The sequence below is a fragment of the Pseudomonas sp. 8_5_2 genome (assembly GCF_059295255.1).
Genome location: NZ_CM181238.1, coordinates 2681483 through 2793952 on the forward strand (window position 1 = coordinate 2681483; position 112470 = coordinate 2793952).

Annotated in this window: 102 protein-coding genes, 2 pseudogenes and 1 riboswitch (2 of these 105 only partly in view); of the genes and pseudogenes, 60 read left to right on the top strand and 44 right to left on the bottom strand. The window is 64.3% G+C overall.

The features are described from left to right. The 4 genes from AC5O5R_RS12330 to AC5O5R_RS12345 form a co-directional block, all read right to left on the bottom strand. A protein-coding gene (locus AC5O5R_RS12330) for an AEC family transporter (protein WP_172286260.1) crosses the window boundary here: on the bottom strand, positions 1 to 589 show its 5' portion. Its footprint begins 329 nt before the window's first position; only the first 589 of its 918 coding nucleotides appear in the window; the start codon lies at positions 587 to 589; its stop codon lies beyond the left edge, outside the window. Positions 590 to 719: 130 nt separating this feature from the next. Further along, a complete protein-coding gene (locus AC5O5R_RS12335) occupies positions 720 to 1583 on the bottom strand; it encodes a LysR family transcriptional regulator (protein WP_494515412.1) in 864 nt (287 codons plus the stop codon). A 105-nt stretch (positions 1584 to 1688) separates the two neighbouring features. Beyond that, a complete protein-coding gene (locus AC5O5R_RS12340; RefSeq protein WP_494515413.1) occupies positions 1689 to 2537 on the bottom strand; it encodes an ABC transporter permease in 849 nt (282 codons plus the stop codon). Positions 2538 to 2584: 47 nt separating this feature from the next. Continuing rightward, positions 2585 to 3550: an ABC transporter substrate-binding protein gene (locus tag AC5O5R_RS12345; RefSeq protein ID WP_494515414.1), complete on the bottom strand. Its 966-nt coding sequence runs from the start codon at positions 3548 to 3550 to the stop codon at positions 2585 to 2587. Positions 3551 to 3714: 164 nt separating this feature from the next. On the opposite strand from AC5O5R_RS12345, the gene AC5O5R_RS12350 reads away from it, so the two are divergent. Then, entirely contained in the window at positions 3715 to 5619 is a 1905-nt protein-coding gene (locus tag AC5O5R_RS12350; RefSeq protein ID WP_494515415.1) for a S8 family serine peptidase, read from the top strand. A 32-nt stretch (positions 5620 to 5651) separates the two neighbouring features. Here AC5O5R_RS12350 and AC5O5R_RS12355 read toward each other — a convergent pair whose 3' ends face one another. Together AC5O5R_RS12355 and AC5O5R_RS12360 are read right to left on the bottom strand one after the other, a co-directional pair. Beyond that, complete coding sequence (locus AC5O5R_RS12355; RefSeq protein ID WP_494512755.1) at positions 5652 to 6407, bottom strand: methyl-accepting chemotaxis protein; 756 nt, start codon at positions 6405 to 6407, stop codon at positions 5652 to 5654. A gap of 102 nt (positions 6408 to 6509) precedes the next feature. Beyond that, positions 6510 to 7796: pseudogene (locus tag AC5O5R_RS12360) on the bottom strand (methyl-accepting chemotaxis protein); the annotation flags it as partial. Between the two features lie 249 nt (positions 7797 to 8045). Here AC5O5R_RS12360 and AC5O5R_RS12365 point away from each other — a divergent pair. Then, the gene (locus tag AC5O5R_RS12365; protein ID WP_172228108.1) at positions 8046 to 9365 is read left to right on the top strand and encodes a Na+/H+ antiporter family protein; all 1320 of its coding nucleotides are present in this window, start codon (positions 8046 to 8048) and stop codon (positions 9363 to 9365) included. Positions 9366 to 9377: 12 nt separating this feature from the next. On the opposite strand, the gene AC5O5R_RS12370 is transcribed toward AC5O5R_RS12365, so the two are convergent. From AC5O5R_RS12370 to AC5O5R_RS12380, 3 genes are all read right to left on the bottom strand, one after another. Next, positions 9378 to 10385 carry a FecR family protein gene (locus AC5O5R_RS12370; RefSeq protein ID WP_172228106.1) on the bottom strand — a complete coding sequence of 336 codons (1008 nt, stop codon included), beginning with the start codon at positions 10383 to 10385 and terminating at the stop codon, positions 9378 to 9380. Positions 10386 to 10799: 414 nt separating this feature from the next. Beyond that, positions 10800 to 12569 (bottom strand): acyl-CoA dehydrogenase C-terminal domain-containing protein, encoded by a 1770-nt coding sequence (locus AC5O5R_RS12375; protein WP_172228104.1) that lies wholly within the window; start codon positions 12567 to 12569, stop codon positions 10800 to 10802. A 73-nt stretch (positions 12570 to 12642) separates the two neighbouring features. Further along, complete coding sequence (locus AC5O5R_RS12380) at positions 12643 to 14265, bottom strand: acyl-CoA synthetase (RefSeq protein WP_494512628.1); 1623 nt, start codon at positions 14263 to 14265, stop codon at positions 12643 to 12645. A 195-nt stretch (positions 14266 to 14460) separates the two neighbouring features. Here AC5O5R_RS12380 and AC5O5R_RS12385 point away from each other — a divergent pair, with 195 nt between their 5' ends. The 5 genes from AC5O5R_RS12385 (at position 14461) to AC5O5R_RS12405 (ending at position 19982) form a co-directional block, all read left to right on the top strand. After that, positions 14461 to 15867 (top strand): sensor histidine kinase, encoded by a 1407-nt coding sequence (locus AC5O5R_RS12385; protein WP_494515416.1) that lies wholly within the window; start codon positions 14461 to 14463, stop codon positions 15865 to 15867. A gap of 8 nt (positions 15868 to 15875) precedes the next feature. Then, a complete protein-coding gene (locus AC5O5R_RS12390; RefSeq protein WP_172231335.1) occupies positions 15876 to 16508 on the top strand; it encodes a response regulator transcription factor in 633 nt (210 codons plus the stop codon). A 244-nt stretch (positions 16509 to 16752) separates the two neighbouring features. Next, positions 16753 to 17226, top strand: coding sequence for a MarR family winged helix-turn-helix transcriptional regulator (locus AC5O5R_RS12395; RefSeq protein ID WP_172286970.1), 474 nt, complete (start codon positions 16753 to 16755; stop codon positions 17224 to 17226). Positions 17227 to 17256: 30 nt separating this feature from the next. Then, entirely contained in the window at positions 17257 to 18450 is a 1194-nt protein-coding gene (locus tag AC5O5R_RS12400; RefSeq protein WP_172231341.1) for an HlyD family secretion protein, read from the top strand. Further along, positions 18447 to 19982 carry a DHA2 family efflux MFS transporter permease subunit gene (locus AC5O5R_RS12405; protein WP_172231344.1) on the top strand — a complete coding sequence of 512 codons (1536 nt, stop codon included), beginning with the start codon at positions 18447 to 18449 and terminating at the stop codon, positions 19980 to 19982. The genes AC5O5R_RS12400 and AC5O5R_RS12405 overlap by 4 nt, the downstream gene beginning before the upstream one ends. A gap of 385 nt (positions 19983 to 20367) precedes the next feature. On the opposite strand, the gene AC5O5R_RS12410 is transcribed toward AC5O5R_RS12405, so the two are convergent. Beyond that, on the bottom strand, positions 20368 to 20559 hold the full coding sequence (locus tag AC5O5R_RS12410; protein WP_494515488.1) for a hypothetical protein: 192 nt from the start codon (positions 20557 to 20559) through the stop codon (positions 20368 to 20370). Positions 20560 to 21099: 540 nt separating this feature from the next. Beyond that, on the bottom strand, positions 21100 to 21261 hold the full coding sequence (locus AC5O5R_RS12415) for a hypothetical protein (RefSeq protein ID WP_494515489.1): 162 nt from the start codon (positions 21259 to 21261) through the stop codon (positions 21100 to 21102). Positions 21262 to 21896: 635 nt separating this feature from the next. Between AC5O5R_RS12415 and AC5O5R_RS12420 the strand changes: the two genes are divergently transcribed. Then, a complete protein-coding gene (locus tag AC5O5R_RS12420; protein ID WP_172221220.1) occupies positions 21897 to 22643 on the top strand; it encodes an SDR family oxidoreductase in 747 nt (248 codons plus the stop codon). 9 nt (positions 22644 to 22652) lie between these two features. On the opposite strand, the gene AC5O5R_RS12425 is transcribed toward AC5O5R_RS12420, so the two are convergent. The 4 genes from AC5O5R_RS12425 to AC5O5R_RS12440 all read right to left on the bottom strand — a co-directional run bounded on the left by AC5O5R_RS12425 (position 22653) and on the right by AC5O5R_RS12440 (position 28037). Then, on the bottom strand, positions 22653 to 24719 hold the full coding sequence (locus tag AC5O5R_RS12425; RefSeq protein ID WP_494515417.1) for a PAS domain-containing protein: 2067 nt from the start codon (positions 24717 to 24719) through the stop codon (positions 22653 to 22655). A gap of 93 nt (positions 24720 to 24812) precedes the next feature. Then, positions 24813 to 26222: a GntR family transcriptional regulator MpaR gene (gene mapR / locus AC5O5R_RS12430; protein WP_172221226.1), complete on the bottom strand. Its 1410-nt coding sequence runs from the start codon at positions 26220 to 26222 to the stop codon at positions 24813 to 24815. 50 nt (positions 26223 to 26272) lie between these two features. Beyond that, positions 26273 to 27676, bottom strand: coding sequence for a cytochrome c oxidase accessory protein CcoG (gene ccoG / locus AC5O5R_RS12435; RefSeq protein WP_494515418.1), 1404 nt, complete (start codon positions 27674 to 27676; stop codon positions 26273 to 26275). A gap of 121 nt (positions 27677 to 27797) precedes the next feature. Beyond that, on the bottom strand, positions 27798 to 28037 hold the full coding sequence (locus AC5O5R_RS12440) for a DUF3203 family protein (protein WP_172221232.1): 240 nt from the start codon (positions 28035 to 28037) through the stop codon (positions 27798 to 27800). 170 nt (positions 28038 to 28207) lie between these two features. On the opposite strand from AC5O5R_RS12440, the gene AC5O5R_RS12445 reads away from it, so the two are divergent. Next, positions 28208 to 28726 carry an MgtC/SapB family protein gene (locus AC5O5R_RS12445; protein ID WP_172221235.1) on the top strand — a complete coding sequence of 173 codons (519 nt, stop codon included), beginning with the start codon at positions 28208 to 28210 and terminating at the stop codon, positions 28724 to 28726. A gap of 532 nt (positions 28727 to 29258) precedes the next feature. On the opposite strand, the gene AC5O5R_RS12450 is transcribed toward AC5O5R_RS12445, so the two are convergent. The 3 genes from AC5O5R_RS12450 to AC5O5R_RS12460 form a co-directional block, all read right to left on the bottom strand. Beyond that, positions 29259 to 30158: a hydroxymethylglutaryl-CoA lyase gene (locus tag AC5O5R_RS12450; RefSeq protein ID WP_172221238.1), complete on the bottom strand. Its 900-nt coding sequence runs from the start codon at positions 30156 to 30158 to the stop codon at positions 29259 to 29261. A gap of 19 nt (positions 30159 to 30177) precedes the next feature. After that, positions 30178 to 30576 carry a MerR family transcriptional regulator gene (locus AC5O5R_RS12455; protein ID WP_172221241.1) on the bottom strand — a complete coding sequence of 133 codons (399 nt, stop codon included), beginning with the start codon at positions 30574 to 30576 and terminating at the stop codon, positions 30178 to 30180. Between the two features lie 85 nt (positions 30577 to 30661). Further along, positions 30662 to 31540, bottom strand: a complete 879-nt coding sequence (locus AC5O5R_RS12460) for a helix-turn-helix domain-containing protein (protein ID WP_172221244.1) — start codon at positions 31538 to 31540, stop codon at positions 30662 to 30664. Between the two features lie 172 nt (positions 31541 to 31712). Between AC5O5R_RS12460 and pobA the strand changes: the two genes are divergently transcribed. Continuing rightward, the gene (gene pobA / locus AC5O5R_RS12465; RefSeq protein ID WP_494515419.1) at positions 31713 to 32900 is read left to right on the top strand and encodes a 4-hydroxybenzoate 3-monooxygenase; all 1188 of its coding nucleotides are present in this window, start codon (positions 31713 to 31715) and stop codon (positions 32898 to 32900) included. Positions 32901 to 33031: 131 nt separating this feature from the next. Here the strand turns inward: pobA and AC5O5R_RS12470 are convergent, their stop codons facing one another. Further along, positions 33032 to 33688, bottom strand: a complete 657-nt coding sequence (locus tag AC5O5R_RS12470; RefSeq protein ID WP_494515420.1) for an ankyrin repeat domain-containing protein — start codon at positions 33686 to 33688, stop codon at positions 33032 to 33034. Between the two features lie 117 nt (positions 33689 to 33805). Here AC5O5R_RS12470 and ggt point away from each other — a divergent pair, with 117 nt between their 5' ends. The 3 genes from ggt (at position 33806) to sodC (ending at position 37177) form a co-directional block, all read left to right on the top strand. Further along, on the top strand, positions 33806 to 35596 hold the full coding sequence (gene ggt / locus AC5O5R_RS12475) for a gamma-glutamyltransferase (protein WP_494515421.1): 1791 nt from the start codon (positions 33806 to 33808) through the stop codon (positions 35594 to 35596). Positions 35597 to 35666: 70 nt separating this feature from the next. After that, a complete protein-coding gene (locus AC5O5R_RS12480; protein ID WP_172221255.1) occupies positions 35667 to 36548 on the top strand; it encodes a LysR substrate-binding domain-containing protein in 882 nt (293 codons plus the stop codon). A gap of 113 nt (positions 36549 to 36661) precedes the next feature. After that, positions 36662 to 37177, top strand: a complete 516-nt coding sequence (gene sodC, locus AC5O5R_RS12485) for a superoxide dismutase [Cu-Zn] SodC (RefSeq protein ID WP_494515422.1) — start codon at positions 36662 to 36664, stop codon at positions 37175 to 37177. Positions 37178 to 37566: 389 nt separating this feature from the next. On the opposite strand, the gene ctlX is transcribed toward sodC, so the two are convergent. Both ctlX and ocd read right to left on the bottom strand, forming a co-directional pair. Next, positions 37567 to 38520: a citrulline utilization hydrolase CtlX gene (gene ctlX / locus AC5O5R_RS12490; RefSeq protein ID WP_172221261.1), complete on the bottom strand. Its 954-nt coding sequence runs from the start codon at positions 38518 to 38520 to the stop codon at positions 37567 to 37569. A gap of 23 nt (positions 38521 to 38543) precedes the next feature. Then, positions 38544 to 39596, bottom strand: a complete 1053-nt coding sequence (ocd, locus tag AC5O5R_RS12495) for an ornithine cyclodeaminase (protein ID WP_172221264.1) — start codon at positions 39594 to 39596, stop codon at positions 38544 to 38546. Positions 39597 to 39785: 189 nt separating this feature from the next. On the opposite strand from ocd, the gene AC5O5R_RS12500 reads away from it, so the two are divergent. Together AC5O5R_RS12500 and AC5O5R_RS12505 are read left to right on the top strand one after the other, a co-directional pair. Beyond that, positions 39786 to 40208 carry an Lrp/AsnC family transcriptional regulator gene (locus tag AC5O5R_RS12500; protein WP_172221267.1) on the top strand — a complete coding sequence of 141 codons (423 nt, stop codon included), beginning with the start codon at positions 39786 to 39788 and terminating at the stop codon, positions 40206 to 40208. 329 nt (positions 40209 to 40537) lie between these two features. Beyond that, entirely contained in the window at positions 40538 to 41956 is a 1419-nt protein-coding gene (locus AC5O5R_RS12505) for an amino acid permease (protein ID WP_172221270.1), read from the top strand. 35 nt (positions 41957 to 41991) lie between these two features. Here the strand turns inward: AC5O5R_RS12505 and AC5O5R_RS12510 are convergent, their stop codons facing one another. The 5 genes from AC5O5R_RS12510 to AC5O5R_RS12530 form a co-directional block, all read right to left on the bottom strand. Then, complete coding sequence (locus AC5O5R_RS12510) at positions 41992 to 42144, bottom strand: hypothetical protein (RefSeq protein WP_175586149.1); 153 nt, start codon at positions 42142 to 42144, stop codon at positions 41992 to 41994. A gap of 78 nt (positions 42145 to 42222) precedes the next feature. After that, positions 42223 to 42822 carry an START domain-containing protein gene (locus AC5O5R_RS12515; RefSeq protein ID WP_172221273.1) on the bottom strand — a complete coding sequence of 200 codons (600 nt, stop codon included), beginning with the start codon at positions 42820 to 42822 and terminating at the stop codon, positions 42223 to 42225. A gap of 90 nt (positions 42823 to 42912) precedes the next feature. Then, a complete protein-coding gene (locus tag AC5O5R_RS12520; RefSeq protein ID WP_172221276.1) occupies positions 42913 to 43749 on the bottom strand; it encodes a bifunctional allantoicase/(S)-ureidoglycine aminohydrolase in 837 nt (278 codons plus the stop codon). A 106-nt stretch (positions 43750 to 43855) separates the two neighbouring features. Then, positions 43856 to 45247 (bottom strand): LLM class flavin-dependent oxidoreductase, encoded by a 1392-nt coding sequence (locus tag AC5O5R_RS12525; protein WP_494515423.1) that lies wholly within the window; start codon positions 45245 to 45247, stop codon positions 43856 to 43858. A 16-nt stretch (positions 45248 to 45263) separates the two neighbouring features. Beyond that, positions 45264 to 46244 (bottom strand): aliphatic sulfonate ABC transporter substrate-binding protein, encoded by a 981-nt coding sequence (locus AC5O5R_RS12530; protein WP_172221282.1) that lies wholly within the window; start codon positions 46242 to 46244, stop codon positions 45264 to 45266. 198 nt (positions 46245 to 46442) lie between these two features. On the opposite strand from AC5O5R_RS12530, the gene AC5O5R_RS12535 reads away from it, so the two are divergent. Then, entirely contained in the window at positions 46443 to 47327 is an 885-nt protein-coding gene (locus tag AC5O5R_RS12535) for an NHL repeat-containing protein (RefSeq protein ID WP_172221287.1), read from the top strand. An 8-nt stretch (positions 47328 to 47335) separates the two neighbouring features. Here AC5O5R_RS12535 and AC5O5R_RS12540 read toward each other — a convergent pair whose 3' ends face one another. Further along, entirely contained in the window at positions 47336 to 48220 is an 885-nt protein-coding gene (locus tag AC5O5R_RS12540) for a DMT family transporter (RefSeq protein ID WP_172221290.1), read from the bottom strand. A 169-nt stretch (positions 48221 to 48389) separates the two neighbouring features. Between AC5O5R_RS12540 and AC5O5R_RS12545 the strand changes: the two genes are divergently transcribed. Beyond that, complete coding sequence (locus tag AC5O5R_RS12545; RefSeq protein WP_172221293.1) at positions 48390 to 49061, top strand: TetR/AcrR family transcriptional regulator; 672 nt, start codon at positions 48390 to 48392, stop codon at positions 49059 to 49061. 65 nt (positions 49062 to 49126) lie between these two features. Here the strand turns inward: AC5O5R_RS12545 and AC5O5R_RS12550 are convergent, their stop codons facing one another. Further along, positions 49127 to 50134 carry a GlxA family transcriptional regulator gene (locus tag AC5O5R_RS12550; RefSeq protein ID WP_494515424.1) on the bottom strand — a complete coding sequence of 336 codons (1008 nt, stop codon included), beginning with the start codon at positions 50132 to 50134 and terminating at the stop codon, positions 49127 to 49129. A 270-nt stretch (positions 50135 to 50404) separates the two neighbouring features. Between AC5O5R_RS12550 and AC5O5R_RS12555 the strand changes: the two genes are divergently transcribed. Continuing rightward, on the top strand, positions 50405 to 50617 hold the full coding sequence (locus tag AC5O5R_RS12555) for a PLD nuclease N-terminal domain-containing protein (protein ID WP_172232460.1): 213 nt from the start codon (positions 50405 to 50407) through the stop codon (positions 50615 to 50617). 46 nt (positions 50618 to 50663) lie between these two features. Here AC5O5R_RS12555 and AC5O5R_RS12560 read toward each other — a convergent pair whose 3' ends face one another. Further along, positions 50664 to 50984 carry a hypothetical protein gene (locus AC5O5R_RS12560; protein ID WP_494515425.1) on the bottom strand — a complete coding sequence of 107 codons (321 nt, stop codon included), beginning with the start codon at positions 50982 to 50984 and terminating at the stop codon, positions 50664 to 50666. A 222-nt stretch (positions 50985 to 51206) separates the two neighbouring features. Here AC5O5R_RS12560 and AC5O5R_RS12565 point away from each other — a divergent pair, with 222 nt between their 5' ends. Further along, the gene (locus tag AC5O5R_RS12565) at positions 51207 to 51617 is read left to right on the top strand and encodes a RidA family protein (RefSeq protein ID WP_172232466.1); all 411 of its coding nucleotides are present in this window, start codon (positions 51207 to 51209) and stop codon (positions 51615 to 51617) included. A gap of 197 nt (positions 51618 to 51814) precedes the next feature. Continuing rightward, positions 51815 to 52687 (top strand): DMT family transporter, encoded by an 873-nt coding sequence (locus AC5O5R_RS12570; RefSeq protein ID WP_172232469.1) that lies wholly within the window; start codon positions 51815 to 51817, stop codon positions 52685 to 52687. Here AC5O5R_RS12570 and AC5O5R_RS12575 read toward each other — a convergent pair. Both AC5O5R_RS12575 and AC5O5R_RS12580 read right to left on the bottom strand, forming a co-directional pair. Further along, positions 52684 to 53403, bottom strand: coding sequence for a TorF family putative porin (locus AC5O5R_RS12575; RefSeq protein WP_172285921.1), 720 nt, complete (start codon positions 53401 to 53403; stop codon positions 52684 to 52686). The genes AC5O5R_RS12570 and AC5O5R_RS12575 overlap by 4 nt on opposite strands. Before the next feature lie 81 nt (positions 53404 to 53484). Further along, complete coding sequence (locus AC5O5R_RS12580; protein ID WP_172232935.1) at positions 53485 to 53736, bottom strand: hypothetical protein; 252 nt, start codon at positions 53734 to 53736, stop codon at positions 53485 to 53487. 193 nt (positions 53737 to 53929) lie between these two features. Here AC5O5R_RS12580 and AC5O5R_RS12585 point away from each other — a divergent pair, with 193 nt between their 5' ends. Then, on the top strand, positions 53930 to 55348 hold the full coding sequence (locus AC5O5R_RS12585) for a DUF3300 domain-containing protein (RefSeq protein ID WP_494515426.1): 1419 nt from the start codon (positions 53930 to 53932) through the stop codon (positions 55346 to 55348). Continuing rightward, a pseudogene (locus AC5O5R_RS12590) lies at positions 55345 to 56232 on the top strand (DUF2950 domain-containing protein); the annotation flags it as partial. The gene AC5O5R_RS12585 and the pseudogene AC5O5R_RS12590, both read left to right, overlap by 4 nt. Positions 56233 to 56279: 47 nt before the next feature. On the opposite strand, the gene AC5O5R_RS12595 reads toward AC5O5R_RS12590, so the two are convergent. From AC5O5R_RS12595 to AC5O5R_RS12610, 4 genes are all read right to left on the bottom strand, one after another. Further along, positions 56280 to 57236: an AraC-like ligand-binding domain-containing protein gene (locus AC5O5R_RS12595; protein WP_494515427.1), complete on the bottom strand. Its 957-nt coding sequence runs from the start codon at positions 57234 to 57236 to the stop codon at positions 56280 to 56282. A 147-nt stretch (positions 57237 to 57383) separates the two neighbouring features. Further along, a complete protein-coding gene (capA, locus tag AC5O5R_RS12600; protein WP_494515428.1) occupies positions 57384 to 59468 on the bottom strand; it encodes a caprolactamase subunit alpha in 2085 nt (694 codons plus the stop codon). A 13-nt stretch (positions 59469 to 59481) separates the two neighbouring features. After that, positions 59482 to 61224 (bottom strand): caprolactamase subunit beta, encoded by a 1743-nt coding sequence (gene capB / locus AC5O5R_RS12605; protein WP_494515429.1) that lies wholly within the window; start codon positions 61222 to 61224, stop codon positions 59482 to 59484. 149 nt (positions 61225 to 61373) lie between these two features. Further along, entirely contained in the window at positions 61374 to 62228 is an 855-nt protein-coding gene (locus AC5O5R_RS12610; RefSeq protein ID WP_494515430.1) for a LysR family transcriptional regulator, read from the bottom strand. A 91-nt stretch (positions 62229 to 62319) separates the two neighbouring features. Here AC5O5R_RS12610 and AC5O5R_RS12615 point away from each other — a divergent pair, with 91 nt between their 5' ends. Continuing rightward, complete coding sequence (locus tag AC5O5R_RS12615) at positions 62320 to 62748, top strand: multidrug/biocide efflux PACE transporter (RefSeq protein ID WP_172288783.1); 429 nt, start codon at positions 62320 to 62322, stop codon at positions 62746 to 62748. Positions 62749 to 62828: 80 nt separating this feature from the next. On the opposite strand, the gene AC5O5R_RS12620 is transcribed toward AC5O5R_RS12615, so the two are convergent. The 3 genes from AC5O5R_RS12620 to AC5O5R_RS12630 all read right to left on the bottom strand — a co-directional run bounded on the left by AC5O5R_RS12620 (position 62829) and on the right by AC5O5R_RS12630 (position 64779). Continuing rightward, on the bottom strand, positions 62829 to 63848 hold the full coding sequence (locus tag AC5O5R_RS12620; protein ID WP_172228058.1) for a branched-chain amino acid aminotransferase: 1020 nt from the start codon (positions 63846 to 63848) through the stop codon (positions 62829 to 62831). A 200-nt stretch (positions 63849 to 64048) separates the two neighbouring features. Further along, positions 64049 to 64405 carry a hypothetical protein gene (locus AC5O5R_RS12625; protein WP_172288823.1) on the bottom strand — a complete coding sequence of 119 codons (357 nt, stop codon included), beginning with the start codon at positions 64403 to 64405 and terminating at the stop codon, positions 64049 to 64051. Next, positions 64402 to 64779 carry a glyoxalase superfamily protein gene (locus tag AC5O5R_RS12630; protein ID WP_494512634.1) on the bottom strand — a complete coding sequence of 126 codons (378 nt, stop codon included), beginning with the start codon at positions 64777 to 64779 and terminating at the stop codon, positions 64402 to 64404. Before AC5O5R_RS12630 ends, AC5O5R_RS12625 begins: the two co-directional genes overlap by 4 nt. Positions 64780 to 64858: 79 nt before the next feature. Further along, positions 64859 to 65069, top strand: a riboswitch (cobalamin riboswitch). A gap of 100 nt (positions 65070 to 65169) precedes the next feature. On the opposite strand from AC5O5R_RS12630, the gene cobW reads away from it, so the two are divergent. From cobW to AC5O5R_RS12650, 4 genes are all read left to right on the top strand, one after another. Then, on the top strand, positions 65170 to 66237 hold the full coding sequence (gene cobW / locus AC5O5R_RS12635) for a cobalamin biosynthesis protein CobW (RefSeq protein WP_172228055.1): 1068 nt from the start codon (positions 65170 to 65172) through the stop codon (positions 66235 to 66237). Positions 66238 to 66241: 4 nt separating this feature from the next. Next, positions 66242 to 70003: a cobaltochelatase subunit CobN gene (cobN, locus tag AC5O5R_RS12640; RefSeq protein WP_494515431.1), complete on the top strand. Its 3762-nt coding sequence runs from the start codon at positions 66242 to 66244 to the stop codon at positions 70001 to 70003. Position 70004: 1 nt separating this feature from the next. Beyond that, positions 70005 to 71015, top strand: coding sequence for a magnesium chelatase ATPase subunit I (locus tag AC5O5R_RS12645; RefSeq protein ID WP_494512636.1), 1011 nt, complete (start codon positions 70005 to 70007; stop codon positions 71013 to 71015). Between the two features lie 110 nt (positions 71016 to 71125). Beyond that, positions 71126 to 71683 carry a vWA domain-containing protein gene (locus tag AC5O5R_RS12650; RefSeq protein WP_256678562.1) on the top strand — a complete coding sequence of 186 codons (558 nt, stop codon included), beginning with the start codon at positions 71126 to 71128 and terminating at the stop codon, positions 71681 to 71683. A 105-nt stretch (positions 71684 to 71788) separates the two neighbouring features. On the opposite strand, the gene AC5O5R_RS12655 is transcribed toward AC5O5R_RS12650, so the two are convergent. Then, the gene (locus AC5O5R_RS12655) at positions 71789 to 72055 is read right to left on the bottom strand and encodes a hypothetical protein (RefSeq protein WP_172232835.1); all 267 of its coding nucleotides are present in this window, start codon (positions 72053 to 72055) and stop codon (positions 71789 to 71791) included. A gap of 342 nt (positions 72056 to 72397) precedes the next feature. On the opposite strand from AC5O5R_RS12655, the gene AC5O5R_RS12660 reads away from it, so the two are divergent. Further along, entirely contained in the window at positions 72398 to 73723 is a 1326-nt protein-coding gene (locus tag AC5O5R_RS12660) for a sigma-54 dependent transcriptional regulator (RefSeq protein ID WP_172287343.1), read from the top strand. 15 nt (positions 73724 to 73738) lie between these two features. Here the strand turns inward: AC5O5R_RS12660 and AC5O5R_RS12665 are convergent, their stop codons facing one another. After that, positions 73739 to 75739, bottom strand: a complete 2001-nt coding sequence (locus AC5O5R_RS12665; protein ID WP_172231195.1) for a peptidase U32 family protein — start codon at positions 75737 to 75739, stop codon at positions 73739 to 73741. A gap of 327 nt (positions 75740 to 76066) precedes the next feature. Further along, on the bottom strand, positions 76067 to 76447 hold the full coding sequence (locus AC5O5R_RS12670; RefSeq protein WP_172231198.1) for a RidA family protein: 381 nt from the start codon (positions 76445 to 76447) through the stop codon (positions 76067 to 76069). Between the two features lie 136 nt (positions 76448 to 76583). On the opposite strand from AC5O5R_RS12670, the gene AC5O5R_RS12675 reads away from it, so the two are divergent. Then, positions 76584 to 77276, top strand: coding sequence for a tRNA (adenine(22)-N(1))-methyltransferase (locus tag AC5O5R_RS12675; protein WP_494515432.1), 693 nt, complete (start codon positions 76584 to 76586; stop codon positions 77274 to 77276). A 1-nt stretch (position 77277) separates the two neighbouring features. Here the strand turns inward: AC5O5R_RS12675 and AC5O5R_RS12680 are convergent, their stop codons facing one another. Then, a complete protein-coding gene (locus AC5O5R_RS12680) occupies positions 77278 to 77538 on the bottom strand; it encodes a DUF2790 domain-containing protein (RefSeq protein ID WP_172231204.1) in 261 nt (86 codons plus the stop codon). A gap of 124 nt (positions 77539 to 77662) precedes the next feature. On the opposite strand from AC5O5R_RS12680, the gene AC5O5R_RS12685 reads away from it, so the two are divergent. Then, positions 77663 to 78595 (top strand): LysR family transcriptional regulator, encoded by a 933-nt coding sequence (locus AC5O5R_RS12685; RefSeq protein WP_172286495.1) that lies wholly within the window; start codon positions 77663 to 77665, stop codon positions 78593 to 78595. 163 nt (positions 78596 to 78758) lie between these two features. Here AC5O5R_RS12685 and AC5O5R_RS12690 read toward each other — a convergent pair whose 3' ends face one another. Together AC5O5R_RS12690 and AC5O5R_RS12695 are read right to left on the bottom strand one after the other, a co-directional pair. Further along, the gene (locus AC5O5R_RS12690) at positions 78759 to 79910 is read right to left on the bottom strand and encodes an acyl-CoA dehydrogenase family protein (RefSeq protein ID WP_172286494.1); all 1152 of its coding nucleotides are present in this window, start codon (positions 79908 to 79910) and stop codon (positions 78759 to 78761) included. Positions 79911 to 79926: 16 nt separating this feature from the next. Beyond that, positions 79927 to 80994, bottom strand: a complete 1068-nt coding sequence (locus AC5O5R_RS12695; protein WP_494515433.1) for an enoyl-CoA hydratase/isomerase family protein — start codon at positions 80992 to 80994, stop codon at positions 79927 to 79929. 299 nt (positions 80995 to 81293) lie between these two features. Between AC5O5R_RS12695 and mdcA the strand changes: the two genes are divergently transcribed. From mdcA to AC5O5R_RS12845, 30 genes are all read left to right on the top strand, one after another. Then, positions 81294 to 82955: a malonate decarboxylase subunit alpha gene (gene mdcA / locus AC5O5R_RS12700; RefSeq protein ID WP_494512641.1), complete on the top strand. Its 1662-nt coding sequence runs from the start codon at positions 81294 to 81296 to the stop codon at positions 82953 to 82955. A 50-nt stretch (positions 82956 to 83005) separates the two neighbouring features. Further along, a complete protein-coding gene (locus AC5O5R_RS12705) occupies positions 83006 to 83905 on the top strand; it encodes a triphosphoribosyl-dephospho-CoA synthase (protein ID WP_494515466.1) in 900 nt (299 codons plus the stop codon). Position 83906: 1 nt separating this feature from the next. Next, positions 83907 to 84206 carry a malonate decarboxylase subunit delta gene (locus AC5O5R_RS12710; RefSeq protein WP_172229763.1) on the top strand — a complete coding sequence of 100 codons (300 nt, stop codon included), beginning with the start codon at positions 83907 to 83909 and terminating at the stop codon, positions 84204 to 84206. Beyond that, positions 84199 to 85047 carry a biotin-independent malonate decarboxylase subunit beta gene (locus AC5O5R_RS12715; protein ID WP_172229766.1) on the top strand — a complete coding sequence of 283 codons (849 nt, stop codon included), beginning with the start codon at positions 84199 to 84201 and terminating at the stop codon, positions 85045 to 85047. The genes AC5O5R_RS12710 and AC5O5R_RS12715 overlap by 8 nt, the downstream gene beginning before the upstream one ends. Then, positions 85044 to 85835 (top strand): biotin-independent malonate decarboxylase subunit gamma, encoded by a 792-nt coding sequence (mdcE, locus tag AC5O5R_RS12720; RefSeq protein WP_172229769.1) that lies wholly within the window; start codon positions 85044 to 85046, stop codon positions 85833 to 85835. The genes AC5O5R_RS12715 and mdcE overlap by 4 nt, the downstream gene beginning before the upstream one ends. A 1-nt stretch (position 85836) precedes the next feature. After that, positions 85837 to 86451: a malonate decarboxylase holo-ACP synthase gene (locus AC5O5R_RS12725; RefSeq protein ID WP_494515434.1), complete on the top strand. Its 615-nt coding sequence runs from the start codon at positions 85837 to 85839 to the stop codon at positions 86449 to 86451. Next, positions 86448 to 87368 (top strand): malonate decarboxylase subunit epsilon, encoded by a 921-nt coding sequence (gene mdcH / locus AC5O5R_RS12730; RefSeq protein ID WP_172229775.1) that lies wholly within the window; start codon positions 86448 to 86450, stop codon positions 87366 to 87368. Before AC5O5R_RS12725 ends, mdcH begins: the two co-directional genes overlap by 4 nt. 218 nt (positions 87369 to 87586) lie before the next feature. Beyond that, positions 87587 to 88009 carry a malonate transporter subunit MadL gene (madL, locus tag AC5O5R_RS12735; RefSeq protein ID WP_172229778.1) on the top strand — a complete coding sequence of 141 codons (423 nt, stop codon included), beginning with the start codon at positions 87587 to 87589 and terminating at the stop codon, positions 88007 to 88009. Between the two features lie 2 nt (positions 88010 to 88011). Beyond that, positions 88012 to 88776, top strand: a complete 765-nt coding sequence (madM, locus tag AC5O5R_RS12740; protein WP_494512644.1) for a malonate transporter subunit MadM — start codon at positions 88012 to 88014, stop codon at positions 88774 to 88776. Positions 88777 to 88976: 200 nt separating this feature from the next. Continuing rightward, entirely contained in the window at positions 88977 to 89870 is an 894-nt protein-coding gene (locus AC5O5R_RS12745) for an RHS repeat-associated core domain-containing protein (RefSeq protein WP_494515435.1), read from the top strand. A gap of 542 nt (positions 89871 to 90412) precedes the next feature. Next, a complete protein-coding gene (gene mnxG / locus AC5O5R_RS12750) occupies positions 90413 to 96283 on the top strand; it encodes a manganese-oxidizing multicopper oxidase MnxG (RefSeq protein WP_494515436.1) in 5871 nt (1956 codons plus the stop codon). 17 nt (positions 96284 to 96300) lie between these two features. Continuing rightward, the gene (locus AC5O5R_RS12755) at positions 96301 to 98277 is read left to right on the top strand and encodes a cytochrome D1 domain-containing protein (RefSeq protein WP_494515437.1); all 1977 of its coding nucleotides are present in this window, start codon (positions 96301 to 96303) and stop codon (positions 98275 to 98277) included. Continuing rightward, on the top strand, positions 98274 to 98930 hold the full coding sequence (locus AC5O5R_RS12760) for an SCO family protein (protein ID WP_172223656.1): 657 nt from the start codon (positions 98274 to 98276) through the stop codon (positions 98928 to 98930). Before AC5O5R_RS12755 ends, AC5O5R_RS12760 begins: the two co-directional genes overlap by 4 nt. Further along, positions 98927 to 99592, top strand: coding sequence for an SCO family protein (locus tag AC5O5R_RS12765; RefSeq protein ID WP_172288695.1), 666 nt, complete (start codon positions 98927 to 98929; stop codon positions 99590 to 99592). The genes AC5O5R_RS12760 and AC5O5R_RS12765 overlap by 4 nt, the downstream gene beginning before the upstream one ends. Before the next feature lie 146 nt (positions 99593 to 99738). Then, a complete protein-coding gene (locus AC5O5R_RS12770; RefSeq protein ID WP_494515438.1) occupies positions 99739 to 101250 on the top strand; it encodes a cytochrome c/ABC transporter substrate-binding protein in 1512 nt (503 codons plus the stop codon). A gap of 12 nt (positions 101251 to 101262) precedes the next feature. Beyond that, complete coding sequence (locus AC5O5R_RS12775) at positions 101263 to 101904, top strand: SurA N-terminal domain-containing protein (protein ID WP_494512647.1); 642 nt, start codon at positions 101263 to 101265, stop codon at positions 101902 to 101904. A gap of 248 nt (positions 101905 to 102152) precedes the next feature. Next, positions 102153 to 102686, top strand: a complete 534-nt coding sequence (locus AC5O5R_RS12780) for a response regulator (RefSeq protein ID WP_172223668.1) — start codon at positions 102153 to 102155, stop codon at positions 102684 to 102686. 61 nt (positions 102687 to 102747) lie between these two features. After that, positions 102748 to 104553 carry a GspE/PulE family protein gene (locus tag AC5O5R_RS12785; protein WP_256676339.1) on the top strand — a complete coding sequence of 602 codons (1806 nt, stop codon included), beginning with the start codon at positions 102748 to 102750 and terminating at the stop codon, positions 104551 to 104553. After that, entirely contained in the window at positions 104537 to 105316 is a 780-nt protein-coding gene (locus tag AC5O5R_RS12790; protein WP_172223672.1) for a hypothetical protein, read from the top strand. The genes AC5O5R_RS12785 and AC5O5R_RS12790 overlap by 17 nt, the downstream gene beginning before the upstream one ends. A 1-nt stretch (position 105317) precedes the next feature. Beyond that, entirely contained in the window at positions 105318 to 105860 is a 543-nt protein-coding gene (locus AC5O5R_RS12795) for a PilN domain-containing protein (RefSeq protein WP_172223676.1), read from the top strand. Beyond that, a complete protein-coding gene (locus AC5O5R_RS12800) occupies positions 105847 to 106410 on the top strand; it encodes a GspMb/PilO family protein (protein ID WP_172286594.1) in 564 nt (187 codons plus the stop codon). Before AC5O5R_RS12795 ends, AC5O5R_RS12800 begins: the two co-directional genes overlap by 14 nt. Continuing rightward, positions 106410 to 106919, top strand: coding sequence for a hypothetical protein (locus AC5O5R_RS12805; protein WP_172286593.1), 510 nt, complete (start codon positions 106410 to 106412; stop codon positions 106917 to 106919). The genes AC5O5R_RS12800 and AC5O5R_RS12805 overlap by 1 nt, the downstream gene beginning before the upstream one ends. Next, the gene (locus AC5O5R_RS12810; RefSeq protein WP_172223686.1) at positions 106916 to 108781 is read left to right on the top strand and encodes a secretin GspD/PilQ domain-containing protein; all 1866 of its coding nucleotides are present in this window, start codon (positions 106916 to 106918) and stop codon (positions 108779 to 108781) included. The genes AC5O5R_RS12805 and AC5O5R_RS12810 overlap by 4 nt, the downstream gene beginning before the upstream one ends. After that, complete coding sequence (locus AC5O5R_RS12815) at positions 108778 to 109257, top strand: type II secretion system protein (RefSeq protein WP_172223690.1); 480 nt, start codon at positions 108778 to 108780, stop codon at positions 109255 to 109257. Before AC5O5R_RS12810 ends, AC5O5R_RS12815 begins: the two co-directional genes overlap by 4 nt. Positions 109258 to 109262: 5 nt before the next feature. Next, on the top strand, positions 109263 to 109637 hold the full coding sequence (locus AC5O5R_RS12820; protein WP_172223693.1) for a type II secretion system protein: 375 nt from the start codon (positions 109263 to 109265) through the stop codon (positions 109635 to 109637). Then, complete coding sequence (locus AC5O5R_RS12825) at positions 109612 to 110139, top strand: type II secretion system protein (RefSeq protein WP_172223696.1); 528 nt, start codon at positions 109612 to 109614, stop codon at positions 110137 to 110139. Before AC5O5R_RS12820 ends, AC5O5R_RS12825 begins: the two co-directional genes overlap by 26 nt. Beyond that, entirely contained in the window at positions 110136 to 110531 is a 396-nt protein-coding gene (gene csgE, locus AC5O5R_RS12830; protein WP_172223713.1) for a curli production assembly/transport protein CsgE, read from the top strand. The genes AC5O5R_RS12825 and csgE overlap by 4 nt, the downstream gene beginning before the upstream one ends. Beyond that, positions 110528 to 110941, top strand: coding sequence for a curli assembly protein CsgF (locus AC5O5R_RS12835; RefSeq protein ID WP_172223717.1), 414 nt, complete (start codon positions 110528 to 110530; stop codon positions 110939 to 110941). Before csgE ends, AC5O5R_RS12835 begins: the two co-directional genes overlap by 4 nt. A 34-nt stretch (positions 110942 to 110975) precedes the next feature. Then, the gene (locus AC5O5R_RS12840) at positions 110976 to 111827 is read left to right on the top strand and encodes a CsgG/HfaB family protein (RefSeq protein WP_494515439.1); all 852 of its coding nucleotides are present in this window, start codon (positions 110976 to 110978) and stop codon (positions 111825 to 111827) included. A gap of 439 nt (positions 111828 to 112266) precedes the next feature. Beyond that, a protein-coding gene (locus AC5O5R_RS12845) for a hypothetical protein (protein ID WP_172286596.1) crosses the window boundary here: on the top strand, positions 112267 to 112470 show its 5' portion. It continues 33 nt past the right edge of the window; the window shows 204 of its 237 coding nt (coding positions 1–204); the start codon lies at positions 112267 to 112269; the stop codon falls past the right edge of the window.

Consider the following 112470-nt stretch of genomic DNA (forward strand, 5'->3'; position numbering starts at 1 on the left):
GGCCCAGGGCCTTGACCGTAGGTTCGATGCCGGCCGGCAGGCCAAGGCCAGTTACCCGTAGCAACAGGCCGCCTGCGCAACCGACGATCAACGGGTTGGCGAAGATCGCCCTCAGCACCGTGGCGGGCGAGCTATGGCGAGCGCTGAAGCGCGCAAAGACCAGCACGCAAAGCAGGTTGACCAGCGGCACGATGGCCGCGTTGGCTACCGCCGCCAGGGCAATCCCGGCGCTTCCATAGATGCCCGCAGCCAGGGTGGCACCGATGTAGTTGTTGAAGCGGATGCCGCCCTGGAACACCGAGGTGAAGTCGGCGCCATCGTGGTTGATCGCGCCCTGGTAGAGCACCAGCAGCACGGCCCCCGCCAGTGTCGAGAGCATCAGTACACCGACCATGCCCAGTACCGGTACGCCGTCCAGGTTGGCGGTGGCCAGGCCGTGGAGGAACAGTGACGGCAACAGTACGTAGTAGCTGAGGCGCTCGGCCCCGGGCCAGAAGCTTTCAGACAGAAAGCTGCGCAGGCGCAGGAAGCTGCCCAAGGCAATCAGCAAGATGATCGGCAGTAAGGTGGTCAGCAGCAACTGGAGCATGGGTGACGTTCCGTAGTCGGGTACGGGGTCACATTACTGGCGGCAACTGATTTGTAGAAACGTTGTTTTCTTAACTGACCATTGAGGAAAAATGCATGTTACTCCGGCCCGCGCTGTGGCCTCGGCGCCCTCACGCTTCCAGCGCGGTTTTCAATACTGCACTCAAATGCCGCCGCTGACTTTTCTCATGCTCCAGCAACACCACCCGCCGGGTCAGCTGGGGCTCGCCAAATGGCAGGCAGGTGGCCGGTGGCAGGCGTTGCAGGTCGTCATCGGCCATTGGGATGATGGCCACCCCAAGGCCCATCACCGCCATGCGCGCCAGGGCTTCCTGGCTGTCCAGTTCCATCTGCTCGCTTACCTGCAAGTGCTGCCGGCGCAGTTCCTGTTCGATCTGTCGCCCGGCCCAGGCGCGTTTGTCGAAGCGCAGAAAGGGTTGCCTGGCCAGCAGCTGCGGCACGCTGTGGCCGGCCAGCTCAGGGCTGGCAATGGCCCAGAAGCGGTCCTCGAACAAGGGCGTGAAGTCGAGGTTCTGCGGGTAGGGGCTGACCGGTTCGGTGGTGATCGCCGCGTCGAGCTCGCCGTCTTCCACGCGCCGCGCCAGTTCTGCCGACATGCCGGAGGCCACGCTGATGTGCAGTTGCGGGTGGTGGGCCTTGATCCACACCAGGGCCCTGGGCAGCCGCCGCGCCAGCACGGTATGGATGGCCCCGAGGCGCAGGCGGCCGCGCAGGCCAGGGCCACTTGCCAGGGCGTCGGCCAGTTCGTCATAAGCGGCCAGAATGCTTTCGGCACGGGCCACCGCCAGCTGGCCGGCTTCGGTCAGCACGACCTGGCGGCGGCTGCGGTCGAACAGCGTCACCTGCAGTTCGTCTTCCAGCGATTTGATGTGCAGGCTCACTGCCGAGGGGGTGAGGCTTAGCAGGTCGGCGGCACGGGCAAAGGTGCCGTGACGGGCGATGGTCACCAGGGTGCGCAGGGCTTTGAGGGACATGCCGAGGGGTCCGGTTTCTGTTGGCAGGGTTGCATTGTCAGGCTCGGGGGGATTGGCGGCAAGGCGCACGGGGATCGCCCTTGGCGCCGATCCAGGCTACCCGATTCAGCGCCTGCTCCCCCCATACGCCTGGCTGATCCGATCGATCACCATGGCCAGCGCAACGATGGCCAACCCGGCCTCTACCCCTTGGCCCACATTCAGGGTCTGGATACCCGCCAGCACGTCCTCACCCAGCCCGCGCGCGCCGATCATCGATGCCACCACCACCATCGACAGGGCCATCATCACCGACTGGTTGAGCCCGGCCATGATACTGGGCAGCGCCAGCGGCAAGGCAATCCGCCGGAGCCGCTGCCAACGGCTAGCGCCCAAACCGTGGGCGGCCTGCAGCAACGACTGGTCTATCTGGCTGAGGCCCAGCTCGGTCAGCCGTACCAGCGGTGGCAGGGCGTAGACCAGCGTGGCAAACACGGCGGGCACCTTGCCCAGGCCAAACAACATCAGCACCGGGATCAGGTAGACAAAGGCCGGCAGCGTCTGCATCACATCGAGCACCGGCAGCAACAGCCGCCGTGCCAGCGGGCGGGTGGCCAGGAGGATGCCCAGCGGTACACCCACCAGCACGCACAGGCCGGTACTGACCAGCACCAGGGCCAGGGTCTGCAGCAGTTTGTCCCACAGCCCGAGCATGCCGATGAATGCCAGCAACGCGACCAGCACCATACTGCGCAGCAGGCTGCGGCTGGCGTGCCAGGCCAGCGTGCCGACCACCAGCAACAACAGCCACCAGGGTGTCAGCCGCAGCAGGTTTTCCAGGCCGACCAGCAGTTGCAGCAGCTGGTCCGAGACACTGCGCAGGTGATCGCCGTAATGCAGCACCAGCCAGTCGACCAGCCGGTTGATGCTGTCGGCAAAGGAGAATTGCAGGGCTTTGGGAAAGCCGTCGTTCACAAGCTGCCCTCGACCTTGGCCGTGACCTCGGCAGGCAACCAGGCTTTTCACACCTCGGGGTTGTCACGCAGAAACGCCAGGGCAGCGTCGCGAGGGGGCGTGCGATTTTCGCTCATTGCCGCCAGTGCCTGGTTCAGACGGTCAATCGGGATGTCTACTTTTTCGAACATCGACACCAGCTCGGGATAGCCCTCGCGGAAGGCTTTGGAAACGCCTATCGATAGCTTGGCGGGCAGCGACTGGCTGCCTTTTGGATTGGGGTTGCCGGCATCGGTGAGGGTGGCCCACGCCTGGGCATCGAACGGGGGTTCTTCCAGGCGTACCAGCTTGTAGCGCCCCATCAACGGCGTCGGGTTCCAGTAATAGAACAGCACGGGATGGCCCAGGCGGATGGCTGCGCTGATTTCTGCATCCATCGCTGCCCCGGAGCCGCTGCGGAAGTTGGTGTAGAACTCATCCAGGCCATAGGCCTTCAGTTTCTGGGTGTTGACCGTTTCCGAAGTCCAGCCGCTGGGGCTGTTGAGAAACCGCCCTTTGCCGGGTGACTCGGGGTCGCGGAACACCTCTGGGTAGCGCTTGAGGTCTTCGACCGTTTTAAGGCCTGGCGCAGCGGGTTTCAAGTCACGCTGGTTGTCGCCGTTGATCACGTAGTCCGGTACCCACCAGCCTTCTTCGGCATTTTTCACCGTGTCGCCCAGGGCGAACACCTGGCCGGCCTGTTCGGCCTTGATCCAGGCAGGGCTGCGCCCGGCCCATTCCTCGGCGATCACCTGCAGGTCGTTGCGTGCCAGCGCCACTTCCAGGCTCACGGTGCTGCCGGGCAGGGTGTCGGTGAGGTAGCCATAACCGTGCTCTGTGATCAGCCGCAGGATCTCGGTGGTGAGTGCCCCGCTTTCCCAGGTGAGGGCGCCGAAGTGGATAGGTGTGTGGCGATCTGCCGATGCAGCACTGTCGGTGCTGGCCACGCCTGCAGCCAGCAGCAGGCCGGCCAGCAGCGCTTGAATTGTTTTCATCAGGGCCTCGTGGGTTGCCGGTGGGTGGCTGCCGGCAAGTGTAGACGACGCCCGCGCAAGCCTGCGTTGCTGCCAGGGAACGGGGCCCCGGTGCCACCGTGGCTGGCAGGTTGCAAAGGTGGTCGCCGCCATGTGGCGACCACTTTTTCGCGAGGCCTCATCCCATGACCCTGAACCTTGACTTTGTCTATTACCGAAACTTCCGCTTCGACGGCAAGTTGCACGTTCGCTGTAGCGGGCCCGACCTGCACAAGGTCAACCGCATCCGCTACGAACTCGAACGGGCCGGGCCGGATGGGCCGGTGTCGTTCAAAGGTGTTTCAGCCTATTCCCAGGCAGGCAGCGGCAAACTGAGCGACCACGGTTGCCCGGCCACGTTGGTTGCGGAAGAAGCAGCGGGCGTCTATTCCATACGGCCCAGGGTGGTCTTGCTGGATGAGCATGCACGGGCGATGAACCGGCCGACCGGGGCTGCTGGTGTGATCGACATGCCGCCGTTGGTGCTCGATATCCAGGCCGAGGAGATCAACCGTAGTGTTCTGGACAAAGTGCCGTTGTCTTCGACTGACGCACGTCGCAAACGCGAAGTTGCGCCAACGGTGGTGCCCGAACTGCTCGCCCAAGCGCTGCCCGTGCTGGCGCCGGGCGTGTCTTGCCCGACGTTGATTGTGGTGTTCAGCGAAGGTGGTCATGCGCGCCTGCTGAATGACCTGGAGCCAACCTCCGGTTCGGTTCTGGTTCGCTACTGGCCGAATCTGAAAACGGTGTTGATGCCCCGGCCAGTGCTGAGCGAGCAGGAGCGGGATGAGCACAAGCTTGAAGCGCTGCGTGATTGCTGTCTGCTCGACCAGCCTGCGAGCATGCTCAACGACACGTACATCGAGCTGTTGAAGACGCTTTCGGCTCTGGACTACGTGCAGAACATGCATTTCTTGCCGCCAGTCGCGCCCCCCAATATTTTCGTACTCGGTATTGCAGGTCTGATAGCGACGGTATTGACGGGGGCTGCAGTGGTGGCCGGTAACCGCGCACACGAAAATGCCACGGCAACGCCTGATTTCGAAGCGCGTCAGACTTACCTGGATCAGCCGGGGCCGCGCTGGCAGGGGCTGAATGTACGAAAAGCGTGGACGGGCGATGTGACTGGCAAAGGTAGCCGTATCCATTTCAGCGATGAAGGGCTGCACGCCCGGCATGAAGACTTGCGGGACAACCCCAATCTGAAAATTGTCTCGATAGAACCTCAAACCTACGCGGACCACGGCACTGCTTCAGTCGGGCTGATACTGGCCGCACGCAATGGCTTCGGCGCAACAGGGATCAGCCATGACAGCGAGTTGTACGTGTACAACCACATCAAGACAGATGCACAGGGGAGCTACCAGGCACTCAAGGATCTACTGCGCAACGTAGAGCCTGGTGACATTGTCGGGATCAATCGCCAGACGGCCCATGTCAGTGTGCTGAGCACCATGCTGCCCGCCTTGCACGACAAACTCTGGTGGTCAGTGATGAAGCAACTGGCGCAGCGTGGTGCGGTGGTGGTAAATGCTGCGGCCAATGGCAGTAACCAGACCATCGCGAATAAAGGTACACGGCAGAGCGAAGGTGTGGACCTGAGCAACTGGTCTTATTTCCAGGACCATGGTGATGCAGGCGTCATCCTGGTGGGGGCTTGCCGGTCATACGATGGCAAGCCCCATCTGTATTCCAACCACCACTATCCTTATCGGATGCTCAATGCCTGGGGCGACAGGGTAGTCACGCTTTCCTATTCGGACTTGCAGGATTTTGCCGGTAGTGACCGGGACTACACCGCCACCTATGGTGGCACTTCGAGCGCCACACCCATGGTGTGTGGTGCACTGAGTCTCATCCAGTCCTATGCCATGCAGCACCATCACATCTACCTCAACGGCAACCAGATGCACCAACTGGTGATGCAGTCTGGCTACGACGACGCGAGGCTACCCGACACCGATGTACTGCCAATGGGGGCACGGCCCAATGTGCATGGCGCATTGGTCCTGCTGGATCATATTCTGGGTGGAGGCGTGTTCGAGGCATGAGCGAGGGCCGACAAGCGTCGGCCCCGACGTGGTTACACGCGGAACTGGTCCATCAGCGCCTGCTGCTGGTTGGCCAGGCTGTTCAGCGACTGGCTGACACGCGCCGACTCGTTGGCCTGGCCCGACAGCGATTCGGTGACATCGCGGATGGTTGCCACGTTGTTGTTGATCTCTTCCGCCACCGCACTTTGCTCCTCGGCGGCCGAGGCGATCTGCAGGTTCATGTCGGTGATCACCGTCACTGCCTGGCCGATGCGCTGGAGCGCGGTGACGGCTTGACCCACCTGCTGCACACCGCTCTGCGCCTGGCGGTGGCTGTTGTCCATGGCGCCGACCACTTCGCGCGTGCCGTTCTGCAGCGCCTCGATCACCTGGCGGGTTTCTTCCACCGATTCCTGGGTACGCTGGGCCAGGTTGCGCACCTCGTCGGCGACCACCGCGAAGCCACGGCCGGCCTCACCGGCGCGGGCGGCTTCGATGGCGGCGTTGAGGGCCAGCAGGTTGGTTTGCTCGGCAATCGAGCGGATCACTTCCAGCACCGAACCGATCTTCTCGCTGTTCTGTGCCAGACCTTCGACTTCGGCCATGGCATTGCTCATGTCGGCGGCCAGGGCGTCGATGCTGTGCGTGGTGCGGTCGATCACCGCCAGCCCTTCGCGGGTGGCCTGATCGGCATCGCGCGCTGCCTGTGCGGCCTGCGCGGCGCTGCGGGCGACGTCCTGGGCGGTGGCGCTCATTTCGTGCGAGGCAGTAGCGACCTGGTCGACCTGGCGGTACTGCTGCTCCATGCCGGCGCTGGTTTCAGTGGCGATAGCCGAGGACTGGTCGGCGGTGCCGCGGGCGGCCTGCACCGAGCGTTTGACGTCGGCAATGGTGGGCTGCAGCTTGTCGAGAAAGCGGTTGAACCAGCCTGCCAGCTCGCCCAGTTCGTCTTGCTTGTGGTAGGTCAGGCGGCGGGTCAGGTCACCCTCACCGCTGGCGATGTCCTTGAGCATGCTGGCCACGCCGAGAATGGGACGGGTAACCCCTCGGGCCATCAGCCAGACCATCAGCAAGCCTGCAATGGCCGCAGCCAGGCCCAGGCCCAGCTCCAGCAGCGTGCCGCTGGTGTTCAGGGCGTCCAGTTCCTGCTGCAGTGCTTCGGCGGGCCCGGTCAGCGCGTTTTCCGGCACGTCCAGCAACACGCCCCAAGGTTGGGCATCGGGGATCGGCCGGAACGCGGCCAGCACCTTCAGGCGCTGCTGGTCGTGCAGGATGCTCAGCTTGCCATCGGCCAGCTTGCGCACCAGTTCGGCGCCCTTGGCCGGGTCGACCTGGTCGAAGCGCTGGGCCAGCTTGCTGGCGTCGGCGCTATAGCCAGCGAGCAGGCCGACCGGGCTGAGGATGCCGACCGTGGTGCGGCCTTCGTACAGGCTGCGGCTGGCCTCCTGGCTCAGGGCCTGCAGGCTGTTGAGGTTGATGTCGATGGACAGGGTGGCAATGATCTTGCCATTGACGGCCAGCGGGAAAACGATGCTGGTCATCAGCACCTGCTGGCCATCGATGGTGTAGAAGTAGGGCTCCACCACGCACACCTTGCCGGTGTTGCGCGGGCATACCCACCAGGTGTTGGCCGGCTGGCCGCTGGGGCCGATCTGGGTGTCGGCCATGTCATGCTCGGGCAGTGCCATGGCGGTCAGCTGGCCGGCGCGCGGTTGCGACCAGTACAGGGCAAAGCGCCCGGTTTCGTTGCTGCCCAGTTCGGCCTTGTCGGCGAACAGGCTGTCCTTGTTGTCCAGGGCGTTGGGCTCGAACACCAGCGACAAGCCCAGCAGGTCGGGGTTGGCCTGCAGGGCGGCGCGCACCTGGCGGGTCAGGTCTTCGCGCAGGTCGAAGGCATCGAGAAAGCGTTTTTCTGCCTGCTCGCGCAGGAACAGCACCTGGCGGGCGAAGCCTGCGCCGTACTGGTAAGCGTCCATGAACTGGCGGCGGATGTTCAACGCTTGCACTTCGCCTTGCGACTCGATGCGCGACTGGGCGGCCTCGGTCAGCATCTGCATGCTGCTGGCCTTGACCAGGTCCGAGCTGTGGTCCATGCGGTACAGCGACAGGCCGACGAGCAAGGTGACGATGCCGGCCAGGCAGAGGCCGGCGAGCAGGGTGATCTTCCACTGGATGGAGAGTTGTCGCAAAGGCATGGGGCGGATCCCTTTTTTTTGAGCAGTAAGGGTTATGGCTTTGGGGCTGGGGTGGCTTTGGGATGGTTTCGGATCGGGCCGACAGGGGCCTGGCCTCTCACGATATCGGCCCCCTCCATTTTTTCTTTATTCAAACAGTCAATTTAAATCTCGGCCTCTGCGAAATCCGCCGCAACATGGCGCTTTTGACATCTGTCGCCCACTGCTTCAGAGTTCGCGCTTTTTCCGTCGTAATGAGGTAAGCCAACCATGAATGCAGTGATCGCCGCGGTCGGCATCATGCTGATACTCAGCCTGTCCCGCGTGCATGTGGTCATCGCCCTGATCATCGGCGCCCTGGTGGGGGGGCTGGTGGGTGGCCTGGGCATCGAAGGCACGCTCAAGGCCTTCAACGGCGGCCTGGGTGGCGGGGCCACGGTGGCTTTGTCCTATGCGCTGCTGGGCGCCTTTGCGGTGGCCATCGCCAAGTCCGGCCTGGCCCATGCCCTGGCCGACCGGGCCCTGACCATGATCGACCGCCAGGGCCATGCCAATGGCGGCAAGGTCAAATGGCTGATGATCGGCCTGATGCTGGTGGTGGCGGTGTCGTCGCAGAATATCCTGCCCATCCACATTGCCTTCATTCCGCTGCTGGTGCCGCCACTGTTGTACGTGCTGACCCGCCTGCGCATCGACCGTCGGCTGATCGCCTGCGTGATCACCTTCGGCTTGATCACCCCGTACATGTTCCTGCCCGTGGGCTTCGGCAACATCTTCCTCAACGAGATTCTGCTGGCCAACGTTGCCCGCGCCGGTGTTGACATAAGCGGGGTCAATGTCACCCACGCCATGGCCATCCCCGCCGCCGGCATGCTCGCAGGCCTGCTGCTGGCGGTATGCGTCAGCTACCGCAAGAAGCGCGACTATGACCTGGGGCGCATCGAGCAGGTAGAGCAGGTGAGCGTGCAGTACAACCCGTTGACCCTGCTGGTGGCCGGGCTGGCGATCGGTGCGGCATTCATCGTCCAGCTGTTGCTGGATTCGATGATCATCGGCGCCATGGTCGGTTTCCTGATCTTCTCGCTGTCGGGCATCGTCAAGTGGAAGGACACCGACGACCTGTTCACCCAAGGCATGAAGATGATGGCCATGATCGGCTTCATCATGATTGCCGCGTCCGGTTTTGCCGACGTGATGAAGGCTACCGGTGAAGTGCAGAGCCTGGTGGAAACGTCCGCGCAGTGGATCGACCACAGCAAAGGTGTGGGTGCCTTGCTGATGCTGCTGGTGGGCCTGCTGGTAACCATGGGCATCGGCTCGTCGTTCTCTACCGTACCGATCCTGGCCGCGATTTTCGTGCCGCTGTGTGTGCAGCTCGGGTTCGACCCGTTGGCCACGGTGTGCATCGTCGGTACTGCCGGTGCCCTGGGCGATGCGGGCTCGCCCGCCTCGGACTCGACCCTGGGCCCGACCTCCGGCCTGAACGTCGATGGCCAGCACCACCACATCTGGGACACCGTGGTGCCGACTTTCCTCCACTACAACCTGCCGCTGCTGGCGTTTGGCTGGTTGGCGGCCATGACGCTTTGAGGGGAGCGGGCGTCAGCGCTTGTGGGGCGGCGGCGAGATGCGATTGAGCACAGTGCTGCCGTCCTTGCTGCGGGTCAGATAGACCGGCAGCACCTTGGGCAGGTTGTTGACCAGGCGCCCAACCTCGCGGGTGTTGTAGATGCCGCTGATGCGAATGCGCCCGGTGGCAGCATCGGCCAGCAGCAGCGGGGTGTCGAGGTAGCGGTTGATCACCGGCAGTGCCTGTTCCAGGCTCAGGTTGTCGAGCACCAGCTTGCCGCCACGCCAGGCCAGGCTGTTGCCGTAGTCGTTGCTCTGTTCCAGCTGCGGTTCAAAGTCGCCCTTGTGATAACTGGCCTGCATGCCTGGGCCAAGGCGATAGCCACCGGCGCTGCCATCGCTGGACACCAGTACCGAACCTTCCACCAGGGTGACCTTGACCTGGTCCTGATACTTCCACACGTTGAACTGGGTGCCGGTGACCCGGGTCTGGCCGCGGCCGGCATGCACGATGAACGGGTGGCTGCTGTCGTGCTGCACATTGAAGAACGCTTCGCCGCGCTTGAGCGTGACCTGGCGCTGGTCCTTGTAGTTGAGGTAGGTGAACTCGGTGTTAAGGTTCAGTTGCACCGTACTGCCGTCGCTCAGCTCGACGGTCTGCATGCGCTCGCCAGTTTCGAAGTGCTGGTAGTGGTTGGGCAGCCAGCCCTGTTCCCAGCCCAGCCAGCCAGCCAGGGGCAGCACCGCCAGGGCAATTGCAGCAGCTGACGCCAGCGGCCGCCAGTTGGGTGTGCGGGCGGCCTGCCGGGCGGGCGGGTTGAAGTCGATGACGGTGGCATTGCGTGGCAGCAGGTCGGCGGTTTGCCAGATTTCCAGCATTGCCTGGTATTCCTCGGCATGCCGAGGGTCGGCCGCCAGCCAGCGGGCGAATGTCTCGCGCTCGGCCGCCGTGCAATCTTCGGCGTGCAGGCGCATGCACCAGTGCGCGGCGGCGTCGGTGATGGCATCGTCAGGGCTGGGGTTGAGGCGGTCGTGGTTCATTGCGGCTCCGGTTTTGCGCATTCTACCCTTGCTAGAGGGCTGCCGAGAACCAACGTAATGGCGAATGACTATCAGTTGTGCCGGTTTTTCGTCGGATTTGCAATGGTTTTCAGCGTTTGAGAACCCTTCGCGCGCGGGAATGACGCCTGTAACGGTTAGGGTAGGAGAGTGCCCAGCCCATTGGGCTGCGCTGGCGCGCAGAGAACCGATGCTGGGCGCTCCGCGTAGCCTGTGGGAGCGGGCGCGCCCGTGAAGAATCTACGCGGTGCATGGCACCGGCTGCGCCAATGTTCGCGGGCACGCCCGCTCCCACAGGGTCCCTGCTGAAGTAAGTTATGTGCAAACCCATGCATCTTGCACTGGCCTCTTCGCAGCACAAGGCTGCTCCTACACAGGCAGGACCGCGTCAGGCTCTCAGAACTGCGCCGCACCCAGCCCGTAAAGGCTGCCACTGCCCGCCCGAATACTTGCCTCCAGCCCCAGGCTGCGTGGCAAGACACGCTGGAAAAAGAATTCGGCACATGCCAGCTTGGCCCCATAAAACCCAGGGTCCGCATCGCGCTTGGCCAATGCCACCGCCGCCATCCGCGCCCACATGTAGGCATACGCGGTCAGCCCGAACAGCTGCAGGTACTCCACCGCCACCGCGCTGACCAGGTTGGCATCCACACCCGCACGTGTACGCAGCCAGGCGCTGGTGGCCTCCAGCTGTGCCAGGCTCGCTTGCAAGGCCTCGCGATGCAGCGGCGCACCCACGCTGAAGGCCCGCACTTCGGCAGCAAAGCTGGCCAGCGCCTGGCCACCGTCGGCCAGCACCTTGCGCCCGAGCAGGTCAAGGGCCTGGATGCCATTGGTGCCTTCATAGATCTGCGCGATGCGCACGTCGCGCACACGCTGCTCCTGGCCCCATTCGCGGATATAGCCATGGCCGCCATACACCTGTTGGCCGAGCACGCAGCTTTCCAGGCCGTTGTCGGTAAAAAATGCCTTGGCTACCGGCGTCAGCAGCGCCACCAGGCGCTGCGCATGCTCACGCTCGCCGGCGTCGTCGGCATAGCGCGCCAGGTCCAGCTGCTGGCCGACGTAGGCGGCAAATGCCCGGCCGCCTTCGGTGAGGGTGCGCATGGTCAGTAGCATGCGCCGCACATCGCCGTGGTGGATGATCGGGTCGGCCACCTTGTCCTGCGCCTGGGGGCCGCCGGCAGCGCGGCTTTGCAGGCGCTCGCCGGCATAGCGGGCGGCGCTCTGGTACGAGGCTTCTGCACAGCCGATGCCCTGGATGCCGATGGACAGGCGCTCGTAGTTCATCATGGTGAACATCGCCGCCAGGCCCTTGTTCGGCTCACCCAGCAGATACCCGGCGGCGTCATCGAAATTCATCACGCAGGTAGCAGAGGCCTTGATACCCATCTTGTGCTCGATCGAACCGCAATGGGCGGCGTTGCGCGCGCCCAGGCGGCCATCGGCCTCGACCAGGAACTTGGGCACCAGAAATAGCGAGATGCCCTTGGCCCCCGCCGGCGCGTCTGGCAGCTTGGCCAGCACCAGGTGGACGATGTTCTCGGTCAGGTCCTGTTCGCCGCCGGTGATGAAGATTTTGCTGCCGCTGATGCGATAGCTGCCGTCAGCCTGGGGCTCGGCACGGCTACGGATCAGCCCGAGGTCGGTGCCGGCATGGGGTTCGGTGAGGCACATGGTGCCGGCCCAGCGGCCCTCGTAGAGCGGTGGCAGGTAGGTAGCCTTGAGCGCTTCGCTGGCATGCGCATCGATTGCCAGGCAGCTGCCCGCGCTTAACGCCGAATACAGGCTGAAGCTGCAGTCGGCGGCGTAGAGCATTTCTTCGAACAGCACGCCGAGCATTTTTGGCATGCCCATGCCGCCGTACTCCGGGTTGCCACCCAGGCCGACCCAGCCGCCTTCGCGGTAGGTGTGCCAGGCCTCGCGGAAGCCGTCAGGCGTGGTGACTTCGCCTGCGTCGAAGCGCACACCTTGCTCGTCGCCGTTGCGGCTGAGCGGGGCAATCAGCTGGCCGGTGACTTTGGCCGCTTCCTCAAGGATGGCGTCGGCAGTGTCGGCATCGATGCGTTCGGCCAGGGCGGGCAGGCGGGCCCACAGGGCCGGGGCGTTGAACACGTCATGCAGGACGAAGCGCATGTCACGCAGGGGGGCAGAGTAGGTGGTCATGGGGAGCTCTCGAAAAGTAGGAGATCAGGGCTGGCCTGTTCGCGGGCAAGCCCGCGAACAGGCCACCAAGGCATCAGAGGGTTTTGGCCCGGTCGCGTAGCACGTACTTCTGGATCTTGCCGGTAGAGGTCTTGGGCAGCTCGCCAAACACCACGGTCTTCGGCACCTTGAACCCGGCCAGGTGCTCGCGGCACCAGCTGATGATGTCCGCCTCGCGGGCATCTTCGCGGCCTGGCTTGAGGGCGATGAAGGCGCACGGGGTTTCGCCCCATTTTTCATCCGGGCGCGCCACCACGGCGGCTTCCAGTACGGCGGGGTGCCTGTACAGGGCGTCTTCGACTTCGATGGTGGAGATGTTCTCGCCGCCGGAAATGATGATGTCCTTGAGCCGGTCCTTGATCTCGACATACCCGTCGGCATGCCACACGGCCAGGTCGCCGGTGTGGAACCAGCCACCCCGGAAGGCTTCGGCGGTGGCTTCGGGGTTTTTCAGGTAGCCCTTCATCACCGTGTTGCCGCGCATGAAGATCTCGCCCAGGGTGTTGCCGTCGCGTGGCACAGGTTCGAGGGTTTGCGGGTCGGCAACCATCAGGCCGTCCAGGGTCGGGTAGCGTACGCCCTGGCGTGACTTGATGCGCGCGCGTTCTTCCAGCGTCAAGTCATCCCATTCGTCATGCCAGGCACACACGGTGACCGGGCCGTAGACCTCGGTCAGGCCGTAGGTGTGGGTGACCTGGATGCCCATCTCTTCGACGGCACCGATGACCTTGGCCGGTGGCGCGGCGCCGGCAACCATGGCCTGGACCGGGTGCTCGATGGCCGCCTTGGCCGCCTCGGGCATGTTGACCAGGGCGTTGAGCACGATCGGCGCGCCGCACAAGTGGCTGACCCGGTGTTCGCGGATCAGGGTCAGGATTTTCTGCGGGTCGACCCGGCGCAGGAACACGTGGGTGCCGGCCAGGGCGGTGATGGTCCAGGGGTAGCACCAGCCGTTGCAGTGGAACATCGGCAAGGTCCACAGGTACACCGGGCGGTGGCCCATGGCCCAGGTCATCTGGTTGCCCAGGGCATTGAGGTAGGCGCCGCGGTGGTGATAGACCACGCCCTTGGGGTTGCCGGTGGTGCCGGAGGTGTAGTTGAGGGAAATGGCCTGCCATTCGTCATCGGGCCACTCCCAGGCAAATTCCGGGTCGCCTTCGGCGAGCAGCGCCTCGTAGTCCAGTTCGCTGACTGCGCGACCTTCGCCGTACTCCGGGTCATCCACATCGACCACCAACGGCGGGTGTTCGAGCAATGCCAAAGCGTCCTCGATGACGGCGTGGAACTCGCGGTCGGTGATCAGTACCTTGGCTTCGCCATGCTGCAGCATGAAAGCGATGGCCTCGGCGTCCAGGCGCACGTTCAGGGTATTGAGCACGGCCCCGGTCATGGGCACGCCGAAGTGCGCTTCGAGCATGGCCGGGGTATTGGGCAGCATCACCGCCACCGTGTCGCCCTTGCCGATGCCCCGGCCTGCCAGTGCACTGGCCAGGCGCCGACAGCGTTGGTAGGTTTGCTGCCAGTTGCGGCGGATGGCGCCGTGGATCACCGCCGGATAGTTGCCGTATACGGTGGCGGTGCGTTCGATGAAGCTCAGCGGGGTGAGGGCGACATGGTTGACGGCAGCGGGCATCAGGCCCTGGGCATAGATCGACATGCGGTAATCCTGTGAGGGAGGCAGGCACAGCCTGTGCGCCTGGCCCCCGATGGCTGATTGTTAGCTCTGTTCAGGGTGTCGGGAGGCGGGCGGTGGGCCGTTCCCCTCTGTCGCTGTTTTACGCGAGTCGCTATGGTAGTAGGAATATCGACTATAGCAATATAGTAAAACTACTAGATCAGCGAGCCGCCTGCCGTGGACAAGACCGCTTCCCCCTTGCTTGCCAAGGACCCGCAACCCAGCCTGCTGCTGGCCAGTGACGCCAGCCCGTTGCTGCTCAACCCGACGTTGCAGGCCTGGGTCGATGAAGGCCCGGCGCTGGTCCACTGGCTGCCGACCAATTGCGCAGCCCTGGTACGTGCCTGCCTGCGCCAGCACCGGGCGATTGCCGATGTCGAGGTACAGGTTGGCGAGCGAACGGTGCTCTGGACATTCATTCCTGATGACCAGGGCCAGCAGGTGCTAGGTCGCTGCCGTGACGCCAGCGAAGAGCGCCAGGGTGCACGCGAAGCCAGCCGCGCCAGGCGCCTTTACCGGCTTATCATCGAAAACACTACCGACCTGATTTCCCGACACAGCCCCGACGGCCGTTTCCTCGATGCCTCGCCGGCAGCTTATCGTCTGCTTGGCCTGTGGCCCGAGCAACTGCGCGGCCGGGCCGTGTACAGCCTGCTGCACCCGCATGAACGCCGCCAGGTCCTGCGCCAGGCGGCCGCCGCGCTGGATCAGGACGGTTACCACACCACCACCTGCCGGGTGCGTCAGGCGGCGGGCGGTTATCGCTGGTTCGAGATCGCCAGCCGGGCCATTCGCGAGACCTACACCGGTGCCGTGGTGGAAGTGGTCAGCGTGTCGCGCGATATCACCCTGCGTATCGAAGCCCAGGAGAACCTGGCGCACAGTGCCCGCCTGGCGACGCTGGGGGAACTGGCCTCGGGCATCGCCCACGAGATCAACCAGCCGTTGGCCGCCGTGGTCAATTACGCCAATGCCAGCCAGCGCTATTTGCAGGGCCTGGAGCGCGACCCGCAAGCCCGCGAGCGGGTCGGGCAGGGCCTGCAGCGCATCAGTGAGCAGGCCACCCACGCCGCCGAAGTGATCCGCCGCCTGCGCGCGTTTCTGCGCAAAGGGCCGCGCCGGCTGCAGGCATTGGACATGGCCGAGGTGGCTGGCGAAGCAATGCGCCTTTGCGCCTGGGAAGCCGCGCGTGATCAGGTGGCCGTCGAGTTGCGCATGAGCGCGCAGTTGCCCTTGGTGTACGCCGACCGGGTGCTGCTGGAGCAGGTGCTGCTCAATCTGCTGCGCAACGCCATCGATGCCAACCGCGAGCAGCATGGCGAGCGGCCCTCACGTATCCTGCTCGGCGCCGTGCGCGAAGGCGACGGTGTGCGGGTCGAGGTGGCCGACCAGGGCCCAGGCGTGGCGCCTGGGCGGCTGGATGACATCTTAACGCCATTTACCACCAGCAAGGCCGACGGCCTGGGCTTGGGTTTGAGCATGAGCCGCAGCCTGATTGAAGGGTTTGGCGGCAGCCTGTGGGCGCGGGCCGGTGACAACGGCGGCCTGGTACTGTGCTGCCGGCTGGCGGTGAGCAGGGGATAAAGGGGGTAGTGGTGCAAGCGAAAGTGTATGTGGTCGATGACGACCAGGGGATGCGTGATTCGACCGTATGGTTGCTGCAGTCAGTGGGCCTGCAGGCCTTGCCGTTCGCCAGTGGGCAGGCGTTTCTCGACGCCTGTGTGGACGATGGGGCGGCCTGCGTGCTGCTGGATGTGCGCATGCCGGGGCTGGGCGGGCTGGCCGTACAGCAGGCCATGCGCGAGCGCGGCTTGGCGCTGCCGGTAATCTTTGTCAGCGGCCATGCCGATGTGCCGATCGTGGTGCGTGCGTTCAAGGCTGGCGCCTGCGACTTCATCGAGAAGCCCTACAGCGACCAGTTGTTGCTCGACAGCGTGCAGGCCGCACTGGAGTCCGCCGAGCGGGCGCGTAAGTGCGATCAGGCGCTGGCCGAGGTGCAAGCGCGCATCGACGGCCTGACGCCGCGTGAGCGTGATGTGTTCGTGCCGCTGGCCCAAGGCTTGAGCAACCGCGAGATTGCAGAGCGGTTGGGCGTCAGCGTGAAGACTGTGGACTTGTACCGGGGGCGGGTGATGAAGCGGTTGCAGGCCACCAGCCTGGCCGAGCTGGTGGGGATTGCGATTGCTTGCGGGGCGGTCGAGGCGTTGGGCCTGCGAACCGTGTAGGAGATCCCAAAAGAACTGATGCCGGGTGCACCGCGTACCTTGCGGGAGCGGGCGCGCCCGCGAAGAATCCAACGCGGTGCATGGCACCGGCTGCGCCGGTGTTCGCGGGCACGCCCGCTACCACAGGCCACTACAGGGCTGCGTAGGGCAAATATCATGAAATTTTGCATAGCTAGCTAATCAAGGCTTTGACATTCACTGCCTAGGCAGTAATATTTGTACACAATTACCCGAGCAGTCCCTGATGGCCCATTTCTCACCCGAAAACTTCCAGACCTGCGCCATCGGCATGTTGCTTGGCCGCGCGGCGATCCTCAAGGACCGCATCCTCGACTGGCACCTCGAATCAGAGGGCGTCACTGCCGCGCAGTTCAAGGTGCTGATCATCGTCACCCAGTATCAGGTGGACACTCCGGCCGAGCTGTGCCGCTACCTCGGCCTGGACAGCGGTTCGATGACCCGCATGCTCGACCGCCTCGAGCAGAAGGAGCTGGTCGTGCGCAACCGCTGCGCCGATGACCGCCGCCAGGTGCGCCTGGCGCTCACCGCCGACGGCCAGCGCCTGGCCGACCGCCTGCCGGAAATCGGCGCTGCGGCCATGAACGAGCTGTGCGGTGTGCTGCAACCCGAGGAGCTGAAGACCCTGGAAGGCCTGCTGGCCAAGGTGCTGCTCGGCGCTGGCGACCCTTTGACGATCCGCCGCTTCGGCGACCGTTGAACCCTGTCACGAATTATTCAAGGTATTGTCATGGCCACTTCCGCAGACACTCAAAATCCCCCCGCCGCACCCGAGCCGTCGCGCAAACGCAAGGTCTGGCTGCTTGGCCTGCTGCTGCTGATCATCGTTGGCGGTGTCGGCGTCTGGGCCTGGTACAGCCTTGTCGGGCGCTGGCACCAGAGCACCGATGACGCCTACGTCAATGGCAACGTGGTGGAGATCACCCCGCTGGTCACCGGCACCGTCACCAGCATCGGCGCCGATGACGGTGACCTGGTCCATGCCGGCCAGGTGCTGTTGCAATTCGACCCGGCCGACAGCGAAGTGGCCTTGCAGTCCGCCGAAGCCAAGCTGGCCCGCAGCGTGCGCCAGGTGCGCGGGCTCTACAGCAATGTCGACTCGCTCAAGGCACAGCTGGAGACGCGCCAGGCAGAACTGCGCAAGGCACAGCAGGACTTCAATCGGCGCAAGGTGCTGGCCGACAGCGGTGCGATTGCCGCCGAAGAGCTGTCCCACGCTCGCGATGATCTGAGCGTGGCCCAGGCCGCCGTCAACAGTGCCCGCCAGCAACTGAGCACCAGCAGCGCGCTGGTCGACGACACGGTAGTGTCCTCGCACCCCGAGGTGATGGCGGCTGCCGCCGACCTGCGCCAGGCTTACCTCGACCACGCCCGCACCACCCTGGTAGCGCCGGTTACCGGCTACGTCGCCAAGCGCACCGTGCAGCTGGGCCAGCGCCTGCAGCCAGGCACTGCGACCATGGCGGTGATCCCGCTGGACCAGGTGTGGATCGACGCCAACTTCAAGGAAACCCAGCTGCGTGACATGCGCATCGGCCAGCCGGTCGAGATCAGCGCCGACCTGTACGGCAGCGAGGTCAAATACAGCGGCACTGTCGACAGCCTGGGGGCCGGCACCGGTAGCGCCTTTGCCTTGCTACCGGCGCAGAATGCCACCGGTAACTGGATCAAGATTGTCCAGCGCGTGCCGGTACGCATCCACCTCAGCCCCGACCAGCTCAAGGACCACCCGCTGCGTATCGGCTTGTCCACCGTGGTGGAAGTCGACCTGCACGACCAGAGCGGCCCGACCCTGGCCCAGCAGCCACCGCAGCAGGCCAGCTACACCACCCAGGTGTATGACCGTCAGCTGGTCGAAGCGGACAACCTGATCGCCCGGTTGATCCACGAAAACAGCGCAACCGGCAAGACGGCCCAACGATGAGCAACAATGCTGCGGCCCAGTTCACGCCACCGAGCCTGCTGCTGACCACCATCGGCCTGTCGCTGGCGACCTTCATGCAGGTGCTCGACACCACCATTGCCAACGTCGCCCTGCCGACCATTTCCGGCAACCTGGGGGTGAGTTACGAGCAGGGCACCTGGGTTATTACCTCGTTTGCTGTGAGCAACGCCATCGCCTTGCCCCTGACCGGATGGCTGAGCCGGCGGTTTGGTGAGGTGAAGCTGTTCATCTGGGCCACGCTTCTGTTCGTGGTGGCCTCGTTCCTGTGCGGCATCGCCCAGTCGATGCCTGAGCTGGTGGGCTTTCGTGTGTTGCAGGGGGTGGTTGCCGGGCCGTTGTACCCGATGACCCAGACGTTGCTCATTGCGGTGTACCCGCCCGCGAAACGGGGGATGGCCCTGGCGCTGCTGGCGATGGTCACGGTGGTGGCGCCGATTGCCGGGCCGATCCTGGGGGGCTGGATTACTGACAGTTACAGTTGGCCGTGGATCTTCTTCATCAACGTGCCGATCGGCCTGTTCGCTGCCGCTGTGGTGCGCCAGCAGATGCGCTCGCGGCCGGTGGTTACCAGTCGCCAGCCGATGGACTACATCGGGCTGCTGACGCTGATCATCGGCGTTGGCGCGCTGCAGGTGGTGCTGGACAAGGGTAACGACCTGGACTGGTTCGAGTCGTCGTTCATCATCATCGGCAGTGTGATTTCGGTGGTGTTCCTGGCGGTGTTCGTGATCTGGGAACTCACCGACCGGCACCCGGTGGTGAACCTGCGGCTGTTCGTGCACCGCAACTTCCGGGTGGGCACCATCGTGCTGGTGGGGGGCTATGCGGGGTTCTTCGGCATCAACCTGATCCTGCCGCAGTGGCTGCAGACGCAGATGGGCTATACGGCCACCTGGGCGGGTCTGGCGGTGGCGCCGATCGGCCTGCTGCCGGTGATCATGTCGCCGTTCGTGGGCAAGTATGCGCACCGGTTCGACCTGCGGGTGCTGGCGGGGCTGGCGTTTCTGGCGATCGGTGCCAGCTGCTACATGCGGGCGGGCTTTACCAGTGAGGTGGACTTCCAGCACGTGGCGTTGGTGCAGCTGTTCATGGGGATTGGTGTGGCGCTGTTCTTCATGCCGACGTTGAGCATATTGCTGTCTGACCTGCCGCCGCACCAGATTGCCGATGGCTCCGGGTTGGCAACTTTCCTGCGTACCCTGGGGGGGAGCTTTGCGGCGTCGTTGACGACCTGGATCTGGATCCGCCGGGCGGACCAGCACCATGCGTACCTGAGCGAGAACATCAGCCAGTTCGACCCGACTACGCGGCATACGCTTGAACAACTGGGTGGGGCAAGCCCGCAGAGTTATGCGCAGCTGGAGCAGATTCTCAACGGGCAGGCATACATGATGTCGACGGTGGATTACTTCACGTTGATGACTTGGGTGTTTGCGGGGTTGATATTGCTGGTGTGGTTTGCCAAGCCGCCATTTACGGCCAAGGCGGGGCCGGCTTCGGCGGGGCATTGATGGGTATGCTGCGGCTTTGAAGCTTGAAGCTTGAAGCTTGAAGCTTGAAGCTTGAAGCTTGTGCGCCGGTTTTGATGCAGCGAACAGTCCATTTGCGATGGCGACGCTTACTCACCTTTTCGCCCTTACGGCGAGTCACTTTTTTTCTTGGAAAAAAGTAACCAAAAACCGCTCGCTCCCATCATCCGGCCCCTACGCTTCGCTTCGGGGTCCCCTCACTCCGGCCTTGCTCCCGGGAGGACCGCGCTGCAGGCCCCATCCTGGGGCCCAGCGCTTGACGGGCATCCTTGCCCGTCACCTCCCTCCGCAAGGCCTGCGTTCGGCCTCCTGAAGTCGCGAAGATCAAGATCAAGATCAAGATCAAGATCAAGATCAAGATCAAGATCTACAGCAACAGCAACAGCAACAGCAACAGCAACAGCAACAGCAACAGCAACAGCAACAGCAACAGCAACAGCAACAGCAACAGCTCCTGCTCCTGCTCTTGCTTTGCTTCTAAGCGCGCGATAGTCCCGGCGACACAGGTTGCGACTTCAGGAGGCCGAGCGCAGGGCTTGCGGAGGGAGGTGACGGGCATGGATGCCCGTCAAGCGCTGGGCCCCAGGATGGGGCCTGCAGCGCGGTCCTCCCGGGAGCAAGCCCGGAGCGAGGGAACCCCGAAGCGCAGCGTAGGGGCCGGATGATGGGAGCGGGCGGTTTTGGTTACTTTTGCCAAGACAAAAGTGACCCGCCGTAAGGGCGGAAAGGTGAATCAGCGCCACCCTCGCTAATGAATGTCTACTTGATATGAACGCCCATGGCTTGAAGCTTGAAGCTTATGCGCCGGTTTAGATATGGCGAACAGTCCATTTGCGATGGCGACGCTTACTCACCTTTTCGCCCTTACGGCGAGTCACTTTTTTTCTTGGAAAAAAGTAACCAAAAACCGCTCGCTCCCATCATCCGGCCCCTACGCTTCGCTTCGGGGTCCCCTCACTCCGGCCTTGCTCCCGGGAGGACCGCGCTGCAGGCCCCATCCTGGGCCCAGCGCTTGACGGGCATCCTTGCCCGTCACCTCCCTCCGCAAGGCCTGCGTTCGGCCTCCTGAAGTCGCGAAGATCAAGATCAAGATCAAGATCTACAGCAACAGCAACAGCAACAGCAACAGCAACAGCAACAGCAACAGCAACAGCTCCTGCTCCTGCTCTTGCTTTGCTTCTAAGCGCGCGATAGTCCCGGCGACACAGGTTGCGACTTCAGGAGGCCGAGCGCAGGGCTTGCGGAGGGAGGTGACGGGCATGGATGCCCGTCAAGCGCTGGGCCCCAGGATGGGGCCTGCAGCGCGGTCCTCCCGGGAGCAAGCCCGGAGCGAGGGAACCCCGAAGCGCAGCGTAGGGGCCGGATGATGGGAGCGGGCGGTTTTGGTTACTTTTGCCAAGACAAAAGTGACCCGCCGTAAGGGCGGAAAGGTGAATCAGCGCCACCCTCGCTAATGAATGTCTACTTGATATGAACGCCCATGGCTTGAAGCTTGAAGCTTATGCGCCGGTTTAGATATGGCGAACAGTCCATTTGCGATGGCGACGCTTACTCACCTTTTCGCCCTTACGGCGAGTCACTTTTTTTCTTGGAAAAAAGTAACCAAAAACCGCTCGCTCCCATCATCCGGCCCCTACGCTTCGCTTCGGGGTCCCCTCACTCCGGCCTTGCTCCCGGGAGGACCGCGCTGCAGGCCCCATCCTGGGGCCCAGCGCTTGACAGGCATCCTTGCCCGTCACCTCCCTCCGCAAGGCCTGCGTTCGGCCTCCTGAAGTCGCGACGATCAAGATCAAGATCAAGATCAAGATCTATAGCAACAGCACTGATCTTGATCATTCCACTGTGCAGACTTTTCGCCTATTGTCGAGTTTCCCTTCCCGAACGACTGGCACATTCATGCAGAAAGTCATCGTCATCACCGGCGGTAGCCGGGGCATTGGCGCCGCCACAGCGCTGCTGGCTGCCCGCCAGGGCTACCGCATCTGCATCAACTACCACGCCGACGAACAGGCAGCCGAAGATATCCTCGGCCAGGTCCGCGCTCTGGGCGCCCAGGCTATCGCCGTGCGCGCCGACGCCAGCGTTGAAGACGAGATTGTCCAGCTGTTCCGGCGCGTCGACGAGGAGCTCGGCCCGGTCACTGCACTGGTCAACAATGCCGGCACCATTGGCCAGCAGAGCCGCGTCGAGGACATGTCCGAGTTCCGCCTGCTAAAGGTCATGAAGACCAATGTCGTCGGCCCCATGCTCTGCACCAAGCACGCCCTGCTGCGCATGGCGCGCCGGCATGGCGGGCAAGGCGGGGCCATTGTCAACGTGTCGTCGATGGCCGCGCGCCTGGGCTCGCCCAACGAATATGTCGACTATGCCGCCTCCAAGGGCGCGCTCGATACCTTCACCATCGGCTTGGCCAAGGAAGTGGCAGGCGAGGGCATTCGCGTGAATGGTGTACGGCCGGGCTATATCCACACCGGTTTCCATGCGCTGTCCGGCGACCCCGACCGGGTCAGCAAGCTGGAAGCCGGTCTGCCCATGGGACGTGGCGGGCATCCCGAGGAAGTGGCCGAGGCCATCCTGTGGCTGCTCTCCGACAAGGCGTCCTACTCCACCGGCACCTTCATCGACCTCAGCGGCGGGCGCTGAACGCCCCCGTCAACTTTCGATCAGTTCCCGTACCCGCTCGGCCAGCACTTCCAGTTCGAACGGCTTGGTCAGCACCAGCGTACCCTGCAGCAACTGGCCGTCACTGAGCGCCGCGCTTTCGTCGTAACCGGTGATGAACAGCACCTTCAGATCGGGATAGCGCTCACGGCAACGCTCGGCCACCTGCCGGCCATTCAGGCCGCCGGGCAGGCCGATATCACTCAGTAGCAGGTCTGGCCGCTCAGCGTTTTGCAGGTGGGCGAGGGCGGCGGGGCCGTTTTCGAACGCGTCGACCCGATAGCCCAGCTCCTCCAGCACTTCGCAGACCACCAGGCGCAGCGCGGACTGGTCCTCGACCAGCAGAATGCGTTGCTCTGTCGACGCGCTTCTTGCCAAAGGTGTACGGCGCGGTCTGGGGGCCGGCGCCTGCGGTTGCGTGTGGTGGCGGGGCAGCAGCAGTTCGATGCGCGTGCCCTCACCCAGCACCGACAGCACCCGCAGTTGTCCGCCTGACTGCCGCACGAAGCCGTAGGCCATGGATAACCCCAGACCGGTGCCTTGGCCCGCCGGTTTGGTGGTGAAGAACGGCTCGACGGCGCGCTCGGCCACCTCTGCCGACATGCCTTTGCCATCGTCGATGATACTCAGCCGCAGATACTCGCCGGCTGGCAGTTCCAGTGCCTGGGCCTGATTGGGGTCGAGCAGCAGGTTGTCGCCGATGATATCGATCGCACCGCCTGCGGGCATGGCATCGCGGGCATTGATGCATAGGTTGAGCAGGGCGCTTTCCAGTTGTGGCGGGTCGATGAACGTTGGCCACAACTGGCTGGCGAACTGGCTGCTCAGGGTAATTGCCGGGCCGATGGTGCGGCGTAGCAGCTCCTCCATGCCGGTTACCAGCGTGGCCACTTGCGTGGAGCAAGGTTGCAGGGTCTGCTGGCGAGAAAAAGCCAGCAGCCTGTGCACCAGCGAAGAAGCCCGCTGCGCCGAACCGCTGGACAGCTCCAGCAACGGTTCCAGGGCGTCAAAGCGCGACTGCTCAAGGCGTTGGCGCATCAGCTCCTGGGCGCCCAGGATGCCGCCGAGCAAATTGTTGAAGTCATGGGCGATACCCCCACTGAGCTGGCCCACGGCTTCCATTTTCTGCGCTTGGCGCAAGGCTTCCTCCGCCTTGGCCAGGCGTTCTTGCTCCCGCACCCGCTCGCTGATGTCATAGGCAAACAGGTAGGCACCCTGGATTTCACCTTCGGCGTTACGCAGGGCGTTGAAGCGCAGCTCGTAATGGCGTTGTGCGGCTACCTGACCAAAGCGGCCGATTTCGGTGAACTGCTCGCCCGCCAGGGCGCGCTGCCACATTGGTAAAATTGGGGTCTGGCCATCGCTGCCATCGTCGATCAGCGTCGGGACGTAATCGCCGACCTCCGGTGCTTGCCCATACAGCAACCGAAAGTCGTGTTTCGCCTGGCTGTTGACCGCCAGCCAGCGCATGTCGTTACCGACCACATGCACGTTGACGACGCTGTGGTCGATCAGCTCTGCAAACAGTCGGCGCTCCGCCAGTGCGATATTCACCCGCTGTTCAAGCTCTTCGTTCAGGCGCTGCAAGGCCTGTTCCGCCCGCCGTCGTTCGGTGACGTCCTTGAACAGCACCGCCACCTGGCGCCTTTCGGCCGGCTCCACGCGGAAAGTGGTAACGGACAGTACATGGCCGGTGGCCACCAGCTCCTGCTCGAATTGCAAGGGTTCGCCCGTGCGCAGCACCGCGCCATAGCGTGCCACCCAGCCATCCGCCTCGTCGGGCACCATTTCGCGCAGCTTCTGCCCGACCACGTTGGCGATGCCGGCGTGTTTGGCGTACGCCGCATTGGCCAGCACGTGCACATAGTCACTGAGCGGCCCGTGCGGGCCGTCGAAAAACTCGATGATGCAGAAACCTTCGTCCATGGTGTCGAACAGCGAACGGTAGAGGTTCTGATCATGGCCTTGAAGGCTCGCAACCTGTGCCTCCAGTAGCGCGTTCTGCCGCTGCAGGGCTTCGACTTGTTGATGCAGGGAAAGCAGGTCGCGGGATGACATGCCGAGGTCCGACGCAAGAGAAGGCAAAGACTTTAACCTGTTCGCCTGTAGGCGGATACCCGGTCGGCATGCTGCCCATGGGGTGGTTAGGCATCAGAACGAGCGGATGATCCGCCCCAGGGTTTCCATGGCCCTTTCGGCGCCGTCATGCCAGGGGCTGCCGTAGTTCAGGCGGATACAGTTGCCGAAGCGCCGGGTGGGCGAAAAGATCGGCCCGGGGGCGATGCTGATGCCTTGGGCCAAGGCCATGTGAAACAGTTTCAGGGCGTCCATCTGCTCGGGCAGTTCCAGCCACAGGAAGTAGCCCCCGGACGGTTGGCTTACCCGTGTCTGAGCCGGGAAGTAGCGGGCGATGGCGGCCAGCATGTTGGCCTGCTGGCCCTCCAGGGCATAGCGCAGCTTGCGCAGGTGCCGGTCGTATCCGCCGTGCTGCAGGTAGTCGGCAATGGCCGCCTGCGCCGGCATCGAAGCGCAAAGCGACGTCATCAGCTTGAGCCGCTCGATCTTCTGCGCAAAGCGCCCGGCCGCGACCCAGCCGATCCGGTAGCCGGGTGCCAGGCTTTTGGCGAACGAACCACAGTGCATGACCAGGCCCTGGGTGTCGAAGGCCTTGGCGGGTTTGGGTGCCTGCTGCGAGTAGTACAACTCGGCATACACATCGTCCTCGATCAAGGGCACCTGATGGCGCGCAAGCATTTCTACCAGGGCCTGCTTCTTCGCCTCCGGCATGCTTGCGCCTACCGGGTTCTGGAAATTGGTCATGCACCACACGGCCTTGACCGGGTGTTTTTCCAGGGTCTGCGCCAGTACACCCAGGTCCATGCCTTCGCGCGGGTGCACGGGGATTTCCACTGCTTTGAGCTTGAGCCGCTCCAGCACCTGCAGGCAGGCATAAAAGGCCGGGGCTTCGATGGCCACCAGATCGCCGGGCTCGGTTACCGCCTGCAGGCACAGGTTCAATGCTTCCAGCGCGCCGTTGGTGATCAGCAGCTCTTCCATTGGCAGCATCAGCCCGCCCACCATGTAGCGCAGGGCAATCTGCCGGCGCAATTGCGGGTTGCCGGGCGACAGGTCGGTCACCACCATGCGCGGGTCCATGCTGCGGCTGGCGCTGGCCAGCGAGCGCGACAGACGTTGCAGCGGGAACAGTTCGGGGCTGGGGAAGGCCGAGCCGAACGGTATGGTGTTGGGGTCCTTGATCGAATCCAGGATCGAGAACACCAGCGCGCTGACGTCGACGTCGGTGGACTCGCTGACCGGCTGCAGCGCCTGTGGCTCGCTGAACTGGCGTGGGGCGTGGGTGTTGACGAAGTAACCCGAGCGCGGCCGGGCACGAATGAGCCCGCGCCGTTCCAGCAGGTAATAGGCCTGGAACACGGTGGACGGGCTGACCCCGTGGGTCTGGCTGGCATAGCGCACCGAAGGCACGCGCTGGCCGGGGCCCAGCACCCCGGAGCGGATCAGTTCGGCGATGTCGTCGGCGAAGCGTTCGTAACGTTTCATTCTGGCCTTCTGTCGAAGCCTGGCAGGCAAGGTGGTGTCAGTGTAAGGGATCAGCGGTTGATCGGTGCGACGAAGCGGCTCTCGGCCACGCTGCGCACAGCAGGGTTGTCACGTTCGCTGATTTCAAAATTCAGGGTCTGCGAACTGCTGGTCGGGCGCTCGGCGAGCATCGCCACCGATACTGGCAGTTCACTCATTTCACCGGCAGGGATCACCAGGGTGCTGTTGCCCTGCAAGGTGAAACCGTCGGCGTCCAGCAAGCGCAGTGCATAGTGCTGTGTGCGCTCGGTCTTGTTGATGACTTTCAGCAGGTAGATGTTTTCGATCTGGCCCAGGGCGTTCTCGCGGAACAGGCCGCGGTCCTTGATAACGTCCAGCGACACCATCGGGCGCAACTGCAGGGCCAGCACCAGGGCACCGATCATCAGCACCAGTGCGGCGGCGTACCCGAGCAGGCGCGGGCGCACCCAGTGGGTGGTGCCGCCCTGCAGGCTGTGTTCTGACTTGTAGCCGATCAGCCCGCGCGGGTAACCCATCTTGTCCATCACCCCGTCACAGGCGTCGATGCACGCGGCGCAACCGATGCAGGCCATCTGCAGGCCATCGCGAATATCGATACCGGTGGGGCATACCTGCACGCACAGGGTGCAGTCGGTGCAGTCGCCCAGGCCTTGGGCGCGTGCGTCGCTGCCTTTCTTGCGCGGGCCTCGGGTTTCACCGCGACGCGGGTCGTAGGCCACCGCGAAGGTGTCCTTGTCGAACATCACGCTCTGGAAACGGGCATAAGGACACATGTGCAGGCACACCGCTTCGCGCAGCAGGCCGGCATTGATGTAGGTGGCGGCGGTGAAGAACAGCACCCAGAACAGCGCCACGCCGCCCAGTTGCAACGTGAACAGCTCCGCCGCCAGTGGCCGGATAGGGGTGAAGTAGCCGACGAAGGTCAGCCCGGTAACTACGCCGATGGCCAGCCACAGGCTGTGCTTGAGCGTGCGGCGGGCGAATTTGCCCGGGGTCCAGGGCGCGGCGGCCAGCTTGATGCGCTGGTTGCGGTCACCCTCGATGAGTTTCTCGCACCACATGAACAGCCAGGTCCAGGTGCTTTGCGGGCAGCTGTAGCCGCACCACACGCGGCCGGCATACACGGTGATGGCAAACAGGCCGAAGGCACAGATGATCAGCAGTGCCGACAGCAGGATGAAGTCCTGGGGCCAGAAGGTGGCGCCGAAGATGTGAAATTTGCTGTTCTCCAAATCCCACAGCACGGCCTGGCGGCCATCCCAGTTCAGCCAGGCGGTGCCGAAAAACAGCACAAACAGCACACCGGCGAAGCCGATGCGCAGGTTGCGGTACAGCCCGGTGAAGCTGCGGGTGTGGATGCCGCTGTCGTAGTGTCGCGTCCGGGGACTGGCTGGGGCAGTGGTGATCTCTGTGAAAGGGACTCTATCGCTCATGGTTCTGTGCTCATCAGGCCTCGATCAGGCATGAGCACTATGGCCCTGAAGCTGTTATCAGCACAGGTTCAGATTTTACGATAAAAACCATATCAGTTGCTGGGTTGCGCCCCGCCAGGCCTCAGATTACCGAGCCTGGCGTACTGGCCTTCAGATGCCTGCGGCTATCCACCGCACCCGCCACGGTAAGTGCATCGGCCTCGGCTTCGGTAATGGGCACGCGCTGGCCTGCGAGCAGGGCTACCGACATGCGCAACTGCTCGTCGGTGACGATTTCGATGTCCGGGCCGTCGCCCTCGATACGCACGTCTTCGCCAACCAGCGTGCAGCGGCGGGTGGTTTCGTCGACTTCAACAGGCATGGTGTGGTCCTCCTGGGGTTGTTACAGGGTGGACCACGGGGCAGAGGCAGATGCTGCATCGGCAGGCTGAGCGGCACTTTATGAAAGGCGCAGTGGTCCACAGTTGCAGATGGCAGGCCCGGTCCTTTCGCGGTCCTGGCAATTCAATGCTCAGCGTGGGAGCGGCCGCAATGGAGCTGATCTGGCAAACGATCCAGGCCGAATTCGCCGATATCACCGACTGGCGCGAGGTGACCCAGATTTCCGTAAGGCTGCTGATGGCGGCCGTGCTGGGTGCAGTCCTGGGCTTCGAACGCGAACACAAGGGCAAGTCCGCCGGGGTGCGCACGCACATGCTGGTCTCGCTGGGCGCGGCGCTGTTCGTGCTGGCACCGAGCATGGCCGGGGCTGATGAGCAGGCGCTGAGCCGGGTGATCCAGGGCATCGTCGCCGGTATCGGCTTCCTGGGTGCGGGCACTATCCTCAAGGGTAACGGCCAGGACACCAGCCACGTGAAAGGCCTGACCACGGCCGCGGGGCTATGGATGACCGCCGCAATCGGTACGGCTGCCGGCATGGGGCGCGAAGCCACGGCGCTGATCAGCACGGTGCTGGCCCTGCTGGTGCTGGGCACGATGCCGATGCTGGTAGACAAGGTAGAAGGGCAGAACGAGGAAAAGCAGAAGGAGGAAGAGGACGGGAAGCACTGAGGGGAGCCTAAGCTCCCCTCAAAGCGTTGCTGCCTGCTCTTTTTTTATTATTGGGACGGGCCTTTTATTGTTTTTGTAAGCCTGTCCTGGTGTTGCGAGCGACCCCCATGCGGGGTCAAGAGCAAACGTATTTTTTTGAGCGCTGACCTGCCTTCATCATTGCTGATCCGAACCTGGCTGCTGCTACCTTGTGGTAGTTTTATTGTTCTGTGCCAGACCGCGGGGCGTACCCCTGAAAAGCGTGTCGACTCCAAAAAGATCTGCTTGCTACGCCTCTGCCGTGTTGTTCTTGTTATGTCAGAGCCGTTACCTGTTGTTTTTATTGGGTATCGCATTTTTGTTGTTCTTGTACCAAAGATATAGCAGGGTGCGTGCCAACTTTTGAAAAGCCTTTAAAATCAATGGCTTAACGATTTTTTGCAAAATCTCGTCGCCTGAAATTCTGTCGATTTGTTTCCCTGTTACCCGATTTTCTACTGTGAAGCGTGGGGGCGGTAACACTCCACCCACGCACATGTGACAGCCGTATGACTTATTGTGCGCTGCGCGCCCGTGCCACCCGCGACCCGTTGTCGCGGCCCAACACGCTGCTGATGCGCCGCCCGGCGGCGATCAACCGATCAAGGTCGATGCCGGTTTCAATACCCAGCCCCTGCAGCAGGTACACCACATCTTCAGTGGCGATATTGCCGGTAGCGCCTTTGGCGTACGGGCAGCCACCGAGCCCAGCCACCGAGCTGTCGAACACGCTGATGCCTTCGAGCAGGCTGGCATAGACGTTGGCCAGGGCCTGGCCGTAGGTGTCGTGGAAGTGCCCGGCCAGCTGTGCCCGTGGTACTTGTGCCGACACCACCTCGAACAGCCGCCGGGTATCGCCGGCGGTGCCGCTGCCGATGGTGTCGCCCAGCGACACCTCGTAGCAGCCCATGTCGTGCAGGGCGCGGGCTACCGGGGCGACCTGTTCGGCACTGACCTTGCCTTCATAGGGGCAGCCGAGCACGCAGGACACATAGCCGCGTACACGCACGCCATGGTTGCGCGCGGCTTCCATGATCGGCTCGAAGCGCTTGAGGCTTTCGCTGATCGAGCAGTTGATGTTGCGCTGCGAGAACGCTTCGGAGGCGGCGGCGAACACGGCCACTTCCTTGACGCCCGCGGCCAGGGCGTCCTCGAAGCCGCGCAGGTTTGGCGCCAGAGCCGCATAAGTGACCCCCGGGCGCTGCTGGATGCTGGCGAATACCTCGGCAGAACCGGCCATTTGCGGCACCCACTTGGGCGAGACGAAACTGCCCACTTCGATGTAGGCCAGGCCCGCCTCGGTGAGGTCGTCCACCAGTCGCACCTTATCGGCGACGCTGATGGGCTGGGCTTCGTTCTGCAGGCCGTCGCGGGGGCCTACTTCGACCAGACGGACTTCTTTGGGCAAGTGCATGGCGGGTTTCCTGTGGCGTTCAGCGGTGGTCTTTGTTGTTCAGGGTGGCGGCCAGGGCCTGTTCGCAGCGCTCCTGGGCGGTGTCCAGTTCCAGTTGCATCTGGTGGATGTCGAGCATCTGCTGTTCCAGCTGGGCGCGGCGCTCGGCGATTTTCAGCAGCATGCTGTTGAGCTGTTTGAGGTTGCCACTGGTGGGGTCGTACAGCTCGATCAGTTCGCGGCACTCGGCGAGTGAGAAACCGATGCGTTTGCCGCGCAGGATGAGCTTCAGGCTGACTTTGTCGCGCGCCGAATAGATGCGTTCCAGGCCGCGGCGCTCCGGGCTGAGCAGGCCCTGTTCCTCGTAGAAACGAATGGCACGGGTGGTGATGTCAAGCTCGCGGGACAGGTCGGAGATGCTGTAGGTCTGGGTGCTCATGCTCGGGCTCGGCGTGGGGTATGGCGGTATCCTGAGGGTAGGTTGACGTTTACGTCAAGCAGGAGCCGGCACAGGCAGGCACTGATCAGTCCGGCTGCACCGCCCGCCGATAGCCATTGGGTGTCTGCCCACTCAACCGCTTGAACCACCGCGCGAAATACGTCGGGTCGGTGAACCCCAGGCTATCCGACAACTGCCCGATGCTCATGCGCGTGTACACCAGGTTCCGCCGCGCCTCCAGCAACAAGCGCTGGTGCACGACCTGCAGCGCTGTCTGCCCACTCAACGCCCGACACAGCTGATTCAGTTGCAGGCTTGGAACATTAAGCCGCGCGGCAAAATCCTCCACCGACAAATGTTCCCGGTAATGCGCCTCGACCAGGCGCAGGTATTGCCCGAGCAACTGGCGGTCACGTTCATCACGGTTGCGCGGCGCCTGGCCCAGTTGCTGGCGGCGGCTGATCCACACCATCAGCGCGGTCACCAACGCCTCGAGCAGGGCCGCCCGCGCCGGGGCGTTGCCCTGGTATTCCTGCTGCAGGGTGTCGATCAGGCTGCGCAGGTGCATACGGTCCTTGCCCAGCCGGTAACACGCCGGGTTGGCCAGCACCGTCAGTGGCGCGCCAAGGCGCTGCTCCAGGGCCGCCACCAGTGCCGGGCCGAAGGTCAGCACATGGCCCTGGATATCGGCACTGAAACGAAAGCCGTGCACGGTCATCGGCGGCACCACCTGGATGGCGGCTTCGCCAATGGCGCTGCGTAAACCTTCGATCTCCACCTGGGCCTCGCCGCGCTGCACATACAGCAGCTGGAACAGCTCGGCATGCTGGTGCGGCTTGATCTCCCAATGGTGCAGGCGGCTGCGCGCCGGGATCGACTCGCAGTGCAGCAGGTCGGTGCCCGGCCAGGCCTGGTTTTCGCCGTACAACTTGAACAATGGAACGCCGGGTAGGGTGGATTTCATGCGGGTTGGCCTGTCCGTTAATCGAACGAATTTTTTAAAAGTGCAGATTTTGCATGGAATAACACACTTCTATGGCAGTTTTTGCCAGTAAAAATGCAAGGGTAAACCCTAACAGCAGATGCCGACCCACTGCCAGTGCGGGGCCGGCATTGTCCGAACAGAGATAACAACAATGAAAACTCAGGTTGCAATTATTGGTGCAGGTCCGTCCGGCCTGCTGCTTGGCCAACTGCTGCACAAGGCCGGCATCGACAATGTGATTGTCGAGCGCCAGACGCCAGAGTACGTGCTTGGTCGCATTCGCGCCGGGGTACTGGAGCAAGGCACCGTCGATCTGCTGCGCGAAGCTGGCGTATCGCAGCGCATGGACAGTGAAGGCCTGGTACATGAGGGCGTCGAGTTGCTGGTTGGCGGCCGCCGTCAGCGCCTGGACCTCAAGGCCCTGACCGGGGGCAAGACGGTAATGGTATACGGCCAGACCGAGGTTACCCGTGACCTGATGCAGGCCCGTGAGGCCAATGGTGCGCCGATCATCTACGCGGCCAGCAATGTCCAACTGCATGAACTCAAGGGAGAGAAGCCCTACCTGACGTTTGAAAAGGACGGCCAGGTGCATCGGGTTGACTGCGATTACATTGCCGGGTGTGACGGATTCCATGGTGTATCGCGGCAGAGCATTCCCGAAGGCGTGCTGCAGCAGTATGAGCGGGTCTACCCGTTTGGCTGGCTGGGCCTGCTGTCGGATACGCCGCCGGTCAACCATGAGCTGATCTACGCACACCATGAGCGCGGCTTCGCCCTGTGCAGCCAGCGGTCGCAGACGCGCAGCCGGTATTACCTGCAGGTGCCCCTGGATGATCGGGTGGAGGCGTGGTCCGACGAGCGCTTCTGGGACGAACTCAAAGCCCGTCTGCCCGCCGATGTGGCCGCCGACCTGATCACCGGGCCGGCGCTTGAAAAAAGTATCGCGCCGCTGCGCAGCCTGGTGGTTGAACCGATGCAGTACGGCCACCTGTTCCTGGTCGGTGACGCCGCCCACATCGTCCCGCCAACCGGGGCCAAGGGCTTGAACCTGGCTGCGTCGGACGTCAACTACCTGTACCGGATCCTGGTCAAGGTGTACCGCGAAGGGCGCACCGACCTGCTGCAGCAGTACTCGCCGCTGGCCTTGCGCCGGGTATGGAAAGGCGAGCGTTTCAGCTGGTTCATGACCCAGCTGCTGCATGACTTCGGTAACCACAAGGATGCCTGGGACCAGAAGATGCAGGAGGCTGACCGCGAGTACTTCCTGACCTCGCCGGCGGGGCTGGTGAACATTGCCGAGAACTATGTGGGGCTGCCGTACGAAGATGTGGTCTGACCGAAAGTTGCGGAAATTTCAACGCATGCACTGAACCGGTAGGAGCAGCCTTGTGCTGCGAAGAGGCCAATACCGCAACATCCAATTGCCAGTCATAACGGCCTTTCGCAGCACAAAACTGCTCCTGCAAGCTATGCCTGGCGCGCAAGCAGTTTTTGCATCTCTCGATATCCCCGCTGCCGCGCGTGCTCCAGCGCTGTCACGCCATCCTTGTCGGCAATCTGCCGATCTGCCCCGGCCGCCAGCAACCGGCGCACAATCTCCACATGCCGCGGCCCGCCATCGCCCAGAATCACCGCCTCCAGCAGCGCGGTCCAGTGCAACCGGTTGAGGTGATTCACATCCACCCCGGCATCGATCAGCATTTGCACCGTCTCGACATGCCCGCGCTCGGCCGCAGGGATCAGCGCAGTCCCGCCGTAACGGTTGGTGCTCTTCAGGTCGGCGCCGTGACTCAGGGTCAGTTGCAGGATGTCGTTCAGGCCACGGGCGCCGGCATACAGGTAGGGGCTGTCATTGATGTTGTCCTTGGCATTCACGTCGGCACCGGCCTCGATCAGTGCCTGGGCCGCTGCGATCTGGTTGTCTTGGGTGGCGACCATCAGGGCAGTGCGGCCCTGCTCGTCACGGCTGTCCAGCCGGGCACCTTGTTTCAGCAACTGTTGCAACGTGCGTACGTCGTTTATGCGGGCTGCGTTGTGCAGGCGGTTGTCCATGGGGCTGGTCTCGGCGTGGGCGGCAAGGCTGCTGAACAGGGCGAACAACAAGGTTGCGAGTGATAAACGCATGGGGCAAGGTCCTCGATGGCTTGCCTGCATCCTAGAAAAAATACGCCAGGGCTTGAAGTCAAGTTTGTGCATGACCCACAGTGACTTTCCTGATAGCTGATGGCAGGACGCGCAACCATGAGATTTCCAACGCCGCTGGTCGGCGCCCTTTGCCTGCTGGCTGCCAGTGGCTGGGTCTGCGCCGACCAGCTTCTGCCTGCGCCACCAGAGCTGGCATCCGGTTACCGCAGCGGCCTGCAGCCGGTGCATGCCAGCCGGCATATGGCTGCCGCAGCCAACCCGCTGGCCAGCGAGGCGGGACGGGCGATGCTGCGGGCCGGAGGCAGCGCCATCGATGCCGCAATTGCCATGCAGATGGTGCTGACCCTGGTCGAACCGCAATCCAGTGGCATTGGTGGCGGGGCGTTCATCCTGTACTGGGATGGCAAGCGTGTGCAGGCTTTTGATGGCCGCGAGGCGGCACCGGCGGCGGTGACGGAAAAACTGTTCCTGCAGGCCGATGGCACACCCATGCCGTTCCGGACGGCGCAGATCGGTGGGCGTTCGGTAGGCGTGCCTGGGGTCTTGCGTGCGCTGAAGCTGGCTCACGAGCAGCACGGCAAGCTGCCGTGGCGCGACCTGTTCGCACCCGCCATCGGGTTGGCGCGAAATGGTTTCCCGGTCTCCCGGCGCCTTCATGCTTTGGTGGCCGGCGACCCGTACATTGCCGGGTCGCCGAGCATGGCCAGTTACTTCCTGGATCAACAAGGCCGGCCACTGCAGGTGGGCACGGCCCTGCGCAACCCGGCGTTGGCGCAAACCTTCGAGCAGATCGCGGCGCAAGGTCCCGAAGTGTTCTACAGCGGCGAGATCGCCGAAGCCATCGTGGACAAGGTACGCAACCACCCCAATGCCGGCTACTTGTCGCTGCAGGACTTGCGGCAGTACCAGGCCAGGCAGCGCGAACCGGTCTGTGGCCCTTACAAGGCCTGGCGCATCTGTGGCATGCCGCCGCCATCTTCGGGCGGGGTGACAGTGTTGCAGACGCTGGGCATTCTTGAGGCTGCACAGCGCGCAGCGCCGCAACGCGACCTCGCAGCGTTGCCGCCTGTCGCGACCACATCCCCGGCGGGCCTCGAGGCTCGGCCACTGGCCGTGCACCTGATCGCCGAGGCGGAGCGCCTTGCCTATGCCGACCGTGCCCAGTACCTGGCCGACAGCGATTATGTACCGGTGCCGGTCAAGGCGCTGACCGATTCCGCCTACCTGGCCAGCCGTGCCAGGCAGATTACCGCGCACAGCATGAAGCAGGCCCGCCCGGGCCAGCCGCACGGCGCGGACCTGGCGCTGGCCCCGGACCGCTCGCCACTGCGCATTTCCACCTCGCACCTCAGCGCGGTGGATGACGCCGGCCAGGCCCTGGCCATGACCACCTCGGTGGAGGCTGCGTTCGGTTCGCACCTGATGGTCAAGGGCTTCTTGCTCAACAATCACCTGACCGACTTCTCGTTCATCCCGCAGGAACAGGGCAAACCTGTGGCCAACCGGGTGCAGCCAGGCAAGCGCCCGCTCTCGGCCATGGCGCCCACGCTGGTGTTCTTGCGTGCTTCTGGTGAACTGGTGGCCAGCCTCGGCTCACCGGGCGGCTCACAGATCATCGGCTATGTGAACAAGGCCCTGATCGGCCTGCTGGATTGGCAGCTCGACCCGCAGCAGGCCGCTGGCCTGCCCAACTTCGGCAGCCGCAATGCCGGCACCGAGGTGGAAGCGGGCCTGGCCAGTCCGGCGCTGATCCGGCAGCTGGCGGCCTGGGGTCATGAGGTGACGCCCATGACCATGACCAGCGGCATGCAGATCATCCAGCGCCATGGCGAAGGCTGGTCGGGCGGGGCCGACCCCCGGCGTGAAGGTGTCGCCCTGGGTGATTAGCCCATCGCGTTGCGGTGCACGAGGTGGCGTGATAGAAGTCAGGCTTGCCATTCAGCAGTTGAATATCAATATGTCTATCAGCGTTAAATCGAATAGGGCCCTGTTCGACCTCGACCTGCTGCGCGCCATCGTCGTGGTGGCCGATTGCGGCAGCTTTACCACCGCAGCCGCGCGCCTGCATTCGACCCAGTCGACCATCAGCCAGAAGGTGCGCCGCCTGGAGGACATGGTCGGCCACCGGCTGTTGGTGCGTGGCAACCGCGACGTGCTGCCGACCGACGCAGGGCAGACCTTGCTCGGCTACGCCCGGCACATGCTGGCGCTGAACGACCAGATGCTCGAAGCCCTGGCCGGGGCGATGGTGGGCACCACGGTGCGTCTTGGCGTCCCCGAGGACTTCGTTGGCGGGCGTACCACCAATGCGCTGTCGGCCTTCAGTCGCCTGCACCCGCAGGTAAAACTCGAGGTGACCAGCGGCCTGTGCCGTGACCTCAGCCAGGCCTACGACAACGGTGAGCTCGACCTGGTGCTGCTCAAGCAGCGGCGCAACACCCGCGAAGGCGTGGCCTGCTGGCCCGAGCGGTTGCAATGGATCGACAGCGCGCGCTCCCCGGCTTTCGAGCTGGACCCGATCCCGCTGGTGACCTTCCCACCCCGTGGCCTCTACCGCGAAGACATGATCAGTGCAATCGAAGGCATGGGCCGGCGCTGGCGCATCAGTTTCACCAGCTCCAGCCTCAGCGGCATCCAGGCGGCGGTTGCCGATGGCATGGGCATCAGCCTGCTGCCGCCAAGGGCGGCGACTGGCGAGCATCAGGTGCTGGGAGGCAGGCAGGGGCTGCCGGAGGTCGACAGCTATGAAATCGTCATTGTCCACCGGCCGACAGCGGACGTGATGATCAAGGCGCTGGCCGAGGTGATGACGCAACTGCTGGCGGGCGGCGGCATCTAGCGGCCGAGGGGGAAGTGTTTCAGTCTGTGGCTGGAGGGAATGCATGGCAGTCTGCGCAGTCCCACCTGTTACGTGGGTACGACGCCCAACATCCCAAGCCATGGAGAAACATGATGAAAGCAGCAGTATTCGCCGCATTGCTGACCAGCACCGGCCTGGCCCAGGCGGCCCAGACTGTGGAACTCAAGCTTGCAGGTGCCGATGGCCCGGGCAAGTCGATCGGCACCATCAGCATCGAGCAGAACAAGTACGGCACTTTGCTGACCCCGGACCTCAAGGACCTGCCGCCGGGTGTGCATGGCTTCCATCTGCACCAGAAAGGGTCTTGTGCAGCGGCTGAAGAGGGCGGCAAGACCGTGCCGGCCGGGGCTGCCGGTGGTCATTGGGACCCGGACACCAGCAATGCCCACAAAGGCCCGTACGATGACAGCGGCCATCGCGGGGACTTGCCGGCGCTGTATGTCGGGGCGGATGGCAAGGCCACTTACCCGGTGCTGGCGCCGCGCCTCAAAGCCGAGGATTTCAAAGGCCACGCGCTGATGGTGCATGCTGGCGGTGACAACCATAGCGACCACCCCGCGAAGCTTGGCGGGGGTGGGGCACGGGTGGCGTGTGGGGTGGTGGAGTAGCAGGTTGTGATCCCAGCGGGATAGTCATGGAGCCCTATAGGGATCCCATAAGGGCAGACAGGTGTTTGCCGCAAGATATGCAGCGCCTGTGAGATCGAGCGCCGCCCGCGCGGCGCTTCGCGGGGCAAGAGAGTGTCAGTCAGTTAAGGCTAATGGGGCTGCTGCGCAGCCCATCGCCGCGGTTCGTCGCCACGGCAAGCCAGCTGCCACCCCGACCGCATCGAATTCAAGTCATGCGCCGTACTTGTGGGAGCCTGGCTTGCCGGCGATGGGCCGCAAAGCGGCCCCAATTGCTTAACTGCCTGGCATTAGGGCTTGCCCCGCGAAGCGTCGCGCGGGCGGCGCTAGACCTCACAGGCGATGCAAATGCGATGGCAAGCACCCGTGAGTCAGGCACACGCCGCAATCAGGCGCGGTGACAGGTGAATCCCGGCAATCATGCAGCGCACCGAGCCGCCGGCCATTTCGATGGTCGGCACGTCCAGCGGCACTAGCCGCGCCGAGCGTTCGATGCGCTGGCGCTGCTCGGCGGTCAGGCTGTCGAAGGCCTTGCGTGACAGCGCCAGGATGCGCCCGTCACGCCCGGACAGCTCGATGGCATTGCCGGCGAACTGGCTGATCTGCAGGTTGCTCAGCGCGATCACATCGCGGCCCGATTCAATCAGGCGCATCCGCACTTCTTCAGCCCGCGCCTTGTTGGTGAACGTGTCAAACCCCACCAGGGCAAACTCGGTCGCCACGCACATCAGCACGTTGGTGTGGTAGATCGGCGTGCCGTGCTCATCGGCAGTATCGAACACCATCGGCTCGAAATTGAAGTGCGTGCTGAAACGCTCGAGGGCAATCGGGTCGGCGCGGTTGGAGCGTGCGGTGTAGGCCACCCGCGACAGGTGGTCGAAGACCATGGCGCCGGTGCCCTCAAGGAACAGGTCGTCCTGTTCCAGCCCCGAATAGTCGATCACATCCTGCACGCGGTACTCATGCTTGAGCATCTCGATCACATCGGCGCGGCGCTCGCGGCGGCGGTTGCGCGAGTACATCGAGTAGATCGCGATGTGCCCGCCTGGATGCGTGGAGAACCAGTTGTTGGGGAATACCGAGTCCGGGGTGTCGTGCTCGCCAAAATCGTCGAACAGGTGCACGCGCACGCCTTCGGCTTCCAGCCTGCCGGCGGCGTGGGTCACTTCATCGCGGGCCACTTCGGCCAGGTGCTGCCCGGCAGCCCCGCTGCTGCTGCGCTGGAACGAGTTGTCGGCTGCGGTTTCCGGGTTGGGGGTGAACGCATGCGGCCTGACCATGACCACTGCTGCAGGTGCTTGAATCGAACGCGTTGGAAATGCCATGTAGAAATACCCGTTGGGAAAGGTCAGGCAACGCGTCGGATGCGGGTTTTGGCAGCACGGCCACGGGTATGGCTGAACAGGTCTTTAGGGTCGTCTTCCACCCACGGCACCAGGTCGATCTTCGCGCCCATGCCGCGCTTTTCCGCTTGCTGTAATACGTACCGTAGCACGGTGTAGTCTTCGAGGGCGAAGCCCACCGAGTCGAATACGGTGACCTGGCTGTCGCTCTGGCGGCCCTCGGTTTCGCCTCGCAGCACGCGCCACAGGTCGACCACCGGGAAGTCCGCTGGCAATTGCTGGATATCGCCTTCAATGCGGGTTTGCGGCTCGTACTCGACGAACACCCGGGCGTTGCGCAGCACATCGGCATGCAGCTCGGTCTTGCCCGGGCAGTCGCCACCCACGGCGTTCAGGTGCATGCCGGGTTCGAGCATGTCGGCGGTGATGATGGTGGCGTAAGCCTTGTCGGCCGTCACCGTGGTGATGATGTCGACGCCTTTCACCGCTTCGGCCACCGAGCTTGCGCGGCGGATGGTCAGGCCGCTGTATTCCTTGAGGTTGGCGATCAGCTTGGCAGTGGCCAGCGGGTCGGTGTCATAGGCGACGATTTCTTCGATGCCCAGATGTTTGTGGAAGGCCAGGGCCTGGAACTCGCTCTGCGCACCGTTACCGATCAGCGCCATCTTGCGTGAGTTGGGCCGCGCCAGTGCCTGCGCCGCCATCAACGAGGTGGCCGCAGTGCGCAGCGCGGTGGCGATGGTCAGTTCGGACAGCAGCACCGGGTAGCCGGTATCGACATCGGCCAGCACGCCAAAAGCCATTACCGTATGCAAGTCACGGGCAGTGTTGGCCGGGTGGCCGTTGACGTATTTGAAGGCGTAGCGGCTGTTATCGGCCACGGGCATCAGTTCGATCACGCCCACTTCCGAGTGGCTGGCGACACGCGCGGATTTATCAAACTCTTGCCAGCGCATGAAGTCATCACGAATGGCCGCAGCCAGTTCGCCAATGAACGGCGCTACGCCAATGTCATGCACCAAGTCCGACATGGTTGGAACATCAATGAAATACGTCATGTGCTTGCACCTTGTTATTGTGCACTTACCCCGCAATGCAGGGTAAACGCTTGAAATTGTCGAAGTGTCGCGGCCTGAATATTTTGCGGCAGGGTTACGTCAACCGGAAGAATGCAGGTTGCCAGTTTCGTCAACTTTCTAGACAATCTGCCACCCCAAAGTAGCAATCTGATTATTTGGCAGGATTAAATGGATACTATCGATCGGGAACTGATTGCGCTGTTACGGGACAACGCGCGTACCCCGGTGCTGACCTTGGCGAAGAAGCTCAAGGTGGCCCGGGCAACCGTGCAAAACCGCATCACCCGGCTCGAAGAGCAGGGCGTGATCATCGGCTACACGGTACGCCTGCGCTCCGATGCGCTGGACCAGGGTGTACGGGCAATCACCAGCATCGGCATCAGCGGCCACCACGCCGCAGAGGTCAAGCACGCGCTGCGTGGGCACCCCAACGTGGTGGCGATCCATACCACCAACGGCCGTTGGGACCTGATGGCAGAGCTGCGCGCCGACACCCTGGAAGCCTTCGACCGGGCGTTGAACGCCATTCGCTCGATACAACACATCGAAAACACCGAGACCAGCATCCTGCTCTCGACCTACAAGATGTGACCGAAGGGTCAAGCGTTGGGCCGCGCGCATTGCGCAAACTGTCACCCAGGCTTTTCACACTGCACAAAATCGCGTTGGCGCTGTGCACTCTGTAGCGTTCCGCTTGACCTGGGCCGCTGGCAAAATTAAACGGCTTTCGCGGCACGTCACCCGGGTGCGTTTCAATTGAATAGGCAAACCCGCTGCGAAGTTGCGCCGGGCACTGTCAGTCATCTGTGTTACTCCCCACGCTTCGTCAGTCTTTGATGACTTGAACCTGCACGTCAGTCCCTATTAACGGGTGCGGTGCGGGATGCTGAGGTTTTACAAAAAAGAATAAGAGGTCAACTATGCAGCAAACGTGCAATGCGCAAAGCACACCGCCGGAAGCGGGTCGCGTGCTTAAACGGCGACTGGAAAACCGGCATATCCAGCTTATTTCGATCAGTGGCGCCATTGGTACCGGCCTGTTCATGGGGTCGGGCAAGATCATTGCGCTTTCCGGCACTTCGATCATTCTCGTCTATGCCATCATCGGCTTCTTCGTTTTCTGCATCATGCGCGCCATGGGCGAGATGCTGCTGGCCAACCTGCAGATGGAGTCGTTCGCCGAGCTGGTGCACAACTACCTGGGCCCACGGGCCGGCTTCATCCTCAGTTGGTCGTACTGGCTCAGCTGGGTGGTGGCGGCGGTGGGTGATGTGGTGGTGGTAGCGGGGTTCTTCCAGTACTGGTACCCCGATGTGCCCACCTGGCTGCCGGCATTTGCCACCATGTTCCTGCTATTGGGGCTGAACATGCTGGCGGTGAAGGCGTTCGGTGAAGTGGAGTTCTGGTTCGGCCTGATCAAGATCGTGGCCATCGTGCTACTGGTGGTGACCGGGCTGGTCATGGTCGCCACGTCCTACACCAGCCCGGTCGGCGTAACCGCATCGTTCAGCCACCTGGTGGCGCCGGGGGTGGTCATGCCCCATGGCTTCCTTGGCTTCCTTGCCGGCTTCCAGATCGCAATCTTCTCCTTTGTGGGTACCGAACTGATCGGCACCGCAGCGGCAGAGGCCAAGGACCCGGAAAAGACCTTGCCCAAGGCCATCAACACCATCCCGGTGCGCATCCTGCTGTTCTATATCTGTTCGCTGGTGTGCATCATCAGCGTCATCTCCTGGGCCAATGTGCCGGCTAACCGCAGTCCGTTTGTCGAGCTGTTCCTGCTTGGCGGGCTGCCAGCCGCGGCCGGTATCATCAATTTTGTGGTGCTGACTTCGGCCGCCTCGTCAGCCAACAGTGGCGTGTATTCGGGCTCGAGGATGCTGTACGGCCTGTCGCATCAGCAGCAGGCGCCGGTGGCCTTCGGCCGGCTGTCGGGCTCGGGCACGCCGGTGCGCGCGCTGGTGTTCTCGGGGGTGTGCATGGCCATTGCGCTGACGCTGCTGTTCGTGATCCCGGAAGTAATGACGGTGTTCACCCTGGTGTCGACCATTTCTGCCGTGATGATCATCGTTACCTGGTCGTTGATCCTGATGTCCTACTTCGCCTACCGTCGGCAAAACCCGTTGGCGCATGCACAGTCGAAGTTCAAGCTGCCGGGCGGCAAGGTCACCGCAGCGCTGTCGCAGCTGTTCCTGATCTTCGTGCTGTGCCTGCTGGCGCTGGAACCGGACACTCGCACCGCGCTGTATGTGATGCCCTTGTGGTACGGGGGGTTGTTGTTGGCGTATCGGCGCAGGGCCAAGGCGTGTGCGCAGCTGCAGGCCGCCACCGCAGCGTAGAATTTTCGGGCTGCGCAGCAGCCCCGCTTGACTGCTCAGCCAGCGGGCGATGCATCGCGCAGCCAGTCCACCAGCCCCAGGATCGTCGGCGTGACGGTTCGCCCTTGTGGCACCACCAGGTAATAAACCTCACGCCGCTGCACAACCTGGTCGGTGAGGCGATCGAACACCGAGGCGGTCTTCTGCATGGATCGGACATTACCGCGGACAGCGCCTGGCCCTCGCTGGTCAGGCGGGTACCGCGATGCAGGCGCTGGAGCAGCCCTTCAAGGCTGGCGCTCCGCCACCGCCCGCAAGGTGCGCAATGTCACGACCGGCGCATCCACCACAAACCGGTTGGCCAGCCACCCCGGCACGTCCCCGGCAGGGTCGGCCTGCAACTGGTAAGTGACCTCAGTCTCGCGCTCACCCAAGGGTTTCATCCGCCACTCACCGCTCAACCGCTGCACCCGGATCAGCCCCTCGACCTTGGGGATCCTGTCGGGCTCGGCGCTGAGGTGCCGCAGCAGGGTGCCGTCTTCCAGGCGTTCGCTGGTGACCTTCAGCACGATATCCCGCGGCATCGTCGGCCATGGCAGGTTGGTGGTCAGGTACACCCAGGTGCGGTCGCCGTCCACGTCCAGCAAGCGCATCTGATCGCAGGCGTACAGCCACTTGCAGGCCACCCGCAGGTTCTCCTGCAGGTCGGTGAGGGTACGCACGCTGGCTTTCATGGTGCTGACCCCTCGAAACTGCTGGTAGGACGAGTCGCTGGCAGCGCTCAGGTACACGCGAATGCCTTCGCGGTCGTAGGCCAGGCTCCAGTCATCGGCGGCCAGGGCAGGGGTGCACAGCAGCAGGGTGGCGAGCAGCAGGCAGCGGTTCATGGCTGGCACCGCGCGGGGACGAAGTGTCTGAGTATGCGCGGCAAACAGAAAGCCCGCCAGGTTGGCGGGCTTGCGGGCATCAGCGTGGGCTTAGCGCTTGGGGTTGAGCGTCAGGTGCACATGACGGTTGACGTCCTTGTACAGCAGGTAGCTGAAGTTGCCTGGGCCGCCGGCGTAGCAGGCCTGCGGGCAGAAGGCGCGCAGCCACATGAAGTCGCCGGCTTCCACTTCGACCCAGTCCTGGTTCAGGCGGTACACGGCCTTGCCTTCCAGCACATACAGGCCGTGTTCCATCACGTGGGTTTCGGCGAACGGGATCACGCCGCCTGGCTGGAAGGTGACGATGTTCACGTGCATGTCGTGGCGCATGTCGGCCATGTCGACGAAGCGGGTGGTTTTCCAGCGGCCTTCGGTGCCCGGCATTTCGATGACGGTGGCGTTGTCGCGGTGGGTGACGAAGGACTCCGGCACATCCAGGCCTTCAACTTTCTGGTAGTGCTTGCGCAGCCAGTGGAAGGTGACATTGGCCTTGCTGTTGTTGCGCAGGCTCCACTCGGCGCCCGGGGCCAGGAAGGCGTAGCTGCCCGGTACCAGGCTGTGGTGCTTGCCTTCGACGGTGATGTCCAGCTGGCCTTCGACGATGAACACCACGGCTTCGGCGTTGGCGTCCATTTCAGGGCGCTCGCTGCCGCCTTCCGGGGCCACTTCGACGATGTACTGGGAGAAGGTTTCGGCAAAACCGGTCAGCGGGCGGGCGATGACCCACATGCGCATCTTGTCCCAGAACGGCAGGTGGCTGGTGACGATGTCACGCATTACGCCCTTGGGGATGACGGCATAGGCTTCGGTGAACATGGCACGGTCAGTCAGCAGCTCGGTCTGAGCCGGGTGCCCACCGTGGGGGGCGAAGTACGATTGGTTCGACATGGACGATCTCGACTTGTTGTTCTCTCCCCATGCCTTGAACCGCACCGGCCGGTGCGGCGCAGGGGATGTGGCGACAGAATAGGGTCGAGCGCGTCCCATCCACAAATTAAATGTTGGAATACCCGGTATTTGATCGCTGAATGTCGACCTGGCGACCCACGTGCTGCTCCGGCAACCGGTCGCCCTGGCCGAACAACTTGTGGCGCAGGGTGCCGTCGGCGTAGCTCAGCGGGTAGCGGCCACGGCGTTGCAGCTCGGGCACCAACAGCTCGACGACATTGGCCAGGTCCTCCGGTTGTACGGCGTAGGTCAGGTTGAAGCCATCGATACCGGTCAGGTCCAGCCAGTGCTCCAGCTGGTCGGCAATGTCGCTGGCAGCGCCCACCAATACCGGGCCGCGGCCACCCAGGCCAACGAACCCGGCAGCCTCGCGTACGGTCCAGCGGCGGTCAGGGTCGGCTGCGGTGAAGGCGGCCAGGGCGGCTCGGCCGGCATCGTTTTCGACGTACTCGATGGGCGCGTCGGGGTCGAGGTCGGCGAAGTCGATACCGGTCCACCCCGACAGCAGCGCCAGGGCGGCGTCCAGGTCGACATGGCGGCGGTAATCGGCAAAGCGTGCCTCGGCTTCTTCGCGCGTGGGGGCGACGATCAGCAGCGCCTGGGCGTAGATCAGCACCTCGTCGCGGCCACGCCCGGCCGTTTCGCTGGCCTGGCGGATGCCGTCGGCATAACGGCGCAGCACCGTCGGCGTCGGCCCACTGATGAACACGCATTCGGCATGCTGCGCGGCAAACTGCTGGCCGCGTGCCGAGGCACCGGCCTGGAACAACACCGGCGTGCGTTGCGGCGACGGTTCGCACAGGTGCATGCCGGGGACCTGGAAATGCTCGCCAACATGGTTGATGGGGTGTACCCGGGTTGGCTCGATGTAGCGCCCGCTGTCACGCTCCAGCAGCACCGCATCGTCGTCCCAGCTTTTTTCCCACAATTTGTACAGCACCTGCAGGTATTCCTCGGCCAGGTCGTAGCGCTGGTCGTGGCCCAGCTGGCGCGCCAGGCCCAGGTTGCGCGCGGCGCTGTCGAGGTAGCCGGTGACGATGTTCCAGCCGACCCGGCCATTGCTCAGATGGTCGAGCGTGGACATGCGCCGGGCGAACGGATAGGGGTGCTCGTAGGTAAGCGAAAAGGTGACGCCGAAGCCCAGGTGCTCGGTGACCCCGGCCATGGCCGGCACCAGCAGCAGCGGGTCGTTGACCGGCACCTGCACGCCACCGCGCAGGGCGGCTTCGGGGCCGCCCTGGTAGACGTCGTAGATACCCAGCACATCGGCGATGAACAGGGCGTCGAACAGGCCGCGTTCGAGCAGCCGGGCCAGGTCGGTCCAGTAGCTGAGGCGGTTGAAGGCCACGCTGGTGTTGCGCGGGTGGCGCCACAGGCCGGGGGACTGGTGGCTGGCGGCGTTCATGCTGAAGGCGTTGAAGCGGATCGGGCGGGGCATGGCTGGCATTCTCCGCTCAAGGCAACACGGAGGCAGGGTAGACCGCATCGGCTACCTGCAGCTTGCGCGGGATGAGGCCCAGGCCCTGGAAGGTATCGGCCAGTTTCTGTTGCTCTGCAATTATTTGCGGGGTGATGGCCACGGCGTTGTAGTTGCGTCGTTCGCTGGCCACTTCCAGCACGTCGGCATTGATCCCTAGCTGTGGGGCCAGCAAGGCGGCAACCTCGGCAGGCTTGCTGTTGGCCCACTGGCTGACTCTGCCCAGTTCGGCGAAGAAGGTTTTCAGCAGGGCGCGGTGCTGGTCGGCGAAGCTGGCGGTGGACAGGTAGAAGGTGCGGTTGCTGGACAAACCGTTGCCATCGCGCAGGTTTTTCAGGCCGGGCTGGTGCTCTGCGGCGGCGAGGAACGGGTCCCACAGGGTCACGGCCTGGACGCTGCCCGATTGCAGGGCAGCTACCGCGTCGGCGGCATTGTTGACGTAGGCGGGGGTGATGTCCTGGTAGCTGAGGCCAGCCTGTTGCAAAGCCACGGCCAACAGATACTGGGCGTTCCAGCCACGGCCGGTGGCTACACGCTTGCCTTTCAGGTCCTGCACGCGGGCCAGGTGGTCCTGCTCCCGCACCACCAGGCCGATGCCGCGTGGGTAGGGTTGTTCGGCGGCCAGGTAAACCACCGGCTTGCCTGCGGCTTGGGCAAACACCGAAGGCGCGTCGGCGGCGTGGCCGAGGTCGATTGCACCAGTGCTCAGGGCTTCGAGCAACTGTGGGCCCGCAGCAAATTCGTGCCAGCTGACAGTTACCCCCTGCGGTGCCAGGGCCTTCTCCAACGCGCCGCTACCTTTGAGAATGTTGATGCTGTTGAATTTCTGGTAACCGATGCGCAAGGTCTTGGCGTCTTCGGCCACGGCTTGCGACCACGGCAGCAGGGCACTGGCGACACTGGCCAGCAAACCGCCGATCAGCAGGCGGCGCAGGGGGGAAAAGGGTCGGGAAGGCATGGGCGTTGTTCCTTGTATGGGGCAGCTAGCGATGCACCCAGACTAGGGAGATGGCCGTTGGCTTTCAATTTTAATATTTCCTTTTGTTAGATTGTTTTGTTCTTTTTATATCCTTTTGTTTTGTAACGATCTGTCGATTTTCGACATTTTTTTCACATCCGCTTGCTAGCATCCCCGGCAATCCCGAGGAGCCCCTAGATGCCGCACATCCTGCGCAAACGCAGCACCCGTATCGCTTTGACTGCCACCACTGGCCTGCTCGCGGCTACCTTCGGTTTTTTCGCCTGGCAGAGTTTTTACCCGGTGCAGGCTGCAGCCGGCTGGGGCGTCGAGGTGCTGCACCGGGATGTGACCAAGGCCGCGTCGCTGTTGCCGCAAGCTGATGGCAGCCTGCTGGTCAGCCGCGAGCTGGATGATGGCCAGGGCAGCATTCTCAAGATCACCGCGCAGGGCGACCGGGTGGTGGTCATCGACAACCTGTCCAAGCCTGACGGTATGGTGGCGGCGCAGGGCGGCTGGGTGTTCAGCCAGGAAGGCGGGCTCGCTCCGGTCAGCCTGGCCCGTGATGGCCGGGTGACTCGACTGTTCGATGGCGAGAGCGTGCAGGGCCTGTGGAATGACGGCGATTACCTGTATGCCATTGAGGACCGCAAGGGCAATGGTCGTTTGATGCGCTATGACTGGAACAGCGGCCAGCTCGATGTACTGCGCGCCGGCCTGACCGAAACCGAAGGCCTCACCCGCTGCAGCGATGGCCGCCTGCTGTACACCGAGAAGGCCAATGGCAAGGTCCGCGCCCTGTCCGAGGATGGCAAGGACCCGGTAGTGGTCGATGGCCTGCGTAACCCCACGTTCCTGTTCTGCGACCAGCGCGGCCTGTGGATCAGCGAAGACAACACCCATCGCGCACGCCTGCTGCGCGTTGATGCCCAGGGTATTCAGCACACTGTACTGACCTTCCTGAAAGCCCCTCAGTCCATAGCCGCCGATGGCAAGGGCGGTTACCTGCTGGCTGAAGGCGGTCGCAACCGTGTGCTGCACCTGACCCCGCCGCTGCAGCCAGATACCGCACAGCGCGACTGACCCCGCGCTTAGCTGGGCAAGCGCCGCTTGCGCCCCGGCAGCAGCCCCAGCACCAGCATGCAGCCGAGCAGAATCACCACGCCGCCGGCGGCCTGCAACAGGCTCAGCGCCTCATCGAGGAACAACGCGCCGACCACTACCGCCACCAGGGTGACCACGAACTCCACGCTGATGGCGCGGGTAGCGCCGATGCGTGCCACCAGGCCAAAGTACAGCACGTAGGTGGTGGCGCTCATCACCGCGCCGCTAAGCAGCAGGTACAGCCAGTCGCTGGCTTGCGGCACACTGGGCACCGGCACTACCAGCAGCAGTGGCAAGGTCAGCAACCCGCCCGCCAGGAACGCGCCGCCGGTTACCGTCCAGGGGTCCTGGCCGCGCAAGTGCAGGCTGGCGTAGTTGCTGCCGTAAGCGGCGCTGATGCAGCCGAGCAGCGAAGCGATGCAGCCGTGGATGAAGTCGTCATCGATAGGCCGGGCGGGGAAGCCCACCAGGATGGCGATGCCGACAATACCCAGCAGCAACCCTGCCAGGCCCTGCCGGGTGATTTTCTCAAGGCCCCAGACGCGTCCGATCAGCATCGAGAACAGCGGAATGGTGGCGACAATAATCGCCGCCATTGCCGTGCCGATGCGCGGGGTGGCGTACGACAGGCCGATCAGCTGCCCAGCCACCGTCGTGGCGCCCACCACCAGCAGCGGGACCAGCAGTGGCCGCAGGCGCAGTGTGCGGCCCAGCAGCGCGGCGAGCAGCGCCAGGGTACCCCCGGCGATCAGTGCCCGCAGGCTGACCGCGCCAACCCAGCCAAAGGCATGCACCACCTTGAGTACCACCAGGAACGAAAAGCCCCAGGCGATGGCCAGGAACAGGTAGGCGGCGAGGTCGCGCGGTTGCATGGGGCAGGGTCCGTCCGGGGCAGTGGCAGGCAGGCTAGCGGGTTGTGCCGGGCGCTGACAAGGCCAGCCAGCAGGGCTGCTACCTGGCTACCCGACCAACAGCGTGCTTCCCTGCATGGTCGCGCTCACGGATAATCCCCCTATTCCAATAAACAGCCTGTGAGTGGGTATGAGTGATTCCGTAGTCGGCCTCGGCCAGCCTGAAACCGAAGGGGTGCGCAGAACGCGCAAGAACAACCCCGAGAAAACCCGCGAGGACATCCTCCAGGCCGCCATCAACGAATTCGTCCAGCAAGGGCTGGCCGGCGCCCGCGTCGACGCCATTGCCGAGCGCACCGCCACCTCCAAGCGCATGATCTACTACTACTTCGGCAGCAAGGAGCAGCTGTACTGCGAGTGCCTGATCAAGCTGTACGGCGATATCCGCAAGACCGAGCAAAGCCTCGACCTGGAGTCGCTGCCGGCCGAGCAGGCGATCCGTCGGTTGGTGGAGTTCACCTTCGATCACCACGACCGCAATGTCGACTTCGTGCGGATCATCTGCACGGAGAACATCCACTATGGCGAATACGTGAAGCAGTCGCCGGCGATTCGCGAAATGAGCAGCCTGGTGCTCGAAGCCCTGGGCAATACCCTGCACCGTGGTGTGCAGGAAGGCGTATTCCGCACTGGCATCGAGGTTATCGACCTGCACATGCTGATGAGCGCGTTCTGCTTCTACCGGGTATCGAATCGCCACACCTTTGGCGAGATCTTCCAGATCGATCTGTCCGACGAGCAAATCAAGCTGCGCCACAAGGCCATGATCTGTGATGCGGTGCTGCGCTATATCTGCGTCTGAGCAGGCTGACAGGGTGTTGCGCCAGTGAGATCGAGCACCGCGCGGGCGGCACTCGATATGCCCGGTTATTCGCCCAGGCGCTGCTCCCGCGACGGCGGGTACCCGAAGTACGCCGCATAGCACTTGCTGAAGTGCGACACCGAGACAAACCCGCAGGCCACTGCCACCTCCATCACCGACAGGTCGGAGTACTGCAGCAGCCGGCGGCTCTTGGTGATGCGCAGTTCCATGTAATAGCGCCGCGGCGACGTTCCCAGCTGGGCCTGGAACAGGCGGTCGATCTGACGGCGCGAGCGCCCGCTGTAGGCGGCCAGCTGGTCAAGGCTGAGGGTTTCCTCGAGGTTGTTTTCCATCAGCTCGACGATGGTACGCAGGTGCAGGCTCATGGATTTCTTCGCCCCTGGGCCGACCTGGCGGTAGCGTGCGCCCGAGAACGACAGGATTTCCTCCACGCCCTCGGCCAGGCCGTCGCCGTACAGCCTGCGCACCAGGCCCAGCATCAGCTCCATGGCGCCATTCGGGCTGGCGGCGGTGAGGCGGTCGCGATCGAGGGTGAAGCTGGCCGGGGTGATGCGCGTTTGCGGGCTGCGTTCGGACAAGCTGGCGCGCTGCTCGGGGTGAATGCTGCAGCCATAATCGTCCAGCACCCCGGCGCGACCCAGGAACCACGCGCCGTTCCACAGGCCGCCCAAGGCCATGCCGTGAGCGGCACTGTCATCTAGCAGGCGGTCGAGTTGCGAGTACTTCAACGGTGTGCGCAAGCCGCCGCAGACAACCAGCAGGTCAAGTTCCTTCAACGCCTCGGCAGACAGCTCGGTGGCCACCAGCTCCAGCCCCAGGTCGCTGAGTACCCGGTCGCCGTCCAGCGACAGCGCGGTGAACTGGAAGCTGTCGGCACGTAGCAGGTTGGCTGTGACCAGCACGTCCATGGCCACGGTGAAGCTGGCCATCGAGAAGTGTTCGAGCAGGATGAAATCGACCCGATAGGGGGCCTGGGCATTGGCGCTGCTGGTTTTCAGCCGCAGCATGTTGCTGGTACTGGTCTTCTTGCTGAACTGGCGTGGCGTGGGCACTCTGGACTCCGCTTCCTGGCTGGCCTGGAGAGTGTGGGGGCTGGCCGGGGGAAAGACAACTTTCCGGGTGGTTGTGACGTATTGCAGGTCGTGTTCATGCAAGCGGCCTGGTGTGGCAACCAGCGCCCACATGAACTGCACAAAGCCAGCGTCTGGTGCTTTACTTGAAGAAGCTGGCTTGCCGGCGTGGAGCCTCAAGGCAGGCAAATCCGTCTGAACCCTTGGCGCTCGCTGCCACCTAAGCCAGTACATGCCAATGGGAGGATGCTCATGGAAATCGGAACAATCTGGTTCCTCGTTGCAATCGCGGTGATCCTGCTTGAAGTATGGGCCATCTGGCACATCATCGGCAGTGAGCGGCGCGCCGAGCGCAAGATGCTGTGGATCGTGTTCGTGGTTTACGCACCTGTCATCGGCCTGCTGGTTTGGGCCTTGCGCGGGCCGCGGGCGGTGAAGGGCAGGGTAGTGCTGGAAGAGAAGTGAGCATCGTCGGCATCAGGCGCAGGGGCGCCCGATGCCGCGCCGCAAGCTAGACGATATTGAAGCGGATCGCCGGGCCCAGGCCGTCGACCATCAGGCAGCCGTAGAATTTTACGCTCGACAGTACTCGCAGCTGTTTGAGTTCTGCATGAATGCGCTCGCGGATAACCCGCTCCGCTTCAAGGGCTTTGTCCGCCTTGGAAAGGCTGGCGAGCTGTACCCAGCCCAGCAGTGTGGTCTCGATATGCTCCACGGTGTCCAGGCCAATGTTTTCCCGCAGGCGCTGGCGTGCCTGCGCGGCATCGTATTCATCTTCATCCGGGTCGCGCGGCTTGATGGTGTAGGCGAGTTGAAAGTCATGTTTGCTCATGGGGTTTCCTTGTTGCATGCAGGCCTCCGTGCCGGGATGGGCAATCTAACGCCTGTCAGCGACGGCGCAAACAGACGCGTGGTTTACGGTAGCTGCCACGTTGTGCGAAACGTCCTACATCGCGAGGCTTGCCTGGCGAGCGTCCCCGCCTTTTCGGGCTTGACCTCGAGTTAACTTAAGGTCCGATACTCCGCCACTCTTTCAACTGAACGAGGGCTTGTCGTGACCCCATCAAGTGCATTCCAGCTAAGCAACCCAGAAGGCCTCTACGACCCCAGTAGCAACGCGTATTCCCACGTTGCCGAGGTGCGTGCCGGCAGCCGCCTGCTGTTTATCGCCGGCCAGGGCGGGGAGGACCGCGACGGCGCGTTGTCGCCCGTGTTCGCCGAGCAGGCGCGCCAGGCGCTGGCCAACCTGGAGCTGGCTTTGGTATCGAAAGGCGCCGGCTTGGCCCAGGTCGTCAAGTTGACACTGCTGGTGGTCGAGCATTCGCAAGCACGGCTGCGCGAATGGGTGGCCGCGGCCGACGAGGCCTGGGGGCCGAACATGAAGCCGACTTGCACACTCATACCGGTGCCCCGGCTGGCGCTGGACGGCATGCTGGTGGAGATCGACGCTGTGGCAGCGGGCTAGGACTTTGGGGCGTTGCATCAGGGCTTACAGGTGCTTGCACAGCATTTTCAGCGCCTGTAAGCCCTGATGCTATCCGGGTGCCTGACCATCGGGCTCGCCGGCCAACCAAGCGCCAAAACCCCATCTGTTGTATATCGACGCAGGTCCTGTCAGCATCCCCGCTACAACAACAGTTCCCCCTCAGAGGTGACCCCACCATGAGCACCGGCACCACCACGCTTACCAACCGCAAGGCCCGTTCCTGGCTCTGGCCTGCATTGTTCAGCCTGGTGGCCTTCGCCGCCAATTCGGTGTTCTGCCGGCTGGCGCTGAAGGACGGGGCCATCGACCCGGCATCGTTCACGGTGGTACGCCTGGCCAGTGGTGCGTTGTTCCTGCTGTTGTTGCTCCGCCTGCGTCGGCCGGTGCTCGCCATGGGCGGCAGCTGGCGGGGCGGTCTGGCTCTGTTCCTGTACGCGTTCCTGTTTTCTGCCGCGTACCTGCAACTGGGCGCAGGTGCAGGTGCCTTGCTGCTGTTCGGCGCCGTGCAGATCACCATGTTCGGGTTCGCCTGGTACAAGGGCGAACACATCACCGTGCGCATGTTGCTGGGGATGCTGATCGCCTTTGCCGGCCTGCTGGTGCTGCTGCTGCCCGGGGCCGAGGCGCCACCCTTGCCCAGTGCCTTGCTCATGGCTTTGTCCGGCGTCGCCTGGGGGGTGTACACGCTGCTGGGCAAAGGCTCGCCCAGGCCATTGGCCGACACTGCCGGCAACTTCATGCGTAGTTTGCCCTGGCTGGTGCTGTTGACACCGATGCTGCTGCTGAGCGCAGGCCCACACCTCACCACGCCGGGTTGGTTGTATGCCCTGGGCTCCGGCGTGCTGGCATCTGGCGCGGGTTATGCGGTGTGGTATGGCGTGGTCAGGCAGGTCACTGCGCAACAGGCAGCGACCATGCAGCTGAGCGTGCCGGTCATTGCCGCACTGGGTGGGGTTGTGCTGATTGGTGAACCGCTGTCGGTGCGCCTGCTGGTGGCCTGCGTTGTGGTGCTGGGGGGTATCGCCCTGGCACTGGCGCCGCGCCGTTAAAAGAAACTGCGCTGCGCCTTGAGCGTGACCACGCTGTCGCAATAGGTGTTGATGCCCGAGTATGCGTCACACCCGTCGCCACTGAGGTTGGAGTTGCTGTAGATGAGGTTGAGGTCGATGCCAAGCCAAGGCCGCGACAGCTCCAGCGACCAGTCGGAGAACCCACTGACCTGGCTGCCATCACCAATGGTGAACGGCGTGCCCAAACGGTGATGAGCGAGCTTGACGGTCAGGTCGACAGCGAACAGCGGCAGTTGGCCGAAGTCGGCAAACAGGGTGCCGGTGCGGTTGTCGGGGTTGTCGCGCAGCGCCCCGCCGAAGCGGCTGCCCAGCACCGAAATACCCCCATACAGCGCATAGCTGTCGGGGCCTGCGATATTCGGCTGGCTGTAGTGGATCAACCCCATTTCGTAGCCCAGGCTGCTGTCGAAGTGGTGCTTGTAGCCCAGGTAGCTGTCCAGCCGCAGCGTCGAATCGGCGGTAACGCCCATGCTGGGGGCGTACTGGCCAATGTACCAGCCACTGGGGTGGCTCAGGTCCAGGCCGCCGTGAAAGGCACCGACGGCACTGGGCGAAATCAGCCCTTGGGCCATGCTGCGTGATGGGGTGGTGCCGAGCGTGAAGTCGAAGCCGCCCAGATCGCGTTTGATCTGCTGGGCCAGCAGCATGGGGCTGAATAGCAGTGCAGCGCTCAACAATAGAAGAGGCCTGGTCATGGTCTCCATCCTGGAAAGCTTGCGGTTGAGCGGTAGAGGATACCTGCGCAGGTGGCTGGAGGGAACCGCCGGTTAGCCGGTTCAGCCTTTGGTCGAACGGTCAGCGTCGGCGGCTTCCGTCACCACAGGCAGGTTGCCGGCACGCTGGATCACCCGCCGCTGCAACTCGTAGTCGTCCAGCGAAAGGCCCCGGCGCTGCAACGCTTCCAGCTGCAGCTGGCGGGTTTCGTCGGCGGTGTATGCACGCAGTTCGGGGTGGCTGGCACAGCCGCTGCTGATGGCGATGGCAAAAACGGCAAAGATGGCGAGCAGCGGGCGGGCCAGGGTATTCATGGGTGAGCTCCGGGGGCCTGTGGTAGTTGGCGAGTCGATGGAGCAAGGTTATTCGGCAATGCCGTTTGGCAGAAATTGCCATTCTCGATAGTGACTATCGACCGCGCGTGAGCCGCTGGCGGTTTATGCCCGATGGCCGAATTCACCATCGTTGCTACCCTTAACCCACGCGGCCTGGTCTTGGGGATAAGCGATGCGCATGCCACTGTGTGTGGTTTTGACGGCAGCACTGTGCCTTGGCACCGTGCCCGGCCTGGTGCTGGCAGCAGAGGTACCGGCCACCGAGCCGCCTGCGGCGGCCGATGCGGTCGCGGCCAAAGACCCGGTTTTCACCCAGGCACAGCTGGACCAGATGCTCGCGCCCATCGCGTTGTACCCCGATGCGCTGCTGGCCCAGGTACTGATGGCGGCCACCTACCCCGGGCAGGTGAGCGAAGCCGTCACCTGGTCCAAGGCCAACCCCAAGGCGTCCGGCGACGATGCGGTCAGGCAAGTTGCCAAGCAGCCGTGGGACCCGAGCGTACAAGCGCTGGTGGCGTTCCCGCAGGTGCTGGCGACCCTCGGCCAGGACCCGGCCTGGGTCCAGCGCCTGGGCGATGCCTTCCTTGCCCAGCCCGACGATGTCATGGCCGGCGTGCAGCGCTTGCGTCACCAGGCACAGGCTGCCGGCAACCTGCAGAGCAACCAGTACCAGAACGTTACCGTGCAGGCCGCCCCGGCACCGGCGGCCAGCACCCAGGCGCCTGTAGCCAGCAGCCCGCCGAGTACCATCATCATCCAGCCGGCCGACCCGCAGGTGGTTTACGTGCCCAGCTACAACCCCACCACCGCCTATGGCACCTGGGCCTATCCCGCTTCGCCACCGGCCTACTACCCGCCGCCGCCCCTGTATTACGCCGGCTCCGCACTGGTGGCGGGCCTGGCCTTCGGTACTGGCGTGGCAATTGTCAGTTCGCTGTGGGGCAACTGTGACTGGGGCCACAATGACATCGACATCGACGTCAACCGCTACAACAACCTCAACGTCAGCAACCGTATCAGCAACAACCAGAACAAATGGCGGCACAACACCGTCAACCGCGAAGGTGTGCCTTATCGCGACGCCCGCAGTCGCCAGCAGTATGGCCGCCAGCTGGACGGCGCCACGCAACGTACGGCCTTTCGCGGTGACGACGCCCAGCGCGCGCAGGCCCGTGACAAGGCCAGGGCCTCGATGGACCGGGCCGGCATCGAACGGCCGGCGACCAATAACCGGCAGGCACGCCAGCAAGTGCGTGAAGCGCAGGCAGGCAATGCGGGCGGCCAGCGCGTGCAGCCCCTTGGCGATAACGCGAGGGCGGCCGACCGTCGCCAGGAACTGCGCAGTACCCGGGCGCGGCATGGTGAAGGCCAGGCGCGGCAGTTGGCCCATAACCGCGCTGCCGGTACCGCAGGCCGGGCCCGCAACAATGCCTTCGACGGCGTGCGCGCACCGTCACGCACCAGCGCGCAGGCCAGCCGTGGCCACGTCAGCCAGGCGTTTGCCCAGCGCCCCAATGCATCGCGTGCCGCGGGGCACGCCATATCGCGGCCGAGTGCGCCGGCGCGCCGTGGTGCAGGGGGCCGGCGATGAGCCGCCGGGCGTTGGCGGCATTGCTGCTGGCGGCAGGCATGGCCAGCTCAGCGTTGGCCACAGCGCAACAAACCTTCGCGACGCCGGAGCAAGCAGTGGATTCCTTTGTCGCAGCGCTGGGCGAGACAAAAGCTGACGAGGCCCGCCTGGCCCAGTTGCTGGGCGATGACTGGCGTACCTACATACCGCGCGGCGGCGTGCAACGCAGCGACGTGGACACGTTCCTGGCGCAATACCATGCGCAGCACAGTATCGACCGGCCTGGTGAGGACAAGGCCATACTGGCGGTAGGCAGTGACCACTGGACCTTGCCCATACCGCTGAGCAAAAGCCGCCAGGGTTGGCACTTCGACCTCAAGGCCGGCAGCGCCGAAATCCGCGCCCGGCGCATTGGCCGCAACGAGCTGGGCACCTTGCAGTCGCTGCTGGCCTACCACGACGCGCAAATGGACTACGCCACCCAGGACCATAACGGTAACGGGGCGCTGGAATACGCGCAGAAGGTATTCAGCGAGCCGGGCAAGCATGACGGGCTGTACTGGGACGACAACGGCGACGGTGAGGTCAGCCCGCTAGGCCCGCTTTTTGGCCAGGATGTGGTCGGTGACGCCTGGTACGGCTACCACTTTCGCATCCTCGATGCCCAGGGGCCCTCCGCCCCGGGTGGCGCCTACAGTTACCTGATCGGCAACCAGATGAGCCGCGGTTTCGCCATGGTCGCCTGGCCGGCCAGGTACGACGATACCGGCGTGATGAGCTTCATGATCAGCCATGACGGCCAGGTCTTCGAAAAAGACCTCGGGCCGCATGGCGACAAGCTGGCTGGGCAGATGAAGCGCTTTGACCCGGATGACAGCTGGACGGTGGTGGATGTCGCGGCGGGGGTTGATCGCGCAACTTCAGCGCCTGGCCTGAATGCTGCCGCAGCGCCTCAGTGCGCACACGCAGCCCGAACCTCCCGCGCCGTGCACCCATAACGCTGGCGAAACGCCCGGGTGAACTGCGCCTGGTCGGTAAAACCCCAGCGAAACGCCAGTTCGCCGATGGCCAGGTGGCAGTGCGGGTCGCGCAGTTGCCGGTGCACGGCCTCCAGGCGTTGGTGACGCACCCACTCACCGAGGGTATAGGGTGTGATCGCGAACAGCTTGTGCAGGTAGCGCAGCGACAGCCCGCAGGCACCGGCGATGGCGGCTGGCGACAGCTCTGGGTCGCCAAGGTGTTGCTGCACGTACTGCTCGACCCGCGTCAGGTGCAGGGTGCTGAGGTTGCTGCCTTCGCTGCCCAGCACCCGCTGGTCCTGTTGCAAGGCCAGCAGCAGGGTGGCGGTGGCCTGCTCCAGCAGCAGGTGGCGGGCGGCGGCTGGGCTGGCGTCGAAGTGGCGGGCGCACAGGTCCAGCTGCTCGACGAAGATGCGACCCAGGCCCTGGCTGGCATCGAAGCAATGGCGGGTGTAGCGCTTGTGCCCGAGCAGGTTGGCCTTGAGTGCGCGTTCGGGCAGCTTCAGCACCCACAAATCGTTCTGCTTGCCGTAATGGAAGCGGTAGGGCGCATCGCCGCGCTCGACGATGAAACCGCCCGGGCTGCAACTGAGCTGCTGGCCGTCCTGTTCGAAATGCACCTCGCTGCTGCGCGGCACGGTCACCAGGTAGAACGCTTCATGGTCCTGGCCGATGTGCACCTTGCTGCGCGAGTAGCCCAGCTGGCTGGAGCGCAGGCGCGACAGGCTGAGCGGCGTGCTGGGGGTGCTCCAGCGCTGCAGGTGGCCGTCGAACGGCTGTGCGGTGGCGAACTCCAGGGTTAACGGGAAGTAAGTGTCACTGATGGCTTGGGCCCAACGCGCCTGGCGCTCCGGCTGTGGCCAGCCGTGGGTCGAGAGTTCTGTGGGCATGGTGGTCCTTTTTCAAAGAGGGCAGCATTGAAAAAAGGAACTGCAGGCAAGCTACTCAAGCAGCTCTTGTTATTGTGCAAACCGCCCGGCAGCGCAAACTGCCGGGCGGTTGTCAGGCCCCATGATCGGCGTAGGCCGACCTTTCGATCAAGCCCCGCGTGTCACCCGGTAGGTCGCCGAAGGCTCCAGCCGCGCCTGCCAGCCAGGCGGGATGACGATATTGGTGGTGTCTTCCTCGATCACGCAAGGGCCGTGCACGGTCTGACCCTGCAGCAACCGGTTGCCGTTGAACACGGGCGTGGCTTGCCAGCCGCCGTCGGCACTGAACAGCATCGGCCGCAGCGTGCCCGGCGCCGGCACCCCAGGCTCGGCCGGGCCCGACAACTCGGGTTGCGGAGGGCGCGGCAGGTGGCCGATCACCGAGCATTCCAGGTTCACCAACTCCACCGGGCTGTCCGGCTCGCTGTACGAGTACAGGGTCTGGTGACGGGTGTGGAAGCGGCTGATCAGTGCGGCCAGGCCGGTGTCATCCAAGGCGTGCTGCTCCAGTTCGACACTGCATTCATGGATCTGCCCCAGGTAGCGCATTTCCAGGGTGTAGTGGCAGCTGCTGGCCTGGTCGCCAAAGCCGTCTTCGCGCAGGTTCGCCAGGCCTTGCTGGCGCAGTTCAGCCAGAGCCTGGTTGAGCTGCGCCAGGTTCACGTGCTCGCCGTCCACGCGCATCGACAGGCTGGTGAGCTGGTCGTAGCGCACATCGGAAAGGATCTGGCCGAAGGCGCACAAGCCCGAGGCCACCTTGGGGATCAGCACAGTCTGCATGCCGATTTCCTCGGCCAGGCGCACCACGTGCATGCCCGCTGCGCCGCCTGCGCCGATCAGCGCGAAGTCGCGTGGGTCGTGGCCGCGTTCGATGGACACACGCCGGATGCCGTTGACCATGTTCAGGTTGACCAGTGTGGTGATCCCGAACGCGGCGCGCTCCACGCTGATGCCCAGCGGCTCGGCGATGTTGCTGCGAATGGCGTCCAGCGCAGCCTGGCGGTTCAAGCGAATGCTGCCGCCCAGCAGCGCGCCATCGGGCAGGTAGCCCAGGGCCAGGTTGGCGTCGGTCACGGTCGGCTCGCTGCCGCCCTTGCCATAGCAAACAGGCCCAGGCATGGCGCCGGCGCTGCGCGGGCCGACCTGGAGCATGCCGAACTCGTCCAGGTGGGCGATGGAGCCACCGCCGGCGCCCAGGGTTTCCACCTGGATCATCGGCACGCCGATGCGCTGGCGCAGGAAGTCCACGTCCTTGCTGAAGTTGGTGCGCCCGGCGTTGGTCAGGGTGATGTCGAACGAGGTGCCGCCCATGTCCACGGTGATGACGTTGTCGATGCCGAACGGGCGGGCCACCGCCAGCCCGGCCTGGGGTGCCGAAGCGGGGCCGGAGTTGATCGCATTCACCGCGCGCTCGCGCATCAGGTGCCCGGGTGCCAGCCCGCCGTTGGACTGGAAGTAGCGCACCGGCTGCTGCGCGCCAAGCTCCTGGAACAGGCTGTCGATACGCGCCACGTAGCGCGCCATCACCGGGCTGAGATACGCATTGACCACGGTGGTGGAGGTGCGGGTGTACTCACGGATCTGCGGGAACACTTCGCAACCGGTGCAGACGAACACTCCAGGCAGCGCCGCTCGTACTAGCTCGGCGGCACGCTGCTCGTGGCTGGGGTTGCGCACCGACCACAGGAAGGAAATGGCCACGGCCTGCACGCCTTCGGCACGGAAGTAGTCGATGGCGGCGTGGATGGCGCGCTCGTCCAGCGGGCTGTATTCGCGGCCATCGCCAAGCATGCGCCCCGCGATCGGGCGGCGCAGGTGGCGCGGGACGAGCATGTGCGCTGGCGGGTAGTGGGCATCGTAGCGGTGGCCTTCTTCCTTGTGTCCCAGGCGGATTTCCAGGCTGTCCTCATGGCCTTCGGTGCACAGCAGGCCGACCTTGACCCCGGTGCGCTCGATCAGTGCGTTGAGGGCCACGGTGGTGCCATTGATGCACAGGTCGCAGTTGGCGATCAGCTCGGCCGGGCTGTGACCGGTGGCATCGGCGATTTGCGCCAGGCCGGCACGAATGGCCAGGGTGCCGTCCTGCGGTGTGGATGGCGCCTTGAACAGCTGTACACCGCCGGCGCGGTCGGCCAGGATGAAATCGGTGAAGGTGCCGCCGGCGTCGATGCCCAGGCGATATTGGTTACGCATGATGATTCTCCGGTCAGTGCGGGGCGCGGGCGAGGCGGGTGGCGGTTTCATCCAGCTGGCCATCGGCATCGAGGACCACGCCGTACTCCAAGGCCGCGCCTTGGGGCGAAACCAGGCCGTTGCGTACATCCTGCAACACCGAGGCAATGGGGCGCTGCAGGGGGTCGCCGTAGCCACCACCACCGGGGTTGATGTTGATGATGCGTTCGCCGGGCTGCAGGGTCAGCATCGGGTTTTGCGTGTAGTGGTCCTCGCTGCCGTCGGCGTGGCGGTGAATCAGCCGGCCCAGCTTGGGCTCCAGCAGGGTATTGCGTGCGCCGGCGGCACCGGCGGTGGGCAGTTGACGGCCCTCGCCAAAACCGACCACGGTCATTGCGTGGTCCAGCGGTTCGATTTCCAGGCGGGTGCCCGAGCCACCGCGGAATCTGCCGGCACCGCCGCTGTCGGCCATCAGGCTGTAACGGTGGATCAGCACCGGGTAGGCATGTTCCAGCAGTTCGATGTCACCGCTCATCAGCGCCCCGAAGCAGCACAGCGGACCGCAGGCGTGCCAGCCGTCCATCACCTGGTTGGCACCGGCGCCGGAGATGATCGAGGCCAGCACCATGGTCACGTACTCACTGTTGCCGTTGCGCAGGTCGCGGCCGGCGATATTGATGCCACTGGTATGCCCCCAGGAGGCGGTCACCCGCTGTGGTGAGGCTTGCTCCAGTGCCGTGCGCACGGCATCGGCCAGGGTTTCCATCGGCGTGGTGGTGCAGTTGACGTGGGGCGCCGGTTCCTCGGCGTTGCACAGCGTACCCCTGGGCCCGACATCGACCGTGACACAGCGGTACAGGCCCTCGTTGTAGGGCGGCGCCACCTGGGCGAACATCATCAACCCCAGGTACACGCCAGACACCGAGTTGCCTTCGTAGGAGTTGATAAAGTAGGGCACCTGCGGCGGGCTTTCGATGCGCACGTGGGCCTGGTCGCCGCGAATCTGCACATGGGCAGTAATGGCCAGTTGACCCAGGCCGTGGCCGGAATCTTCCAGTACTGCGGTGCCGCTGTAGTCGCCGTCCGGCACGTCGCGCAGCAACGCACGCATGTGCCGGTCGGCCATGTTCTTCAGCTCGGCAATACAGGCACGTACTTGCGCCACGCCATATTTGTCGAGCAGCTCCAGAAGGTGTCGCTCGCCGACCTTGCAGGCCCCGTACTGGGCGTTGAGGTCGCCTTCCTGATAGGGGCGGGCGCGCATGTTGGTGAGCATGAAGTTGATCACGTCTTCGCGGCGCTTGCCCTTTTCCCACAGCTTGACCGGGGGAATGCGCAGGCCTTCGGCGTAAATTTCCTTGGCATCGGGGTTGTAGCCAGCCGGCACCGGGCCGCCGATATCGGTCAGGTGGCCCTTGCACACGGTCCAGAAGACCAGTTCACCCTGGTAATACACCGGCTTGTACATGCAGCAGTCGAGAATATGGCTGCCCTTGTAGGCCGGGTCGTTGTGGTAGATCACGTCGCCTTCGGCGATGTCGTCAGCGAAGAACTCGGCCACGCACTTCATGGCCGGTATCAGCGAGCCTAGGTGGATCGGGATGTCCTGGCCTTGCAGGATCATTTCCGGCAGGTGGTCGAACAGCGAGTTGGAATAGTCGTGGGCCAGGTTGAACACACTGGAGCGGCCGGTCTTTTCCAGGGTCAGGGTCATCTCGCGTTGCGCTGTTTCCAGCGCTCCGCGTACAACCGCCAGGGTGATCGGTACTGTCTGCATAGGTCACCAACGTTTGTTCTTGTAGTTTGGCTGCGTGCCGCGGTGGGCGGCGCGTGGTGACAGGCTACGGGGCAGGGTGGGGGGAAGGCTTGTCGCTGGGTGTACTGGTTGTTGTGCCTGGGCGCACACTTGAGGAAGGCGTTATCCGGCTACCGATTCAACATCTGACGCACCAGCCACTGCCCGGCCAGGCCCAGTGCCCGGCGGCTCGACCAGGCCACATCCATATCAATCCGCCGTGGATAGCCGGCCACCTGCAACTCCACCAGCCCACTGCCAAACCGCGCCACCAGCGCCTTGGGCAGTTCGGCCCAGCCAAACCCGCGCACGGCGAACTCGAGCAGGGTGAGGTAATCCGGTGCCGACCAAGCCTGGCCACGGCCCTGATGCAGGCTTGGCGCGTAGGTCTTGATATATAACTGGCGTGCGTTTTCGAGGTGCTGCGTTTGCACCTGCGCAATGCCCGCCAGCGGGTGCCCGCTGGCCACGTACACGGCGAATTCCGCCTGCTCGGGCAAACGCGCCACTGCAACGTCGGCAGGGTAATTGGGCTGTGTGGCAAGAATGCCGATCTGCGCCATGCCCAGCTGGATCATTTCGATTACATCGGCATCCTCCGACGGCCCGCAGCGCAGCTCGGTGTGCGGGTAGTGCTCAGCAAACCGGGCCATTACCGCACCCTGGAAGGTAACGCTGTAGCTGTCCGACATCACCACCGACACCAGCGCCTCGACATGTTCTGCCAGCCGCACCGCCAGTGCATCGAGCTGGGCGCTGGCATCGAGAATCGCCTCGACACGCCTCAGTACCTGCCGGCCAGCCTCGTTCAGCGTGGGATGGCGGCCAGTGCGGTCAAACAGCGGGCAACCAACATCGGCCTCAAAGTTGGCGATCGCGATGCTGATAGTGGACTGGCTTTTGCGCAGCTTGCGCGCAGCGGCGGAAAAAGACCCCAGCGATGCGGCTTCGACAAACGCAACCAAGGCTTCGGGTGAGTAGCGCATGTATTGATAAAACCGATGGTAGCTATATCGCGAGTATCTGTTCTATCAAAGAAAATAGGAAGCACGACTCACGCACTGGATGGAATTTGCAATGAAAAACGTCTCTTTCACCGAACGCCTGGTTCACGCCGTCGGTTATGAAGTGTTCGCAGTGCTGCTGTGTGCGCCGCTGTTGTCCTGGGTCATGGGCAAATCGCTGGCGACAGCCGGCGCGCTGGCGGTGACCCTGTCGGTGATCGCCATGCTGTGGAATATGGTCTACAACGCGCTGATCGATCGTTATGTACAGACCGAGCGGATCCACTGGCAGGCCCGCGCGCGTTTCGCGCACGGCCTGGGCTTCGAGGCCGGCCTGGTAGTCTGGTGCCTGCCGGTGGCCGCGTGGATGCTGGATATTTCGCTTTTGCAGGCGTTCATGGTGGAGCTGGGCTTCTTCGTGATCATCCTGCCCTACACCGTGCTGTACAACTGGGCGTTCGACAAAGTCCGGCACCTGCTGATGCAGCGTCGCCTGGCCTAAGGCGTGTGCCCAACTCCCACACCAATAAAAACGGGGCATGCCATTGCTGGCATGCCCCGTTTTCAAACCGCTGAAACGACTCAGGCGACTTTGACGATCCAGCCTGCCGGTGCTTCGACATCACCGCTCTGGATGCCGGTCAGCTCGTCGTAGAGCTTCTGGGTAACCGGGCCGACCTTTTCCAGGTCGTGGAACACGTGCAGCTTGCCGTTGTACTCGATGCCGCCGATCGGGGTGATCACCGCAGCGGTACCGCAGGCACCGGCTTCGATGAAGCGGTCCAGGTTGCTGATTTCGACATCGCCTTCGATCACTTTCAGGCCCAGGCGCGATTGCGCCAGTTCCATCAGCGACAGGCGGGTGATGCCTGGCAACACCGAGGCCGATTTCGGCGTGACGAACTCGTTGTTGGCGGTGATACCGAAGAAGTTGGCCGAACCGACTTCCTCGATCTTGGTGTGAGTCAGCGGGTCGAGGTAAATGGCGTCGGCGAAGTTGGCCTTCTTGGCCTCCGCGCCTGGCTGCAGGCTGGCCGCGTAGTTACCGCCGACCTTGGCTGCGCCGGTGCCTTGCGGGGCAGCACGGTCGAAGCTGGAGATCTGGAAGTTGTGCGGCTTCATGCCGCCCTTGAAGTACGAGCCAACCGGGATGGCGAATACCGAGAAGATGAACTCGGGGGCGGTGCGCACGCCAATGTTGTCACCAGTGCCGATCACGAACGGGCGCAGGTACAGGGCGCCTTTGCCGTGCGGTGGCACGAACTTTTCGTTGGCCTTGACCACCTGCTTGCACGCTTCGATGAACACATCGGTAGGCACGTGCGGCATCAGCAGGCGGGCGCAGCTGCGCTGCATGCGGGCGGCGTTCTGGTCCGGGCGGAACAGGTTGATCGAGCCGTCCTTGCAACGGTAGGCCTTGAGGCCCTCGAAGCACTGCTGGCCATAGTGCAGCGCCGTGGAGCCTTCACTGATGTGCAGTACGTTGTCTTCGGTCAGGGTGCCCTTGTCCCACTCGCCATTGCGCCATACGGACAGGTAGCGTTTGTCGGTCTTGATGTAGTCGAAACCCAGCTTGTCCCAATTAATGCTTTCGTTGCTCATGACACCCTCATTGTCTTGCAAGTGCCCGATCGCTCGGGCTGCTGTTATATGCGCACCATGCCACCATAATACATCCGCAGCAGATCGGGAACGGCCAGTCACGAATTGATAGCCTGCGATGCATTGTGGCCGGCTGCTACAGGTGCAGGTACGTGTCCAGCGCCCGCCACCGCCGCAAAAATGTCGCCAATCCCAACGGTCTACCGCCCCAAGCGCTTCCCCCAATCACCGCCATGCCCCTGCGCACAAGCCTCTTCACTGTCGAACCGCACATGCCATGCCGGATGATCCAGTGCTATGCCCGCCGCCTCCAACGCTTGTGCAGTCAGCACCAGCATGCGCGTCTTGGCGTCGCCCGTCATGGCTGCAGCCTTGTCGGCTTCTTGCTCGAACACCCAGGTTATGCGCAAGCTGGCCGGAAAATCCTCAGGATCGAGCCGGTGGGTGAGCCAGCTGAAGCCGATGATTTCTGCCTTGGCCGTTTCGCAGGCATCGGTCAGGCATATCACCAGTTCACGCTCCAGCCTGGCCATTTCACGCTTGCCAGATGCCTTCACAGGTTTGCCTCGTCGTCGATCTGCTGACAGAACCGCAGCCGGTTACCGAACGGGTCCCACACCTGCATCTGCAAGCCCCAGTCCAGGCGCTCGGCTTCGGGCCGCGCGTAGCCGTACTGTTTCGCTTGCAGTTCATGCTCCAGCGCGCGCAGGTCGTCGATGCGGGCGAACACCGTCGAGCCGGGGCACGCGTCACCATGGTGTTCGGAAAGGTGCAGGATCAGGCCGTCACGATGCACCTGCATGTACAGCGGCAGGTCCGGGCTGAAGCGGTGTTCCCAGTCCAGCGTGAAACCGAGAAATTCGAGGTAGAACTCCCTGGCCTTTTCGACCGAGAAGATACGCAGCACCGGGATGGCGGGAGCGAGGGGCATGGGGCGTCCTTGACCGTGGGCAAAGACGCTACTCTAGCGCAGTTGCGCAACCTGTGGTTGACCACCCGCCAGCCACTGCGTAGCCTTGCCAGTTCGAGGTTCTTCGGCCAGGCCGAAGCTAAGACGGGAACGCGGTACAAGCCGCGGCTGCCCCCGCAACTGTAAGCACCGACAACGGATCGACACAGCCACTGCGCCAGCGCGCGGGAAGGCGTCATCCCGCCAGCCTGGCTTCAGCCGGCAACTGGAACGGTGCCAGCCAGGAGACCTGCCTCGCAACGTTTTCGACTTTCAACCGGGCGGGGTGATCCGGTGGCGAACAAGCCCGGCCGGCCTGGCCTGCGGCTGTCGTCCTGCATGCCCGCGCCATTCTGCCAAGGGCACTGCGACATGAAAACACTGGCCAAGCTCCCCGTCACCATCGTTACCGGCTTCCTCGGTTCGGGCAAGACCACCTTGCTGCGGCACATGCTCGACAACGCCCAGGGCCGCCGTATCGCGGTCATCGTCAACGAGTTCGGCGAGCTGGGCATCGACGGCGAAATCCTCAAGCAGTGCAGCATCGGCTGCACCGAGGAAGAAGCCAGCGGCCGCGTCTACGAGCTGGCCAACGGCTGCCTGTGCTGCACCGTGCAGGAAGAATTCTTCCCGGTGATGCGCGAGCTGGTGGCGCGCCGTGGCGACCTCGACCACATCCTCATCGAAACCAGTGGCCTGGCCCTGCCCAAGCCGCTGGTACAGGCCTTCCAGTGGCCGGAAATCCGCAACGCTTGCACGGTCGACGCGGTGATCACCGTGGTCGACAGCCCGGCGGTAGCCGCCGGCACCTTCGCCGCCTACCCTGACCAGGTCGATGCCCAGCGCAAGCTCGACCCTAACCTGGACCACGAATCGCCGCTGCACGAACTGTTCGCCGACCAGCTGGCCAGCGCCGACCTGGTGGTGCTGAACAAGGCCGACCTGATCGATGCCGAGGGCTTGGCCAAAGTGCGTGCCGAAGTGGCCGAAGAACTGCCGCCAGCGGTCAAGGTGATCGAGGCCAGCAGCGGCAAGTTGCCAATTGACGTGCTGCTGGGCGTGGGTGCCGAGTCCGAAGCGCACATCGATGGCCGCCGTACCCACCACGACTCGCACCACGATGGCGACGACCATGACGATCATGACCACGACGCCTTCGACTCCATCTCCATCGACCTGCCCGAAGCCGACGAAAGCCTGCTGCTTGATGCCCTGACCCAGCTGGTGGTGGAGTTTGGCGTGCTGCGCGCCAAAGGGTTTGCGGCCATCCCGGGCAAGCCGATGCGCCTGCTGGTGCAGGGCGTGGGGACTCGCTTCGACAAGCACTTCGACCGCGCCTGGCGCGCCGACGAGCCGCGCATCACCCGCCTGGTGCTGATCGGCCAGGACCTGGATGCGGCCCAGCTGGAAGCACGCCTGCGCAAAGCCCTGGGCGCCTGACCCCATGCACCTGCTGCGGACCCAGCCCGGTGGCTTCGTACCGGATGACAGCATTGCCGACCTCGGCCAGACACCCGCCGAGCTGGTGATTCTCTGCAGCGGCGATTCGCACCTGGCATTGCTCGCCGATACCGCCGAGCAATTGCCCGAAGACTTCCCCAGCCTGCGCCTGGCCAACCCGATGCAGGTGCAGAACCACGCCTCGGTCGACCTGTATGTCGATCAGGTGCTGCGCCATGCCAAGGTCATCCTGGTGTCGCTGCACGGCGGCGTCGGCTACTGGCGCTATGGCGTCGAGCAGCTGGTCGAGCTGGCCGCGCGTGGCGTACAGCTGATCCTGGTGCCAGGCGACGACCGCCCCGACCCGGAGCTGACCCGCCTTGGCACCGTCAGCAGCCAGCAGGCCGAGCGCCTCTGGCACTACCTGCGCCAGGGCGGCAAGGCCAACGCCATCAACCTGTTCCAGTGCCTGGCCAGCCAGTGGCTGGGCCGCGACTATGCCTGGGACGAACCGCAACCCTTGCCACGCACGGCGGTGTATCACCCGGCCAAGGGCAGCGCCGTGCTGAAGGACTGGTACCCGCACTGGCACCCTGAGCACCCGGTGGCGCCGCTGCTGTTCTACCGCTCGCACCTGCAGGCGGCCAACACCGCGTTCATCGACGAGTTCTGCCAGCGCCTGCAGGCTGCCGGGCTGAACCCGTTGCCGATCGCGGTGGCCAGCCTGAAGGAAAGCGCGTGCCTGGAGCAGGTCGAAGCCTGGCTGGACGAGGTGGGTGCCGAAGTACTGGTCAATACCACCGGCTTCGCCCTGTCCAGCCCCGAACAGCCCAACCTGCGCCCGTTCCGTCGTGACATCCCGGTGCTGCAGGCGATCTGCGCGCAGGACAACCAGCCCGGCTGGGAAGCCAGCGAGCAAGGCCTTGGCGCGCGCGACCTGGCCATGCACATCGCCCTGCCAGAGCTGGACGGGCGCATCATCACCCGGCCGGTCAGTTTCAAGGACATGGCCTGGCGCAGCGAGCGCAGCCAGTCTGACGTGGTGTGCTACCGCGCTCACCCCGAGCGCATGGACTTTGTCGCCGAGCTGGCGCGTCGCTGGGTCGAGCTGGCCCGCCTGCCCAATGGACAAAAGCGGGTGGCACTGGTGCTGGCCAACTACCCGACCCGTGATGGGCGTATCGGCAATGGCGTCGGCCTGGACACACCGGCCGCCGCGCTGAACATTCTCAGGGCGCTGCAGGCCGAAGGCTACCCGCTGGCCGAGCTGCCGGGCAGCGGCACGCAGTTGATCCACCAGTTACTCGGCGGCGTGACCAACGACCTCGACCACCTCGACCAGCGCCCCTGCGCCCAGAGCCTGAGCCTGGGCGACTACCAGGCCGCGTTCGCGCGCTTGCCCGAGGCCAATCGCCAGGCGGTGCTGGAACGCTGGGGGCCACCCGAGCAGGACCCGATGTACCGCAGTGGCCGGCTGATGGTGGCGGGCCTGCGCTATGGCCTGACCTTCGTCGGCATCCAGCCGGCCCGGGGCTACCAGGTAGATCCGAGCGCGGTCTATCACGACCCCGATCTGGTACCACCGCACGGCTACCTGGCGTTTCACTTCTGGCTGCGCCATGCCTTTGCCGCCGATGCAGTGATCCACGTCGGCAAGCACGGCAACCTGGAATGGCTGCCCGGCAAGGGCGTCGGGCTGTCGGCTGAGTGCTGGCCGGATGCCTTGCTCGGCCCGCTGCCGAACATCTACCCGTTCATCGTCAACGACCCGGGCGAGGGTGCCCAGGCCAAGCGGCGCACCCAGGCGGTGATCATCGATCACCTGATGCCGCCGCTGACCCGCGCCGAAACCTATGGCCCGTTGCGCCACCTGGAACAGCTGGCCGACGAGTTCTACGAAGCGCAGCTGCTCGACCCACGGCGTGCCCGCGAGCTGCAGCGCGATATCCTCGAACTGGTCAAGGCCACCCATATCGACCGCGAGTTGCAGCTGGAAGGGCAACTGGACGATGCCGCCGTATGGCTGCCGCGCCTGGATACCTACCTGTGCGACCTGAAGGAATCGCAGATTCGCGATGGCCTGCATGTGTTCGGCCAGTCGCCGCAAGGCCGCTTGCGCCTGGATACCCTGCTGGCGCTGTTGCGGGTCGAGCGTGGCGACGGCCGCGGCGGCAATGCCAGCTTGCTGCGGTCCTTGGCCAAGGCGCTGGTGCCGGGCTTCGACCCGCTCGATTGCGACCTTGGCCAGCCATGGCAGGGTGTGCGGCCCGGGCAGTTGCAAGCCATCAGCAGCGAACCCTGGCGCACCTGTGGCGACACCCGTGAGCGCCTCGAACTGTTGGCGCTGCAGGTGATCGAGCAGGTGCTGGGCGGCACCGCACAGTTGCCTGACTTGAGCGACTGGCAGCCGGTTCACGAGGTGCTGCAGGCCCTGCGCGAAGCGGTGGCGCCCGGCCTGGATGCCTGTGGTGCTGCCGAAATGAACGGCCTGCTGGCGGCGCTGGCCGGGCGCTTCGTGCCCGCCGGCCCCAGCGGCGCGCCCAGCCGGGGCCGCCTGGACGTGCTGCCCACCGGCCGCAACTTCTATACCGTGGATGTGCGCAACCTGCCCACCACTACCGCCTGGCGCCTGGGTTTTGCCTCCGCCAACCTGATCCTCGAACGGCACTTGCAGGACCACGGTGATCACCTGCGCCAGCTCGGCCTGTCGGTATGGGGCACGGCGACCATGCGCACCGGCGGCGATGACATTGCCCAGGCCATGGCGCTGATGGGCGTGCGGCCGGTATGGGCCACCGGCAGCCAGCGCGTCGACGATTTCGAGATCCTGCCGCTGAGCCTGCTCGATCGCCCACGGGTAGACGTGACCTTGCGCGTGTCCGGGTTCTTCCGCGATGCCTTCGGCAACCTTATCCGCCTGTTCGATGCAGCGGTGCAGGCAGTGGCTGCTCTGGACGAACCCGACGACCTCAACCCTTTGGCAGCGCGCGTGCGCAGCGAGCGCGCGACCTTGCAGGCGCAGGGTGTGGACGCAGAGCAGGCTGCGCGCCAGGCCGGCTGGCGGGTATTCGGTGCCAAACCCGGTGCCTATGGCGCCGGGGTGCAGAACGCCATCGACGGGCGGCTGTGGCACAGCCGCGATGATTTGGCGGAGGTCTACCTCAATCATGGTGGCTATGCCTACGGCGCCAGCGACGAAGGCACCCCGGCTCGCGCCCAGTTCGCCCAGCGCCTGGCCAAGGTACAGGCGGTGCTGCAGAACCAGGACAACCACGAGCATGACTTGCTCGATTCCAACGATTACTACCAGTTCCAGGGCGGCATGCTGGCGGCGTCGGAGACCTTGTCCGGTAGCGCCGTGGCCGGTTATCACGGCGACCACAGCCAGGCCGACCGGCCACGCATCCGCACCCTCAAGGAGGAACTGAACCGGGTGATCCGCGCCCGGGCGCTGAACCCCAAATGGATCGACGGGGTCAAGCGCCACGGCTACAAAGGTGCCTTCGAGATGGCCGCGACGGTCGACAACCTGTTCGCCTTCGACGCCACCACGCACCTGATCGACGACCATCATTACCAGGGGCTGGCCGATGCCTATGTGCTCGACCCGGCGACCCGCGATTTCATGCGCGAGCACAACCCCGAGGCCCTGCGCGACCTGACCGAGCGCCTGCTGGAGGCCCAGCAGCGTGGCCTGTGGCAGGCGCCGGGCGATTACCGCGAAGCCCTTGAGGAGCAACTGCTCGACGGCGAGGAACAGGCTTGAAATGAGTGAACCCGTACAATTTCCGCTGGCCGCCGTGGTCGGTGCGGACGACCTGAAGCTGGCGCTGTGCCTGACCGCCATCGACCCCAAGATTGGCGGCGTGCTGATCGAAGGGCCGCGCGGCATGGCCAAGAGCACCCTGGCCCGTGGCCTCGCCGACCTGCTCGGCGAAGGCCCGTTCGTCACGTTGCCGCTGGGCGCCAGCGAGGAACGCCTGGTCGGCACCCTCGACCTGGATGCTGCGCTGGGGCAGGGCAAGGCGCAGTTTTCGCCGGGCGTGCTGGCCCATGCCGACGGCGGCGTGCTGTATGTCGATGAGGTCAACCTGCTGCCCGACACCTTGGTCGACCTGTTGCTTGACGTGGCCGCCAGCGGCACCAACCGCATCGAGCGCGACGGCATCTCGCACCGGCACAGCGCCCGCTTCGTGCTGATCGGCACCATGAACCCGGAGGAGGGCGAGCTGCGCCCGCAGCTGCTCGACCGTTTTGGCCTGAACGTGGCGCTGGAGGGCTTACCCGAGCCCGAGGCGCGGCAACAGATCATTCGTCGTCGGTTGGCTTTTGACAGTGATCCGCAGGCCTTCTGCGGGCAATGGGCCGCAGCCCAGGCACAACTGCGCGAGCGCTGCCACGCGGCACGCCAGGCCTTGGCCGGTATCGCCCTGGATGATCAGGCGCTGGCCTGGATCACCGAACGTTGCTACGCCGCTGGCGTCGATGGCCTGCGCGCCGACCTGGTCTGGCTGCGCGCAGCACGGGCGCACTGCGCCTGGCGCGGTGCCGCGGCCATCGACCAAGCGGATGTCGACGCCGTGGCCGAGTTCGCCCTGCGCCATCGCCGCCGCGCAGCGCCACAGACCAGCCCACAGTCGGCGCCGCCGCAACCTGACCAGCAGGGTACCACCCACTCAGGTGACCCGGGCGGGCAGGGCGACTGGGGCGCCTTGCCGCCGCAGCCGGTGGCCAGCGGTGCCCGTCGCGAGGTGCCGAACTGGGCAAAAAAGCCCTGAGCATCCCCCAGCCACCTGCCACAGGGGCGGATGCCAAAGCGGACGCAGGCAAGCAGTACGGCGCGAGCCGTGGCCGCGCGCGCAATGCTGCAGCTGGCCGGGTAGCCTGGCTGGCGACCTTGCTCAAGGGCCGGCCACGGCTGCGCCAGGACGTGTGCTGGCAACAACGCCAGGCCAGGCCCGCAGAGTTGTGGCTGGTGATTGTAGACGCCTCGGCCTCCACCCGCCGGCACCAGGCGCTGGCACAGACCAAAGGGCTGCTGGCAGCACTGTTCGACCAGGCCTACCGCCAGCGCGCCCGTCTTGCCTTGCTGACCGCCAGCGGTCATGCGCCGCAGTGGCAGCGCCACGGCCTGAAAGCCTCGGCTGCGCTGCAGCCCTGGCTTCAAGCCTTGGGCGCCGGTGGCGGGACACCGCTGATGAACGCGTTGGAGCAGGCCCGCCACTGGCTGCAGGCGCGGCGGCGAGCCCACCCCGAAGAAGTGGTGCGTTGCCTGATATTCACCGACGGTCGCCTGCAGCACTGCAACGGCGTGCAGCCGATGCCATGCGACACCTTGCTGGTAGATATGGAGTTGGCGCCGGTTCGCGTTGGGCGCGCACAGCGTCTGGCTGAGCAGTTGCAGGCCGAATACCAGCACTTGCATCAGTTCAAGGTCGTGAATTGAAAAATGTGCGCGACATCATGTCGCAATAAGGAAAGTTGCCAGAACAGCCAGTGGGGAAGTTGCACAAGTGCGTGGCGGTGCACGCACTTGGCCGGGCGGGCGATATTATTTCGGCATCGACCAGGGCTGCAGGTTGTAGCCTTTCTCGCACAGTTCGGCGCGCACTTCCTCGATCAGGCTGGCCCACTGGGCAGGGTCGGAATAGATGCGCGACGACACTTGCTTGCTGCCGATGCGAGTGCTGGTCCGGTCGATCACTGCCAGGCTCAACTCACCAGTACCGTTGGGTGCATCCCAGGCTACGCACTGGAAAGGTTCGAAGGCATGGTCGGCAATCAGCAGTGCTTCGTTGACACGGAGCGGGGCATTCATGGTTCGGTCTCTCTATGGTCCCAAACATCGAAGTAAGTCCGCGTTGCTTCAAAGTCGCCTCTTTGATTCGCGAGTTGCAGCGCGGGGTTATGTGTACTGATGCTCGTTGTCCGGGGGCAAGTCACACATTGGTTGTAAAAAAATTTGTCAGGATGGAATCCGTTCTTGCCTGCGCCGCCATGTGATGTCGATAAAGTGCGAAAATTCCCGTATGGGTTTGTAAAAAAATGATTCGGCAGACAGACGGTACTGGGCAGCGTCAACTTCGTTGCTACTGTTAATTGGGCGCCACAACTTGCTGTTTTACTTCAAAAAACCAAAAAATGGCGCCAAGGATCGATCATGCAGCAGCCCGCCGCTCAACGCCGTTTGCTCATCGTCGACCCCTGCGACGACTGCCACCGCTTGCTGCCAGGCCTGCGCAACGCTGGGTGGGATGTGGACAGTTGCGTGCTCGGGGCCGCACTGGATCATCCTTGCGATGTGGGCCTGTTGCGTTTGCAGGCAGCGCACCTGAGGCACCCGGACGCGGTCAAGGACATGATCAAGCGCAGCAACACCGAATGGATCGCGGTGCTCAGTGCCGAGCAATTGCGCATGCCGGCGTTCGGCGATTTTGTCTGCGAGTGGTTCTTCGACTTCCATACCTTGCCATTCGACGTCTCTCGCGTGCAGGTTACCCTTGGCCGGGCGTTCGGCATGGCGCGCCTGCGCGGCAAAGGGGCGGTCAAGGTCGACGAAGCCACCCACGAACTGCTCGGTGAAAGCCGGCCGATCCGCGAGCTGCGCAAATTACTGGGCAAACTGGCGCCCACCGAATCGCCGGTGCTGATCCGCGGTGAAAGCGGCACCGGCAAAGAACTGGTGGCACGCACCCTGCACCGCCAGTCGCAACGCAGCGAGCAGCCGTTCATCGCTATCAACTGCGGAGCGATTCCCGAGCACCTGATCCAGTCCGAACTGTTTGGCCATGAGAAGGGCGCGTTCACCGGCGCTCACCAGCGCAAGTCCGGGCGTATCGAAGCGGCGCATGGTGGCACGCTGTTTCTCGACGAAATCGGTGACCTGCCGCTGGAGCTGCAGGCCAACCTGCTGCGTTTTCTCCAGGAGAAGCACATCGAACGGGTGGGCGGCAGCCAGCCGATTCCGGTGGATGTGCGGGTGCTGGCGGCGACCCACGTGGACCTGGAACGGGCCATCGAGCAAGGGCGCTTTCGCGAAGACCTGTATTACCGCCTGAACGTACTGCAAGTGGTGACCGCGCCGCTGCGCGACCGGCATGGCGACCTGTCGATGCTGGCCAGCCACTTTGCCCACTTTTATAGCCTGGAAACCGGGCGCCGGCCGCGCTCGTTCAGTGATCATGCCCTGGCGGCGATGGGCCGGCACGACTGGCCGGGCAATGTGCGCGAGCTGGCCAACCGCGTGCGCCGCGGGCTGGTGCTGGCCGAAGGCCGGCAGATCGAGGCGCAGGACCTGGGGTTGCAGCTGCTGGACCTGGAGCAGCAGCCGCTGGGCACCCTGGAGGAGTACAAGCACCGGGCCGAGCGTCAGGCCCTGTGCGATGTACTCAACCGGCACAGTGACAACCTCAGCGTGGCGGCCAAGGTGCTTGGGGTTTCACGGCCGACGTTCTATCGGCTGCTGCACAAGCACCAGATACGCTAGGTTGTCGTCCTCGGATCAATGCGGCCCGCGCACAATGGTCTTCAACAGGTCTTCCGGGCTGATGTGCCCCACCACCTGGGCCACGGCGCTGCCCGGGGTCGGCAGGTCGATGATGTGGCTTTTCATCTTGCCCACCACATGCATTTCGCACGGTTTGCAGTCGAACTTCAGGGTCAGCACCTCGTCACCCTGAATCAGCTGCATCGGTGCCACCTTGGTACGCACGCCGGTCACGCCCTTGGCCTGCTTGGGGCACAGGTTGAACGAGAAGCGCAGGCAGTGCTTGGTGATCATCACCGGCACTTCGCCGTGCTCTTCATGGGCCTCGTAGGCCGCATCGATCAACTGCACGCCGTGGCGGTGGTAGAAGTCGCGCGCCTTCTGGTTGTAGACGTTGGCCAGGAACGACAGGTGTGAATCGGGGTATACCGGCGGCGGCGTGGTCTCGGCCTTGCGCGCGCCACGCGGGTGCGCCTGCACGCGTGCTGCGGTCAGTGCCTCGATGGCTTCGCGGCGCAGGGCCTTGAGCTGCGAGTTGGGTACGAAATAGGCCTGTGGCGCGTCCAGCTGGATGCTGTCGGCGTGATACATCGTGGTACCCAGCTGGCCCAGCAGGTCGTGCAACTGGTCCAGCGCCTGCTGCGGCTTGTTGGCCGGGCCGAACGGGCCATCCAGGGCCACCTGCACGCTGATACCTTCTTCACTGCTGAGGGTCAGCATCAGGCGCTGCTCGCGCAGAACGGCGTGCCACTCGACGCCCACCCGGCGCTCGGAAGAGGTGCGCTGCAGGGCCTGTTGCCAGTTGTGGTCGAGGTTGCGAGACAGCGGGTGGTTGGGGCGCAGCTTGTGCAGGCCTTCGGGCATTTCGTTGGGTTCGACACGGTAGCGGTAACGCTTGTGGCCGTCTTCCTCGAACTCGCCGCGTGGTTCGGCGATGTTGGCACGGAAACCCACCACTTCGCGCTTGACCAGCACATTCAGGCCGTCGCCGTTGGTCAGTGGCACCTCGGTGACCACCTGCATGTCACGTTTGCCGACTTTTTCCACCACGCCGACCGGCAGGCCGGTGAAGGTTGGCGAGTCGAACGCGCCGATGTCGACCTTGCGGTCGCTGACGAAGTAGTCGGTGCTGCCGCGGTGGAAGGTCTTGTCCGGGTCGGGCAGGAAGAAGTGCTCGGTGCGGCCGCTGGAGGCGCGGGCCAGTTCCGGGCGGCCTTCGAGGATGGCGTCGAGCTCTTTGCGGTAGTGGGCAGTGATGTTCTTCACGTAGCCCATGTCCTTGTAGCGGCCCTCGATCTTGAACGAGCGCACGCCGGCATCGACCAGGTCCGCCAGGTTGGCGGTCTGGTTGTTGTCCTTCATCGACAGCAGGTGTTTCTCGAAGGCCACCACGCGGCCCTGGTCGTCCTTCAGGGTGTAGGGCAGGCGGCAGGCCTGCGAGCAGTCGCCACGGTTGGCACTGCGGCCGGTCTGCGCGTGAGAGATGTTGCACTGGCCGGAGAAGGCAACGCACAGCGCACCGTGGATGAAGAACTCGATGGCGGCATCGGTTTCGGCGGCGATGCTGCGAATCTGCTGCAGGTTCAGCTCGCGGGCCAGTACCAGCTGCGAGAACCCGGCCTGGTCGAGGAATCGGGCCCGCTCCAGGGTGCGGATGTCGGTCTGGGTGCTGGCGTGCAGCTCGATCGGCGGGATGTCCAGCTCCATCACCCCCAGGTCCTGCACGATCAGGGCATCGACGCCGGCGTCGTACAGCTGGTGAATCAGCTTGCGCGCGGGCTCCAGCTCGTTGTCGTGGAGGATGGTGTTGATGGTGGTGAACACCCGTGCGTGGTAGCGCCGGGCGAACTCGACCAGCTCGGCGATATCGCCGACCTCGTTGCAGGCGTTATGGCGCGCGCCGAAGCTCGGGCCGCCGATGTAGATGGCGTCAGCGCCGTGCAGGATCGCTTCACGGGCAATGGCCACGTCGCGCGCAGGGCTGAGCAGTTCCAGGTGATTCTTTGGAAGGGACATGTCGTTATATTTTCGGGCTGTCACGGTAGGCGGGCATTGTAGCGGTGAAACGGGCCGGCGGCATCATTGGGGTGCTGGGAGGTGTATCGCTTGTACCGGCCCTATCGCCGGCAAGCCAGCTCCCACAGGTACGACGCTGCCTTGAAGGCTGCGCTGTACCTGCACTATCGCCGGCAGCCAGCTCCCACAGGTACGACGCTGCCTTGAAGGCTGCGCTGTACCTGCACTATCGCCGGCAGCCAGCTCCCACAGGTACTGCGCATGCCTTGAAGGCTGCACTGTACCTGTGGGAGCTGGCTTGCCGGCGATAGGGCCCTGGCAGGTAAATCAGCGCTTGGCGGCCATTGCGGTCACTTCGACGCGCATGCCTTCGAATGCCAGCGAAGCCACACCCACCGCAGCACGTACTGGCCACGGCTTGCCGAAGAAGCGCTGGTACACCTCGTTGAACGCCGCGCGGTCGGCCATGTCGGTCAGGTAGATGGTCAGGTGCAGCACCCGGTCCATGCCGCTGCCGGCCTTTTCCAGGGCCACTTTCAGCGCCTGCAGGGTGCATTCGCTCTGCTCGACGATACCGCCCAGTTCCAGGCTGCCATCGGGGTGGGTCGGGATCTGGGTGGTGACCAGCACGCCGTTGTACTCGGCCACGTCGGAGGAAATGGATTCGGCGTCCGGGTCTGGGGTGTAGATGATGTCTGCAGTTGCCATGGTCTGTTTTGCCTTGCGACGGAAGGAAAGCGGCAAGCCTACGCGAGCCCGGCGGGCGGGTCGAGGGCGCCCCGGTGTTTGTAATGCGCGCTGTTCGCCGTCAGAATCGCGCCCCATTGCAACGCAGGGGTTTAACGTGAACGAACAGACTTTGTCCAGGCGCCTGGAGCGCGTGGCCGCCCATGTGCCACAGGGCGCGCGCCTGGCCGACATTGGCTCCGACCATGGTTACCTGCCGGTGGCCCTGATGCTGCGTGGGGTAATCGAGGTGGGCGTGGCCGGCGAGGTGGCGCAGACGCCGTTCGCCTCGGCCCAGCGCAACGTGCGCAAGAATGACCTTGAAGACCGCATCACCGTGCGCCTGGCGGATGGTCTGGCGGCCGTCGAGGCGCAAGATAGGATCTCGGTGATCAGCATCTGCGGCATGGGTGGCGACACGATGTGCGAGATCCTCGAAGCCGGCAAGCAGCGCCTGGCTGGGGTAAAACGCCTGGTACTGCAGCCCAATGGCGCCGAACGCGAACTGCGGCAGTGGCTGATGGGTAACGGCTTTTGCATCGTCAACGAAGAGCTGTTGCGAGAAAACCGCTTTGACTACGAGATCATCGTCGCCGAACCGGGCAGCGCGGCCTATACCGCTGAGCAACTGTACTTCGGACCGGTGCTGATGCAGGCGAAAAGCGAGGCGTTTGTGGTGAAGTGGCGCCGCATGCTGAAACAGAAGCAGCAGACCCTGGCCAACTTCGCGCGTGCCCGCGACGCGGTACCTCAGGTGAAAATAGACGACTTCAACCAGCAGGTGGGCTGGATCACCCAGGTGCTGGGCTGACTCACTGCTGCGAGCAGTTGCCCATCTCGCGGTAGTCGATTTCGCGCTTCTGGCCCTGATGGTCGACATACACCATGTGAGCGGTGCCAACCTGGCAATCGGCGGCGTTGCTGGCAGGGGTGATGGAGATGACCTTCGCCACATCCAGCGGCATGCCGTATTCGTAACTGCTGCTGACCGGCTGGTTTTTGCCCGTGTCGGCGAAGGCACCGAACGAGGCCAGGGCAGCGGCGACTGCAAGCACAGCGATCGAACGTTTCATGGCAAGCTCCTTTTTCAATGTATGACTAATGATGTATTCAAAGGTCTCACACAATAAATGGGCCAAGCCGTGATAGATTCCTGCCTTTAACGTAAGAATAAGACCAACAAGGAGCACCCCTTTCATGGACATGCTGCATGCCATGCGTACCTTCGCCCGTGTGGTTGAATGTGGCAGCTTCGCTGCGGCCGCCAATGCCCTGGACATTTCCGCCGCGCAGGTTTCGCGCATCGTCGCCGAACTGGAAAACCAGCTGCAGACCCGCCTGCTGCACCGCACCACCCGGCGCCTGCGCATGAGCGAGGCAGGCGAGCGCTTTCTTGAGCGGGCGCGGCAGATCATGCTGCTGACCGAGGAAGCGGTGGGTGAAGCCCGTGGCGCGCACCTCACGCCACGTGGGCGCCTGCGGCTGCATTGCCCGCACGGGCTGGGCCTGCTGCTGATGCCGCTGGTGGCCGGTTACAATGCGCTGTGCCCGGAGGTGGTGATCGAATTGACCCTGTCCCAACGCAACCCCGACCCGTTGGCCGAGGGGCATGACGTGGTGATCACGGTTGACGGGGCGCTGCCGGACTCGCAGCTGATCGCCGTGCCGCTGGGCAACATCTTCAGCATCCCTTGCGCGGCCCCCGCGTACCTGGAGGCCCATGGCGTACCGGAGCGCCCCGAAGACTTGCACAGCCATCGCTGCCTGCGCATGGCCTACCCGATGTACGAGGGCGACTGGGTGTTCCCGCAAGGGGTTGACCAGTGTGTGATTGCGCCGAACGACAGTTTTTCCACCAACGTCGCCGACGCCATGCTGGTGGCCAGCGAACTGGGCATGGGCATTGGCTTGCTGCCGTTCTATACCGCCAGCCAGTCGATCGGGGAGGGGCGCCTGTGCCGGCTGCTGGCGCCGTACCGCCTGCGTGAGAGTGCGCTGTACGCGATGTACCCGTCACGGCATTACCTGGATGCCAAGGTACGGACCTGGATCGACTATCTGAAGGAACAGCTGCCGGCGTTGTTCGAGGGGCATGCGAAGGTGGTGGATGATTCTCGCTATTGGCGTTGAGCACCAACCCCCAGGGTTGCGCCGGCCTGTGTAGGAGCGGCCTTGTGTCGCGAAAGGGCTGCGCAGCAGCCCCAGGATTTCGGCGCAGATGCACAAATTTCCGGGGCTGCTTCGCAGCCCTTTCGCGACACAAGGCCGCTCCTACAGGGACGGCGCAAGTCTTTCAGAGCGGGTAGTGCTTCAGCTCTCGCGCAATCAGCATCCGCTGGATCTCGCTCGACCCTTCATAGATCTGCGTAATCCGCGCATCGCGGTAATAGCGCTCTACCGGGTAGTCCTCCAGGTAGCCATAGCCGCCATGCACCTGGATCGCCATCGAGCACACCCGTTCGGCCATTTCCGAGGCAAACAGCTTGGCCTGTGAGGCTTCCGACAGGCACGGCTTGCCGGCGCTGCGCAGGCGTGCGGCATGCAGGATCAGCAAGCGGGCGGCATTCACCTGCACCTGCATATCGGCCAGCAGGTTGGCGATGCTCTGGTGTTCGTTGATCGGCTTGCCGAACTGCACACGATCACGCGAGTACACCAGCGCCGCCTCGAATGCAGCGCGGGCAATACCCAGTGCCTGGGCAGCAATGCCGATGCGGCCGCCTTCAAGGTTGGACAGGGCGATGGCCAGGCCTTTGCCACGCTCACCGAGGATATTGGCAGCCGGGATGCGGCAGTTGTCGAAGGTGACCGCGCAGGTGTCGGAGGCGCGGATGCCCATCTTGTGCTCGCTGCGGTCAACCTTGAAACCCGGGTTGTCGGTAGGCACCAGGAACGCCGACAGGCCCTTTTTGCCCAGCTCCGGGTCGGTCACGGCAAACACGATGGCCAGCCCTGCGCGGCGGGCGTTGCTGACGAACTGCTTGGCGCCGTTGATCACCCACTGGCCATCCACCAGCTCGGCGCGGGTACGCAGGTTGTGCGCCTCGGACCCGGCCTGTGGCTCGGTCAGGCAGAAGCAGCCGATCACCTCGCCCGTAGCCAGGCGTGGCAGCCACTGCTGTTGCTGTTCGGCTGTACCGTAGGCCAGCAGCGGGCCGCAGCCCACCGAGTTGTGGATGCTCATCATCGCCCCGGTGGCGCCGCAGCCGGCGGCGATTTCTTCCACGGCCAGCGCGTAGGCGACATAGTCGGTGTAGCTGCCGCCGAAGTCTTCCGGTACCACCATGCCCAGCAGGCCCAGTTCGCCCATCTTGCGCACCACGCCATCATCGATCCAGCCGGCCTTTTCCCAGGCCTGGGCATACGGGGCGATCTCGCCACGGGCAAAGTCCCGGGCCATGTCGCGGATCATGATCTGTTCTTCGCTCAGTTCCAGGTCTTGCATCTGTGTACTCCCGGGCTCACAGGCCTTCGAAGAATTGGTCGACCCGCTGGCGTTGCAGCGCGGCCAGGGTCGGCGGGTTCCAGCGCGGTTGTTTGTCCTTGTCGATGATCAACGCACGTACGCCTTCGATGATATCGCCGTGCCGGAACCACTGGCGGTCCAGGTGCAGCTCCATGGCAAAGCAGTCTTCCAGGTTCAGGTGGCGGCCACGGCGCAACATCTCCAGGGTAACCGCCATGGCCAGGGGCGAGCGGCTTTCCAGCTGGTCGGCGGTGGCCAGGGCCCATTGGTGGCTGTCGTCGACGCTGACTGCGCGCAGTTGCTCGACGATGGCGGGCATGTCGGGCAGGGCGAAGAAGTGGTCGATGACCGTGCGCAGCTTTTCCAGCGGCGCATCGCCGAGCACCTGGGTGCCGAGCGTGGCCAGCAGGTTCTGCAGGTCCTTGAGCGGCTGGTCGCTGAACTGCAACTGGTCCAGCCCTTGGTCGAGGGCCGCCAGCTGGTCGCTGGCCAGGTACCAGTCGGCCAGGCCGCAGTACAGTGCGTCGGCCGCCTGGATCTGGTTGCCGCTCACGCCCAGGTAGATGCCCAGTTCACCGGGAATGCGCGACAGGAAATAGCTACCGCCGACGTCGGGGAAGTAGCCGATCCCAACTTCGGGCATGCCCAGGCGGCTGCGCTCGGTGACCACGCGCAGGTCGCAGCCCTGGGCCAGGCCCATGCCGCCACCCAAAGTAAAGCCGTCCATCAGCACCAGCACCGGTTTGCGGTAGTGGTGGATGAGCAGGTCGAGGGCGTATTCCTCGACGAAAAAGTCTTGGTGCAGCGTGTCGTCGGCTTTGAAGCTGTCGTACAGCGAGCGGATATCGCCACCTGCACAGAACCCTTTGGGGCCCTCGCCACGCAGTACCACAGCGTGTACTTGCGGGTCTTCCGCCCAGCGGTCCAGCTGTTGGCGCAGGCTGCGTACCATGTCCAGGGTCAGGGCATTGAGGCCGGCGGGGCGGTTCAGGGTCAGGTGGCCGACTTGGTTGCGGACTTCGGCCAGCACGTGGTCGGTCGGAGTAATAGCGTGCGCAGTCATTGCGTTCTCCCTGCTTTGTTATTGATTTTCCAAGTGAAGTCTGGAGTTCGCTGGAGGATCTGCGGATCCTTGCATGCGAATTTGCCTTGCACAATCGACAAATCTGCAGGGCGAACCTGCATTTCTGCCATGGCTGGGGATGTTGCCACTCTAACAAGGTTTCAGGGCGATAGGGCCAGCCGCACCCATGCATCCCTTTGTTCATTAACCTGACCGTAACGATCTGCCACCGAGCTTGATTGATCCCCCAACCCCCCAGGCCTAAGTTGACCCCACGACAGCGAACCCGTGGAGTCACCATGACAACAACACAGAATCCACCACCGCAATGGTCGCGACGGCGTGCCGAAAAGCAGCGCCGCCTCGACCGGGTCCGCCACCTCGCCGACGGCGTGGTGCTGCCCACCGAGCGTATCGTCGAAGCCCTGGAGCTGTTGCTCGCCCCCGGCGACCGGGTGGTGCTCGAAGGCAACAACCAGAAGCAGGCCGACTTCCTTTCGCGCTCGCTGGCCAAGGCCGACCCTGCGCGCCTGCACGACCTGCACATGATCATGCCCAGCGTCAGCCGTGCCGAGCACCTGGACCTGTTCGAACGCGGCATTGCGCGCAAGCTCGATTTCTCCTTCGCCGGCCCGCAAAGCCTGCGCATCGGCCAGCTGCTGGAGGATGGCCTGCTCGAAGTCGGCGCCATTCACACCTACATAGAGCTGTACTCGCGGCTGCTGGTCGACCTGATCCCCAACGTGACCCTGGTGGCAGGCTTCATGGCTGATCGCGATGGCAACCTGTACACCGGCCCCAGCACAGAGGACACCCCGGCACTGGTGGAGCCAGCCGCCTTCAGCGACGGCATCGTCATCGCCCAGGTCAACCAGTTGGTGGACCGTGTAGACGACCTGCCACGGGTTGATATCCCGGCCTCCTGGGTCGATTTCGTGGTGGTCGCCGACCAGCCCTTCTATATAGAACCGCTGTTCACCCGCGACCCGCGCCATATCAAGCCGGTGCATGTGCTGATGGCGATGATGGCCATACGCGGTATCTACGAAAAGCACCAGGTGCAGTCGCTCAACCACGGCATTGGCTTCAACACCGCAGCCATCGAGCTGATCCTGCCCACCTATGGCGAGTCGCTGGGCCTGAAGGGCAAGATCTGCCGCAACTGGACACTCAACCCGCACCCCACACTGATCCCGGCCATCGAGACCGGTTGGGTGCAGAGCGTGCACTGCTTCGGTACCGAGCTGGGCATGGAGGACTACATCGCCCAGCGCCCCGACGTGTTCTTCACTGGCCGCGATGGTTCGCTGCGCTCCAACCGCATGATGTGCCAGCTGGCCGGGCAATACGCCGTCGACCTGTTCATTGGCGCCACCCTGCAGGTGGACGGCGATGGCCATTCCTCGACCGTGACCCGCGGCCGCCTGGCCGGTTTCGGCGGCGCGCCGAACATGGGCCACGACCCCCGTGGCCGGCGCCATGCCACCCCGGCCTGGCTCGACATGACCGTGCCGGACACTCTGCTCGAACGCGGCCGCAAGCTGGTGGTGCAGATGGTCGAGACCTACCAGGAAGGCGGCAAGCCCACCTTTGTGGAAACCCTCGATGCCGTGGAAGTAGCCAAGAAGGCCGGCATGCCGCTGGCACCGGTGATGATCTACGGCGACGACGTCACCCACCTGTTGACCGAGGAGGGCATCGCCTACCTGTACAAGGCCCGCAGCCTGGAAGAGCGCCAGCAGATGATCGCCGCCGTCGCCGGGGTTACTGCGATAGGCCTGCGGCATGACCCGAAGGATACCCAGCGCATGCGCCAGCAGGGCCTGATTGCCTTGCCCGAAGACCTCGGCATCCGCCGCACCGACGCCAGCCGCGAGCTGCTGGCCGCGCGCAGCATCGCCGACCTGGTCGACTGGTCCGGCGGTCTCTACAACCCGCCTGCGCGGTTCAGGAGCTGGTAATGAAAGCACTCGACTTGCAACCGCATGGGCCTCTTCGCGGGCAGGCCCGCATGCTTATCCCTTCTCTTCAATCCGGCACCGTCCCTGTGGGAGCGGGTTTACCCGCGAAGAGGCCGGCCCAGGCAATCGAAATTCCCTTGGCCGACCACTTGGCCGACCTGGCGGTAGAGGCCCTGATCGACGAAGCCGACCTGTCACCCAAACCCGGCCTGGTAGACCGCCGCAGCAACGGCGCCCATACCGATATGACCCTGGCCCTGATGCACGCCTCGGCCCTGGCCCTGTGGCCCTGCCTGCGCAACATGGCTGAAGCCGCCCAAACCATCGGCACGATCAGCCAACCGCTACGTGCCTCCCTGGGCAAGCTCGGCCGCGATGGCGAAGCCGCGATGCTGGCCGCCACCAAGGGTGTCAACACCCACCGCGGTGCAATCTGGGCCCTGGGCCTGCTGGTAGCCGCCAAGGCCCTCGACCCCGATGCCGACGCCAGCACCCTGGCCGCCCGCGCCGGGCGCATCGCCCTGCTCGACGACCCGGCCATGCCGCCACAGCAAAGCCACGGCCTGCAGGTGCGCCAGCGCTACGGCACCAGCGGCGCTCGCGAACAGGCACAGCAAGGCTTCCCCGCCGTCATCCGCCACGGGCTGCCGCAACTGCAGCGCAGCCGCGCCGCCGGCGCCAGCGAGCCTCACGCCCGTCTCGACGCGCTGCTGGCAATCATGGCGGTGCTCAGCGACACCTGCGTGCTCTGGCGCAGCGGCCCGGCCGGGCTGGCAGCCGTCCAGCAAGGCGCGCTGGCAGTTCTGGGCGCAGGCGGCAGCGCCACGCTGGCCGGGCGCCGGCAGCTGCGCGAACTCGACCAGCAACTGCTGCACCTGAACGCCTCACCGGGCGGCGCTGCCGATCTGCTCGCCGCCTGCCTGTTCCTCGACAAAGCCGGGAGCCTGTGACATGGAAACCCTGAACTTTCAATTCCCCGCTGCGCAACCTGGGCGTGGCCGCACGCTGGTGGGCTGCGTCAGCTCCGGGGACCTCGAAGTGCTGATCGAACCCGGCACCGCCGGCAGCCTGCAGATCCAGGTGATGACTTCGGTAAACGGCAGCGCTGCGCGCTGGCAGCAACTGTTCCAGCGCTTGTTCGAGGACCGCGCCTGGCCGGCGGTGAATATCGATATCCACGATTTTGGCGCCACCCCCGGCGTGGTGCGCCTGCGCCTGGAGCAAGGCTTCGAGGAGATTGCCCATGACTGATACCGAACGTTTGCTGCACAGCCGCAGCTTTGTCGAGCTAGGTGCCCGGCAACGGGCCCGCGCACTGCTCGACGCGGGCAGCTTCCGCGAACTGCTGGGCCCTTTCGACCGGCTGATGTCGCCGTGGTTGCCGCGCCAGGGCATCGTGCCGCAGGCCGACGATGGCGTGATCATTGCCAAGGGCCTGCTGAACGGGCGCAACGCGGTGGTCGCCGCCATTGAAGGCGGCTTTCAGGGTGGCAGCATGGGCGAGGTGGGCGGTGCCAAGATTGCCGGTGCGCTGGAACTGGCCATCGAAGACAACCGCAACGGCGTCCCTACCTGTGCGGTGCTGCTGCTGGAGACCGGCGGGGTGCGTCTGCAGGAAGCCAACCTGGGCCTGGCGGCGATTGCCGAGATCCAGGCAGCCATCGTCGAACTGCGTAACTGGCAGCCGGTGATCGGCCTGATCGCAGGTTCGGTCGGCTGCTTCGGCGGCATGTCCATTGCTGCGGGCCTGTGCAGCCATCTGCTGGTTACCCGCGAAGCGCGCCTGGGCCTCAACGGCCCGCAGGTGATCGAGCAGGAGGCGGGCATCGGCGAGTACGACGCCAAGGACCGCCCCTTCATCTGGAGCCTGAGCGGTGGCGAGCAGCGCCATGCCAGCGGGTTGGTGGATGGGTACGTGGCGGATGATATCCAGGCGGTGCGCGAACAGTTGTTGCAGTTACTTGACGCACCTTCCAGCGACCGCGCCAGCCAGTACGCCTGGTTCCTCGAACGCCTGGCCGGGCTGGGCGATAACTGCCCGCAACTGGATGCCGCGACCGTACGTCAACTTTACCAAGGAGAAGCCCGATGAACCGTGCACTGAACTGGCTGCCGGGCCTTGCCGGCGGGCAAGCCTTGCCGGGCTATCCCGCGTCGTTGCGGGTTATCGAGGGTGAGCTCGACAACCGCCCGGCGCGCTTCATCGCCGTGGTGCCCGATGCAGCAAACCCGTTCCCCCGCGCGCGCTCGGGCGAGGTCGGCGTGCTGGAAGGCTGGGGCCTGGCCAAAGCCGTGAGCGAGGCGGTAGAGGCGGACCGAAACGGCCAGAAGCGTGCCATCGTTGCGGTCATCGATGTGCCCAGCCAGGCCTATGGTCGTCGCGAAGAGGCGCTGGGCATCCATCAGGCGCTGGCCGGTGCAGTGCAGGCATACGCTCGGGCGCGGTTGGCCGGGCATCCGGTGATCGGCCTGCTGGTCGGCAAGGCCATGTCCGGTGCCTTCCTGGCCCACGGCTACCAGGCCCAGCGCCTGATTGCCCTGGACGATGCCGGGGTGATGGTACATGCCATGGGCAAGGCGGCAGCGGCGCGCATTACCTTGCGCAGCGTCGAGCAACTGGAGGCCCTGGCGGCCGAGGTACCGCCCATGGCGTACGATCTGGCCAGCTACGCGTCGCTGGGCTTGCTGTGGCGCCGCCTGACGGTGGAGAACGCTGAGGCGCCGAGCAGCGCCGATATCACTCAGGTGCGCGCCTGCCTGGCCGAAGCAGTGCGCGACATCGGCAGCTCGACCGACCTGTCGTCGCGGCTGGCCGGTGAAAACCGTAGCGCCTCGCGGCAAGTGCGCGAACAGCTGCGCCGCCAGTGGCAGGGGGCGTGAAATGAACACACCACGGCCGCACGACCTGCTTTGGGGTATGCCTGTGTCGGCGCTGCCCGATGATGCACCGCAGTGGGCCCAGGATGTGCTGGCCAGCGCTCAGCCGGTAGTGGTGCGTCGTGCCAGCTGTGGGATCGGCTGGCTGGCGGTGGGGTTGCGTGGCCAGGGTAGGGCGCAGCGCTTGGGCGCCCTGATGCGGCTGGCCGACATCCAGCGCCAGCTAGGCCCGGAAACGCTCCGCTGGCAGGTGGCAAGCCCATGGCCTGCGTTGCGTGCTCTGGCTTCGGTCGCACCGGTACTGGAAGCCACGGGGCTGGCCTGGGGGCCGACCGGTGGGGCCGGGTATCAGATCGCCACGGGCAGTGAGGTGCTGCACACCGACAGCGACCTGGACCTGGTGTTGCGCACGCCACAGCCCCTGGCCCGCGAGCACGCGCGGGACTTGCTGGATATTCTCGACTGCGCGCCTTGTCGTATCGACGTGCAACTGGAGACCCCGGCCGGGGCCATCGCCTTGCGTGAGTGGGCCGGGTTTTCCCCGCGCGTGCTGCTCAAGTCGGCAAGTGGTCCGCTGCTGGTCAGCGACCCATGGGCAGCACTGGAGCATGCCGCATGAGCAGCCTGTTCGCGTTCCCCGGCCAGGGCGCCCAGCAAGCGGGCATGCTGCAGCACCTGCCTGAGGGCGCCGGGCAACTGCTGGAGGAGGCCAGCGACACCCTCGGTCAGCCCGCGCTGGCGCTGGACAGTCAGCCCGCGCTGCAATCTACCCGTGCCGTGCAGCTGTGCCTGCTGCTGAGCGGCGTGGCCTGGGCGCGCTGGCTGATGCAACGCAGCCCTGCGCCGGATTACGTGGCGGGGTTGTCGATTGGTGCCTACCCGGCAGCGGTTGTCGCCGGCGCACTGGGTTTCGCCGATGCGGTCCGGCTGGTTGCCCTGCGCGGGGAGCTGATGCAGCGCGCCTACCCGCAAGGTTACGGCATGACCGCACTCAGCGGCCTGGACCTGGCCAGTGTCGAGCATCTGCTGGGCGAGGTGGGTGGCGAGGTGTATGTGGCCAACCTCAACAGTGAAAACCAGATTGTCATTGCCGGTAGCGATACGGCGATGGCGGCGGTCGCGGCCCTGGCGCGCAGCCTGGGCCGGGGCGTGGCTCGCCGGCTGGCGGTGAGCGTGCCGTCGCATTGCCCGCTGCTGGACGGCCCGGCAGCGGAGTTGGCCAATGCGTTCGCCACGGTCGAACTGCAACGGCCCCGTATCACTTACCTCAGTGGCAGCAGCGCGCGGCCGGTTTTCGACCCGCAGCGCCTGCGCGATGACCTGGCCGGCAACATGGCGCGGCTGGTCGACTGGCGTGCCATGGTGCGCAACGCCTATGAACGCGGCGTGCGTCTGCACCTGGAAATGCCGCCTGGCAGCGTGCTCAGCGGGTTGGCACGGTCGGTGTTCGAACAGGGCAGGGTGGTGGCGGTGGACGGTACCCGTTGGGACACCCTGGATGCGCTGCTGCGCCAGGAGGTGGCCGACCGGCGATGATGGCTGGTATCGCGATGGATGGCACGGGCTGCGCCCGTGTTCGCGGGTAAACCCTGCTCCCACATGCAGTGCACATGCCTTGAATGCTGTGAAATTACTGTGGGAGCGGCGGTGCGGCGATCCGATTTACCCGCGAAGAAGCCAACGCGGTGCCTGCAGGTTTACTGAAGGCGAAGAACAACAACAAGCAACTTCGACACTACCTGAGGGTAACAATAATGATCATCTATGGTGTGGCACTGCTGGCGGTCTGCACACTTGCCGGCGTTATCGTCGGCGACTTCCTGGGCGTGCTGCTGGGCGTCAAATCCAACGTCGGCGGGGTCGGCATCGCCATGATCCTGCTGATTTGCGCACGGCTGTACATGCACCGCAACGGCGGCATGAGCAAGGAATGCGAATTCGGCGTGGGCTTCTGGGGCGCCATGTACATCCCGGTGGTGGTGGCCATGGCTGCCCAGCAGAACGTGGTCACCGCCTTGCATGGCGGGCCGGTGGCGCTGCTGGCCGCCATTGGGGCGGTGCTGGTGTGCGGTGCGACCATCGCGCTGATCAGCCGCAGCCATCGCGGCGAGCCCTTGCCTGCCCTTGAACCCACCCCCGAAGCCAATGTGCAGGCTGCCCCTGCAGGAGGTCGTTGAACATGTGGCCACTTATTGACAATGCCCTGGAACACAACGGCCTGATCACTGCTTTTGCGGTGGTGGGCGCCATCATGTGGCTTTCGGTTCTGATGTCGAAATACCTGACCTTCGGCCGTGTGCACGGCTCGGCCATCGCCATTGTCATCGGCCTGGTGCTGGCCTGGGTCGGCGGTACTGTGACCGGTGGCCAGAAAGGCCTGGCCGACATGGCGCTGTTCTCCGGTATCGGTTTAATGGGCGGGGCCATGCTGCGTGACTTTGCCATCGTCGCCACGGCCTTCGAAGTACAGGCCACCGAGGCGCGCAAGGCCGGGATGATCGGTGCGCTGGCGCTGCTGCTGGGCACCGTGCTGCCATTCATTGTCGGCGCGGCGGTGGCCTATGCCTTCGGCTATCGCGATGCGGTGAGCATGACCACCATTGGCGCGGGTGCGGTGACTTACATCGTCGGGCCCGTGACCGGGGCTGCGCTGGGTGCGAGCTCGGACGTGATGGCCTTGTCGATTGCCACCGGGCTGATCAAGGCGATTCTGGTTATGGTGTTTACCCCTGTGTCTGCGCGGTTACTGGCGCTGGACAACCCGCGGTCGGCGATGGTGTTCGGCGGGCTGGCGGGGACCGTATCGGGGGTGACGGCCGGGTTGGCGGCGACGGATCGGCGGCTGGTGCCGTATGGGGCGTTGACGGCTACCTTCCATACCGGGTTGGGTTGCCTGATGGGGCCGTCGATACTGTACTTCTGTGTGCGGGGGTTGGTGGGTTGAGGCGAGCGCAGGCCGTGTGCGAGCTGTGATGAGTCGCGCAGGGTCTGAAATAGGTCATAACCTTGAGGTGAGCAGGATTGCGATAACAAAGCGCAGGAATCACAGCCTGTTATTTATGCCAGTTCAAGCATTGCTCCGGCTGTGAAAGACTTGGCCGATCAGCAGGTGTGGCTCGTGCGCTTTCTATGAGGTTCGCTGACATGACAGTCCGTATGAACGCTTTTTATCAAGGCGGGCTAATATCCGCGATTGTTGACCCACAAGGTACATGGAGAAGGTTAGGGTGGTCCGGCAAGACACCGCTGTCCGAATATCGTGGCGAGCGAAATGGGCTTGTTAGTCTCATGGTAGCTTCAGACCATGCAGGTTCGGTCTTGTCAAGTGGCGTTGCGCGTGCACCACGCAGTATCAGCTATAATCCTTATGGATTCAGTCACTCGGGGGGGAAGGACCAGCCATCGCTGAAATTCAACGCAGCGTACATTGAACCCATGGGTTTGTATTTGTTAGGCAACGGCGTGCGAGCTTATAGTCCTCAGCTGATGCGCTTTTGCTCTGCTGATGCACTAAGCCCCTTTCATCGGGGCGGGTTGAACGCATATGCGTACTGCCTTGGGGATCCGGTGAATCGTAATGATCCATCAGGCAGGACGGCCAAGCTCATAAAATGGTTTGGGCGGAAGTTTGCATTCATCGCTCCGAAGTACACAAAGGCCAAAAGTCAGATCATGCAGAAAGCCAATGATCAAACTGGGGTCATTGCAGGGCTGGCAACGGACTTCGCTGGCCTAAAGCTTGCCAAGCGCGATGCGATACAGGATACAAGCTTGACGAATATAGACAGGCAGAAATTTGGTGAGCAAGGAAATGCGATAAATGCTGCAGAGTGGCAGGTGGAAGTGCGGCACTCCGAGCTACTGGAGGGGGACTTGCAAATCCTGCAGATGATTGATTCCGTGCCTCATAAATATCAGGATGCTGCAGTGCTTGAATTGAAGAATTCGATAAAGGTTTTTCACGAAAATCTGGATCTCGATAATTTTCAGACTGCATTTCTTATACGTCACGAGAACGATTTGCTACGGCGGCGATGAAACGACGTCAGTGAAACAATGCGCTTTGGGCGCGTTTTTGGCTTCTGTGTGCGCGGACTAGTAGGTTAAGGCCTTTGCATCACAGCCACATCACCGGGGCCGCTCTGCGGCCCATCGCCGGCAAGCCAGCTCCCACAGGGTTAGCACTGACCTGAAGACTTGTGCAGGATCGCACTGCTCTGAGGCTTTATACAGAACCTGTGGGAGCTGGCTTGCCGGCGATGAGGCCGGTCGGCGCTACATCAATGCCAGGTGATATTCCCGGTCCGTCAGTCGTGCAGCAGCTCTGTGAGCCTTGGTCATCTGCCCATGATGCACCGCACTTGGGCTCATCAGTGATCCTGCTGTTCATTCCATCGGCAGGTGAAAACATCCTCTGCCAAACACCCCACAAGCCACCCCCAATTCGGGGAAAACCGCTGGGGCATCCTCCCCAATCCGTTTCGATTGCCTGCGCAACCCTCTGAAAACCCTGGCAATTAGCACCTGGCACACACCTTGCTCCAGCTCCTCGCAGAGTTCCTGTGTTCCGGAGGTGCAGCATGTCGACGCCGCTAAAAGGCCCCGTCCTGTCATCACTTGTACTGGCCTTGCTTGGCTGGGAAACGACCAGCGAGGCGGCTGTGCAGTGCCAGCGCACCCTGGTCGCCAATGTGGTGGCGCTGGACCAGCCGCTGATGTTCAACCGCCTTGGTGCGCAAAACGCCAATGGCATGATGTTCGCCCTGCGCGAAGATGTGGTGGACGACAAGAACGTCCCCTTGGGCAAGGGTGGCGCGGCGGTGCCGGGGAAGGTGACCCTGCGCCCGGACAAGCGCCCACGGCCGATCGTGCTGCGGGTGGCGGCCGGTGACTGCCTCACCGTCAACCTGACCAACCTGCTGGCCTATCAGGCCAACCCCAACAAGCACGGTATCGACCCCGAAGAAACCGAGGGCGAGGGGGAAGAGGAGGAAGGGCCGGAAAACGAAGTCGACAACCAAGGCGGTGAGCACTTCGTGGCTGACGAACAAGTGACCGACCGCCATGTCGGCTTCCAGGTCAACGGCATGCAAGCCGTCAACAGCATCGCTGACATCGCTGCCAACACCGGCCGCAACGGCAACTTCCTGGTATCCCCGGGCAACACCCGCAGCTATACCCTCTACGCCGAACGTGAAGGCGCCTTCGCTGCAACCAGCCAGGGCGCTACCTTTGGTGGGCAGGGTGGTGCCGGTAACGTTGCCAATGGTCTGTTCGGCCAGGTGGTGGTGGTGCCAAAAGGCGGCCGCACCTACCGCAACACGCTGACCGAGGAAGAAATGCGCCTGGCCACCACCGGGCGCACGGCCACCGGCCAACCTGTGATCGACTACCAGGCGCGTTACCCGCAGGCCGAACCCTGGGTCAGCGAAGGCAAGGCCGGCAAGCCGATCATTGCCATGGTCGATGGCAATGAAATCCTCAACAGCGAGACCGATGCCATCGTCATGGGCCCCAACCCCGATGGCAGCTTCCCGCGCTCTACCTACCCGCTGGAAAGCATCAACAAGCGCAACCCGGCACTGCCCAACCGCTTGGAAGCCTTCCGTGATTTTGCCTCTCAGTTCGCGGATGAAGTGGCTGCCACACAGGCATTCCCAGGCTACTGGGCTGACCCGGTGATGGGCCATGTGCTGGAGCCTACGCGCGACTCGTTCATGATCAACTACGGCTCTGGCGGCATGGGCGCCGAGGTGGTGGCCAACCGCCTCGGTGTAGGGCCGATGCATGATTGTCTGTCGTGCGCCTACGAAGAGTTCTTCCTCAGTGCGCATACCGTGGGCGACATCGGCACGCTGGTCGACGTACCGGCCAACGTCGGCCTGGAAAATATTCGCCCTGGCGAAATACCACCGGCCAGCGCCGTCGGGGTCAAGGCTGGCATGGCGCTGTACCCGGCCGAGCCCGCCAACGTCCATCACAGCTACATTGGTGACTTCACCAAGTTCCGCAATACCCACAACGGCCACGAGCAGCACATCTTCCATTTGCATGGGCACCAGTGGCTGTTCAACCCCAACGATGACAACTCCGACTACATCGATGCCCAAGGCATCGGGCCGGGCATCGGCTACACCTATGAAATCGCCAACGGCGGCTCGGGTAACCGCAACCGCGTGGCGGGTGATGCCATCTACCACTGCCATTTCTACCCGCATTTTGCCCAGGGCATGTGGGCCATGTGGCGGGTACACGATGTGTTCGAGGAAGGCACTCGCCTGGAGGTAAGCGGGCAGGGCCAGAACGGCTTCCACACCGCGCCGTTTGCACTGCGCAGTGGCAAGCCAGCGGTGGGGGCAAGGGCGCTGCCGGACGGCGAAATCGTCGCCGGTACGCCAATCCCCGCTATTGTGCCGCTGCCCGGCAAGGCCATGGCGCCGATGCCTGGCAAGGTGGTGGTGGTGCCCAAGCTCTCCGAGGAACTGGTCGCAGCCCATGGCGACGACGATGATGACGAAGGCGAACACGAAGGTGATGACGACCACGCCAGCGAAGCGCCCGTGCGCAAAGCCATCGGCTCGCTGGCCCTGGTCGACCGCAGCGACGCCAACCGCAATGCCGACGGCAGCCTGAAAAACCCTGGCTATCCGTTCTGGATCGGTGGCATGGAAAGCAGCGTCGGCAACCGTCCGCCAACCCCGCCGCTGGACATGCTCGACCCGGCGCTGGCAGAACAGTTGAAAAACACCGGCAAGGCGCTGTGGGCCAACCTCGACCCGAACCAGGTCGATGGCTGGGACGGCGGGCTGGGCCGGCATGCGCTGGACGGCGTATCGGCAGGCGGCGAAGCCCAGACCACTACCACCAAGCTGGACTTCTCCAAGGTGGTGTACAAAGCCAAGCCGATCTACATGCCTGAAGAAGGTACTGACGTAGAGCAGGCTGCCATGCAGTTCCACGCCAAGGCCGAGCACGCCAGCTATGCATTGATACCCGGCAGCCAGCCGGTGGCCAAGGCGTTCCGTACCAACGGTGCGCTGCCAACGGCCGGTGCGCCTTTCTATGAGCCGTGCATGGACGACCGTGGCAAGCGCCTGACACAGTCCTCGGGCACCGGCGAATTCGCCAGTGGTGAAAGCCTGACGGGCATGAGCTTCCTTGGCGCGTCCACCTTCACCGCCGACCGCCCACGCATCTACAAAGGCGCCAATATCCAGTTCGACGCGGTGTACAACAAGGTCGGCTACCACTTCCCGCAGGCGCGCATCCTGGCGCTGTGGGAAGACGCCTGGCCGATCATCACCAAACAGCGCCCACCAGAGCCGCTGGTGATGCGCATGAACACCTTCGACTGCACCATGTACACCCACACCAACCTGATCCCGTCGGTCTATGAAATGGACGACTATCAGGTGCGTACGCCAACCGACGTGATCGGCCAGCATATCCACCTGCCCAAGTGGGACCTGACGGCCGCCGACGGCTCGGCCAACGGCTGGAACTACGAAGACGGCATCCTCTCGCCCGGCAGCGTGGTCGAGCGGGTGCACGCCATCCGTGCCTACAACAGCTGCACCGAAGGCGACAGCCGCGATGGCACCGCCGCCTGCCCGAAAGCCAAACAGCACCCGTACTTCGGCCGCTTCGGCCGGGCCGACTGGCTGGGTGCGCGCACGGCCATGCAGCGCTGGTTCGCCGACCCCCTGATCAACGTGCACAACGTCGACCGGGGCCTGGGCACCATCTTCACCCACGACCACCTCGGCCCATCGACCCACCAGCAGCTTGGCCTGTACGCCACCGTGCTGGCCGAGCCGGCCGGTTCCACCTGGTTCCACGCCGAAACCGGCGAGAAGCTCTACAACCCGGCCACGCGCCAGGATGGCGGGCCGACCTCGTGGCAGGCGGTGGTACAGACCGGCGACCATGATGGCGATGGCAAGAACGACAGCTACCGCGAGTTCTTCCTCGAATACAGCGATTTCCAGCATGCCTACGAGGCTGGCGTGTACGTGGGTGCCGGCCCCGATGGCGTGCCCAACGGCCAGGCGTACCCGCCTACCGCCGACAGCTTCCGCTACGCCATCAACCCGCCCGTGCGGCAGAAGGCGTCCAACCTGCTGGAATCGGTGGTCGAGTCGCGCGGCGGTCTGAGCCCAGGCTGCCCAAGCCGGCCGTGCCCGCAGGCCATCTCGGTGGATGACCCAGGCATGTTCGTCGTCAACTACCGCAACGAGCCGCTGGCCCTGCGGGTGTTCGACCCGAACAAGGTCGGCCCCGACGGCAAGCGCGGCATGCAGGCAGACGGCCTGGCCGGCGACCTCAGCTACGCCTTGCAGAGCCGTACCGACCGGGCGATCCCGGCCATGAACCTGGCCCCCTCGGCGATCACCTCGGCGGTCGGCCCTACCGGCGGGACCACGCTGTTCCCACCGCACATCAACAAGGCCGGCAGCGAGCCGGGCGACCCGTTCACGCCCATGCTGCGTACCTACTCCGGCGATAACGTGCGCCTGCGGCTGCACGCCGGTGGCCATGAAGAGGAGCACAACGTCACCCTGCACGGTGTGAAGTGGCTGCAGAACGGCTCGGGCTTCGGCAACAGCTCGAACTCGGGCTGGAAAGCCTCGCAGATGATCGGGATTTCCGAGCAGATGGGCTTCATGGCGCCGGTGTCGATGATCTCCAGTTCTGCGGCCACCAACGGCGATTACCTGTACGCGATGGACGCCGCCCTGGAAGGCTACTGGAACGGTATCTGGGGGGTGATGCGCAACTACACAGCGCAGCGCCCGGATCTGTTCCCGCTGCCGAACAACCCGCAACCGGTGGCCATGCGCAACACCGTGAACTTTGACGGCATCTGCCCGAAAACCACGGCCAACCCCAACGGCATCGGCTCGCGGACCACGGTCAAGCGCAGCTACGAGATCGTCGCCGCGCTGGCCAACGACATCCTCGAGAACCGCAACGCTGTCAGCATCAACGACCCGGCCGGTGTCGGCCAGCACGTCGGCGGCCCGCTCAAGGCCAATGGCGGCACCCTGGTGTTCAACAGCCGCAAGACCAGCATCCCGCAGGTGACGGTGGTCGACGAGGAAGACGGCACCACCTTCACCGTAGGCGGCCACAGCGCGCCGCTGCACGACCCGACCGCCGTGCTGTATGTGCGCAAGGCCGACCTGGACCCGGTCAGCGGCAAGCTCAAGGCGGGGGTACCGGTAGAGCCGCTGGTGCTGCGCGCCAACGCCGGTGACTGCATCAGCATTACCCTGGAAAACCGCCTGCCACAGGTGATGCCAGACCTGCCCAGCACCGCGGTGATGCAGAACGTGGTCAAGCGTGACCGCTTCGACAGCGAAGGCTCCACAGCCTTCAACAACAACCTGATGCGGCCGTCCAGCCACGTCGGCCTGCATGCGCAGTTGCTGGCCTACGACATCACCAAGTCGGACGGTGCCAACGTCGGCGCCAACCCGGTGCAGACCGTGCCACCACGGGCGGGCAACAGTGGCGCCTACCCAAGCCGGGTGTACCAGTATTACGCCGGTCACCTGGAGCGTGAAGGCAAACCAACCCTGCAACTGGGCCGCACGGTGGACATCATCAACACCACGGCGATCGAGTTCGGCGGCCTGAACCTGACCCCGTCGGACTTCATCAAGCAGCCACAAAAGGGCCTGGTAGGGGGCATGAGCATCTTGCCGCAGACCGCGACCTGGACCGAGGACGCCGCCAGCCGCGCGCAGGCCACGGTCAAGGTCACTGGCCAGCCCGACTACCGCGACCTGGTCACGGTGTGGCAGCGCTCGATGAACATGCGCTGGGCCGATGGCCGGCCGGTCGAGGGCATCGCCACCGAAGGCAACGGCGTGCCGGGGGATCCGAAGGACAACGGCAACATGGCCATGAACTACAAGACCGAGCCGCTGTGGCTGCGCTTCGGCCTGGCGCCAGATGCCCCGTTCGGCCATGCCGATGGCTTCGGCCTGGCAGACGTACCCAACGCCCACATGGCCTACAGCAATGCCCTGGTTGGCGGCGACCCGCAAACCCCGGTGCTGTACGCCAAGCCTGGCCAGCCGGTACGCAGCCATGTGCTGATGCCCAGCGGTGGCAGCCGCGGTATCACCTACCAGCTGGACGGGCACCTGTGGCCACTGCACAACTACCAGGCGGAGAAGAACGATACCGACGGCTACCCGACCAACCTGCCCGGCATCGGCTCGGTGCGCTTCGGCTACAACCCGATGGCCATGTACATCGGCGCGCAGGAAAGCGTACTGCCGGCGGCGCACTTCAGCTTCATGCTGCCGAGCGCTGGCGGGGCCAACGCGGTGCCAGGCGATTACCTGTTCCGCGACTACGCCGCCTACGGCAACCTCTCGGGGCTGTGGGGGATCTTGCGGGTGACCAATGAAGCGCCGCCGGCAACGGCCCAGGCGCAGTGACGGAAGGGAGCGCGAGCATGAACAAGAAGACTCGCCCCGCTTACTTGGGGGTAGTATTGGGGGTAGCGTTGATCGGCCTGGGCGTGGCGTATGAAAAGCTCTGGTGCGACCCACGTGAGCTGTTGCAGGAACCTGCCGACCCGCAGGCCCTGCACCGGCTCAGCCGGGACGGCGTGACCGTGGAGTTCGAGGCCCGGCCACTGGCTGGCGGCGAGCTGCAGGAGGGCAGCTTCGCCAGCATCCGCTTCAAGGTCAGCGACCAGACCAGCGGCCAACCGCTGTCGGGGATGGCCCCCGGGGCGTGGATCGACCCGGCGCAATCAGCCCCGCTGGGCGAACGCGACCAGAGCTGCAAAGCCCGTGTGGCGCTGTTTCTGAAAAGCAGCATCGGCGCCCGGCCGCTGCTCGACCTGAACAGCTACTTCCTGTTGATGCTGAACAAGGATGCCAGCCTGACGGTGATCGACCCGACGGTATCGGTGGGGGGCGTGACCAGCACCATGGCACGCATCGAACTGCCCGGGTCACCCATGGACTGGGTGGCCACCAGCGATGACAAGCAGGTGTTCGTGTCCATCCCCGAGCGCGGCAAAGTGTCGGTGATCGACACCGAAACCTTCACCCGGGTCGCCGACCTGGACGCCGGTGACCAGCCATTGCGCGTGGCCTTGCAGCCGGACCAGCACCGGCTGTGGGTGGGCAACAACAGCAGCGACCCGGCCAAGGGCGGGGTAACGGTAATCGATGTGCCGGGGCGTACCACCCTGAAAAGCTTCAACACCGGCACCGGGCACCACGAAATCGCCTTCAGCAGCGACTCGCGCTACGCCTATGTCAGCAACCGCGACAGTGGCACCCTGAGCATCATCGACATCCCGGAAATGCGCCTGGCGAAGACCATCAAGGTCGGCCCGCACCCGCTGTCGGTCAGCTACTCGGCCTTGTCCCAGGCCGTGTACGTGGTCGACGGGGAGGAAGGCAGCGTGCGGGTGTTCGACGCCCGCAGCCACCAGCTGCGCCACACGGTCAAGGCCGAGCAGGGCCTGGGCCCGATGCGCTTCAGCAGCGATGGCCGCTACGGCATCGTGCTCAATACCCTGGAGAACCAGGCCCTGGTGATCGATGCCAGTACCGACAAGCTGATCCACCATATCCCGGTAGCGGCCGAACCGTACCAGCTGACCTTCACCAAGGGCTATGCCTACGTGCGCGGCCTGGCCTCGCCGAAGGTGAGCATGATCAACCTGTCCAGCCTGGGTGAAGGGCGCTCGCCCATCGTGCAGGGCTTCGAGGCCGGCCCGGCAGCGCCGCGCCAGGCTGGCGACCTGCCGCTGGCGCAAGGGCTGTCGGTATCGCGTGACGACAATTCGGTGTTCGTGGTGAACCCGGTAGACAACACCACCTACTTTTACGCCGAGGGCATGAACGCCCCGATGTCCGGCTACAACAACCGCGGCCACCAGGCCCGCGCCGCCATCGTCGTCGACCGCAGCCTGCGCGAGGTGGCGCCGGGTGTGTATGGCTCGACGGTGAAGATGCCGGCGGCCGGCAAGTTCGACGTGGCCTTCCTGCTCAACCAGCCGCAGATCATCCACTGCTTCAGCACTTATGTGGCGGCTGCGCCCAACGCCGGCAAGCGCAAGGGCGCGCATGCCGAGTTCATCGGCCTTGACCGGCCGTTGCCGCAGCACAGCAACTTTACCGCCAGGGTGCGCATCGTCGGCGACGACGGCCAGCCACGCCTGGGGCTGAACGACCTGAGCCTGCGCTACTTCCTGGCGCCCACCTCGATGCCACGCAACCTGCAGCTGCAGGAAGTGGGCGAGGGCATCTACCAGGCGGCGCTGACCCTGCCCGAAGCCGGCGCCTGGTACCTGCACGTGCAGTCGCCGTCGCTGGGGCGCAAGTTTGCCGAAGACAACTACACCAGCCTGCGCATACTGCCGGCCGCCGCGATCAACGCTTCCCAGACTGACGTGAGGAGTGTGCGATGAACACCCAGCATTCTTTCAAACTGTTGGCCCTGAGCCTGGCGCTTGCCAGCAACCTGGCGCTGGCCCACGCCGGCCACGACCATGATGGCCACACCGCGCAGCCGCCGGCGGCGCATCAGGAAAAGACCAGCGTGCGCTTTGCCGACGTGTCGCTGCTGAACCAGGACGGCATGCCGATACGCCTGGAAAAGGACCTGGTCGGTGATCACCTGGTGGTCATGGGCTTCATCTACACCAGCTGCACCACGGTGTGCCCGGTGGTGTCGTCGATCATGGGCAAGGTCCAGCAGCAGCTGGGTGGCCGGGTAGGTGAAGAGATCCACATGGTATCGATCAGCGTCGACCCGCAGCGCGATGACGCCAAGCGCCTGCAAGACTACGCCAAGGCCTTCCAGAAGGGGCCGGGCTGGAGTTGGCTGACCGGCACCCCCTACGCCATCACCGAAACCCTCAAGGGCCTGGGCAGCTTCAGCGCCGACCTCAGCCAGCACCCGCCGCTGATCCTGGTCGGTGACGGGCGCAGCGGGCATTGGACGCGTTACTACGGCTTCACCGACCCGACGGTGTTGATCGAAGAAATCAACCGCCTTAGCGCCCGCCGGGTACATGCCAAAAGCACAGCCATTGCCGACCATCACGAGGTGCAACCATGAGCCAGTCAAGTTCCTGCCGCGCCGGCATGCGCAGTTTTGACTGGCTGGTACTGGGCGGCTGCCTGTGGATACTGGCGTCGGTCGCGTTCGCCCACGAAGGCCATGCCCCGCAGGCCCCCGAGCCGCAGCCGGCACCGCAGGCGATGACCAGTGGTGGAGGTACCCGCGACGCCCAGACCTGGTTCACCGACACCGTGCTCAAGGACCAGAACGGCCGCGAGCTGCGCTTCTACAGTGATGTGCTGAAGGACAAGGTGGTGATGCTCAACGTGATCTTCACCCACTGCACCGACGCCTGCCCGCTGATTACCCGCAAGCTACGCGAAGTGCGCGAGGCCATGGGGCCGCAGCTGGCCAGCCAGGTGACCTTCGTGTCGATCAGCAGCGACCCGCTCAACGACACCCCGCAAGCGCTCAAGGCCTTTGCTGAAAAGCAGGGCGTGGACAGCGCCAACTGGTTGTTCCTCACGGGCGACAAGGCCAATGTCGACCTGGTGCTGGGGCGCATCGGCCAGTTCCTGCCCAGCCCCGAGCAGCATTCGACACAGCTGATTGCCGGTGACGTGGCTGGCAAGCGCTGGAGCAAGATCCGCCCGGATGCACCACCCGCGGCGATTGCCCAGCGCATGCAACTGCTGACCCAACCCTTGGCTGGTCGGTGAGCAGCATGAAGACCTGGGCGGTCTTGTGCTGGTGCCGCTGGCCTCATCGCCCGCAAGCCAGCTCCCACAGGGTTGGTAGTGCTTTTTCTGTGGGAGCGGGCTTGCCGGCGATGAGGCCAGCACAGGAAAAAAGCGCCATCAGCCCAATGCTGGTTCTGCTTGCCAGCCTGTCACTTGGCACTTCGGCCCTGGCCCTTGACCTCACGGACCAGGAACAAGCCGGCAAACGCCTCTACCGCGAGGGCATCTCCAGCAGCGATGCGCAACTGCAGGCCCGGGTCGGTGCCAGCGACATGACTGTACCCGCCAGTGTGCTGCCCTGCGCCAGCTGCCACGGCAACGACGGCCGTGGCCGCGCCGAAAGCGGCGTGCGCCCGCCAAACCTCGACTGGCAACGCTTGGCACTCGGCCAGGGCGTGCGCGAGGCCAATGGCCGCAGCTACCCAGCCTACAGCGACAGCAGCCTGGCCCGGGCCATTCAGCAGGGTATGGACCCGGCCGGCAACCGCCTGGACCCGGCCATGCCCCGCTTCGAACTGACCCTGGCCGACCAGCGCAACCTCACCGCCTACCTCAAACGCCTGGCTCAGGAGCGCGACCCTGGCGTGGAAGAGGGCGTGCTGCGCATCGGCACATTGCTGCCCGCGACCGGCCCGCTGGCCGAAGCCGGGCAGGTCGTACGGGCCGTGCTGGAAGACGGCCTGGCACAACTCAACCAGCAAGGCGGTATCCATGGGCGGCGCCTGGAACTGGTGGTGCTCGACCCGGGCTACCAGCCGGACAGCGCCGAGCGGGCGTTGCAGAAGTTGCTGGAACAGCAGCGGGTGTTTGCCCTGGTCTCGCCGTTGGCGCCCATGCTCGACCAGCGCTTGGCAACCCTGCTGGCGCCGCAGAATGTGCCGTTGATCGGCAGTACCCCGCGCAGCGGTGGCAGCGCCCAGATCTTCGACCCGCTGCCCGGCTTGCCCGTGCAACTGCTTAGCCTGGCAGGCCATGCCCGTGAAGCGCTGGGCCTGGCGCCCGGCGACCTGCGCGTGGTGTACGCCGGCAACGAGCAGGCGGGGGTGGCCGAGCAGGTGCGCGACAGCCTGCTGCAACAGGGCTGGGCGCCACCTGCCGTACAGGCCTTCGATGGTCAGGCTGTGGACGGGCAGGGCATCCTCTTCCTTGGCCGCGCCCAGGCCTTTGCCGAACTGGCCGCAGCGTTGCAGGCGGCAGGCCGCCAGCCATACCTGTTTGCCGCTTCAAGCCAAGTGGCGGGTGGCGTGGCGCGCTTGCCCGAGCAGTGGTCGCAACGGGTGTTCCTGGCCTATCCGTACGTGCCCGAAGACTGGACCGAGCAGGGCCTGGCAAGCCTCGCCGGGTTGCAGCAGCGCCAGGGCCTCGACCCGCGCCAGGCATCGCTGCAGGTGAACACGCTGTGCGCCCTGCGCCTGTTGAGCGAAGCGCTGAAGCAGATTGGCCGGGATGCCAGCCGCGAGCAGCTGATTGCCGCGCTGGAGGGCCTGCACGATGTTTCCACCGGCCTGACTCCGGCCCTGGGGTTCGGCCCCGGGCGCCGCCAGGGCATGGCCGGTGCCCATGTGGTGGCGGTGGCCCTGCCCGGGCCGCGTTTCACCTCGGTCAGCCCGTACCGGCCGGTGCCGGACAGCCCTTGAGCGGAGGTTGCCATGCGTATTCTGTTGTTGTGCCTGTTGCTGGTGCTGGCCAAGGCGAGCTGGGCTGATGTGCCGGCGGCGCGGGTCAATGGCGTGGAAATCGGGCTGACGCGCCTGGAGCGCTATTTCAGCGAGTACCTGGTCGCCCAGGGCCGTGCGCTAACCAGCATCCGTAACCCGAACCTGTACAAACGCCTGCGCGAACAGGCCCTGGATGAGCTGATCGACAAAGAGCTGCTGTGGCAGGAGGCGCAACGCCAGGGCATCGCCATCAGCGACGAGCAGGTGTCGGCGCATGTTGGTGAGGTTGAAACCGCGTTCGGCAGCCCGGCAATCTTTGCACAGCGGCTGGCAGAGGCAGGCTTCGACAGGGCACAGTACACTGACTACACCCGGCACGAGATGGCGGCCCAGCAGGTGTATGCCCAGCTCAGCGCAGTCGACGCGCCGAGCCCGGCCGAAGTGGAGGCATTCTATGATGCCAATCGAGAAAGACTGCAAGGAGCGCAGAACCAAAGTGATAACCCCTTGGTCATACGCGAACAGGGCCTGGAGTTGGCCAGGGCTACGCTCATCGCTCAAAGACAGGGGCAAGCTCGCCAATCCGTGCGCCAACGTTTGCGCCAGTCGGCTACAGTGGAAATCGCCGACTGAAGGCCCTGCTGGCGAGTCCCCAATGCTGGGGAATAAAGGTTTGGCAAAGTGCCATCAGTTGCCCCGCTTGTGGGGAACCGGGTGGGTACTGTTGCCTGCCGCCGTCTGGGTGGTCGCGGCTACCCTTTGCAAATCAACGCGTTACAACGGTGCAACATGACTATGCACGCCTGGCACGAAGCCTGCTCAAGCTTGTACAAGGGCGCACTTCGCAGACCGGGTAACCGGGCAGTTCTAGGGAGTCGACCTTGGTGAACAGAGTATTGGTAGTCGATGACGAACAGACCCTTGCGCAGAACCTGCAAGCGTACCTGCAGGCGCAAGGCCTGGAAGTTCATGTTGCCCATGACGGTGCCAGTGGTATCGAACAGGCTGAACGCCTGGCACCGCAAGTAGTTGTGCTGGATTACCGCTTGCCCGATATGGAGGGTTTTCAGGTTCTGGAGGCCGTACGCAAGAACAGGCAATGCCACTTCGTGCTGATTACCGCACACCCCACCGCCGAGGTGCGTGAGCGGGCCGCCGAACTGGGTGTAAGTCATGTCCTGTTCAAGCCGTTCCCGTTGATGGAACTGGCACGTCCGATCTTCGACCTGATGGGCATCGAGCGCCGGCGCAGGGCCACGGACAACCCGGCAGACGGGTTCGTCGAACGACGCCAGACCAGGAACGAATCGTTCCCCTTGCAGTTGTACGATGGAAGCTGGGTTTTGGCCGACCGCCGCCGTAATGGCGCCAAGCCGCCAGGGCCCGACGACGATCAACTGCTCACAGGGGAATAGCGGCGCCCGCACCCTTGGCTGAGCCAGCCTGCGACGCGCCCCCTGAGCGGAGTCGCAGGCCATGTCAGACGCATTCGATGCATCCCCGAAAGTTCTACAGCCTGCGCTGGCCTCTTCGCGGATAAACCCGCTCCCACAGGGTTCGTGCACTCCTGAAGTCAATGGGGATTTTGTGGGAGCTGGCTTGCCGGCGATAGGGCCGGCACAGGCAAAACAGTTTCAGGCATACCCCCGCGACCTGCTGACCCAGGCCCGGCTCCAAGCCAGTGATGAACGCCTGCTCAACTGCCTTGAACGCCTGGCCTGCGACACCCCCGACACCTTCACCCGCCGCCTGGGCCTGACCCTGCACTACCCGGTGCTGGACAGCCACACCCTGCTGCACAGCAACCCACGCTTCGACAAAGTCAGCCTGGCCGTATGCCTGAAGCGCGAGTTCGTGCTGATCGAGCAGGACGGCCAGCTGCTGGGCGTGTTCGCCGACCCTTTCGACCCGGCCCGCCTGGCCTGGATCGACGACGTGCTGCAAGGCGCACCGCTGTACCTGGCGCATGCGGCCGAGCTGGCCACCTTCCTGGCCCGCCACGAAGAAAGCTTCCACGCCGTCGATGCGCTCGACCATGACCCCGAAACCAGCAGCGAAAGCGACCCGCTGCAACGCCTGTCGCTGGCCAGCATCAGCGAAGACCAGAGCCGCGTGGTCAAGCTGGTCAACTCCACCCTGTACGACGCCCTGAAGCTGCACGCCAGCGACATCCACCTGGGCATGACCGGCCAGGGCCTGACCATCAAATACCGCATCGACGGCGTGCTCAACGGCGCCGGCAAGGCCAGCGGCAGCGCCTTCGCCGACCAGGTCATCTCACGTATCAAGGTCATGGCCGAGCTGGACATCGGCGAAAAACGCGTGCCCCAGGACGGCCGCTTCAAGGTGGCCGTGGGCGATCGGCAAATCGACTTTCGTGTATCGATCATGCCCAGCATCTTTGGCGAAGACGCCGTGCTGCGGGTACTCGACAAACAAGACCTGTCCGACCGGGTCAGCGGTGTGCAGCTGCAGGCCCTGGGTTTTGCCGACGAGACCCTGCGCGCCCTGCGCCGGCTGGCCGCCGAACCCTACGGCATGATTCTGGTCACCGGGCCTACCGGCAGCGGCAAGACCACCACCCTGTACGCCATGATCAGCGAGATCAACCACGGCGTGGACAAGATCATCACCATCGAAGACCCGGTCGAATACCAACTGCCGGGTGTGCTGCAGATCCCGGTCAACGAGAAGAAGGGCCTGACCTTCGCCCGCGGCCTGCGCTCGATCCTGCGTCACGACCCGGACAAGATCCTGGTCGGCGAAATCCGCGACCCGGACACCGCGCAGATCGCCGTGCAATCGGCGCTCACCGGCCACCTGGTGTTCACCACCATTCACGCCAACAACGTGTTCGACGTGATCGGCCGCTTCAGCCAGATGCAGGTCGACCCCTACAGCTTCGTTTCCGCACTCAATGCCGTGCTGGCGCAGCGACTGATTCGCCTCGCCTGCGCGCACTGCGCCACACCTTGCGAGGTGGATGACGACACCCTGTATGGCTCGGGCCTGACCCGCGAGGGCGTGGCCGGCTGGCGCTTCGTGCGGGCGCAGGGCTGCGGCCAGTGCCGCGGCAGTGGCTACCGCGGCCGCAGCGCCATCGCCGAACTGCTGCACCTGGACGACGACCTGCGGCAGATGATCGTCGAGCGCCGCCCGCTGGCGCAGATCAAGACACTCGCCTGCCAGCGTGGTTTGCGCCTGCTGCGGGCCTCGGCCCTGGACCTGGTCCGCGATGGCCGCACCACCCTTGAGGAGATCAACCGTGTCACATTCATCTGATCGATTCTGCGCCGTGCTCGGCGCTGAAGGTGTCGGCCTGGGTCGCTGGCACAACAACCACCATCAATGGCTGGGCAGCCGCGCGTTCACCTGCGACGCCGCGCAACCGGCCTGGGAAGCTGCCGTCGATGCGCTGGCCGCGCTGCTGGCCGAGCATGCCGCACGCGGTGCGCAACTGCGGGTGCTGCTGTCGGCGCGTTACAGCCGCTTCTGCCTGGTGCCCTGGAGCGATGCCATCGGCCACCCGCGCGAGCTCGACGCCTACGCCCGGGCCTGCTTCGAAAACCTGTACGGGCAGCCGCTGGACGACTGGCGCATCGTGCTGTCGCCGGAACCTGCAGGTGCTGCGCGCATTGCCACCGCGTTGCCCGAAGCCCTGCTGCAACGGCTGCAGGCGCTGGCCCGGGAAAGCCGCCTGAACCTGCGCTCGGTACAGCCGTACCTGATGGCCGCCTACAACCGCTGCTCGGCGCAGCTGGAGCAGGGCGATTTCCTGTTCGTGCTGGCCGAGCCACGCCGCAGTGTACTGCTGCTGGCGGCCGGAGGCGCCTGGCAGCAAGTGCTGGCGCAAGGCTGCGCCGACAGCGACCAGGCCCTGCAAGCGCTGATCGAGCGCACCTGCGAGCTGTACGGCGAGCACCTGCCACGGGTCTACCTGCATGCCCCGGGCCGGGGCGACGTGCCGCAACTGGCGGCGGTGCAGCTGTGCCAGCCGGCCAGCGAAACCGACCCGCTGTGCGCCATGTGGCGGGCGGTGGCCTGACATGCGCCGCCTCGACCTGGAATTCCAACCCCGGCGCAGCGGCCCGCTGGCCTGGACGCTGCTGGCACTGACGGGCGCCGCAGTGGCTGCGCTGGTGCTGCTGCAATACAGCCTGCAGGCCGAGCAGGTCGACCTGGAAGCCAGCGTCCACAGCCTGGAGCTGCAACTGGGCCGGCGGCCCGCCACCGTCGCGCCACAAAGCACCGCTGCCAGCCGCGAACAGGCCGAGCGCCTGGCGCAGATGCGCAGTGTCTCGCAGCAGTTGCAACGGCCCTGGCAGCAACTGTTCGCCATGCTCGAAAGCCTGCCGCAGGACGATGTCGCCTTGCTCGGCCTGACCCCGGACGCCCGCAAAGGCCAGGTCCGCATCAGCGCAGAGGCTCGCAACCTGGAGGCGATGCTGCAGTACCACCAGCGCCTGGAGGCCAGTGCCGAGCTTAGCGATGTGTCGCTGCTCAACCATGAAGTACTGGCCGCGCAGCCCGAGCACCCGGTGCGCTTCACCCTTACCGCTACCTGGGAGACTGGCCATGCGCGCCCTTGAATCGCTGAACAGCCTGATTGTCCAGGAGCGCCTGCGCCGCGTCGGTCCGGTCGGCCTGGCGGCAGTCGCTGCGGGCCTGCTGGCCCTGGGCGTGGCCGCTGCCGGTGTGCTGCCACAGTGGCAGAGCGTGCGGGAGCTGCGTGCCAGCGAAGCGGATGCCAGCGTGCAGGTCGGGCGGGTCAAGCGCGGCGAGCTGAAGATCGCCGTCAAACCCGAGCAACAGGCGCTCGACAGCCTGCGCCAGCAATTGCCGGGGCAGCCCCAGGCCAGCGAGCTGATCGAGCGCCTGTACCACCTGGCCAGCGCCGAGCACATCAGCCTGGCGCGTGGTGAGTACGCCCTGGGCATCGACCCCAAGACCCAGCTGGCGCGCTACCAGATCGTGCTGCCGGTACGTGGCAGCTACCCGCAGATTCGCGGCTTCCTCAAGGGGTTGCTGGGGCAGCTGCCAACGCTGGTGCTGGAAGACCTGGAACTGCAACGCAAACGCATCGGCGACAGCGAGCTCAACGCCCGGCTGCGCATGACCCTCTACCTGTCGAGGTCGTGATGAACACACAACGTGCAGTCATCTGGGCCGGTTTCATCGGGGTAAGTGCAGCGTTGGCCTGGGCGCCGGGGCACTGGTTTGGGCAGGACGATGGCGTCGCGGCCTTCGCGGGCTCGCCCGCTCCCACAGGTTCGGCGGCGCCCACAGGTTCTGTGGTGGCGGGCGAGCCCGCGAAAGGGCCGGAGCAGGCCTCCCGAGATCTGTTCCCAACCCAGAAATGGACCAAGCCCCAAGCCCTGGCCACCGTCACCGAACAACCCGTGGTCGCCGCGCCTGTCGTAGCCGCAGCGCCCACCGCCCCTGAGCTGCCGTTCCAGTTCATCGGCCGCATGGGTGAACGCGACGACTTGCAGATATTCCTGCAGAGCGGCGAAAAACTCTACGTCGTGCGCCAGGGCGACGTGATCGAAGACACCTACCGCCTCGATCGGGTCTCAGCCAGCGAGCTGAGCCTGGTCTACCTGCCTTTGCACCAGTCGCAGACCTTGTCTGTCGGGAGCGCACCATGAAGTCATCGAAGCTGTGCAAGCCTGCTCCGTTCCTGCTTGTGGCGCTGTGCGTGGCCATTGCCGGCTGCGGCTCCAGTGCGGTACGCGAGGACAGCGACCAGTTGATGAAGGAGGGCCAGTACGAGGCCGGCATCGCCCGCCTGGAAGAAGCGCTGCGCGATGACCCGCGCGACACCGAACTGAACATCGCCCTGGCCCACAGCCGCCAGGCCGCCATCGAGGCACTGATCACCCAGGCCGACAGCGACCGCATCCGCCACGATTTCGCCAACGCCCGCATGGGCTACGGCCGGGTGCTGACCCTGGAGCCGAACAACCGCCGCGCCCAGGAAGGCATCCGTCAGCTGGAGCTGATCCGCACCCTCGACGAGCGCGTGGCCCTGGGCCAGGCAGCGCTGCGCCAGGGCGACCTGTTCGGCGCCGAGCGCTACATGCGCGAAGTGCTGCGCCTGGACCCGCAAAACCAGAAGGGCATCGCCCTGCGCACCGACATCGAGAACGTCCAGGCGCGCACCGCGCAGCCGTTCCCGCAACTGCGCAGCAAGCTGGAGCGGCCGGTGACCCTGGAGTTTCGCGATGCCAACCTGAAGACCATCTTCGAGGTGCTGTCGCAGGTTGCCGGCATCAACTTCATCTTCGACAAGGACATGCGCCCGGACATGAAGGCCACCATCTTCGTCCGTGACGTGCGCATCGAAGACGCCGTGGCGCTGCTGCTGGAGCAGAACCAGCTGCGCCAGAAGATCGTCAACGACAACACCCTGATGGTGTATCCCGACTCGCCGCAGAAGTCCAAGGACTACCAGGAACTGGTCATGCGCACCTTCTACCTGACCAGCATCGACGCCAACACCGCGCTGAACATGGTCAAGACCATGCTCAAGACCCGCGACGTGTTCGTCGACGAGCGCCTCAACACCCTGACCATGCGCGACACCCCCGACGCCGTGCGCATGGCCGAGAAACTGCTGCAGTCGCAGGACCAGTCCAACCCCGAGGTGGTGCTGGAAGTGGAAGTGATGGAAGTGGCCACCTCGCGCATCCTCGACCTGGGCCTGCAATGGCCCAACACCTTCGGCGTGCTCAACTCCGAGGGCAAGTCGGTGAGTGTGCTCGACCAGCTGCGCGGTATCGACTCCAGCCGCATCAGCATCTCGCCGGCGCCGCAGGCCAAGATCAACGCCTCGGACAAGGACATCAATACCCTGGCCAGCCCGGTGATCCGCGTCAGCAACCGCGAGCAGGCGCGCATCCACATTGGCCAGCGGGTGCCGATCATCAGCGCCACCTCGGTGCCGTCCACCCAGGGCCCGGTGATTACCGAAAGCGTCACCTACCTGGACGTCGGCCTGAAGCTTGAAGTGCAGCCCACCGTGCACCTGAACAACGAAGTGGCGATCAAGATCGCGCTTGAAGTGAGCAACGCCACCCCGCTGGAAGCCACCCGCCAGGGCACCATTCCGGTCCAGGTCGACACCCGCAACGCCCAGACCAGCCTGCGCCTGCATGATGGCGAAACCCAGGTGCTGGCCGGTCTGGTGCGCAACGACCACAACGCCAGCGGCAACAAGATCCCCGGCCTCGGCGACATCCCCGGCCTGGGCCGTCTGTTCGGCAGCAACAAGGACGACATGAGCAAGAGCGAGCTGGTGCTGGCGATCACCCCGCGCATCGTGCGCAACCTGCCGTACCAGAGCCCGTCGGACATGGAGTTCTCCACCGGCACCGAGTCGGCCATGCAAGTCCGCCAGATGGCGCCGCTGCCACCGGTGGATGTCCCTGGCAACGCGCCAACCAGTGATGCACCGGTAGTGGAAAGCCAGATGGCCGTAGTACCGGTAACCGCGAGCCCACGGCCATGAAACGGCAACGCGCCATGCACGGCTTCAGCCTGATCGAGGTGGTGCTGACCCTGGCGCTGCTCGGGCTGCTGGCCAGCATGGCAGCGCCGCTGACCGAAACCGTGGTGCGCCGCGGCAAGGAGCAGCAGCTGCGCGAGGCGCTGTACCAGATCCGCGATGCCATCGATGCCTACAAGCGCGCCTTCGACGCCGGCTACATCGAGAAGCGCCTGGATGCCAGCGGCTACCCGCCGAACCTGCAGGTGCTGGTCGACGGGGTACGGGATGTACGCAGTGCCAAAGGCGCCAAGTTCTACTTTCTGCGGCGTATCCCGCATGACCCGCTGGTGGCGGCCAAGGATGACGACGCCGGCGGATGGGGCTTGCGTGCCTACGACAGCAGCCCGGACAGCCCGCGCGAAGGCGAGGATGTGTTCGACGTGTATTCCAAGGCCCGTGGCAAAGGCCTCAACAGCATCCCTTACGGGCAATGGTGACAGCCATGAAACGCAGCAAAGGCTTCACCCTGATCGAACTGCTGGTAGTGATGGCGATCATCGCCACGCTGCTGACTATCGCCATGCCGCGCTACTTCAACAGCCTGGAAAGCTCTCGCGAGGCCACCTTGCGCCAGAGCCTGGCAGTGCTGCGCGAATCGCTGGATCACTTCTACGGCGACACCGGCCACTACCCCGACTCGCTGGAGCAACTGGTTGAACTGCGTTACCTGCGCAACACCCCGGTCGACCCGATTACCGAGCGCAGCGATGCCTGGCAGCTGGTGCCACCGCCAGAGGGCGTGGCCGGCGGCGTGGCCGATATCAAGAGCGGTGCTACAGGGAGGGCGCGTGATGGCAGCCTCTTCGCTGAATGGTAAGGCCAATGCCGGCTTCACCTACCTGGGCGTGCTGCTGTTGATTGCAGTCAGCACCATCGCCCTGGCCGCCACCGGCACGATCTGGGCCAGTGCCGCCCAGCGCGACCGCGAACGCCAGCTGCTGTGGGTGGGCAGCCAGTACGCCCAGGCCCTGCGCAGCTACTACCGCGCCTCGCCGGGGTTGGCCCAATACCCGCAGGACCTGGCCGACCTGCTGCAGGACAACCGCTTTCCGCAGGCCAGGCGGCACATTCGCCGGTTATACCCCGACCCGATCAGCAACAGCGACGAGTGGGGCCTGCTGCGCTCGATCGACGGCCGCATCACCGGCGTGCACAGCCGCTCGGACGACACCCCGTTCAAGCGCAGTGGCTTTGGCGCCGAGTGGAGCGGTTTCGAAGGCCTGGAGCACTACAGCGACTGGCAGTTCGTCGCCGAGCAGGCGTTTACCGAAAGCGCCGGCGGCGTACAGACCCACAGCGGCCCGGGAGACACGCCATGAACCGCCTGGCTGCGCTGTGCCTGGGCCTGCTGCTGGTGCTGAACACGTCGGCCAAGGCCGGGGTGGAGGACGAGATGCAGGGCTTTATCGTCGACAACACCATCTCGCACATCGGCCACGACTTTTACTACTACTTCGCCGACCGCCTGCGCGCCACCAGTCGCCTGGACTTCAACCTGGTGGTGCGCGAACGCCCGGATGCCCGCTGGGGCAGCCTGGTCACCGTGGAGTTCGAACGTGAAGTGATGTACCGCCGCTTCCTGCCCCCGAATACCACCGAGCTCAAAGACGAGGCCGTGGCAGCCGCCGACCTGGTCAAGCAGCAAATCATTCAACGCAAGCTGCAACGCCTGCTGCAGGACACCACCGACTTGGAGAGGGACGAGCTATGAACCACCGTATTTCACGTTGCATCGCCGCCTGCCTGCTGGCCAGCGCCTGTGCTGCCCAGGCCACCGAGCTGGTGTACACGCCGGTCAACCCGTCCTTTGGCGGCAACCCGTTGAATGGCACCTGGCTGCTGAACAACGCCCAGGCGCAGAACGACTACGACGACCCCGACCTCAAGGACCGTGCTTCGGCCTTTACCGGTACCACGGCCCTGGAGCGCTTCAGCAACCAGCTGGAGTCGCGGATGTTGTCGCAGTTGCTGGACAACATCAGTAACGGCAACACCGGCAGCATGGCGACCGATGCATTTCTGATCGACGTCATCGACGATTCCGGGGCCTTGAGCATCAAGGTCACCGATCGCGCCACGGGAGAAACTTCGATCATTGAGGTCAGCGGCCTGAACCCCTGAGAGGGAAAGGCTTTTATGTTGGGGAGAGAACACCATGAAACGTCTGCTGAGCACGCTGCTGATCCTCACCGCCCTGGGCCTGCAAACTGGTTGCAGCCTGCGCGAGCCCATGTCGGCCGAACAGGACTCGGAAACCCCGACCCTGACACCCCGGGCCTCGACCTATTACGACCTGATAAACATGCCACGGCCCAAAGGCCGGCTGATGGCGGTGGTATACGGTTTTCGCGACCAGACCGGCCAGTACAAGCCAACCCCGGCCAGTTCGTTCTCCACCAGCGTCACCCAGGGCGCGGCGAGCATGCTGATGGATGCCCTGAGCGCCAGCGGCTGGTTCGTGGTGCTGGAGCGTGAAGGCCTGCAGAACCTGCTGACCGAGCGCAAGATCATCCGTGCTTCGCAGAAAAAGCCTGATGTAGCGGAAAACATCATGGGCGAACTGCCCCCGCTGCAGGCTGCCAACCTGATGCTCGAAGGCGGCATCATCGCCTATGACACCAACGTGCGCAGTGGCGGCGAGGGTGCGCGTTACCTGGGGATCGACATCTCCCGCGAGTACCGCGTCGACCAGGTGACCGTGAACCTGCGGGCGGTGGACGTGCGTACCGGGCAGGTGCTGGCCAACGTGATGACCAGCAAGACCATCTACTCGGTCGGGCGCAGTGCCGGGGTGTTCAAGTTCATCGAGTTCAAGAAGTTGCTGGAGGCCGAGGTGGGGTACACCACCAATGAACCGGCGCAGCTTTGCGTGCTGTCGGCGATTGAGTCGGCGGTGGGGCATTTGCTGGCGCAGGGGATTGAACGGCGGTTGTGGCAGGTGGCGGGGGATGCGGGGGCGGGGAAGGCTACGGTGGACAAGTTCTTGAGTCAGAATCAGCAGCAGTGAATGGGTTTGATGGCCTCTTCGCGGGCATGCCCGCGAAGAGGCTGGAGCTGGCAACAGAATTGTTACTGAAGGCCCACCAGCCTTGAAAGCTTTCCCTAGGGCCGGTAGGCTTCCTCCGCTGCTGTAAATCCAGCAGCCGGGTTTGGTAGCCCGCGATCAATCAAGGCGCACAAGCGCCCGCTCTGCGATACAGTTGGCGCTTTTTTGTGCCCGGCTGTTTCGTTTTATGGCGGCTGTGCGTAGGGCGCCTTCGTGCGCGCCGGTTTCCTTGATTCCCGGTCTACCAACCTGCGTACAGCCGTCACCCTTTCGTTTGGTAGCGATTTGTGGCGGCTCCAGTGAATCAAGGAGCGACACAATGACAAAAGGCTTACCAGATCCTCCCGCACGCGCCACGGCGGCCTCCAGTTTTTCCACCTGTGAATGCAGCCACCCGCCATTGTTTGCCGTACGTTCGGGAGTGGACTACGAAGATGCGCTGGTGCATCTGTCCACGCTGCTGAAAGGGGCGTTTGCCACCAATCTCAAGGCGCTGGAACTGGCCAAGGGCACCTGCCGTGACCTGTTGTTGAGCAATGACCATGGGCTGGATTCGGCCAAGGCGGTGCTGGAGGCGTTGCTGGATGGGGTTGAACGGCAGCAG

What these genes read in the sequence shown, in the direction of transcription:
- AC5O5R_RS12820 (WP_172223693.1), top strand. Translation starts at nt 109,263, where the DNA reads ATGAAACGCAGCAAAGGCTTCACCCTGATCGAACTGCTGGTAGTGATG.
- AC5O5R_RS12395 (WP_172286970.1), top strand. Translation starts at nt 16,753, where the DNA reads ATGGCCCATTTCTCACCCGAAAACTTCCAGACCTGCGCCATCGGCATG.
- AC5O5R_RS12450 (WP_172221238.1), bottom strand. Translation starts at nt 30,158, where the DNA reads ATGCACTTGCCCAAAGAAGTCCGTCTGGTCGAAGTAGGCCCCCGCGAC.
- AC5O5R_RS12755 (WP_494515437.1), top strand. Translation starts at nt 96,301, where the DNA reads ATGAACAAGAAGACTCGCCCCGCTTACTTGGGGGTAGTATTGGGGGTA.
- AC5O5R_RS12535 (WP_172221287.1), top strand. Translation starts at nt 46,443, where the DNA reads ATGCCGCACATCCTGCGCAAACGCAGCACCCGTATCGCTTTGACTGCC.
- AC5O5R_RS12520 (WP_172221276.1), bottom strand. Translation starts at nt 43,749, where the DNA reads ATGTCGAACCAATCGTACTTCGCCCCCCACGGTGGGCACCCGGCTCAG.
- AC5O5R_RS12405 (WP_172231344.1), top strand. Translation starts at nt 18,447, where the DNA reads ATGAGCAACAATGCTGCGGCCCAGTTCACGCCACCGAGCCTGCTGCTG.
- AC5O5R_RS12610 (WP_494515430.1), bottom strand. Translation starts at nt 62,228, where the DNA reads ATGCGCTACTCACCCGAAGCCTTGGTTGCGTTTGTCGAAGCCGCATCG.
- AC5O5R_RS12760 (WP_172223656.1), top strand. Translation starts at nt 98,274, where the DNA reads ATGAACACCCAGCATTCTTTCAAACTGTTGGCCCTGAGCCTGGCGCTT.
- AC5O5R_RS12680 (WP_172231204.1), bottom strand. Translation starts at nt 77,538, where the DNA reads ATGAAACGTTCGATCGCTGTGCTTGCAGTCGCCGCTGCCCTGGCCTCG.
- AC5O5R_RS12630 (WP_494512634.1), bottom strand. Translation starts at nt 64,779, where the DNA reads ATGCCCCTCGCTCCCGCCATCCCGGTGCTGCGTATCTTCTCGGTCGAA.
- AC5O5R_RS12370 (WP_172228106.1), bottom strand. Translation starts at nt 10,385, where the DNA reads ATGAACCACGACCGCCTCAACCCCAGCCCTGACGATGCCATCACCGAC.
- ccoG (WP_494515418.1), bottom strand. Translation starts at nt 27,676, where the DNA reads ATGAGCGATAGAGTCCCTTTCACAGAGATCACCACTGCCCCAGCCAGT.
- capA (WP_494515428.1), bottom strand. Translation starts at nt 59,468, where the DNA reads ATGCGTAACCAATATCGCCTGGGCATCGACGCCGGCGGCACCTTCACC.
- AC5O5R_RS12545 (WP_172221293.1), top strand. Translation starts at nt 48,390, where the DNA reads ATGAGTGATTCCGTAGTCGGCCTCGGCCAGCCTGAAACCGAAGGGGTG.
- AC5O5R_RS12380 (WP_494512628.1), bottom strand. Translation starts at nt 14,265, where the DNA reads ATGTCGATCTATGCCCAGGGCCTGATGCCCGCTGCCGTCAACCATGTC.
- AC5O5R_RS12725 (WP_494515434.1), top strand. Translation starts at nt 85,837, where the DNA reads ATGAACACACCACGGCCGCACGACCTGCTTTGGGGTATGCCTGTGTCG.
- AC5O5R_RS12665 (WP_172231195.1), bottom strand. Translation starts at nt 75,739, where the DNA reads ATGTCCCTTCCAAAGAATCACCTGGAACTGCTCAGCCCTGCGCGCGAC.
- AC5O5R_RS12615 (WP_172288783.1), top strand. Translation starts at nt 62,320, where the DNA reads ATGAAAAACGTCTCTTTCACCGAACGCCTGGTTCACGCCGTCGGTTAT.
- mapR (WP_172221226.1), bottom strand. Translation starts at nt 26,222, where the DNA reads ATGAAACGTTACGAACGCTTCGCCGACGACATCGCCGAACTGATCCGC.
- AC5O5R_RS12645 (WP_494512636.1), top strand. Translation starts at nt 70,005, where the DNA reads ATGAGTGAACCCGTACAATTTCCGCTGGCCGCCGTGGTCGGTGCGGAC.
- AC5O5R_RS12540 (WP_172221290.1), bottom strand. Translation starts at nt 48,220, where the DNA reads ATGCAACCGCGCGACCTCGCCGCCTACCTGTTCCTGGCCATCGCCTGG.
- AC5O5R_RS12810 (WP_172223686.1), top strand. Translation starts at nt 106,916, where the DNA reads ATGAAGTCATCGAAGCTGTGCAAGCCTGCTCCGTTCCTGCTTGTGGCG.
- AC5O5R_RS12525 (WP_494515423.1), bottom strand. Translation starts at nt 45,247, where the DNA reads ATGCCCCGCCCGATCCGCTTCAACGCCTTCAGCATGAACGCCGCCAGC.
- ocd (WP_172221264.1), bottom strand. Translation starts at nt 39,596, where the DNA reads ATGACGTATTTCATTGATGTTCCAACCATGTCGGACTTGGTGCATGAC.
- AC5O5R_RS12515 (WP_172221273.1), bottom strand. Translation starts at nt 42,822, where the DNA reads ATGAACCGCTGCCTGCTGCTCGCCACCCTGCTGCTGTGCACCCCTGCC.
- AC5O5R_RS12835 (WP_172223717.1), top strand. Translation starts at nt 110,528, where the DNA reads ATGAACCACCGTATTTCACGTTGCATCGCCGCCTGCCTGCTGGCCAGC.
- mdcH (WP_172229775.1), top strand. Translation starts at nt 86,448, where the DNA reads ATGAGCAGCCTGTTCGCGTTCCCCGGCCAGGGCGCCCAGCAAGCGGGC.
- mdcE (WP_172229769.1), top strand. Translation starts at nt 85,044, where the DNA reads ATGAACCGTGCACTGAACTGGCTGCCGGGCCTTGCCGGCGGGCAAGCC.
- AC5O5R_RS12355 (WP_494512755.1), bottom strand. Translation starts at nt 6,407, where the DNA reads ATGGAGCAGCAGTACCGCCAGGTCGACCAGGTCGCTACTGCCTCGCAC.
- AC5O5R_RS12555 (WP_172232460.1), top strand. Translation starts at nt 50,405, where the DNA reads ATGGAAATCGGAACAATCTGGTTCCTCGTTGCAATCGCGGTGATCCTG.
- AC5O5R_RS12375 (WP_172228104.1), bottom strand. Translation starts at nt 12,569, where the DNA reads ATGACCACCTACTCTGCCCCCCTGCGTGACATGCGCTTCGTCCTGCAT.
- AC5O5R_RS12480 (WP_172221255.1), top strand. Translation starts at nt 35,667, where the DNA reads ATGTCTATCAGCGTTAAATCGAATAGGGCCCTGTTCGACCTCGACCTG.
- csgE (WP_172223713.1), top strand. Translation starts at nt 110,136, where the DNA reads ATGAACCGCCTGGCTGCGCTGTGCCTGGGCCTGCTGCTGGTGCTGAAC.
- AC5O5R_RS12825 (WP_172223696.1), top strand. Translation starts at nt 109,612, where the DNA reads ATGGCAGCCTCTTCGCTGAATGGTAAGGCCAATGCCGGCTTCACCTAC.
- AC5O5R_RS12715 (WP_172229766.1), top strand. Translation starts at nt 84,199, where the DNA reads ATGACTGATACCGAACGTTTGCTGCACAGCCGCAGCTTTGTCGAGCTA.
- ggt (WP_494515421.1), top strand. Translation starts at nt 33,806, where the DNA reads ATGAGATTTCCAACGCCGCTGGTCGGCGCCCTTTGCCTGCTGGCTGCC.
- AC5O5R_RS12400 (WP_172231341.1), top strand. Translation starts at nt 17,257, where the DNA reads ATGGCCACTTCCGCAGACACTCAAAATCCCCCCGCCGCACCCGAGCCG.
- madM (WP_494512644.1), top strand. Translation starts at nt 88,012, where the DNA reads ATGTGGCCACTTATTGACAATGCCCTGGAACACAACGGCCTGATCACT.
- AC5O5R_RS12775 (WP_494512647.1), top strand. Translation starts at nt 101,263, where the DNA reads ATGCGTATTCTGTTGTTGTGCCTGTTGCTGGTGCTGGCCAAGGCGAGC.
- AC5O5R_RS12765 (WP_172288695.1), top strand. Translation starts at nt 98,927, where the DNA reads ATGAGCCAGTCAAGTTCCTGCCGCGCCGGCATGCGCAGTTTTGACTGG.
- AC5O5R_RS12335 (WP_494515412.1), bottom strand. Translation starts at nt 1,583, where the DNA reads ATGTCCCTCAAAGCCCTGCGCACCCTGGTGACCATCGCCCGTCACGGC.
- AC5O5R_RS12705 (WP_494515466.1), top strand. Translation starts at nt 83,006, where the DNA reads ATGCTTATCCCTTCTCTTCAATCCGGCACCGTCCCTGTGGGAGCGGGT.
- AC5O5R_RS12770 (WP_494515438.1), top strand. Translation starts at nt 99,739, where the DNA reads ATGCTGGTTCTGCTTGCCAGCCTGTCACTTGGCACTTCGGCCCTGGCC.
- pobA (WP_494515419.1), top strand. Translation starts at nt 31,713, where the DNA reads ATGAAAACTCAGGTTGCAATTATTGGTGCAGGTCCGTCCGGCCTGCTG.
- AC5O5R_RS12365 (WP_172228108.1), top strand. Translation starts at nt 8,046, where the DNA reads ATGAATGCAGTGATCGCCGCGGTCGGCATCATGCTGATACTCAGCCTG.
- AC5O5R_RS12710 (WP_172229763.1), top strand. Translation starts at nt 83,907, where the DNA reads ATGGAAACCCTGAACTTTCAATTCCCCGCTGCGCAACCTGGGCGTGGC.
- AC5O5R_RS12655 (WP_172232835.1), bottom strand. Translation starts at nt 72,055, where the DNA reads ATGAATGCCCCGCTCCGTGTCAACGAAGCACTGCTGATTGCCGACCAT.
- ctlX (WP_172221261.1), bottom strand. Translation starts at nt 38,520, where the DNA reads ATGGCATTTCCAACGCGTTCGATTCAAGCACCTGCAGCAGTGGTCATG.
- AC5O5R_RS12660 (WP_172287343.1), top strand. Translation starts at nt 72,398, where the DNA reads ATGCAGCAGCCCGCCGCTCAACGCCGTTTGCTCATCGTCGACCCCTGC.
- cobN (WP_494515431.1), top strand. Translation starts at nt 66,242, where the DNA reads ATGCACCTGCTGCGGACCCAGCCCGGTGGCTTCGTACCGGATGACAGC.
- AC5O5R_RS12470 (WP_494515420.1), bottom strand. Translation starts at nt 33,688, where the DNA reads ATGCGTTTATCACTCGCAACCTTGTTGTTCGCCCTGTTCAGCAGCCTT.
- AC5O5R_RS12570 (WP_172232469.1), top strand. Translation starts at nt 51,815, where the DNA reads ATGAGCACCGGCACCACCACGCTTACCAACCGCAAGGCCCGTTCCTGG.
- AC5O5R_RS12575 (WP_172285921.1), bottom strand. Translation starts at nt 53,403, where the DNA reads ATGACCAGGCCTCTTCTATTGTTGAGCGCTGCACTGCTATTCAGCCCC.
- AC5O5R_RS12425 (WP_494515417.1), bottom strand. Translation starts at nt 24,719, where the DNA reads ATGTCATCCCGCGACCTGCTTTCCCTGCATCAACAAGTCGAAGCCCTG.
- AC5O5R_RS12795 (WP_172223676.1), top strand. Translation starts at nt 105,318, where the DNA reads ATGCGCCGCCTCGACCTGGAATTCCAACCCCGGCGCAGCGGCCCGCTG.
- AC5O5R_RS12415 (WP_494515489.1), bottom strand. Translation starts at nt 21,261, where the DNA reads ATGCCCGTCACCTCCCTCCGCAAGCCCTGCGCTCGGCCTCCTGAAGTC.
- AC5O5R_RS12805 (WP_172286593.1), top strand. Translation starts at nt 106,410, where the DNA reads ATGAACACACAACGTGCAGTCATCTGGGCCGGTTTCATCGGGGTAAGT.
- AC5O5R_RS12620 (WP_172228058.1), bottom strand. Translation starts at nt 63,848, where the DNA reads ATGAGCAACGAAAGCATTAATTGGGACAAGCTGGGTTTCGACTACATC.
- AC5O5R_RS12560 (WP_494515425.1), bottom strand. Translation starts at nt 50,984, where the DNA reads ATGAGCAAACATGACTTTCAACTCGCCTACACCATCAAGCCGCGCGAC.
- AC5O5R_RS12695 (WP_494515433.1), bottom strand. Translation starts at nt 80,994, where the DNA reads ATGACTGCGCACGCTATTACTCCGACCGACCACGTGCTGGCCGAAGTC.
- AC5O5R_RS12420 (WP_172221220.1), top strand. Translation starts at nt 21,897, where the DNA reads ATGCAGAAAGTCATCGTCATCACCGGCGGTAGCCGGGGCATTGGCGCC.
- mnxG (WP_494515436.1), top strand. Translation starts at nt 90,413, where the DNA reads ATGTCGACGCCGCTAAAAGGCCCCGTCCTGTCATCACTTGTACTGGCC.
- AC5O5R_RS12345 (WP_494515414.1), bottom strand. Translation starts at nt 3,550, where the DNA reads ATGAAAACAATTCAAGCGCTGCTGGCCGGCCTGCTGCTGGCTGCAGGC.
- AC5O5R_RS12440 (WP_172221232.1), bottom strand. Translation starts at nt 28,037, where the DNA reads ATGCCTGTTGAAGTCGACGAAACCACCCGCCGCTGCACGCTGGTTGGC.
- AC5O5R_RS12350 (WP_494515415.1), top strand. Translation starts at nt 3,715, where the DNA reads ATGACCCTGAACCTTGACTTTGTCTATTACCGAAACTTCCGCTTCGAC.
- AC5O5R_RS12455 (WP_172221241.1), bottom strand. Translation starts at nt 30,576, where the DNA reads ATGAGCACCCAGACCTACAGCATCTCCGACCTGTCCCGCGAGCTTGAC.
- AC5O5R_RS12785 (WP_256676339.1), top strand. Translation starts at nt 102,748, where the DNA reads ATGTCAGACGCATTCGATGCATCCCCGAAAGTTCTACAGCCTGCGCTG.
- AC5O5R_RS12460 (WP_172221244.1), bottom strand. Translation starts at nt 31,540, where the DNA reads ATGAAATCCACCCTACCCGGCGTTCCATTGTTCAAGTTGTACGGCGAA.
- AC5O5R_RS12815 (WP_172223690.1), top strand. Translation starts at nt 108,778, where the DNA reads ATGAAACGGCAACGCGCCATGCACGGCTTCAGCCTGATCGAGGTGGTG.
- AC5O5R_RS12505 (WP_172221270.1), top strand. Translation starts at nt 40,538, where the DNA reads ATGCAGCAAACGTGCAATGCGCAAAGCACACCGCCGGAAGCGGGTCGC.
- cobW (WP_172228055.1), top strand. Translation starts at nt 65,170, where the DNA reads ATGAAAACACTGGCCAAGCTCCCCGTCACCATCGTTACCGGCTTCCTC.
- AC5O5R_RS12670 (WP_172231198.1), bottom strand. Translation starts at nt 76,447, where the DNA reads ATGGCAACTGCAGACATCATCTACACCCCAGACCCGGACGCCGAATCC.
- AC5O5R_RS12595 (WP_494515427.1), bottom strand. Translation starts at nt 57,236, where the DNA reads ATGCCCACAGAACTCTCGACCCACGGCTGGCCACAGCCGGAGCGCCAG.
- AC5O5R_RS12530 (WP_172221282.1), bottom strand. Translation starts at nt 46,244, where the DNA reads ATGCCTTCCCGACCCTTTTCCCCCCTGCGCCGCCTGCTGATCGGCGGT.
- AC5O5R_RS12745 (WP_494515435.1), top strand. Translation starts at nt 88,977, where the DNA reads ATGACAGTCCGTATGAACGCTTTTTATCAAGGCGGGCTAATATCCGCG.
- AC5O5R_RS12685 (WP_172286495.1), top strand. Translation starts at nt 77,663, where the DNA reads ATGGACATGCTGCATGCCATGCGTACCTTCGCCCGTGTGGTTGAATGT.
- capB (WP_494515429.1), bottom strand. Translation starts at nt 61,224, where the DNA reads ATGCAGACAGTACCGATCACCCTGGCGGTTGTACGCGGAGCGCTGGAA.
- AC5O5R_RS12510 (WP_175586149.1), bottom strand. Translation starts at nt 42,144, where the DNA reads ATGCAGAAGACCGCCTCGGTGTTCGATCGCCTCACCGACCAGGTTGTG.
- AC5O5R_RS12445 (WP_172221235.1), top strand. Translation starts at nt 28,208, where the DNA reads ATGGAGCTGATCTGGCAAACGATCCAGGCCGAATTCGCCGATATCACC.
- AC5O5R_RS12800 (WP_172286594.1), top strand. Translation starts at nt 105,847, where the DNA reads ATGCGCGCCCTTGAATCGCTGAACAGCCTGATTGTCCAGGAGCGCCTG.
- AC5O5R_RS12690 (WP_172286494.1), bottom strand. Translation starts at nt 79,910, where the DNA reads ATGCAAGACCTGGAACTGAGCGAAGAACAGATCATGATCCGCGACATG.
- AC5O5R_RS12580 (WP_172232935.1), bottom strand. Translation starts at nt 53,736, where the DNA reads ATGAATACCCTGGCCCGCCCGCTGCTCGCCATCTTTGCCGTTTTTGCC.
- mdcA (WP_494512641.1), top strand. Translation starts at nt 81,294, where the DNA reads ATGACAACAACACAGAATCCACCACCGCAATGGTCGCGACGGCGTGCC.
- AC5O5R_RS12500 (WP_172221267.1), top strand. Translation starts at nt 39,786, where the DNA reads ATGGATACTATCGATCGGGAACTGATTGCGCTGTTACGGGACAACGCG.
- AC5O5R_RS12840 (WP_494515439.1), top strand. Translation starts at nt 110,976, where the DNA reads ATGAAACGTCTGCTGAGCACGCTGCTGATCCTCACCGCCCTGGGCCTG.
- madL (WP_172229778.1), top strand. Translation starts at nt 87,587, where the DNA reads ATGATCATCTATGGTGTGGCACTGCTGGCGGTCTGCACACTTGCCGGC.
- sodC (WP_494515422.1), top strand. Translation starts at nt 36,662, where the DNA reads ATGAAAGCAGCAGTATTCGCCGCATTGCTGACCAGCACCGGCCTGGCC.
- AC5O5R_RS12410 (WP_494515488.1), bottom strand. Translation starts at nt 20,559, where the DNA reads ATGCCCGTCACCTCCCTCCGCAAGCCCTGCGCTCGGCCTCCTGAAGTC.
- AC5O5R_RS12585 (WP_494515426.1), top strand. Translation starts at nt 53,930, where the DNA reads ATGCGCATGCCACTGTGTGTGGTTTTGACGGCAGCACTGTGCCTTGGC.